The sequence below is a fragment of the Rhodococcus globerulus genome, assembly GCF_019334125.1.
GTDB lineage: Bacteria > Actinomycetota > Actinomycetes > Mycobacteriales > Mycobacteriaceae > Rhodococcus_F > Rhodococcus_F globerula.
Window position 1 is genome coordinate 1,879,618 of record NZ_CP079698.1, and the last position, 115,343, is coordinate 1,994,960.

105 protein-coding genes, 1 pseudogene and 2 riboswitches (2 of these 108 only partly in view) are annotated in these 115,343 nt (G+C 62.5%); of the genes and pseudogenes, 39 read left to right on the forward strand and 67 right to left on the reverse strand.

Going from position 1 to position 115,343, the window contains the following annotated elements; all coding sequences use genetic code 11:
* A protein-coding gene (locus KYT97_RS08595) for a succinate dehydrogenase iron-sulfur subunit (RefSeq protein WP_033231276.1) crosses the window boundary here: on the forward strand, positions 1 to 108 show its final stretch. The gene continues 660 nt to the left of window position 1, outside the view; 108 of the gene's 768 nt are visible here — the last part of the coding sequence; the start codon falls outside the window, past its left edge; it ends in the stop codon at positions 106 to 108.
* 58 nt (positions 109 to 166) lie between these two features.
* Here KYT97_RS08595 and KYT97_RS08600 read toward each other — a convergent pair whose 3' ends face one another.
* A complete protein-coding gene (locus KYT97_RS08600) occupies positions 167 to 739 on the reverse strand; it encodes a dihydrofolate reductase family protein (protein ID WP_045070701.1) in 573 nt (190 codons plus the stop codon).
* Positions 740 to 850: 111 nt separating this feature from the next.
* Between KYT97_RS08600 and KYT97_RS08605 the strand changes: the two are divergent.
* A pseudogene (locus tag KYT97_RS08605) lies at positions 851 to 2,150 on the forward strand (D-alanyl-D-alanine carboxypeptidase family protein).
* Between the two features lie 12 nt (positions 2,151 to 2,162).
* Here the strand turns inward: KYT97_RS08605 and KYT97_RS08610 are convergent.
* A complete protein-coding gene (locus KYT97_RS08610; protein ID WP_219112105.1) occupies positions 2,163 to 4,058 on the reverse strand; it encodes an alkyl/aryl-sulfatase in 1,896 nt (631 codons plus the stop codon).
* Between the two features lie 203 nt (positions 4,059 to 4,261).
* On the opposite strand from KYT97_RS08610, the gene KYT97_RS08615 reads away from it, so the two are divergent.
* Genes KYT97_RS08615 through KYT97_RS08630 form a run of 4 tightly spaced genes read left to right on the forward strand, consistent with a single transcriptional unit; the run spans position 4,262 to position 9,665 of the window.
* Entirely contained in the window at positions 4,262 to 4,699 is a 438-nt protein-coding gene (locus KYT97_RS08615; RefSeq protein WP_045070702.1) for a DUF6069 family protein, read from the forward strand.
* Positions 4,700 to 4,735: 36 nt separating this feature from the next.
* Positions 4,736 to 5,932: an NAD-dependent epimerase/dehydratase family protein gene (locus KYT97_RS08620; protein WP_219112106.1), complete on the forward strand. Its 1,197-nt coding sequence runs from the start codon at positions 4,736 to 4,738 to the stop codon at positions 5,930 to 5,932.
* A complete protein-coding gene (locus KYT97_RS08625; RefSeq protein ID WP_219112107.1) occupies positions 5,929 to 7,836 on the forward strand; it encodes a hypothetical protein in 1,908 nt (635 codons plus the stop codon). Before KYT97_RS08620 ends, KYT97_RS08625 begins: the two co-directional genes overlap by 4 nt.
* Entirely contained in the window at positions 7,833 to 9,665 is a 1,833-nt protein-coding gene (locus tag KYT97_RS08630; RefSeq protein ID WP_219112108.1) for a glycosyltransferase family 2 protein, read from the forward strand. Before KYT97_RS08625 ends, KYT97_RS08630 begins: the two co-directional genes overlap by 4 nt.
* Here the strand turns inward: KYT97_RS08630 and yhjD are convergent.
* The 7 genes from yhjD to KYT97_RS08665 all read right to left on the reverse strand — a co-directional run bounded on the left by yhjD (position 9,662) and on the right by KYT97_RS08665 (position 16,356).
* On the reverse strand, positions 9,662 to 10,699 hold the full coding sequence (gene yhjD, locus KYT97_RS08635; RefSeq protein WP_045070706.1) for an inner membrane protein YhjD: 1,038 nt from the start codon (positions 10,697 to 10,699) through the stop codon (positions 9,662 to 9,664). The two genes, KYT97_RS08630 and yhjD, sit on opposite strands and share 4 nt — an antisense overlap.
* Positions 10,700 to 10,758: 59 nt before the next feature.
* A complete protein-coding gene (trpS, locus tag KYT97_RS08640; RefSeq protein WP_045070708.1) occupies positions 10,759 to 11,793 on the reverse strand; it encodes a tryptophan--tRNA ligase in 1,035 nt (344 codons plus the stop codon).
* A 26-nt stretch (positions 11,794 to 11,819) separates the two neighbouring features.
* Complete coding sequence (locus KYT97_RS08645; protein ID WP_219112109.1) at positions 11,820 to 12,329, reverse strand: barstar family protein; 510 nt, start codon at positions 12,327 to 12,329, stop codon at positions 11,820 to 11,822.
* A gap of 45 nt (positions 12,330 to 12,374) precedes the next feature.
* Positions 12,375 to 12,896 (reverse strand): guanyl-specific ribonuclease, encoded by a 522-nt coding sequence (locus tag KYT97_RS08650; protein WP_092801448.1) that lies wholly within the window; start codon positions 12,894 to 12,896, stop codon positions 12,375 to 12,377.
* A 9-nt stretch (positions 12,897 to 12,905) separates the two neighbouring features.
* Positions 12,906 to 13,751 carry an exodeoxyribonuclease III gene (locus tag KYT97_RS08655; protein ID WP_045070712.1) on the reverse strand — a complete coding sequence of 282 codons (846 nt, stop codon included), beginning with the start codon at positions 13,749 to 13,751 and terminating at the stop codon, positions 12,906 to 12,908.
* Positions 13,752 to 13,776: 25 nt separating this feature from the next.
* Positions 13,777 to 14,916, reverse strand: a complete 1,140-nt coding sequence (locus tag KYT97_RS08660; RefSeq protein ID WP_045070713.1) for an MFS transporter — start codon at positions 14,914 to 14,916, stop codon at positions 13,777 to 13,779.
* A gap of 216 nt (positions 14,917 to 15,132) precedes the next feature.
* Positions 15,133 to 16,356, reverse strand: coding sequence for an NADP-dependent isocitrate dehydrogenase (locus KYT97_RS08665; protein ID WP_033231283.1), 1,224 nt, complete (start codon positions 16,354 to 16,356; stop codon positions 15,133 to 15,135).
* Between the two features lie 306 nt (positions 16,357 to 16,662).
* Positions 16,663 to 16,807: riboswitch (SAM riboswitch) on the forward strand.
* 143 nt (positions 16,808 to 16,950) lie between these two features.
* On the opposite strand from KYT97_RS08665, the gene KYT97_RS08670 reads away from it, so the two are divergent.
* A complete protein-coding gene (locus KYT97_RS08670; protein ID WP_045070715.1) occupies positions 16,951 to 18,246 on the forward strand; it encodes a bifunctional o-acetylhomoserine/o-acetylserine sulfhydrylase in 1,296 nt (431 codons plus the stop codon).
* Positions 18,247 to 18,278: 32 nt separating this feature from the next.
* A complete protein-coding gene (gene metX / locus KYT97_RS08675; RefSeq protein ID WP_373557477.1) occupies positions 18,279 to 19,382 on the forward strand; it encodes a homoserine O-acetyltransferase MetX in 1,104 nt (367 codons plus the stop codon).
* A 4-nt stretch (positions 19,383 to 19,386) separates the two neighbouring features.
* On the opposite strand, the gene KYT97_RS08680 is transcribed toward metX, so the two are convergent.
* Entirely contained in the window at positions 19,387 to 20,379 is a 993-nt protein-coding gene (locus KYT97_RS08680) for an RCC1 domain-containing protein (protein WP_219112110.1), read from the reverse strand.
* 198 nt (positions 20,380 to 20,577) lie between these two features.
* On the opposite strand from KYT97_RS08680, the gene KYT97_RS08685 reads away from it, so the two are divergent.
* Positions 20,578 to 22,410 (forward strand): DEAD/DEAH box helicase, encoded by a 1,833-nt coding sequence (locus tag KYT97_RS08685; protein ID WP_230589970.1) that lies wholly within the window; start codon positions 20,578 to 20,580, stop codon positions 22,408 to 22,410.
* Positions 22,410 to 22,982, forward strand: a complete 573-nt coding sequence (locus KYT97_RS08690) for an SWIM zinc finger family protein (protein WP_116101627.1) — start codon at positions 22,410 to 22,412, stop codon at positions 22,980 to 22,982. Before KYT97_RS08685 ends, KYT97_RS08690 begins: the two co-directional genes overlap by 1 nt.
* A 25-nt stretch (positions 22,983 to 23,007) precedes the next feature.
* Here the strand turns inward: KYT97_RS08690 and KYT97_RS08695 are convergent, their stop codons facing one another.
* Both KYT97_RS08695 and KYT97_RS08700 read right to left on the reverse strand, forming a co-directional pair.
* A complete protein-coding gene (locus KYT97_RS08695) occupies positions 23,008 to 23,292 on the reverse strand; it encodes a DUF3017 domain-containing protein (protein WP_033231289.1) in 285 nt (94 codons plus the stop codon).
* Between the two features lie 4 nt (positions 23,293 to 23,296).
* Positions 23,297 to 24,154, reverse strand: a complete 858-nt coding sequence (locus KYT97_RS08700; protein WP_172936014.1) for a bifunctional methylenetetrahydrofolate dehydrogenase/methenyltetrahydrofolate cyclohydrolase — start codon at positions 24,152 to 24,154, stop codon at positions 23,297 to 23,299.
* A 64-nt stretch (positions 24,155 to 24,218) separates the two neighbouring features.
* Between KYT97_RS08700 and KYT97_RS08705 the strand changes: the two genes are divergently transcribed.
* Together KYT97_RS08705 and KYT97_RS08710 are read left to right on the forward strand one after the other, a co-directional pair.
* Positions 24,219 to 24,698 carry a GNAT family N-acetyltransferase gene (locus tag KYT97_RS08705; protein ID WP_045070721.1) on the forward strand — a complete coding sequence of 160 codons (480 nt, stop codon included), beginning with the start codon at positions 24,219 to 24,221 and terminating at the stop codon, positions 24,696 to 24,698.
* Between the two features lie 22 nt (positions 24,699 to 24,720).
* Positions 24,721 to 24,996 (forward strand): DUF1905 domain-containing protein, encoded by a 276-nt coding sequence (locus KYT97_RS08710; protein ID WP_045070724.1) that lies wholly within the window; start codon positions 24,721 to 24,723, stop codon positions 24,994 to 24,996.
* 23 nt (positions 24,997 to 25,019) lie between these two features.
* Here KYT97_RS08710 and KYT97_RS08715 read toward each other — a convergent pair whose 3' ends face one another.
* Together KYT97_RS08715 and KYT97_RS08720 are read right to left on the reverse strand one after the other, a co-directional pair.
* A complete protein-coding gene (locus tag KYT97_RS08715) occupies positions 25,020 to 25,628 on the reverse strand; it encodes a pentapeptide repeat-containing protein (RefSeq protein WP_033231293.1) in 609 nt (202 codons plus the stop codon).
* 42 nt (positions 25,629 to 25,670) lie between these two features.
* The gene (locus KYT97_RS08720; RefSeq protein WP_219112111.1) at positions 25,671 to 26,324 is read right to left on the reverse strand and encodes an excalibur calcium-binding domain-containing protein; all 654 of its coding nucleotides are present in this window, start codon (positions 26,322 to 26,324) and stop codon (positions 25,671 to 25,673) included.
* A 118-nt stretch (positions 26,325 to 26,442) separates the two neighbouring features.
* Here KYT97_RS08720 and KYT97_RS08725 point away from each other — a divergent pair, with 118 nt between their 5' ends.
* Positions 26,443 to 26,907 carry a tRNA (cytidine(34)-2'-O)-methyltransferase gene (locus tag KYT97_RS08725; RefSeq protein WP_033231525.1) on the forward strand — a complete coding sequence of 155 codons (465 nt, stop codon included), beginning with the start codon at positions 26,443 to 26,445 and terminating at the stop codon, positions 26,905 to 26,907.
* 3 nt (positions 26,908 to 26,910) lie between these two features.
* Here KYT97_RS08725 and KYT97_RS08730 read toward each other — a convergent pair whose 3' ends face one another.
* Positions 26,911 to 27,822, reverse strand: a complete 912-nt coding sequence (locus tag KYT97_RS08730; RefSeq protein ID WP_033231295.1) for a LysR family transcriptional regulator — start codon at positions 27,820 to 27,822, stop codon at positions 26,911 to 26,913.
* A 91-nt stretch (positions 27,823 to 27,913) separates the two neighbouring features.
* Here KYT97_RS08730 and KYT97_RS08735 point away from each other — a divergent pair, with 91 nt between their 5' ends.
* Positions 27,914 to 28,999, forward strand: coding sequence for a TDT family transporter (locus KYT97_RS08735; protein ID WP_219112112.1), 1,086 nt, complete (start codon positions 27,914 to 27,916; stop codon positions 28,997 to 28,999).
* Here KYT97_RS08735 and KYT97_RS08740 read toward each other — a convergent pair.
* Positions 28,996 to 29,307, reverse strand: a complete 312-nt coding sequence (locus tag KYT97_RS08740) for a rhodanese-like domain-containing protein (protein ID WP_045070729.1) — start codon at positions 29,305 to 29,307, stop codon at positions 28,996 to 28,998. The genes KYT97_RS08735 and KYT97_RS08740 overlap by 4 nt on opposite strands.
* 166 nt (positions 29,308 to 29,473) lie before the next feature.
* On the opposite strand from KYT97_RS08740, the gene KYT97_RS08745 reads away from it, so the two are divergent.
* Entirely contained in the window at positions 29,474 to 30,250 is a 777-nt protein-coding gene (locus tag KYT97_RS08745) for a BPL-N domain-containing protein (protein WP_045070731.1), read from the forward strand.
* Here the strand turns inward: KYT97_RS08745 and KYT97_RS08750 are convergent.
* The 9 genes from KYT97_RS08750 to KYT97_RS08790 form a co-directional block, all read right to left on the reverse strand.
* Positions 30,207 to 31,442 (reverse strand): heparan-alpha-glucosaminide N-acetyltransferase domain-containing protein, encoded by a 1,236-nt coding sequence (locus tag KYT97_RS08750; RefSeq protein ID WP_219112113.1) that lies wholly within the window; start codon positions 31,440 to 31,442, stop codon positions 30,207 to 30,209. The genes KYT97_RS08745 and KYT97_RS08750 overlap by 44 nt on opposite strands.
* Positions 31,439 to 32,179: a BPL-N domain-containing protein gene (locus KYT97_RS08755; protein ID WP_080711574.1), complete on the reverse strand. Its 741-nt coding sequence runs from the start codon at positions 32,177 to 32,179 to the stop codon at positions 31,439 to 31,441. The genes KYT97_RS08750 and KYT97_RS08755 overlap by 4 nt, the downstream gene beginning before the upstream one ends.
* Positions 32,176 to 36,267, reverse strand: a complete 4,092-nt coding sequence (locus KYT97_RS08760; RefSeq protein WP_219112114.1) for a Pls/PosA family non-ribosomal peptide synthetase — start codon at positions 36,265 to 36,267, stop codon at positions 32,176 to 32,178. The genes KYT97_RS08755 and KYT97_RS08760 overlap by 4 nt, the downstream gene beginning before the upstream one ends.
* Before the next feature lie 550 nt (positions 36,268 to 36,817).
* A complete protein-coding gene (locus KYT97_RS08765; RefSeq protein ID WP_033231297.1) occupies positions 36,818 to 37,003 on the reverse strand; it encodes a hypothetical protein in 186 nt (61 codons plus the stop codon).
* A gap of 47 nt (positions 37,004 to 37,050) precedes the next feature.
* On the reverse strand, positions 37,051 to 40,338 hold the full coding sequence (locus tag KYT97_RS08770; protein ID WP_095887919.1) for an error-prone DNA polymerase: 3,288 nt from the start codon (positions 40,336 to 40,338) through the stop codon (positions 37,051 to 37,053).
* A 120-nt stretch (positions 40,339 to 40,458) separates the two neighbouring features.
* On the reverse strand, positions 40,459 to 41,229 hold the full coding sequence (locus tag KYT97_RS08775) for a (2Fe-2S)-binding protein (protein WP_052683634.1): 771 nt from the start codon (positions 41,227 to 41,229) through the stop codon (positions 40,459 to 40,461).
* Positions 41,226 to 41,993, reverse strand: coding sequence for an ABC transporter ATP-binding protein (locus KYT97_RS08780; protein ID WP_095886626.1), 768 nt, complete (start codon positions 41,991 to 41,993; stop codon positions 41,226 to 41,228). The genes KYT97_RS08775 and KYT97_RS08780 overlap by 4 nt, the downstream gene beginning before the upstream one ends.
* On the reverse strand, positions 41,990 to 43,030 hold the full coding sequence (locus tag KYT97_RS08785; protein ID WP_033231300.1) for a FecCD family ABC transporter permease: 1,041 nt from the start codon (positions 43,028 to 43,030) through the stop codon (positions 41,990 to 41,992). The genes KYT97_RS08780 and KYT97_RS08785 overlap by 4 nt, the downstream gene beginning before the upstream one ends.
* Complete coding sequence (locus KYT97_RS08790) at positions 43,027 to 43,980, reverse strand: ABC transporter substrate-binding protein (RefSeq protein WP_141485533.1); 954 nt, start codon at positions 43,978 to 43,980, stop codon at positions 43,027 to 43,029. Before KYT97_RS08790 ends, KYT97_RS08785 begins: the two co-directional genes overlap by 4 nt.
* Positions 43,981 to 44,155: 175 nt before the next feature.
* A riboswitch (cobalamin riboswitch) is annotated at positions 44,156 to 44,283 on the reverse strand.
* 158 nt (positions 44,284 to 44,441) lie between these two features.
* Here KYT97_RS08790 and KYT97_RS08795 point away from each other — a divergent pair.
* From KYT97_RS08795 to KYT97_RS31065, 3 genes are all read left to right on the forward strand, one after another.
* Complete coding sequence (locus tag KYT97_RS08795; protein WP_033231302.1) at positions 44,442 to 44,942, forward strand: hypothetical protein; 501 nt, start codon at positions 44,442 to 44,444, stop codon at positions 44,940 to 44,942.
* Positions 44,943 to 45,097: 155 nt separating this feature from the next.
* Positions 45,098 to 47,218, forward strand: coding sequence for an MMPL family transporter (locus KYT97_RS08800; protein ID WP_219112115.1), 2,121 nt, complete (start codon positions 45,098 to 45,100; stop codon positions 47,216 to 47,218).
* 112 nt (positions 47,219 to 47,330) lie between these two features.
* Complete coding sequence (locus KYT97_RS31065; RefSeq protein WP_255285219.1) at positions 47,331 to 47,453, forward strand: hypothetical protein; 123 nt, start codon at positions 47,331 to 47,333, stop codon at positions 47,451 to 47,453.
* Positions 47,454 to 47,482: 29 nt separating this feature from the next.
* Here KYT97_RS31065 and KYT97_RS08805 read toward each other — a convergent pair whose 3' ends face one another.
* From KYT97_RS08805 to KYT97_RS08815, 3 genes are read right to left on the reverse strand one after another with little or no spacing between them, the layout of a single operon-like run.
* Positions 47,483 to 48,409: a ferredoxin family protein gene (locus tag KYT97_RS08805; RefSeq protein ID WP_033231304.1), complete on the reverse strand. Its 927-nt coding sequence runs from the start codon at positions 48,407 to 48,409 to the stop codon at positions 47,483 to 47,485.
* Between the two features lie 14 nt (positions 48,410 to 48,423).
* A complete protein-coding gene (locus KYT97_RS08810; RefSeq protein ID WP_219112116.1) occupies positions 48,424 to 48,996 on the reverse strand; it encodes a YdeI/OmpD-associated family protein in 573 nt (190 codons plus the stop codon).
* Entirely contained in the window at positions 48,996 to 49,559 is a 564-nt protein-coding gene (locus tag KYT97_RS08815) for a hypothetical protein (RefSeq protein WP_219112117.1), read from the reverse strand. Before KYT97_RS08815 ends, KYT97_RS08810 begins: the two co-directional genes overlap by 1 nt.
* Before the next feature lie 116 nt (positions 49,560 to 49,675).
* Between KYT97_RS08815 and KYT97_RS08820 the strand changes: the two genes are divergently transcribed.
* Positions 49,676 to 50,506, forward strand: a complete 831-nt coding sequence (locus KYT97_RS08820; RefSeq protein ID WP_095886629.1) for an alpha/beta hydrolase — start codon at positions 49,676 to 49,678, stop codon at positions 50,504 to 50,506.
* Here the strand turns inward: KYT97_RS08820 and KYT97_RS08825 are convergent.
* The 6 genes from KYT97_RS08825 to KYT97_RS08850 all read right to left on the reverse strand — a co-directional run bounded on the left by KYT97_RS08825 (position 50,479) and on the right by KYT97_RS08850 (position 57,919).
* Positions 50,479 to 51,969: an HNH endonuclease signature motif containing protein gene (locus KYT97_RS08825; RefSeq protein ID WP_219112118.1), complete on the reverse strand. Its 1,491-nt coding sequence runs from the start codon at positions 51,967 to 51,969 to the stop codon at positions 50,479 to 50,481. The two genes, KYT97_RS08820 and KYT97_RS08825, sit on opposite strands and share 28 nt — an antisense overlap.
* A gap of 104 nt (positions 51,970 to 52,073) precedes the next feature.
* Complete coding sequence (locus KYT97_RS08830; RefSeq protein WP_045070744.1) at positions 52,074 to 53,030, reverse strand: R2-like ligand-binding oxidase; 957 nt, start codon at positions 53,028 to 53,030, stop codon at positions 52,074 to 52,076.
* 66 nt (positions 53,031 to 53,096) lie between these two features.
* Complete coding sequence (locus tag KYT97_RS08835; protein WP_425332405.1) at positions 53,097 to 54,704, reverse strand: sulfatase family protein; 1,608 nt, start codon at positions 54,702 to 54,704, stop codon at positions 53,097 to 53,099.
* A 162-nt stretch (positions 54,705 to 54,866) separates the two neighbouring features.
* Positions 54,867 to 55,622, reverse strand: a complete 756-nt coding sequence (locus KYT97_RS08840; protein WP_141484658.1) for an alpha/beta fold hydrolase — start codon at positions 55,620 to 55,622, stop codon at positions 54,867 to 54,869.
* Between the two features lie 21 nt (positions 55,623 to 55,643).
* Positions 55,644 to 57,197, reverse strand: a complete 1,554-nt coding sequence (locus tag KYT97_RS08845) for a DNA polymerase Y family protein (RefSeq protein ID WP_219112120.1) — start codon at positions 57,195 to 57,197, stop codon at positions 55,644 to 55,646.
* Positions 57,194 to 57,919, reverse strand: a complete 726-nt coding sequence (locus KYT97_RS08850) for a hypothetical protein (protein ID WP_245006154.1) — start codon at positions 57,917 to 57,919, stop codon at positions 57,194 to 57,196. The genes KYT97_RS08845 and KYT97_RS08850 overlap by 4 nt, the downstream gene beginning before the upstream one ends.
* 297 nt (positions 57,920 to 58,216) lie before the next feature.
* On the opposite strand from KYT97_RS08850, the gene KYT97_RS08855 reads away from it, so the two are divergent.
* Positions 58,217 to 59,416 carry a serine/threonine-protein kinase gene (locus KYT97_RS08855; RefSeq protein ID WP_092801654.1) on the forward strand — a complete coding sequence of 400 codons (1,200 nt, stop codon included), beginning with the start codon at positions 58,217 to 58,219 and terminating at the stop codon, positions 59,414 to 59,416.
* Between the two features lie 7 nt (positions 59,417 to 59,423).
* Here KYT97_RS08855 and KYT97_RS08860 read toward each other — a convergent pair whose 3' ends face one another.
* Both KYT97_RS08860 and KYT97_RS08865 read right to left on the reverse strand, forming a co-directional pair.
* Positions 59,424 to 60,827, reverse strand: a complete 1,404-nt coding sequence (locus KYT97_RS08860) for an FAD-binding oxidoreductase (protein ID WP_219112122.1) — start codon at positions 60,825 to 60,827, stop codon at positions 59,424 to 59,426.
* The gene (locus tag KYT97_RS08865) at positions 60,824 to 61,675 is read right to left on the reverse strand and encodes a class I SAM-dependent methyltransferase (RefSeq protein ID WP_219112123.1); all 852 of its coding nucleotides are present in this window, start codon (positions 61,673 to 61,675) and stop codon (positions 60,824 to 60,826) included. Before KYT97_RS08865 ends, KYT97_RS08860 begins: the two co-directional genes overlap by 4 nt.
* A 126-nt stretch (positions 61,676 to 61,801) precedes the next feature.
* Here KYT97_RS08865 and KYT97_RS08870 point away from each other — a divergent pair, with 126 nt between their 5' ends.
* The 6 genes from KYT97_RS08870 to KYT97_RS08895 all read left to right on the forward strand — a co-directional run bounded on the left by KYT97_RS08870 (position 61,802) and on the right by KYT97_RS08895 (position 67,281).
* On the forward strand, positions 61,802 to 62,479 hold the full coding sequence (locus KYT97_RS08870) for a winged helix-turn-helix transcriptional regulator (protein ID WP_033231313.1): 678 nt from the start codon (positions 61,802 to 61,804) through the stop codon (positions 62,477 to 62,479).
* A 111-nt stretch (positions 62,480 to 62,590) separates the two neighbouring features.
* Positions 62,591 to 63,190 (forward strand): M15 family metallopeptidase, encoded by a 600-nt coding sequence (locus KYT97_RS08875; RefSeq protein ID WP_219112124.1) that lies wholly within the window; start codon positions 62,591 to 62,593, stop codon positions 63,188 to 63,190.
* A 2-nt stretch (positions 63,191 to 63,192) separates the two neighbouring features.
* Entirely contained in the window at positions 63,193 to 63,834 is a 642-nt protein-coding gene (locus KYT97_RS08880; RefSeq protein ID WP_219112125.1) for a phosphatase PAP2 family protein, read from the forward strand.
* 53 nt (positions 63,835 to 63,887) lie between these two features.
* The gene (locus KYT97_RS08885; RefSeq protein WP_045070762.1) at positions 63,888 to 64,586 is read left to right on the forward strand and encodes a response regulator transcription factor; all 699 of its coding nucleotides are present in this window, start codon (positions 63,888 to 63,890) and stop codon (positions 64,584 to 64,586) included.
* A complete protein-coding gene (locus KYT97_RS08890; protein ID WP_219112126.1) occupies positions 64,583 to 65,989 on the forward strand; it encodes a sensor histidine kinase in 1,407 nt (468 codons plus the stop codon). Before KYT97_RS08885 ends, KYT97_RS08890 begins: the two co-directional genes overlap by 4 nt.
* A gap of 86 nt (positions 65,990 to 66,075) precedes the next feature.
* A complete protein-coding gene (locus tag KYT97_RS08895) occupies positions 66,076 to 67,281 on the forward strand; it encodes an MFS transporter (RefSeq protein ID WP_219112127.1) in 1,206 nt (401 codons plus the stop codon).
* Between the two features lie 8 nt (positions 67,282 to 67,289).
* Here the strand turns inward: KYT97_RS08895 and KYT97_RS08900 are convergent, their stop codons facing one another.
* Genes KYT97_RS08900 through KYT97_RS08910 form a run of 3 tightly spaced genes read right to left on the reverse strand, consistent with a single transcriptional unit; the run spans position 67,290 to position 70,772 of the window.
* Positions 67,290 to 68,744 carry an MFS transporter gene (locus KYT97_RS08900; protein WP_033231536.1) on the reverse strand — a complete coding sequence of 485 codons (1,455 nt, stop codon included), beginning with the start codon at positions 68,742 to 68,744 and terminating at the stop codon, positions 67,290 to 67,292.
* A gap of 40 nt (positions 68,745 to 68,784) precedes the next feature.
* The gene (locus KYT97_RS08905; protein ID WP_033231319.1) at positions 68,785 to 69,444 is read right to left on the reverse strand and encodes a response regulator; all 660 of its coding nucleotides are present in this window, start codon (positions 69,442 to 69,444) and stop codon (positions 68,785 to 68,787) included.
* Positions 69,441 to 70,772 (reverse strand): ATP-binding protein, encoded by a 1,332-nt coding sequence (locus tag KYT97_RS08910; protein ID WP_045070767.1) that lies wholly within the window; start codon positions 70,770 to 70,772, stop codon positions 69,441 to 69,443. The genes KYT97_RS08905 and KYT97_RS08910 overlap by 4 nt, the downstream gene beginning before the upstream one ends.
* Before the next feature lie 93 nt (positions 70,773 to 70,865).
* Between KYT97_RS08910 and KYT97_RS08915 the strand changes: the two genes are divergently transcribed.
* Both KYT97_RS08915 and KYT97_RS08920 read left to right on the forward strand, forming a co-directional pair.
* On the forward strand, positions 70,866 to 72,194 hold the full coding sequence (locus tag KYT97_RS08915) for a PspC domain-containing protein (protein WP_045070769.1): 1,329 nt from the start codon (positions 70,866 to 70,868) through the stop codon (positions 72,192 to 72,194).
* Positions 72,194 to 72,430, forward strand: coding sequence for a hypothetical protein (locus KYT97_RS08920; RefSeq protein WP_045070771.1), 237 nt, complete (start codon positions 72,194 to 72,196; stop codon positions 72,428 to 72,430). Before KYT97_RS08915 ends, KYT97_RS08920 begins: the two co-directional genes overlap by 1 nt.
* Positions 72,431 to 72,500: 70 nt before the next feature.
* On the opposite strand, the gene guaA is transcribed toward KYT97_RS08920, so the two are convergent.
* From guaA to guaB, 4 genes are all read right to left on the reverse strand, one after another.
* Positions 72,501 to 74,072 carry a glutamine-hydrolyzing GMP synthase gene (gene guaA, locus KYT97_RS08925; RefSeq protein ID WP_033231323.1) on the reverse strand — a complete coding sequence of 524 codons (1,572 nt, stop codon included), beginning with the start codon at positions 74,070 to 74,072 and terminating at the stop codon, positions 72,501 to 72,503.
* Between the two features lie 104 nt (positions 74,073 to 74,176).
* The gene (locus KYT97_RS08930; RefSeq protein WP_033231324.1) at positions 74,177 to 75,919 is read right to left on the reverse strand and encodes a GMC oxidoreductase; all 1,743 of its coding nucleotides are present in this window, start codon (positions 75,917 to 75,919) and stop codon (positions 74,177 to 74,179) included.
* 176 nt (positions 75,920 to 76,095) lie between these two features.
* Complete coding sequence (locus KYT97_RS08935; protein ID WP_033231325.1) at positions 76,096 to 77,235, reverse strand: GuaB3 family IMP dehydrogenase-related protein; 1,140 nt, start codon at positions 77,233 to 77,235, stop codon at positions 76,096 to 76,098.
* Between the two features lie 41 nt (positions 77,236 to 77,276).
* Positions 77,277 to 78,800 carry an IMP dehydrogenase gene (guaB, locus tag KYT97_RS08940; protein ID WP_033231537.1) on the reverse strand — a complete coding sequence of 508 codons (1,524 nt, stop codon included), beginning with the start codon at positions 78,798 to 78,800 and terminating at the stop codon, positions 77,277 to 77,279.
* A gap of 245 nt (positions 78,801 to 79,045) precedes the next feature.
* On the opposite strand from guaB, the gene KYT97_RS08945 reads away from it, so the two are divergent.
* Positions 79,046 to 79,450 (forward strand): DUF5319 domain-containing protein, encoded by a 405-nt coding sequence (locus KYT97_RS08945; RefSeq protein ID WP_033231326.1) that lies wholly within the window; start codon positions 79,046 to 79,048, stop codon positions 79,448 to 79,450.
* A gap of 118 nt (positions 79,451 to 79,568) precedes the next feature.
* On the opposite strand, the gene KYT97_RS08950 is transcribed toward KYT97_RS08945, so the two are convergent.
* The 3 genes from KYT97_RS08950 to KYT97_RS08960 all read right to left on the reverse strand — a co-directional run bounded on the left by KYT97_RS08950 (position 79,569) and on the right by KYT97_RS08960 (position 82,084).
* Positions 79,569 to 80,498 carry an anti-sigma-D factor RsdA gene (locus KYT97_RS08950; RefSeq protein WP_033231327.1) on the reverse strand — a complete coding sequence of 310 codons (930 nt, stop codon included), beginning with the start codon at positions 80,496 to 80,498 and terminating at the stop codon, positions 79,569 to 79,571.
* Positions 80,491 to 81,069, reverse strand: a complete 579-nt coding sequence (locus KYT97_RS08955) for a sigma-70 family RNA polymerase sigma factor (RefSeq protein ID WP_033231328.1) — start codon at positions 81,067 to 81,069, stop codon at positions 80,491 to 80,493. Before KYT97_RS08955 ends, KYT97_RS08950 begins: the two co-directional genes overlap by 8 nt.
* Before the next feature lie 193 nt (positions 81,070 to 81,262).
* Entirely contained in the window at positions 81,263 to 82,084 is an 822-nt protein-coding gene (locus KYT97_RS08960; RefSeq protein WP_233363583.1) for a hypothetical protein, read from the reverse strand.
* A 581-nt stretch (positions 82,085 to 82,665) separates the two neighbouring features.
* Between KYT97_RS08960 and KYT97_RS08965 the strand changes: the two genes are divergently transcribed.
* From KYT97_RS08965 to KYT97_RS08980, 4 genes are all read left to right on the forward strand, one after another.
* Complete coding sequence (locus KYT97_RS08965; RefSeq protein WP_033231330.1) at positions 82,666 to 82,962, forward strand: WhiB family transcriptional regulator; 297 nt, start codon at positions 82,666 to 82,668, stop codon at positions 82,960 to 82,962.
* Between the two features lie 244 nt (positions 82,963 to 83,206).
* The gene (locus tag KYT97_RS08970; protein ID WP_033231331.1) at positions 83,207 to 83,866 is read left to right on the forward strand and encodes a fasciclin domain-containing protein; all 660 of its coding nucleotides are present in this window, start codon (positions 83,207 to 83,209) and stop codon (positions 83,864 to 83,866) included.
* An 85-nt stretch (positions 83,867 to 83,951) separates the two neighbouring features.
* Entirely contained in the window at positions 83,952 to 84,656 is a 705-nt protein-coding gene (locus KYT97_RS08975) for a sigma-70 family RNA polymerase sigma factor (protein ID WP_033231332.1), read from the forward strand.
* Between the two features lies 1 nt (position 84,657).
* Positions 84,658 to 85,395, forward strand: coding sequence for an anti-sigma factor (locus KYT97_RS08980; protein ID WP_095886643.1), 738 nt, complete (start codon positions 84,658 to 84,660; stop codon positions 85,393 to 85,395).
* Between the two features lie 65 nt (positions 85,396 to 85,460).
* Here KYT97_RS08980 and groL read toward each other — a convergent pair whose 3' ends face one another.
* The gene (groL, locus tag KYT97_RS08985; RefSeq protein ID WP_033231334.1) at positions 85,461 to 87,071 is read right to left on the reverse strand and encodes a chaperonin GroEL; all 1,611 of its coding nucleotides are present in this window, start codon (positions 87,069 to 87,071) and stop codon (positions 85,461 to 85,463) included.
* 86 nt (positions 87,072 to 87,157) lie between these two features.
* Positions 87,158 to 87,457: a co-chaperone GroES gene (gene groES, locus KYT97_RS08990; RefSeq protein ID WP_003940763.1), complete on the reverse strand. Its 300-nt coding sequence runs from the start codon at positions 87,455 to 87,457 to the stop codon at positions 87,158 to 87,160.
* A gap of 228 nt (positions 87,458 to 87,685) precedes the next feature.
* Here groES and KYT97_RS08995 point away from each other — a divergent pair, with 228 nt between their 5' ends.
* A complete protein-coding gene (locus KYT97_RS08995) occupies positions 87,686 to 89,404 on the forward strand; it encodes a TIGR03767 family metallophosphoesterase (RefSeq protein ID WP_033231538.1) in 1,719 nt (572 codons plus the stop codon).
* On the opposite strand, the gene KYT97_RS09000 is transcribed toward KYT97_RS08995, so the two are convergent.
* A complete protein-coding gene (locus KYT97_RS09000) occupies positions 89,394 to 89,960 on the reverse strand; it encodes a potassium channel family protein (protein WP_219112128.1) in 567 nt (188 codons plus the stop codon). The two genes, KYT97_RS08995 and KYT97_RS09000, sit on opposite strands and share 11 nt — an antisense overlap.
* Positions 89,961 to 90,119: 159 nt before the next feature.
* Between KYT97_RS09000 and KYT97_RS09005 the strand changes: the two genes are divergently transcribed.
* Positions 90,120 to 91,649 (forward strand): Hsp70 family protein, encoded by a 1,530-nt coding sequence (locus tag KYT97_RS09005; protein WP_051730216.1) that lies wholly within the window; start codon positions 90,120 to 90,122, stop codon positions 91,647 to 91,649.
* 1 nt (position 91,650) lies between these two features.
* Here the strand turns inward: KYT97_RS09005 and tsaD are convergent, their stop codons facing one another.
* From tsaD to KYT97_RS09040, 7 genes are read right to left on the reverse strand one after another with little or no spacing between them, the layout of a single operon-like run.
* Entirely contained in the window at positions 91,651 to 92,688 is a 1,038-nt protein-coding gene (tsaD, locus tag KYT97_RS09010; RefSeq protein ID WP_033231336.1) for a tRNA (adenosine(37)-N6)-threonylcarbamoyltransferase complex transferase subunit TsaD, read from the reverse strand.
* Positions 92,685 to 93,176: a ribosomal protein S18-alanine N-acetyltransferase gene (rimI, locus tag KYT97_RS09015; protein WP_033231337.1), complete on the reverse strand. Its 492-nt coding sequence runs from the start codon at positions 93,174 to 93,176 to the stop codon at positions 92,685 to 92,687. Before rimI ends, tsaD begins: the two co-directional genes overlap by 4 nt.
* Complete coding sequence (gene tsaB, locus KYT97_RS09020; protein ID WP_033231338.1) at positions 93,173 to 93,820, reverse strand: tRNA (adenosine(37)-N6)-threonylcarbamoyltransferase complex dimerization subunit type 1 TsaB; 648 nt, start codon at positions 93,818 to 93,820, stop codon at positions 93,173 to 93,175. The genes rimI and tsaB overlap by 4 nt, the downstream gene beginning before the upstream one ends.
* 53 nt (positions 93,821 to 93,873) lie before the next feature.
* Complete coding sequence (gene tsaE, locus KYT97_RS09025) at positions 93,874 to 94,356, reverse strand: tRNA (adenosine(37)-N6)-threonylcarbamoyltransferase complex ATPase subunit type 1 TsaE (protein ID WP_141484670.1); 483 nt, start codon at positions 94,354 to 94,356, stop codon at positions 93,874 to 93,876.
* A complete protein-coding gene (locus KYT97_RS09030) occupies positions 94,346 to 95,401 on the reverse strand; it encodes an alpha/beta fold hydrolase (RefSeq protein WP_219112129.1) in 1,056 nt (351 codons plus the stop codon). Before KYT97_RS09030 ends, tsaE begins: the two co-directional genes overlap by 11 nt.
* Entirely contained in the window at positions 95,398 to 96,603 is a 1,206-nt protein-coding gene (gene alr / locus KYT97_RS09035) for an alanine racemase (RefSeq protein WP_045070789.1), read from the reverse strand. The genes KYT97_RS09030 and alr overlap by 4 nt, the downstream gene beginning before the upstream one ends.
* Positions 96,604 to 96,658: 55 nt before the next feature.
* Positions 96,659 to 98,098, reverse strand: coding sequence for an NAD(P)H-hydrate dehydratase (locus tag KYT97_RS09040; protein ID WP_219112130.1), 1,440 nt, complete (start codon positions 98,096 to 98,098; stop codon positions 96,659 to 96,661).
* 39 nt (positions 98,099 to 98,137) lie between these two features.
* Here KYT97_RS09040 and KYT97_RS09045 point away from each other — a divergent pair, with 39 nt between their 5' ends.
* On the forward strand, positions 98,138 to 98,503 hold the full coding sequence (locus KYT97_RS09045; RefSeq protein WP_033231342.1) for a plastocyanin/azurin family copper-binding protein: 366 nt from the start codon (positions 98,138 to 98,140) through the stop codon (positions 98,501 to 98,503).
* Between the two features lie 62 nt (positions 98,504 to 98,565).
* Here KYT97_RS09045 and glmS read toward each other — a convergent pair whose 3' ends face one another.
* Entirely contained in the window at positions 98,566 to 100,428 is a 1,863-nt protein-coding gene (glmS, locus tag KYT97_RS09050) for a glutamine--fructose-6-phosphate transaminase (isomerizing) (RefSeq protein ID WP_033231343.1), read from the reverse strand.
* A gap of 89 nt (positions 100,429 to 100,517) precedes the next feature.
* Here glmS and KYT97_RS09055 point away from each other — a divergent pair, with 89 nt between their 5' ends.
* Positions 100,518 to 101,375: a poly(ethylene terephthalate) hydrolase family protein gene (locus KYT97_RS09055; protein WP_219112131.1), complete on the forward strand. Its 858-nt coding sequence runs from the start codon at positions 100,518 to 100,520 to the stop codon at positions 101,373 to 101,375.
* Here the strand turns inward: KYT97_RS09055 and KYT97_RS09060 are convergent.
* From KYT97_RS09060 to eccCa, 10 genes are all read right to left on the reverse strand, one after another.
* Positions 101,336 to 101,641 (reverse strand): hypothetical protein, encoded by a 306-nt coding sequence (locus tag KYT97_RS09060; RefSeq protein WP_219112132.1) that lies wholly within the window; start codon positions 101,639 to 101,641, stop codon positions 101,336 to 101,338. The genes KYT97_RS09055 and KYT97_RS09060 overlap by 40 nt on opposite strands.
* On the reverse strand, positions 101,638 to 102,903 hold the full coding sequence (locus KYT97_RS09065) for a hypothetical protein (RefSeq protein WP_219112133.1): 1,266 nt from the start codon (positions 102,901 to 102,903) through the stop codon (positions 101,638 to 101,640). Before KYT97_RS09065 ends, KYT97_RS09060 begins: the two co-directional genes overlap by 4 nt.
* Entirely contained in the window at positions 102,903 to 103,220 is a 318-nt protein-coding gene (locus KYT97_RS09070) for a hypothetical protein (protein ID WP_219112134.1), read from the reverse strand. The genes KYT97_RS09065 and KYT97_RS09070 overlap by 1 nt, the downstream gene beginning before the upstream one ends.
* A gap of 124 nt (positions 103,221 to 103,344) precedes the next feature.
* On the reverse strand, positions 103,345 to 104,691 hold the full coding sequence (gene glmM / locus KYT97_RS09075; protein WP_141484674.1) for a phosphoglucosamine mutase: 1,347 nt from the start codon (positions 104,689 to 104,691) through the stop codon (positions 103,345 to 103,347).
* 144 nt (positions 104,692 to 104,835) lie between these two features.
* Entirely contained in the window at positions 104,836 to 105,345 is a 510-nt protein-coding gene (rpsI, locus tag KYT97_RS09080) for a 30S ribosomal protein S9 (protein ID WP_033231346.1), read from the reverse strand.
* Entirely contained in the window at positions 105,342 to 105,785 is a 444-nt protein-coding gene (gene rplM, locus KYT97_RS09085; RefSeq protein WP_033231347.1) for a 50S ribosomal protein L13, read from the reverse strand. The genes rpsI and rplM overlap by 4 nt, the downstream gene beginning before the upstream one ends.
* 322 nt (positions 105,786 to 106,107) lie before the next feature.
* On the reverse strand, positions 106,108 to 106,404 hold the full coding sequence (locus tag KYT97_RS09090) for a WXG100 family type VII secretion target (RefSeq protein ID WP_033231348.1): 297 nt from the start codon (positions 106,402 to 106,404) through the stop codon (positions 106,108 to 106,110).
* Positions 106,405 to 106,521: 117 nt separating this feature from the next.
* Positions 106,522 to 106,827 carry a WXG100 family type VII secretion target gene (locus KYT97_RS09095; RefSeq protein WP_033231349.1) on the reverse strand — a complete coding sequence of 102 codons (306 nt, stop codon included), beginning with the start codon at positions 106,825 to 106,827 and terminating at the stop codon, positions 106,522 to 106,524.
* 154 nt (positions 106,828 to 106,981) lie between these two features.
* On the reverse strand, positions 106,982 to 108,484 hold the full coding sequence (locus tag KYT97_RS09100) for a type VII secretion-associated protein (protein WP_219112135.1): 1,503 nt from the start codon (positions 108,482 to 108,484) through the stop codon (positions 106,982 to 106,984).
* Entirely contained in the window at positions 108,466 to 112,476 is a 4,011-nt protein-coding gene (gene eccCa / locus KYT97_RS09105; protein ID WP_219112136.1) for a type VII secretion protein EccCa, read from the reverse strand. Before eccCa ends, KYT97_RS09100 begins: the two co-directional genes overlap by 19 nt.
* A gap of 243 nt (positions 112,477 to 112,719) precedes the next feature.
* Between eccCa and eccD the strand changes: the two genes are divergently transcribed.
* Positions 112,720 to 114,186 (forward strand): type VII secretion integral membrane protein EccD, encoded by a 1,467-nt coding sequence (gene eccD, locus KYT97_RS09110; RefSeq protein ID WP_245006059.1) that lies wholly within the window; start codon positions 112,720 to 112,722, stop codon positions 114,184 to 114,186.
* Between the two features lie 17 nt (positions 114,187 to 114,203).
* Positions 114,204 to 115,343: the 5' portion of a type VII secretion-associated serine protease mycosin gene (mycP, locus tag KYT97_RS09115; RefSeq protein ID WP_219112137.1), read on the forward strand. 264 nt of this gene lie beyond the right edge of the window; the window shows 1,140 of its 1,404 coding nt (coding positions 1-1,140); the start codon lies at positions 114,204 to 114,206; its stop codon lies off the right edge, out of view.

The following is a 115,343-nucleotide window of genomic DNA, read 5'->3' on the forward strand; positions in this document are numbered from 1 at the left end:
GTGTGGCGCTGCCGCACGACGTTCAACTGCACCGACGCATGCCCGCGTGGCATCCAGGTGACAAAGGCGATTCAGGAAGTGAAGCGCGCGCTGCTGTTCGCTCGCTAGATCTTTCGAACAGAGAAATGCCCCTCCCGTCTTCGGGAGGGGCATTTTTTGTTGCCGGTTAAGCAACCTTCGGGTGATAGGTCAGAACTTGCACGCCGGATTCGTAGCGACGGTCCTCCACCAACTCGAGCACGATCTTGTCCTCCGATTCGGGGAACACCTTCCCGCCGGACCCGAGGATGACCGGGAAAACCATCAGGCGCAGCTCGTCGACCAGGCCGGCCAACAGCAATGCGTGAACGAGAGTCCGGCTTCCCGCTACGAGGATTTCGCCGTCGATCTGTTCCTTGAGCTTCGGCACGGACTCCTCGATGGGGCCCTCGAGCGCCGTCGAGTTGTTCCATTCGAGCGGCTCTGTCGAACTTGTGACGACGTACTTCGGCATCTCGTTCATCTTGTCGGCGAAGCCTTGGTCGTCTTCACGCTCAGGCCACGCGCCGGCAAAACTCTCGTAGGTCCGGCGACCGAGCAGGAGAACGTCCGCGGCGAGGGTTTCGTCGAGTTTGAACTTCATCTGGTCGCCTTCCTGATACGGAAAGACCCAGCCTGTGTGCGCGTAGCCCGGTTCACCGCCTGGCGCCTCCATGACCATGTCCAGGGACACGAACTCCGTCACCACAATCTTGCCCATACCGATCCCCTGCCCTTGACGTTATGCACCGATCGAAAACTGACCCTTCCACTGTGGCAGACGGCACGGCGATTCGGCGGTTACGCGCAATGCGCCTACCCTCGGATAACGATGATGTGGCGTCGAGCGTGTGCAGTGGTTGTTGTCGGAACAGTGATCTCCGGAATCGGAGGAATGTCTGGAATTGCAGGTACTGCACTCGCCCAACCGGTACCACCACCGACAACGTCGGCACCGTTCACCACGCCCAATACCGACAGTTGCCCGTTCACGAGCCTGCCGGCTCCCGCTGTGGACCTCTCGGAGGTTCCCGCGCCCGGAACAACCGTGCCCGCCCCCGTGCCGGTACCGGACGAACCGGTTGGCGGGGATCGACTCGGCGGTTGCGGGGTCGTCCTGCCGGCCGGCGCGCCGCCGCTGCCCGCAGATATCGCCGCCTCCGGCTGGGTGGTCGCCGACGCGGAAACCGGTGAAGTGCTCGCCGCTAAAGATCCGCACGGCCGGTACCGTCCCGCAAGCACCATCAAGATGCTTCTGGCGCTCGTCGCGCTCGACACGTTGAATCTCGATATCGTCGTCACCGCCACCGCGGAGGACGCAAATGCCGAAGGCAGCGCCGTCGGACTCGGCAAAGACGGCACCTACACCAACCGGCAGCTCATGCAGGGGCTGGTGATGGCGTCGGGCAACGACGCCGCCCACGCCCTGGCCCGTCAGCTCGGGGGTGACGACGCCGCCGTGAAGAAGATGAACGCCCTGGCCCTGGAACTCGGTGCACTCGACACCCGCACCGCGACGCCCTCCGGTCTGGACGGCCCGGGAATGAGCAGCTCCCCCTACGACCTTGCGGTGATATTCCATGCGGCACTGCAGAATCCGACGTTCGCCGAGTTGATCCACACCGAGACGGTTCAATTTCCGGGCTTCCCGAAGGACCCCACGATCCCCGACGATCAGGACCGGCCAGGCTTCACCCTCGCGAACGACAACCAACTGCTCTACAACTACGACGGAGCGTTGGGCGGCAAGACCGGCTTCACCGACGACGCCCGTCATACCTACGTCGGTGCGGCCGAGCGGAACGGCCGAACCTTACTGGTCACGTTGATGGGCGGCGAAGCACAACCTATCCGTCCGTGGGAGCAGGCAGCCCGCCTTCTCGACTACGGATTCGGCCTGTCCCCCACCATGACCGTCGGAACGCTGACCGACACCTCGACCGACCGCAGCCAACCGAAGGTCACCGCCGCCACGACGCCGGGGGGCACCCGCCGCAGTGTCCGCGGCCGGCACCTCCCCGGACGCCGGATTCAGCTCGACGGCACGCACCGCCGTCGCCGTCGGCGGGACCGTTGTCGTCATCGGTCTGATTCTCGGGGCGATCGTGCTGAGTCGTCGACGCCGTAACTGACCTGTGCCGTGATTACGGCGTGACGATCGCAAAATCGGGGTCAGGGCTGTCGAGGTAGCTGATCAGTTCGGTCACGCTCTGCGCATTTCCGCCTGTTTGGACGGTGCCGTCGGCGATCATCTCGTCCAGACCTTTGCCTCCCAGTAGCGCGGTGAGTAGATCGGGTCGTGTCAGAGTGAAGACGGCGTCGGGGTCGGGCACAGGCCCGTCGACGTCGAAATGCACCAGAACACCGTTCCGCAATTGACTGCGGTGCACGACGCCCTCATCGCTGATGTGCCAGTCGATCGTGATGTTTGCAGACCAGGCGCTGGGCCCGTCCACCCGGAGTGCGATCGCGTCGAAGGCCTGCTCGACGGTGAGCGCAGCCGAAATATCCGGCGATGCGGTGACGATCGGTGTCCCGACCGACCCGTTGCGGAGCTCGTACGCACCCATGAGGAAGAAGTTGCGCCAGGTGCCGTTTTCGGATCCGTACCCGAGCTGTTCGAGGGTGTCGGCCTGCAGCGCCTTGGCCTCGGCGTTGTCAGGCTCGGCGAAGATCAGGTAGTTCAATACCTGTGCAACCCAACGGAAATCACCGCCGGCGTAGGAATCGCGGGCCTTGCGCAGCGTTTCGTCGGCGCCGCCCATGAATTCGACATGCCGTTTCGCTGATTCGACGGGAGTGTGCTCCCACAGCTTGGCCGGGTTTCCGTCGAACCAACCCATGTAGCGCTGGTAGATCGCCTTGACGTTGTGACTGACCGAACCGTAGTAGCCGTGGGTATGCCAGGCCTTGGCCACTGCCGGCGGGAGTTCGATCTCCTCGGCAATCTCGATCCCGTTGGAACCCTTGTTGATCGCCCGCAGGGTCTGATCGTGCAGATACCCGTACAGGTCGCGCTGGATGGACAGGAACTCGGTGAGCCGCTCGGTTCCCCACGTCGGCCAATGATGCGAGGCGAACAGCACATCGGTGCCGCCGGCGTACCGATTGATCGATTCCGTCAGGTACTTCGCCCAGATGTGTGGGTCCCGGACGAGCGCACCTCGCAGGGTAAGCAGGTTGTGCAAGGTATGAGTGGCATTTTCAGCCATGCACAACGCTCGGCGGTCGGGAAAGAAGAAGTTCATCTCCGAGGGTGCCTCGGTACCTGGAGTGAGCTGAAACTCGATCCGAACCCCGTCCACCGTCGCGGTCTGACCGGTGTGGTCGATATCGACCGTCGGCGTGATGAGGGTCGGAGTTCCGGTCGAGGTGGTGGGACCGAGCCCGGCCCCTACTGCGCCCCGATCCCCCCGAGGCAGCGCTGCGCCGTACATGTATGCGGACCGGCGGGCCATGGCAGCTCCCGCGTACACGTTCTCGGCGACGGCATGCTCGACAAACCCCTTCGGTGCCAGGATGGGGCAACGGCCCGCGGCAACGTCCTCTTCGGTGGTGACACCTTTGACGCCGCCGAAATGATCGATATGGCAGTGGGAGTAAATCACTCCGGTCACCGGCCGATCGCCGCGGTGCTCGCGGTACAACGTCAACCCGGCGGCGGCGGTTTCGGCGGAGATCAACGGATCGATGACGATCACTCCGGTATCGCCTTCGATCAGAGTCATGTTCGACAGGTCGAGGCCACGGATCTGGTAGATGCCGTCGGTGACTTCGAATAGGCCCTGACGTGCGCACAACTTCGACTGACGCCACAGGCTGGGGTGGACCGTGGGTGGGCAGTCCTGCTCGAGGAACCCGAATGCGTCACTGTCCCACACCGCTTCCCCGTCCGCATCCGTCACAACCCCGGGGGACAACGACGCGATGAAGCCCCGCTCCACATCAGCAAGATCCTGACCGTCCCCGAACGGAAGGGTCCGCAATGCTTCCTTGTGCGCAGACTGCACACTCGCACTCGCATCTGCCTGAATGCTCATGAAAATCCCTTCCATCGTGCCATGTTCGGATCGGACTTACCGAGCAGCGTCTCATCTGCGGCGGTGGAGCGGCCTCACCCAGGAGGGGTGATTCACCCAGGGATCCACATGCAATTCACCCGTTGAGGATGAAAGTGGGCGCGTCCGTGCGGCATACAGTGTGGACAGATCACCTACGTCCGTATCGGCGAAGGAGCCGCCCGATGAGCCAGATTCCAGCTGGAAGACCAACGGCCCCAACGGTCAATGCCACGCGACTCTGGGCAGGTGGAGCTGCAACGGCACTGGTTGCGGCATTGACCGCAGTTGTCGGTTTGCTGATCGTGCGAGGACTTCTCGACACTCCGGTGATCACACCCGCGACAACCCTGGGGAACTCCCAAACAGGTTCCCTCGCCGTCGGTGCCGCCGTCGCAGCTCTCGTCGCCACCGCGCTTCTGCATGTTCTCATCGTCTCGACGCCACGCGCGTCGAACTTCTTCGGGTGGATCGGCATGCTCGCGACGATCGCCGCCACACTGTGGCCGTTCACCGTCGCGGCGACAACAGCCTCGAAAATCGGCAGTGCAGCAATATATTTCACGATCGGGATCGCGATTGTGTCGTTACTCACCGGTGTCGCAGCATCCGCACGGACATGACGGCCGAATCCCGCTCTCGCGCATGAAAGGTGAACAATGCGAATACTGATCCTCGGCGGTGACGGATTCTGCGGTTGGCCGAGCGCGCTTCATCTTTCGGCGCACGGACATCAGGTGACGATCGCCGACAGTCTCGTTCGGCGACGAATCGACGACGAACTCGGAGTGCAGTCACTCACTCCCATTTCCCCTCTGTCAGAGCGAGTTCGAGCATGGGCCGACGTGACGGGGCACCGCATCGACGTCGTCGAATTCGATCTCGCCCGCGATTACAAGGCGTTGACGGAGTTGCTGAATACATTCCGTCCGGAGGTGATCGTGCACTTCGCCGAGCAGCGGGCGGCACCGTATTCGATGAAATCACCGGACCTCAAGCGTTACACGGTCGACAACAATCTCAATGCGACTCACAACCTGCTGGCCGCGCTCGTGCACACGGGCATCGACGCTCATGTAGTCCATCTCGGAACGATGGGTGTGTACGGGTACGAGTCGGTACCGGTGGATCTACCCGAGGGGTATCTCACCGTGACCTACCCCGACCGGAACGGGAACTCGCATACCCGCGAAATCCTCTACCCCACTGCCCCCGGAAGCGTGTATCACCTGACCAAGTCGTTGGACCAGTTGGTGTTTCAGTTCTACGCGCGCAACGACGGCGTGCGCATCACCGATCTGCATCAGGGGATCGTGTGGGGTACTCAAACCGACGAGACGAATCTCGATCCACGACTGATCAACCGCTTCGACTACGACGGCGACTTCGGGACGGTGCTCAACCGCTTTCTGGTGCAGGCCGCAGTCGGCCATCCGCTCACCGTGCACGGGACAGGAGGGCAAACGCGAGCCTTCATCAATATCCGGGACACAGTGCGCTGCATACGATTGGCGGCCGAAACCGGGGACGCCGTCGACGGCCGGGTACGCGTGATGAACCAGGTGACCGAAACCCATAGGGTGGCTGACCTGGCGCACCTGGTTGCGCAGACGGTCGGCGCAGACATCAGTGAGGTGCCTAATCCGCGGGCCGAAGCAGACGAAAACCAACTCAGCGCTCGCAACGACACTTTGATCGGGCTGGGTCTCGAGCCGACCAGATTGGCCACGGGCTTACTGAAGGAGTCGGTCGAGATCGCCCAGAAATACACCGATCGCGTCGACGTGAGCCGAATTCCGTGCACCTCCTACTGGAACAGGAACCGGAGATCGGTGGCTACGGAGCAGGTCGAGTGAGCGGCGGAGGCGAGCCCGACGACGAGCGGCAAGCGCAACCTGCTGCTCCGGAATCCGGGTACTTCCGGGGTGAGCGCGGCCGGACCGTTCCACGTTCCGCGTGGTGGATCCTGGGTGTGGCATTGGCACTTCTGCTGGTCTTCGTGCTGGTACGGCCGCTGTGGTTCACCCGCGACGTGGACGATACGAGCCTGGACGTTCCGGCGGATCGTCACTACACAAAATCGTTGTCGGGCGCCGGCTACGAGGACGGCGTCTGGCTCACCGACGATTCCCCGTCGACGAGTTTTGCCGTCACCTTCCCCGCCGACTCGGCGCGCCGCGAGACTCGTCTCCGTTTGACCGGAACGACGCAGGTGGCCGAGGACAGCGTTGTCTTCTTGATCGTGAGAATGGATGGGCAGCAGGTCTACAAGAGTGAGGTGGCACGAGGGAACAACGGACTCGACGTGATTGTCGATGTCCCGGAAGGACTGTCGAGCGACGGTCAGGTCCGTGTTCAGGTCCAGATCGAGGGAACCTTGGACAACCGGACGTGTACCCCTGACCATTCGGCCGGAATGCAGGTACACCTCGATCCTGCGAGCGTGGTGGAGGCGGCCCTCACCGAGCGTGTACACACCGTGCGGGATGCGGTCGTCTCGTGGGATCGTCGCGTCACTATCGTGCTTGCCGATCAGAACGACGAGTGGCGTACGACGGCGGCGCAGATGGGAATCGCGTTGACCCGCGCCGGGTACGAGGTGACCTATTCGGATGCCGTTCCGAGTTCCGATGCGCAGAATGCGTTGCTCATCGGCCCGGCCGACAAGGTAACCGACCTCGGTTGGTCCACGTCCGGCGAGACCGATGCAAGCGACGGTATCGTGCTCGGAACAGTCGACGACTCCCCTGTCATCGGAGTGCTCGCGCCCGACGGCGATCTGATCTCGAGATTCCTCACCCTCCCCGAGGTAGCCACCGCCGATTCGGATCGGAGCGATCCACGGGCGCTCGACACTTCACCGGCTGTCGGCACCGAGGTCGGCGTGAATACGCTTGGCGCAGACACCTCCGCCACGACCATTGCCGACGCCCACCGATGGCGGATCGGCTACTCACTTGCCGACTTGCCCGGCGGCCGTCTGCCGCAATCGATTCGGGTAGCGATGGCGCTCCCTGCCTCGCCCGACGATCTCACCTGGATTCTCAACGTCCAGCTCAACGGGCAACTGGTCGACAGTCGCAGGCTCGACGGGCAAGCGACGCAGGCCGTCGTCTCTTTGCCCGCGGCGGCGCAACTGCTGGAGAACACCCTGACTCTGACCGTCCAACGCGACCGCGACCTCGGCGGCTGCGACGTGCGCGTGACCACCTATCCCATACAACTCCAGCCCACCTCGGCACTCCTTCTCGGTGACGATCTCGGGACGGGATTCACGGCGCTCCCGCGGGCGCTGGCCCCTGGGTTTGCCGTCTACTGGCCGGACTCCGCGAAAACAAGTGCAGTCGACCAACTCAATGCCGCCATTCCAACTCTGACGAAATTCATTCCGGCTCACTACGATCCGGAGTTCTTCTGGAATTCCGCTCCGGCGCCGGGCAGACCGTTCGTGCTGATCGGACAAAGCCCGGAAGTGAACCCGCCGGTACGGATCGAGGACGGCCGCATTCGCTCGGGATCCGCCGACCCCGCACTGGACATCACTGCGTTCGACGACGGAATGATCGTCGAAACGGCCACCAGCACAACAGGTGCCGGCGGCTTGGTCATCGAGTACGTCGGGAAGCCCGGGACCATACCCGTGCCGGACTTCGGCAGCGAATCCGCTCGAGTCGTCACGTCGCAGGGCAGTTTTGTGGTCAATACCGACGACGGCACCACCGCTCCCAACTCCCCCGCACGGGTGATCGCACCCCGATGACCGACGTCAAGCACGATCCACACGAGGCCGGAGCGGTCATCGACCACTTCCGGTCGGTCGACAGTGCGCCGGCGGACTATGCCGTCGATCGTCCGCCGAGCGGAACCAACGGATTCCTGGTCACGTTCGCAGGACTGTCGATCATCGCCATGTGCATCCGAACACTTCTGATTCATTCCGGTCTCGTCCACCTGCCACGAGACCTGGTCATCCTGTCAGACGGGCGAGGAACCGTTGTCTTCCCGCTGAGACTGTTTCTCGTGATGTTCTTCCTGACCTACGCCATCCATGCCTACTCGAATATCTGGCGCAGAGTCTTCATCGGAGTGTCCCTGCTGGGCAAGTACGCACTGTTCTGCATCGTCATCGATACTCTCGCGTGGCTACTCCACGAGGCCGGGATCATCTCGATCTCCGTGTTCGGAGCCCAGATGATCTCGGGGCTGATCGCACTGGGCATCTTCCCGCACACCATCCTGCGGCAAGCTCAACTACCACCCCAAGGCCCACTGCCCCTCGACCCGCGAATACCCCTGAGCGCCTTCCTCAAGCTGGCGGGTTGCCTGGTATTCGCGATCGCGGGTGCAGCGATCGCACTCAACGTCCTCTACGACCTCGTCGAAGTCCTGAAAAGCTGGGCGATACTCGGCGGTATCGGCGCGGGTGTGTTCCTGATGCAACAGCTCCTGGCAGTCTCGACTGCAGCGCTGGGCGTACGGGCACTGAAAAAGTCACGCCGCCATGAGTTCTCGCCGCCCGCAGCAATTCTCGTTCCCGCCCACAACGAGGCCCACGACATCGAGGACACCATCGTCGCCGTCGACGAGGCCGCCCAGACCTATCCCGGACAAATCCATCTCTACGTCGTCGACAATGCCTCCACCGACTCCACACACGATGTCGCCGAACGGATCATCCGCGAGTGCACCAACATCACCGGCACCGTGCTCGACTGCCCGACCCCGGGGAAAGCCATTGCACTGAACATGGGAATCGAGCACATCACGGAAGAGTTCGTCGTACGCATCGACGCCGACACGGTAATCGGGCCGCGCTGTCTCGAGACCGCGATGCGCCACTTCGCCAACCCGCACGTCGGCTGCGTCGGCGGGATACCGATGCCCCGCGAGGAAAGAACCTGGATCGACAAATGCCGATTGGTCGAGGTGTACATGCGCCACGGCTTCTTCCAGGTGTCCCTCGACGGCTACCAAGGCGTCATGGGCATTCCCGGCATGTTCGCCATCTACCGCCGGAGTCAACTGCTCGAAGTCGGCGGCATCGTGCAGGGAATGAACGGCGAAGACACCGACATCTGCATGCGACTGGCCGCCGCCGGCTATCACAGCGTGGCCGATCCGAGCGCCGTGTACTACAGCGAAACCCCCGCCTCTTACGCCCATTTACGTGAACAGCGAACACGATGGTTCCGCAGTATCTACCATCTCACCGCACGCAATCGCGCGATTCTGTTCGACCGACAAACGATGATCGGCACCTTCGTGCTTCCGTTCAACTTGGTCAACGCTGCCCGACGCGCGATGCTCGCGCCACTGCTCCTCTTCGCCACGATCGCCGGATTGGCGTTCCAATCGACGTTCACGACCCTGCAATGGCAGCCCATCGTGGCCACCTTGTTGGGGATGTCGATGATCATGACCGTCGTCGTCTGTTTGATCTGGCGTCCGAGTTCGGTGAAGTACATTCCCGCGTACCTCTGTTTCCGACTACTACGCAGCTACTTCACTCTGGCATCCACACTCAGCCTGATCTATCCACCGATGCACCCACATCTCCCCCGAACACTGCTACGCCAGAAGCGTGCCTAGCGATTCTTTCTGCGCACGAGCCCCGACAGTCCGAGACCCGCCAAAGCGCCCGTTCCGATCAATGCCGCTGCGCGTGACGGTGACACCCCTTCGCTGACGACAACCCGCGGCGCGATGATTGCCGGATCGGGCGGCGGAATGTAGGCCAGTGCCATGCTTTTCTTGGTCGTCGCAGCCCAGGCGGTGCAGAACAGCAGCATGCGCGAAGCGGTGAACACGAATACGAGCAAACCGATAATCGGCCCGAATGCGACGCCGGCCGGGCCGCTACTGACCGCCGAAAGATAGATCGCACCAACCTGTTTGAACACTTCGAATACGAGAGCCGCCATCAGTGCCGCACTGGCGGCGCTGCGTAGATTCACCGGTTCACGGGGCAATCGTGCGATCACCCACAGGAACACCGCCCAGGTTGCCAGAATCGACAGCACCGTCGACAAGACTCGCAGTCCGACGCCGACGCCGGTGATGTTCTCGAGGTTGAGCCACACGACAACCTGACGCGCTACCGGCCCACTGCTGAGCGCCGACATGCCGAGTGAAATAACCAAGGCTGCGCCCAGACCGAGCAGTGCCCCGATATCGCCGACTTTGGTTCTGACAAACCCTTTGGAGTCACGCTTGCTCTCCCACATCGCGGTGAGCGCGTCGCGGACATTGGCCATCCAGCCGAGACCCGCGTACGACGCGACCAGAAGGCCCACCGCACCAACACTGGCGCGAGAGTCGATTGCCGAGTCGATCAAGCTGTTGATGGTGTCACCGAGGCTGCCGGGGATGGATTTGGTGATCTCTTCCTGAATCGAAGTCAGGTATTCGGGGTGGCCGGCCAATACGAAACCGGCCACCGCGAACGCAACCATCATGATCGGAATCAAAGCGAGGACGCTGAAGTACGTGATCCCGGCGGCGTAGTAGTCGCCCTTCTGGTTCTGGAATCGCATACCCGCTCGAACAAGGTGATCGAGCCACGGCCGCGCTGCCCGCTGCTTGTCGAGAAAGCTCGGCTCCTCTACGACAACTGATTCAGCCACAGATGTCCCCCTATTTCTGTATCGACCTGTTTCGTGTCAGCCGTTCACTTGCGCCGTGCTCAGCCCTTGGGCGGCAGGAACCCGACCTTCTCGTACACGGTCGCAAGCGTGCGGGACGAGACCTCACGGGCCCGGTGCGCGCCGGCGGCAATGATGCGATCCAGTTCGGCCTCATCGGCAAGATAGCCGTCGACCTTGGCCTTGAGCGGAGTCACGAACTGCGCCAACACGTCCGCAGTATCAGTCTTGAGATCGCCGTACCCCTTGCCTTCGTAGCCCGCGACCAAAGTCTCGATCGGTACACCGGACAGGGCCGACTGAATGGTGAGCAGGTTGCTGACACCAGGCTTGGCCTGCGGGTCGAAGCGGATCTCACGCTCGTTGTCGGTGACAGCGGACTTGATCTTCTTGGCCGACACCTTGGGATCGTCGAGCAAATTGATCAGACCTGCGTCGCTCGCTGCCGACTTGCTCATCTTCGACGTCGGGTCCTGCAGGTCGTAGATCTTGGCGGTGCCCTTGATGATCTGGGGTTCAGGAACGACGAACGACTTGCCGTAGCGCGAGTTGAAGCGGTTCGCGAGGTCGCGGGCAAGCTCGAGGTGCTGACGCTGATCCTCACCGACCGGAACGCGCTGCGGGCGGTACAGCAAGATGTCGGCAGCCATCAGAACCGGATAGGTGAACAGCCCGACACTGGCGTTGTCACTGCCTTGCTTGGACGACTTGTCCTTGAACTGCGTCATGCGGCTGGCCTCGCCGAAACCGGTGATGCAATTCAGGACCCACGCAAGCTGAGCATGCTCGGGAACCTGGCTCTGGACGAAGATCGTTGCGCGGTCGGGGTCGATCCCGATTGCAAGTAGCTGCGCCACGGCAACCTTGGTGCGTCGACGCAGTTCCTTGGGGTCCTGCGTCACGGTGATGGCATGCAAGTCCGGGACGAAGTAGAAGGCGTCGAACTCGTCCTGCAGCCCCACCCACTGCTGCAATGCGCCCAGATAGTTACCGAGGTGGAAGGAATCCGACGTCGGCTGGATACCGGAAAGCACGCGAGGCTTTGCCGTGGGCTTCTGTTCTGCAGGGGTCGACATGCTTCCGATCTTTCCACGCGGGCGATTCAGGGAGTGTGTGTGGTCTGAGTGTGCGTGGTCTCCGGGTAGCGGAGCACCGTGAGTTCCGACGCAAAGGTTTCCTCGGAACCAGAGCCGAACTGGTACGCGGTACCGAACGTGGTGGGCGCCCATTCCTCGGCATAGAAATCCATCGACTCCCGGAACCACGGCAACTGATCAGGTTCGCCGGACAGCAACAGTTCGGCCTCTCGAACCAGAACGACAAACCCGGCGCCGAGGCCGAGTACGTCGTCGAGGTCACGCATGACGTCGTCGAAGGCGTCCTTGTTGCGACCGAAGTGTGACGGAAACTGAAATGCTGCCGCAAACTCGTCGAAGACCTGCGCGGTGGTCTGCATGTGCGATCCGCGAACCGTGCGGACAACAAGATCACGCATCCGGAGATCACGCGCCAACTCGTCCAGAAGTGCCGGTTCACCCGACACCGCCACCGACGAGACGCCGGAGTCCGGGTCGAGCCACCGATCGACACCGACAGTTTCGTGATCAGGCATCAGCGAACCTATCCATCAGCGAACTATCCATCACCGAACTATCCATCACCGAATCCTTGTGAAGGTCTCGTAGTGATCGAGGGTGTACCACGCGGAACCGTCGTTGCCGGTGACGATCCGCTCGGCATCACGGCCCTGGCCACTCTTCTTCGGATTGACGTCCCACTCCTGATAGACAACGCGGCCACCGCCGGCGCCGACTGCCGGCAACCTGCCCTCGCTGTTACGGAAGGTAACGCCGCCCTTGGTTCCCACCGCATTCGCGGAGTCCGGCCACCGTCCGGCGTCGATCTCGACCAACGTGGCGAGTACCCGCGCAGGCGCATCGCTGCTCACCGGCTTTTGGGCCGACGTCGACTGCGCCGCCTTGGTCGTCGCCCCGGGCTTGACCTGAGTTGATGTCGTCGCCGAACTCGACGTGGTCGAGGTAGCCGAGCCGGCCGTTGCCGAACTGTCGGAGTCTTGCGACGACAGCACCATCGCCAGCACAACCGCGACCACTGCAACGACGACGGTGCCTACGGCCTTGAGTGTCTTGGCGCTCGGCAACTTCGAGCCCTCGGGCATTCGGGTGCCTTACCGGTAGGAGACGGTGACGGGGGCGTGATCGGACCAACGCAGATCGTAGGATTCCGCGCGTTCGATCAACCCGGCCTTGGCGCGCTCGGCAAACGCTCGGGTTGCCACCTGGTAGTCGATGCGCCAACCGGAGTCGTTGTCGAATGCCTTACCGCGGTACGACCACCACGAGTACGGTCCCTCGACGCCCGGATGCAGTGCCCGGAACACGTCGACCCACGGGGACTCGTCTGCAAACAGGACGTCCATCCACTCACGCTCGCTGGGCAGGAAGCCGGAGGACTTCTTGTTTCCCTTCCAGTTCTTCAGGTCGGCTTCGTTGTGCGCGATGTTCCAGTCACCACTGACCACAACGTGTCGCCCGGCCGTCTCGGCTGCGGCAGCGGTGACCGCGAGGTGAGCCGCGAACGAACTCATGAACCGTTCTTTCGCCTCTTGCTTCGGGGTCAGCGCCTCCCCGGTCGGCAGGTAGAGACTTGCCACCGTGAGGTCGGCAAAATCCGCTTCGATGTAGCGTCCGGCGTCCTGAAATTCGTCGTCACCGAAACCGATACGGACGGCATCGGCTTCGACCCTGGACAGGACTGCGACGCCGTTGCGGCCTTTCGCCGACGGCTCGGCCGAAACGAGGAACCAGCCGTTCGACAGAGCGGGTTCGAGAGTCTCGTGCAACTGCTTGTCGGATGCTCGGGTTTCTTGAAGACAGATGAAATCCGCGTCGGTCTTCTCGAGCCATTCGGTCATACCCTTGCGGGCTGCGGCACGAATGCCGTTGACGTTCACCGACGTGATCGTGTGAGGCGCGAGAATATGAGAGTCAGCTGTTTGTGGCACGGCAAGCACCGTAGCCGATGATGCCGACGTGTTCTCAGTTCGCGGCTCTACGCTGCAGGATCACCGCAACCACCAGGACACCGAGCCCCGCGACGGCGAGGAGCGAACCGACGGCGGCGGGCGCTGTGTAACCGAAACCGGCGGCGATCACTACCCCACCGATCCAGGCTCCGAACGCGTTCGCGATGTTGAGGGCGGCGTGGTTGAGCGATGCGGCCAAGGTCTGGGCGTCCTCGGCAACGTCCATCAAGCGGGTCTGCAGCCCCGGAACCATGGACGCACCGGCCAGCCCGATGAGGAAGACGAAGAGCAACGCCGTATACGGGTTGCGAACGGCGAGAACAAAGATCGCGAGAATGATCGCCAGCGACGCCATCGATACGAACAGGCCCTTCATGAGCGCCCGGTCAGCGAGGTAGCCACCGACGAAGTTGCCGGCCACCATGCCCAGCCCGTAGAGCATGAGCGCCAGCGGAACAAACGACGCACCCAGACCGGACACGTCGGTCAACGTCGTGCTGATGTACGTGTACACGGCAAACATGCCGCCGAATCCGACCATGCCGACGATCAGAGTCATCCACACCTGGATGCGGCCCAGCGCCTTGAGTTCGGTGATCGGGTTGGTGATCGGCATAGCGTCGAGGCGCGGGATCCAGACGAGCAGCGACGCCACGGTGACGGCACCGATGACTGCGACCAGTGCGAATGCACTCCGCCATCCCACGGTCTGCCCGAGCCACGCGGCAGCCGGCACACCGACGACGTTGGCAACGGAAAGACCCATCATCACCATGGCAACGGCTTTGGCACGTTTACCCGGTTCAGCCAGATGCGCCGCAACGAGGGCGGCAACACCGAAGTAGGCACCGTGCGGCAACCCGGCGACAAACCGGGCGAGCATCAGCGTGGTGTACGACGGCGCGAACACCGACGCGGCATTGCCCACCGTGAACGCGATCATGAGCGCGATCAACAATGTGCGCCGCGGGATCCGAGCAGTCAGGGCCGCGATGAGCGGCGCACCGACCACAACGCCGAGCGCATAGGCGGAGATGACATGACCGGCGGTGGGCTCGGATACGCCCAGCCCGGTTGCCATCTCCGGCAGGAGACCCATCGCCACGAACTCGGTGGTGCCGATTCCGAATCCGCCGAGCGCCAACGCGAGCATCGCCGGGCCTCTGGCAGAGCGAACCCCGGATGTCGGGGCGTCAGGGCGGGAAAGGGTAGACGAAGTCACTGGTCAATTGTGGTCGCACCCTTGGTTGAACTTCCAAGTGAGAGCAGGTGAGTTCGCTCACGTGAGACCGCAGGCACAGAGCAGACACAAATGGGACGCCCGGAGTGCCCGGGCGTCCCATCTGAAAGTGAAGCTGTGGAACTTTTACTACTTGGCTGCCATCGACTTCTGCAGGTTCACGTCGAGCGCACCGAGGAATTCTTCGGTGGTCAGGTAACCCTGGTCGCCGCCGACCAGCATCGAGAGGTCCTTGGTCATCTGGCCGCTTTCGACGGTCTTGATGACAACGTCTTCGAGCTGCTGCGCGAAGCCGATGACCTCAGGGGTGTTGTCGAGCTTGCCACGGTGCTCGAGCCCACGGGTCCACGCGAAGATGGACGCGATCGGGTTGGTCGAGGTGGGCTTGCCCTGCTGGTGCTGACGGTAGTGACGCGTGACGGTGCCGTGAGCAGCCTCTGCCTCACAGGTCTTTCCGTCCGGTGTCAGGAGAACCGACGTCATGAGGCCGAGCGAGCCGAAGCCCTGAGCCACGGTGTCGGACTGAACGTCGCCGTCGTAGTTCTTGCATGCCCAGACGTAGCCGCCCTCCCACTTGAGTGCGGAAGCGACCATGTCGTCGATGAGGCGGTGCTCGTAGGTCAGACCTGCGGCATCGAACTCAGCCTTGAACTCGGTCTCGTAGACGTGCTGGAAGATGTCCTTGAAGGCACCGTCGTACGCCTTGAGAATGGTGTTCTTGGTGGACAGGTACACCGGGTAGTTCTGCTGCAGTCCGTAGGTGAGCGACGCGCGAGCGAAGTCACGGATGGACGTGGTGAAGTTGTACTGCCCCTGGACGACGCCGCCCTCTTCAGGGAAGTTGACCAGTTCGTGCTCGATCGGTGCGCTGCCGTCCTCAGGCGTGTAGGTGATCATCACCTTGCCGGGGCCGGGGACCTTGAAGTCTGTGGCGCGGTACTGGTCGCCGAATGCGTGACGGCCGATGATGATCGGCTTGGTCCAGCCCGGGACGAGTCGCGGAACGTTCGAGATGATGATCGGTGCGCGGAAGATCGTGCCGCCGAGAATGTTGCGGATCGTTCCGTTCGGGGAACGCCACATCTTCTTGAGACCGAATTCCTCGACACGAGCCTCGTCCGGCGTGATGGTGGCGCACTTGACGCCCACGCCGTGCTTCTGGATCGCGTGTGCGGCGTCGATGGTGACCTGGTCATCCGTCTCGTCGCGGTATTCGATACCGAGGTCGTAGTACTCGAGGTTCACATCGAGGTACGGGTGGATCAACTTGTCTTTGATGAACTGCCAGATAATGCGTGTCATCTCGTCGCCGTCGAGTTCGACGACGGTGCCCTCAACCTTTATTTTGGACATGGGTGCTTCGCGTCCTCCTAGGAAGTTTCCCCTGGTTACACGGTTGCGGTCACACTTTGTGAGTGAGTCCGCGAACGGTTCGATTATCAAACCTAGACTGTGTGGACTGATCCCGGGAGATGAGTCCCAAACAAGACAAGCGTACTGCTAACGCTGGGGGCCGCAACCGGCAGCCCCTCCTCCGAGTCACTACTCACCGGTAACTTTTGCCTGCTAGTGGGCACCGTCGCGTCGAATGGCGACTGGTGACGCCGCACACTTCGACCCGCGTCATCCTTCGGCTTCACTCCCGGTAGAATTCAGCTCGGTCATGAGTACCAGCGTCAAGCCCCGGCTCGCTGGACGGCAACCCTCCAACCGCGGTGGGGTGCCCCGGGTGATGACCAGGTCGCCTCGAGGCGAAACTGCGCAATTGCAGCTTCACCGGATTTCCAGGCGACAAGCGCGGGTCCGACAGGGACGGACCCCAGACCGGGCCGAGCCCCACGGAGGTTTTTCAGTATGTGTCGCACTTGTAGATAGACCCCAGCACGGGGCGGCGATCATTCGCCCCCGTCCGACAGCTATCCGTCAGACCACTGGAGTACACAAATCATGACCGACATCTCAGCTAACTGGTCCTTCGAGACCAAGCAGGTCCACGCCGGACAAACCGCAGACACCGCCACCAACGCGCGCGCACTGCCGATCTACCAGACCACCAGCTACGTCTTCGACAGCACCGACCACGCCGCCGCGCTGTTCGGCCTTGCTGAGCCGGGCAACATCTACACGCGCATCATGAATCCAACGCAGGACGCCGTCGAGCAGCGCATTGCTGCACTCGAAGGCGGTGTCGCGGCACTCCTCCTGTCCTCGGGTCAGGCCGCCGAAACCCTCGCGATCCTCAACATCGCGGAGGCCGGAGACCACATCGTCGCCAGCCCCTACCTGTACGGCGGCACCTACAACCTCCTGCACTACACGCTTCGCAAGCTCGGCATCGAAGTCACGTTCGTCGAGGATCCCGACAACCTCGACCACTGGCGCGAAGCCATCCGCCCCGACACCAAGGCCTTCTTCGGCGAAACCATCGCCAATCCCAAGAACCACATCCTCGACATCCCCGGGATCTCAGCGGTGGCTCATGAGAACGGCCTCCCCCTGATCGTCGACAACACCGTCGCGACGCCGTACTTGCTTCGCCCCCTCGAACACGGCGCCGACATCGTGCTGCACTCCGCCACCAAATATCTCGGCGGACACGGCACGGCCATCGCCGGCGTCATCGTCGACGGCGGCACTTTCGACTGGACGCAAGGCAGACACACCAACTTCACTACCCCCGATCCGAGCTACCACGGCGTCACGTTCGCCGACCTCGGCGCACCCGCCTACGCTCTCAAGGCGCGTGTACAACTCCTGCGCGACCTCGGCTCCGCCGTCGCACCGTTCAACGCGTTCCTCATCGCCCAGGGCATCGAAACCTTGAGCCTGCGCATCGAGCGCCACGTCTCCAACGCCCAGCAGGTGGCCGAATTTCTCGAAGGCCACACCGCCGTCGCGTCCGTCTCCTACGCCGGACTCCCCTCCTCACCGTGGTACGAACGCGGAAAGCAGCTGACCCCCAAGGGAACCGGCGCCATCGTCACCTTCGAACTGCCCGGCGGCATCGATGCCGGCAAGAAGTTTGTCAACGCCCTGACTCTGCACAGCCACGTCGCCAACATCGGTGACGTCCGCTCCCTCGTCATCCACCCCGCCTCCACTACTCACGCCCAGCTCACCCCCGAGGAACAACTCGCAGCCGGCGTCACCCCCGGTCTCGTTCGCCTCGCCGTCGGAATCGAAGGCATCGCCGACATCCTCGCCGACCTCGAAACCGGCCTCACCGCGGCGGCAACGTCTTGACCGTCAACGAAGCTCAGACAGCGGTCGCGGATATCCTGCCGCCGCCGGACGGCCGAGTCGGAACCGTCGACATCGGCTCGCTGCAACTCGAGAACGGCGCCGTGCTGCCGTCGGTATCGCTTGCGGTTCAACGGTGGGGCGAGCTGTCCCCGAACCGCGACAACGTCGTGCTCGTGGAACATGCCCTGACCGGGGACTCACACGTCACCGGCCCGGCGTCCGAAAATCAGCCGTCACCCGGTTGGTGGAACGGAATGGTCGGCCCGGGCGAACCTGTCGACACGGGCGAATGGTGTGTCATTGCGACCAATGTTCTGGGCGGTTGTCGTGGCACCACCGGCCCGAGTTCCCTTGCCGAGGACGGCAAACCGTGGGGTAGCCGGTTTCCGGGCATCTCCATTCGCGATCAGGTCGCAGCCGAGAAGAAGCTGATCGACCTGCTCGGCATCGATCGACTGGCTTCGGTAGTCGGCGGCTCCATGGGCGGTATGCGCACCCTCGAATGGGCTGTGTCGTACCCCGAGAATCTGAACTCCGCATTGGTACTGGCTACGGGTTCACGCGCGACAGCCGATCAAATCGGTACACAGACAACACAAATCGCCGCCATCATGTCCGACCCCGATTGGCAGGGCGGCAATTACCACGGAACCGGGCGCACACCCCGGGCCGGCCTCGGTATCGCGAGGCGCATTGCGCACCTCACCTACCGCGCCGAATCGGAACTCGACACACGTTTCGAGAACACCGCCCAGGGAAATGAAAACCCCTGGAACGGTGGACGATACGCGGTTCAAAGCTACCTGGAACATCAGGCAGACAAGCTCGTGTCGCGTTTTGATCCCAGCACCTACGTGCTGTTGACCGAGGCTATGAACCGTCACGACATCGGCCGCGGACGCGGTGGTGTCGCAGCGGCTTTGGCGTCCATCACCGTGCCGGTCGTTGTCGGCGGAGTCGATTCCGATCGTCTCTACCCGTTGCGACTGCAGGAAGAGATCGCCGCCGGAATCCCGACGTGCACCGGCCTCGAAATCCTGAATTCCAAGGACGGGCACGACGGGTTCCTCACCGAAGCCGACGCTGTAGCAAAACTGTTGCGCCGCACAATGGAATTGGCGCGCACGACGCGCTGAGCATTCAGCTTCCGGTCGGACTTCCGAGCGATCCGGTCGACGCCGTCTGCGCGCCGAGGGCTATCGAGTGATAGGCCCCGGCCGCGACGGCGGTATATCCGTCTCCGGTCGGGACACCGCCCAGTTGCCCGTTCTCGTTGTTACCCCAGGCAGTGATCGTGCCGTCGGCAGACAGCGCCACCGAATGGCGGAAGCCGCCGGCGATCGCGGTGAACCCGCCGCCGGTCGGAGTACCGGTGCGCTGCCCGTACTCGTTGCTGCCCCAGATCACGATGTGACCGTCGGCGGTCAACGCGAGCGAATGGTCCTCGCCGGCAGCGATCGCGGTGAACCCACCTTCGGTCGGTAGCCCGTCGCGCTGCCCTTCGGCACTCCCGCCCCACATGGTGATGTGACCGTCGGTCGTGAGCGCCAGCGAATGGAAGTTACCGGCGGCGATCGCGGTGAACCCGCCATCGGTCGGGACATCGGTCCGCTGACCGTACTCCTCGCTGCCCCAGTCCACGATTGTTCCTTCAGGAGTCAACGCCAACCCGTGGTACGTACCGGCAGCAATCCTGGTGAACCCACCACGTGCCGGGAGATCGTCCTGTTGCCCGAATTCGGAACTTCCCCACGCAGCAATGTGTCCGTCGGCAGTAAGCGCTACCGCGTGGTCCTCACCCGCCGCGATCGCGGTGAAACCACCACCGGTCGGAACTCCGTCACGCTCTCCCCACGCACTGTGTCCCCACGCGGTGATGTGGCCGTCGGTGGTCAACGCCACCGAATGATGGTCGCCGGCGGCAATCGCGGCGATGCTGCCCCGAGTCGGGACGCCGTCGCGCTGATTGTCGTCGGCCCCGCCCCACATGGTGACGCCGCCAGGACTCGTAACGGGAACACCTACCGGCGCGGCGGCGGCACCCGTTGCGGTGGCAAGTGCCAGCACTCCCACACCGACAGCAGCGACGAGCAGTCGAAAGTGCCTACCTGAGAGATTTTTTCGTCGCTTCATTGGGTTCCTTATTCGCAAGTGTCAGGTACTGCGGATCTACGGACAATGACTATCACGTCCGAGGAAGGAAATGTCCGGTTCTCCGTCAGAGCGGACTCGTCGCCTCCCGTCAATGTCGGGAGAACCACAACTGATCTGCGGTTTTTGGGGACGTATCCGGTGGCCCGCGGTCATCGATCACGGCTACCATCGGCGCTCGTGACTCAACCGTGCCCGGATCAGCTGCAGGCGACCTACCTTCCCGAGAACATGGCGTTCGGGTTCTGGGGTGTGCCGGATACAGCCGGGCATCTCGCGGAGTTGGGGCTCCCTACCGGCAGCGCCGCCGTCGCCCGAATGGCTGTACCCGTCGACAGCGTCATCACGCCCGTCGACGTCGATATTCGGACTGTCGAATTCGCCGACGTGGTAACGGCATTGCAGGTTGCGAACGTGGATCAACCAGGTATCGGAGAGTCGGTGCGCGCCTGGAAGCGGGTGATCGGGGGCGGCGAACACGGCACCATGCCACCAGCCGGGCACGCCGCTCTCTACCGCGGCGACACTGTCATCAGAAGTGCTGCCGCGGTGGTGCAGCGTTTCACCCACGCACAGACTCTGGTGGACGCACTCGATCATGCACGGGTTCAAGCGACTTTGCGCCCGTACCAGGTTCTTGGCGTGGAGTGGTTGACGTCGCTGACCGAGACGGGTGGCGGCATACTCGCCGACGAAATGGGTCTGGGTAAAACGCTTCAAGCCATTTCGATGATCGCGATCAGAGCCGCAGACGGCCCGCATCTTGTTGTCTGCCCGACGTCGGTGATCGGAAACTGGCGACGCGAGATCGAGCGGTTTGCGCCGCACCTGAGCCTTCACATTCATCACGGGTCCGGCCGCACACTGCCTGCGGAACTAGGTAAAGGCACCGTGGTACTCACCAGTTACAGCGTCTTACGTTCGGACACAGCCGAACTGGAGACGCCGCAGTGGGCGTCGGCCATCTTCGACGAAGCGCAGCAGATCAAGAATCCGTCGTCGCTGGCCGCCAAAGCTGCAATGCAACTGAATGCCACCGTCAAAGTTGCGATGACCGGCACGCCGGTCGAGAACCGTCTCGAAGAGTTGTGGAGTTTGTTCCACGTCGCCAATCCGGCTGTACTGGGAACTCGTGCACGCTTTCGGCAGCGTTTTGCCGTCCCGATCGAATCCGGCCGCTCGGCGTCCGCCGCATCGAGGTTGGCGACGATCATCGAGCCATACGTGCTGCGCCGAACCAAAGATGCTGTTGCCAAGGATCTTCCGCCGAAGCAGTTCTCGACCGTCGCATGCACCCTCACGTCGGAACAGGCGCGAATCTACCGGGCGGCGGTCGCGGACGCGTTCGATACCGGACTGGGCACCGGAATTGCCCGACGCGGCAACGTCCTTGCACTGCTCACCACTCTCAAGCAGGTATGCAACCACCCCGCTCAGGTCACCGGCGACAGCGAGGATCTCCGTGGCCGTTCCGGAAAGTTCGATCGCGCAACCGAAATGCTTGCAGAGATCGTCGACGACGGTGATCGGGCCCTGGTGTTCACGCAGTACCGCACAATGGGCGAACTACTGTCGAAACACCTCGCGGCCGAACTGGGCATCGCAGACGTTCCTTTTCTCCACGGCGGTCTCAACGTTGCCAGTCGCGACGCCATGGTCGATGCCTTCCAAACCGACGACACGTCCTCGCCCATTCTCATTCTGAGCCTGCGCGCGGCCGGGTTCGGACTCAATCTCACCCGCGCCAGTCACGTCGTTCACTACGACAGGTGGTGGAACCCTGCCGTCGAAGATCAGGCCACCGACCGCGCCCATCGAATCGGCCAGCAGCGCACCGTCAACGTCCACACCCTGGTCACCGGAGGAACCGTCGAAGATCACATCGCCGCCATGCACGAATCCAAAAGAGCTGTAGCCGAGTCGATTTCCGGAAACTCCGAAGGAGCCCTCGCAAACCTTCCCGACAGCGAACTACGTGAACTGCTCGAACTCGACGGCGCGGTGATCATCTGATGGCTACCGAATTCGGAGTGACCGCATGGGGCCGTGTGTGGTTGCGGACGGTTGAGCAAACGTCGACATCCGGACGAAACCCCGCCTTGCCCACCGCACGCACACTGGCCCGCAACGGTGGTGTCACCTTCACGGACATTTCTGCCGGTACGGTTTCCGCCCAGGTCACCGCCAAGGGTAAGACCTCGACTGTTGTTGTCACCGTACCGCTCTGGGACAAGACACAATCCGACACCGCGGCCCGCATGATTCGGGCGCTAGGCACCACGAACCGGTCCGTATCGACCGGAGAGCTACCGGACAGCGTCGTCGCGGATCTACAGGCGCGCGATATCACTGTGGCCGTGAATCTTTCCGAATGCACGGCCACGTGTGACTGTTCGAGTCGGCGCACGCCCTGCGTTCACCATCTTGCTGCGATCTACGCACTGGCGGGCCGGATCGACGAAGAACCTGCACTAGCCGTCACGCTTCGAACCAAACAGGCGAAAAGGCGGAACTCCGCCGCAAAGAAACCACAGGGAGAGTGGATTCCGTTGCGCGAGATAGACGTCGGGTCGTTCTACAACTGACTCAGTCCGTGCCCAGTGGACTGACTCAGTCCGTGCCGAGCGGATCGATGGTCAGAGCAAGCGAGACGATCAACGCACCCATGACGCCCATGGCCGCCGTGTCGAACTTCTTGCCGCGCACCGCGAGCAGTCCCACGCGATTCTGTGGGAAACACCAGCGGGCAGCTGCACCGATAATGACCGCCACCCCCAAGACCAGCGAACCGCGACGCCACCGGTCGGCCAGGACAAGAACAACCGCGGCTGCGATCACGGCGAGAACCGTGATCATCGGCAAATTCTTCTTCACGAGGCCAACCGGTGAGGTCATGTCGTCAGGCTCCGGCCAGAACTCGCTCGGAGCGCTCCACCACGTTGGTGATCAGGAACGCCCTGGTCAGCGGGCCCACTCCACCGGGATTGGGCGAGACGAAGCCCGCAACGTCGTTGACGTCGGCAGCAACGTCACCACGCAAACCGTCGTCGGTGCGGCTGACTCCGACGTCGAGCACAGCAGCGCCCGGCTTGACCATGTCGGCGGTGATGAGTCCGGGAACGCCGGCGGCAGCAACGACGATGTCTGCACGACGAACCTCGGCAGCCAGATCACGGGTACCGGTATGGCACAGCGTGACGGTGGCGTTTTCGCTACGACGCGTCAGCAACAGTCCGATAGGGCGGCCGACGGTGACACCGCGGCCGACAACAACGACGTGAGCGCCGGCGATCGGCACCTCGTAGCGGCGGAGCAGGTGCAGGATTCCGCGCGGCGTACACGGCAGCGGAGCTTCCTTGCCGAGAACCAGACGGCCGAGGTTCACCGGGTGCAAGCCGTCGGCATCCTTGTCGGGATCGATGCGCTCGAGCGCTGCGTTCTCGTCGAGGTGCTTGGGCAGCGGCAACTGCACGATGTATCCGGTGCACTCGGGATTGGCGTTGAGTTCGTCAATGGTGGCGTTGAGCTGCTCCTGTGTGATGTCGGCAGGCAGGTCACGGCGCAGGGAGTTGATGCCGACCTTGGCGCAGTCGTTGTGCTTGCCGCGCACGTACGCTGCGGATCCCGGGTCGTCACCAACGAGAATGGTGCCAAGTCCGGGCGTGATACCCGCTGCCTTCAGCGCGTTCACCCGCACCTTCAGGTCTTCGAAAATTTCGTCGCGGGTAGCTTTACCGTCCAGGATCGTTGCAGTCACGGCGACCATTGTTCCAGGTTAGGGTCGATGCGTGACAACGGCTCCGGAACTACGCGGTCCGAGGGTGGTTCTTGCACCCGTCGCCGCCGATCATCATGCCCGTCTGCGGGCCATCCATCTGCATCCCGATGTGGCCGAATGGTGGCAGAATCCAGCCGACGACTGGCCTGCCGCTCCGGAGCCCGGCACCATTCGCTACAGCATTTTCCACGACGGGAACCTGATCGGATTCATCCAGTGGTACGCCGACGACGACAACCCGGACTTCCGCCACGCCGGTCTCGATCTCTTTCTCGATCCGGCTGTCCACGGCCGCGGATTCGGTCGTGAGGCGATACGCGTTCTGTGTGCGCACCTGATCGACGATCTGAAGTTCCACCGATTGATCATCGATCCGGAAGTGGAGAACACGGCGGCAATCGCGTGTTATCGATCGGTCGGGTTCAGGGACGTCGGGGTGATGCGCGAGTACTCACGCGATCGTCACGGCGAGTGGAAGGACGGACTGCTCATGGATCTGCTGGCCCGAGAATTCATTCGCTGACCAACCGAAAGGGCATGCCACCATGTTGTTGGACAAGGTATTCACCGCCACACTGCGCAAAAGTGACGCGAAAGGTGGCTGGACATACGTGATCTGGCCGGAGTCCGCCGAATACTTCCGTACCCGCGGACTGGTCAAGGTGCGCGGAACAATCGACGGACATCCGTTTCAGAGTTCGTTCATGGCCTTGGGCGACGGCACTCACAAGCTCCCGGTCAAGGCCGACATCCGCACAGCCATCGGCAAAGACGTCGGTGACCTCGTGACGATTCGGCTGGAGGAACGCCTGGAGCGGTAACTCCCGCTGTTGACCGGTTGCATCTACAGGTCGACAACCAAACCGTGCGCCGACGCATACGCCACCGCCTGCATCAATTCGATCTTGGCGTTTGCCACGACTGCAGACGTCCACAGACCCGGATCGACGCGCGCGCCGCGCAGGTCCGCGCCGTCGAGTTTGAGTCCACCGGTACGAGCGCCCGACAGATCCGCCGACACCAGAATCGCATCACGCATATCCGTACGCACGAGATTCGCTTCGCGGAAGCGGCATGACGTGAAGTCGATCCTCCGCAGATCCGCGCCACCCAACGAGGTGAGCGAGAAGTCCACCTCGTCGAGCGTCAACGGCCGGATGCGACATCCGTCGAACGTCGATCCCATCAAAGTGCAGTTTCGGAAGGTGCTGTGCCACAGGCTGGTCCGCGCGAAGTTGCACGAACGGAACGCGCTACCGATGTGCTCCGACTCCCCCAGATCTGCGCCGGTGAAGTCACAATTGTCGAAGACCACCGATTCCGTCGTCATGCCAGTCAGGTCTGCGTCACGGAACACACAATTGGTGAACGTGCGCTGGCGCCACACCTTTCCCGGCAATCGTGCATCGGAATAGTCTTCGCCGACAACGTTGTCGGATTCTTCGAGGGGCATGACTTACATACTGCCCCGAACCACCGACAGCATCACACTCGGCTATTTGTCGCAGGCTATTCCGTCATTGTCACGGTCGAGCTTCGGCGCATATCCCGGTTCACCCCTGAGTATCGGTGCCGCGCCAGCAGCCCTTGCCTCGTCACAGTTGGCGTACTTCACGCCCGCATTCGGTACCTTGACCGGCGGCGGAATGTACGCGGGCTCAGTCGTCTTCGGCGGCGTATAGACGGGAGGCGGCGGAACGTACTGGGTCGTTGTGGTTACCTGCGGCACCAACGGGACTATGGCGAGTGTTGTCGTCGTAGTCGGAGCCACCGTCGTGGTGGTCGCCGGCGCGACGGTCGTGGTTGTGGGCTTGACTGTGGTCGTTGTCGTTGCCTGCGTAGTTGTCGCTGCCACTGTCGTCGAGGAAGTCGCCGCCGGGGTCTTCGACTCTTCGGAGCCTCCCGTCCCTGCCGCAATTCCGATTACCGCAACCCCGGCTGCGGCAACGCCCGCGATCCACGGCCACTTGCGCCGTTTCTGGTCGTCCGGTGCCGTGGGATCCTGCTGCGGCGAGCCGGGTGCTCCGAACACCTGCGTCGGGGCGTCGACAATTTTTGGGCGGGTTTGTGCCGTCCACTGCTGGCCGTCCCAGTAGCGGTCGATCGTCGGATCGAAGGGGTCGGGATTCCAACCGGCAGGAGTGTTCATTTTGTCCGTTCTGAGAAGAATGCGGCAATCAGATTCCCACAAACTTTGCAGTTTGGTAACTGAATGGGAAAAACCCCGACATCGCGGCCGCCAATGGCATGCGCGGTAGGGTTTTGTGGTGTTCCGAGTCATGTTCCACGAGCCCCGCATCCCACCCAATACCGGTAACGCGATCCGCATGGTCGCGGGAACCGGTTGTGAACTTCACCTGGTGGGCCCACTCGGGTTCGACCTGTCCGAACCGAAGCTCAAGCGAGCGGGGTTGGACTACCACGACTTGGCGACCGTGACTGTCCACGAGAACCTAACTGCAGCGTGGGAGGCCGTAACCCCGGCACGGGTGTTTGCCTTCACCGCACATGCAACCGTCCCGTATACCGATATCGCGTACGAACCCGGTGATGTTCTGCTCTTCGGTCCCGAACCGACGGGTTTGTCCGAAGAAGTCCTGGCTGACGAGCACATCACCGAGCGTCTGCGTATCCCGATGCTCCCCGGCCGACGCTCACTCAATCTCTCCAACGCAGCGGCGTTGGTCACCTATGAAGCGTGGCGTCAACACGGATTCAAGGGTGCTGTCTGAGCCTCAGCGCGAGTGAACAGCAGTGTTGGAACCGAGTGCGATGTCGAGGAAATCCCGCGCCGCGCCGCGCAATCCTCGCACCGGATCCCAGACTGCCTGCAATCTGCGGGGCATCCGCAGACCTTCGACGGTGACGGCAACCAATCGGCCGTCGGTGAGATCAGCGGCAACCGCCAAGGACGACAACACGGCCGGCGCGTTGCCCGCAACGACAGCGGCCTTGACGGCGGTGCACGAGGTCAGTTCCAGAAGTGGTGGCGCACAATCAGGTACCGCGTTTTCGAGGGTCATTCGAGTGCCGGATCCCGATTCCCGTTGAATGAGGGGCGTGCGGGCCAACTCCTCCACCGGAACGGGAGCGCCGTTGGCCCATTCGTGATTTGGCGGCACGACAACAACCAGATGGTCACGCGCCACTTCACAGGACGCGAGTGAGCTCGGCACGTCCGGGCCTTCGACAAAACCGATGTCGGCTCGGCCGGCCTGAACCTGCGCGGAGACGTCGGAAGAGTTGTGGAGACTGACCGAAGCTACGACGCTGGGGAACTTGTGGCGCATGGCTACCGTCCACCCCGGTACGAGGTACTCGGCGATGGTCATACTTGCCGCAACCGTGACAGCCGCGTCACGTTCGCCGCGCAGCGCAGCAACACCGGACGCCATCTCTTCTGCGGTAACGAGTATGTGACTAGCCCATTCGAGAATCAGCCCACCTTCAGCCGTCGGGCGAACACCGGTTGCGGCACGATCGAAGACTTTGATCCCGAGTTGGCGTTCAACCGATCGAACCCGGGCGCTGACCGCCTGTTGACTGAGTCCGTGCTCCCGACCGGCAGCGCCCATGCTTCCCAAGCGGCCCACGGACAGAAGGACGTCGAGGGCGCTGAGTTCCGGGACTCGCGGGGACAGCGACATGCGTTCAGATTAGACCCACAAGCGCCATTTGTGGGCATTCAACAACAGGCCATCTACCGTCGGCAAACCCGACACCGACACACTGGAATGCATGAGCACCGCTACCCCGTCTGCATTTGCCCACATCACCCCGAACTGGTTTGCGGCGGCGATGGGAACGGGAATCGTGTCGGTGGCAGCGGCGTCTCTCCAACACGAGGTCGCAGCACTACACGTGGTGGCGGATCTCTTCTGGTTCCTCGCCGCAGCCATCCTGATCGCTTTGATCGGCGCGTTTGCCGCGCATTGGATCACCCACCGCGATTTTGCACTCGCCTACCTCCGTAGCCCCGCAATGTTCCCGTTCTACGGCGCGGTGGCAATGGCCCTGGTGACAGTCGGGTCCGCGACCGGTGTCACCGGCGCGAACTATCTCGGCCACAGCGCGGCGGTGACAATCTCGATAACTCTCTGGGTGCTGGGCACAACCCTGGGCTTGTGCACTTATGTCGTCATGATGGTCCGTCTGGTCCGCGACGCCGGCATGGCGACGGCCATGCCGTTCTGGCTCATGCCCGTCGTACCGCCGATGGTTTCCGCGACGACAGGAGCGGCGGTGACAACACACCTGACTGAAGGTGCACTCCGCACGTCGGTTCTCGTGTTCTGTTACGTGATGTTCGCGCTGGCGCTCTCGGCCGCACTGATCATCGCCACAGCCGTCGCTCGGCAGTTCGCCGACAACCGTGCTCGCGGCGTCGACGCAATTCCGTTCAATGCCATTCCGTCACTGTGGATCCCGCTCGGCGTGATCGGCCAGTCGATCGGCGCCGCCAATCTCCTGGCCGACGCAGCACGCCACGCCGTCGCCGCAGACACCGCCGACGCCCTGCACACCTTCGGGCTTGTGTACGGCACCGTAGTCGGCGCACTCGGCGTGGTGGCGTTCATCGCCGTCACGACGGTCACGATCCGAGCCCTGCGAGGCGGGTTGTCGTTCTCGCTCGGCTGGTGGAGTTTCACCTTCCCGATCGGAGCCTGTGCCGTCGGCGCCAACGCTTTTGGTATCGCCACCGGTTCACAACTGATCCTCGCGGTTGCCGCTGCGCTGCTGCTTGCGCTCATCCCGATCTGGGCCACAGTGGCAGCGCGCACCGTGAACTCCATCCGTAGCGGAGCGTTGCCCGCGCCCGCTTAGACGGCGCCGGTTTCGACCTCGCGCCCGGACTGGTGCCACTCCATCGTTCCACCACGTACGGACACAGCGTTGATGCCGCGACCCTGGAGGTACTCGGCAACCTGGAGACTGCGGCCACCGACTGCGCAGATCACGTACACCGTCTCGGCATCGGGGATCTCGCCCATGCGTGAGACGAACTCGCTCATCGGGATCAGTACGGCACCGGGAACACGCACCTGGGCGAACTCGTCTGCCTCCCGCACATCGATCAACGGCTCACCTGCCGCCAGTGCCGCTTCCAGTGCAGTGATATCGACTTCCAACATTGTGCGCAGTCCTACTCTCGTGTCGGCGGTTCCCGGTTTCCTCGGTAACCTAGCTCTGCCGTAACGGTACGCGGGTGCCACCGGCAGCGGACGCGACGACCTGGCCGAACCACGAGTTCGATAAAGTGAACCCATGATTGCCGGGCGAAGCTGAACTGATCACGCGATGAATCGCCGCACCTTCCTCGTCTCGGCCGCTGCGCTGATCACCATCGGCGGAACTGTTGTCGCGTCAGCCGATTCCACCCGAATCCGTCCCCGGCGCGCCTTGGTCTACCGCGGGCCGGCATCATCACCCGGTTGTCCCGAGGCGGTTGGTCGGTTACTCGAATCCTCGTCCGATCCGTACGACGTGACGTTCTGCGGTCCGGACGAAGATGTTCCGTTGACGACAGCAGCGTTGGCGAGTGCATCGCTCTATGCACAACCCGGCGGCGGGGAACTGTCGGCGGCATGGGTCCACATGGAACAACACGCGGAGTCGATCCGCGAGTGGGTCCGAACCGGCGGACACTATCTCGGCTTCTGCCTTGGCGGCTACTTGGCCGGGGCCACACCGGGTTTCGGACTGCTGCCGGGAGACACCGCTCGGTATATCTCGTCCCGCAAGTCCGAGATCGACACAACAGGCAACACGATCGTGAACGTCACCTGGCGCGAGGAGGAACGCACGATGTTCTTCCAGGACGGCCCTATCTTCGTACTGCGCGACGACGCCCCGGTGGAGGTACTGGCCCGCTACCGCAACGGCAAGGTCGCAGCCGTGGTCAGCGACTTCGGCCTCGGACGCGTCGGCGTTGTCGGACCACACCCGGAAGCCGAGCGGTCCTGGTACACACGCGGTCTCACCAATCCGGACGGAATCCGATTCGACCTGGGCCACGATCTGATCGATACGGTCAGGCGTGGTGCGCCGGAGAAGTTGTGGACGCCCTCTCCGTAACAGCCCGCTTGCTTCGATTTGCCACCATCGTCACAAACGCTTCCAACGGTCCACGCCCGGTAGTCAACTTCACAAAAAGTCCGATGGCAAAAGCGGCCAGAACCTGCAGGATGTACCCCGTCCACGCGCCGTACGTGTCGTAGTTCGAATTGATGAACCAGATGTGAAGCACGTACAGCGTCAAGGTCATCGATCCGGCGGCAGCCAAGGGCACCATCACGACTTTGACCAACGTATCCAGTTTTGTCCCCGCCAGGTGGCCGAGAAACAGCATCGCCCCGATCACGGCCATTGACGACCCTATCGTCCCCAACAGGTCCAGCGGCGTACTGCTGTGCGGGCCGTCGACGGCAAGCCACCACCACGTCGAACCGAACACCGAACCGTCGGCGCCGTAGGCGATGATGTCGAGAATTTCCTCGCGCGACAATTCGCTGCCCGCCATGAGGTGTTCCAGTCCGCCGAGATGAAAGATCAAGACCTCGGACAGAATTCGCGTGCCGACTGCAAGTGCAGCGCCGAACACCAACAAGCAACCGGCCACGTTCGCAGATGTCAGCTTCAACCGGCCGATGACGATACCGGCACACATGTACGCAGTCCACGGAAGAGCCGGGAACTCCCCGTTCAACAGCAGTTCGACGGTCCATCCGAGTGGATTCTCGATAATGCCGACCAGCGTCGGGTTGTCCAAGCTCGGTGCGGGGAGCGATGTCCCGAAAAATTCGATGACGGCCGGCACGACAAGAGCGATCAGCAGGCCGAGTGCTGCAACTGCACGGGTAGGCAAGAAGACAAGCGGGATAGCGATCACGAAAAGGATCGCGTAGTACGGCAGGATCACCACGGCTAGTTCCGCGTGGGTGTATCCCATGATCAATCCGATGGCCCCGACCACCGCGGCACGCGCTGCCAGTGACGCTGCGGTGGCACCACGATCACCACGTTCCACCCGCGCGCGACCGGTCGTGAAGGCAATTCCCACACCGGCCAGGACTGCGAACAACGCAGACGATCGCCCTGCCGAAATGCCGTAGGACAGTGTCGGGGATCCGTCGTCGCTCACGGCGATCAGTGAGTGGACGGCCATCATGCCAAGCAGGGCAATACCGCGGGCGGCGTCGATCCCGAGAAGTCGCTGTTTTTCCACTACCGGGATCTGCTCCGTCGGCGCGAGCGGACTGGCTGTCATCGGGTCATCACCGCGTTGATCAAGCGGTACCCCAGGTCGGTGGCGAGGTGCTCGGGTGCCCGCAAACCGTCACCCTGATACCAGGATTCGTCGGCTTCAGGATGCGGCCCGACTACCCCGACCCGACCTTTGCCGTAGTCGATCTTCAAAGCCGCGATACTTCCGTTCTGATACCGCGCGAGAATCGCTGCCTCGGAATCGTAGTAATCCCGGTAATGCCGGTCGAGTGAGAAGTACGGTCCGTCCTGGAAGTACATTTCCTCGATCTGGCCGCTCCAATCCACCTCGAGTACAGCACCTTTTGTGTCGTGCACTTCGGCGTTCTGCAACGCGACGTACTGGTCTGCATCACCGGGAAACAGTTCGAACCCGGGGCTGCGGCCCGCGAGGTAACCACCGAGGCAGAATCCCAAGTACCGTCCACCGGATCGGACGAATTGCTGAATCGCCGGAACATGGCGGCGCAGGTGCGTGAACGCCCTGTCCAGGTCACCGCCGCCGGGTTGTGCGTATAGCGCCGCCGAATGGAGCGTGGAATCGTCGATCTGCAACTCCTCGTCCGGTCCGACAAAGCGCACGTCGAAGTTCCAGGCGCTCGACGACAACAGATCTGCGACGGCTTCCGGGCACCCCGGTAACGACGCGGGGCCGCGGTACACGAGTGCCCGCGGGTGCGGCCGCGTGCTGTAGGTCGTGCTTCGACGGGTCTTGTTCTGAGACAGCGATACCCATTTCATGCGGACACTCCTTGCGCGACGACGATGTCGGTGACAGCTTGGTCGGTGACAGCTTTCTCGAGGACAGCTTTCTCGAGGAGAACAGTCGAGTTGTCGTCGGCGCGAATCCCCTCAGCGGGAATTCCGCGCCAACTCGTCCGCGCCGGAAGCTCTTCGCCCTTCATGAGCAACGACAGCGGACTGAGTGAGGCTTCCTCGCCGACAACCGTGTCGTAGAGGATGATCGATCGTGTCCCGATGCTGGCGCCATCGCCGATGGTGATCGTGGACATCTTCATGACACGGTCCTCGAACAGGTGTGTCTGCAGCGACGACTCGGTTCCGATAGTGGCGTCGTCGCCGACGTGGACGAGATCGAATTCGGTGAGATAGGTGGTTCCGAACCACACTCGCTTGCCGATTGTCGTGCCGAACCAGCGCAGCACCATCGGCAGGAACGGGGTACCCACCAGCATCCCGACGCCAATCGGCACAGCAGCGCTTTCATAGAGCCCGGTCGCAAATTCGGACCGTCGGACGAACTTACTCCACAGCGGCTCAACCCGAGGTTCGTAGCGTCCCACGGTGTTTCGCTTCACCGCCGCGCAGAATCCGATCACCGCAAGGCTCGACGCCATCGCGACCAGCGGCGCAACGAGGGCCGGAACGGGAAGTGCTCGCCCGAATGCCAAGGAGGACAAGACCAACAGATAGAGGTAGAAGCTCACGCCGAGAACTGTGGGTGGCAAGGTGGCGCGAAAGAACTCGATCACGTAGCGGTCACGCACTACATCCTGCGGCGGCGTATAGATGAGCGCGTCGTCGTAATCTCCGCTGTCCTGACGGTTCGGCAGGTAGATAGCGGGCGAACCGAGCCACGACGTGCCTTCCGGAACACCGTTCACAGGCGGCACCGTCGCGACACCGATCAACGCATTGTCGCCGATCTCCATACCCGACGGGATAACCGCGGCATTACCGATGAAGGTGCGTTCGCCGATTCGAGTGGGCTGGAACATGATCCGGCCGTTTGCGAAGCTCGCACTTCCCACGCTGGCCATGTCGGCGATGAAGCTGTCCTTGCCGACGGTGAGCATGTCCGGGTCGATATGCGACACGGTGGAGACTTCTGCTCCGCGACCGATGTCCGCCCCGAGCAACCGCAACCACGGCGCGGTATACAGCGTTGCGTACAGCGAGTTCGTGAACAGCAAACTGAACTCGAGCAACTTGTCGACCATCCACTTGCGGATACCAAGACCCGAGCGGACAGGATGCATTCCCGCAGGTGCATTGCGAAGAACGAGTCGTTTGTTCACGGCAACAAAAACACAGACAGTGATCACGAAAATGGGTCCGGTAAACAACGTCGCCACCAGTCCCGCCAACACACCCCATGCCAGGAGGGCGCCCCAGACCAGTGCGATACCGGGAACCATCAGGGCGATGGCACCCACTTCGAGTGCCGTCAGACCGGCGAGTGCTGCGAGGATGTGACGCACTTTCCAACGGGCACGGACACTTTCGGCTCGCATCATAGTTTCGACCGCCGGATCCAAGAACTCGGTCGGTACTGCCGGCGATCCTGCCCACCTGGCCTCCTGCGGCACGATGTGCCCGGACGGAAGCAGCGACTGATCACCGAGTGCGGCGCGTACCCCGACGGTCGATCCAGGTTCGAGCACCACGTTTGCACCGACAAATGCACCCGATTCGATGACGATCTTCCCCACCGTCACCGAACCGGATTCGACGCGCCACGGCCGGATGGTCGCACCGTAACCGATCGATGCGCCGTCTCCGATCTCGACCAGTGTCGGCAACGATATCGAGGACGTCGCGATGGTAGTGCGATGCCCGACGCGCGCACCGAGAATGCGGAGATAGATCGACATCAACGGCGATCCGCTGACCACGGGCAAAGCACCGACCGCGAGGAGCAGGTCGAGTGTCCACAGCCGCAGATACGTCGGACCCCAGAGTTTGTATCGCCCAGGCTTGATTCCTGCGGCAAGTGGGCGCGCACTGATGACCGGAAGAAACCAGCGCACGCAGAGATACGTGAGCATGATGGCTGCCAACATCTCGAACAGAACCGGCACCGACACAAAACCGTCGTTCTTCGTGTAGACGTACGAGACGGGAAGCGTCGTGATCAGCAGGAACACATAGATCACTGCCAACTGGATGCCTCCGGCGCGAGCCACTTCCGTATCCGTGTGTTTGACAGCAACATTCGGGGCAATCGGATGCTGGGAGCCCACTGCTGCCAGCGCGTGCGTGATCGAGCGAACAGTGGGATGGCTGTACAGATCTCGGATCGAGGGAGTTGCGCCGATGCCACTTTCACGCAGGGCAGAGATAACCGTTGCTGCCAGCAGCGAATGGCCACCAAGATCTTCGAAGAAGTTTGCTTCGACCGACATCTCGTCTGCGGGTATGCCGAACGCCCGCGCCCAAATATCGCGAACCGCTACTTCCTGCTCGTTCCGGGGTTCGACTACCGGGCCTGTCGGAGCCGAGAAACGTCGCCGGGTCGGTTCCGGGAGCTTCGATCGATCTACTTTGCCGCTGGGCATCACGGGCAATGCGGGGATGAAGTCGACAAATGCGGGCGCCATGTACGCCGGAAGTCGTTGCGACACCGCCTTGGCGAGTTCCCCGACCAGGTACTCGTCCTCGATCGGGTCGACCAGCACCATGTACGCGCACAGTTCCGACGGCGTCTCGTTTTCCGATGCGGCGACCAGCGCCACCACGGCTTCCGACACCGACGGGTGTTCCAGGAGAACACTTTCGATCTCACCGAGATCAACTCGGTGACCACGAATCTTGACCTCGGCATCGGCGCGGCCCAGATATTCGATCTCACCGTCGGACGTCCAGCGTCCGAGATCGCCGGTCCGGTAGAGCTTCTGGCCCGCCGGCACGGAAAAGTGATCGATGAATTTGTCGGCGGTCAGGTCGGGGCGTCCGACATAACCACGCGCAACACCGCGTCCGCCGATGCAGATTTCGCCCACCTCACCGTGGGGTACCAGCCCGCGAGCTTCGTCGAGAATGACGACGGAGTACGTCGGGAGTGGGCGACCGATCGTCACCGTCCGACCTGGCAGGAGTTCACCCCACGTTGCGGTAACAGTTGCCTCGGTGGGCCCGTACGTGTTGAGGATCTTGCGCCCCGGACGCGCCCACCGTTCCACCAGCTCACGCGGGCACGCTTCACCGCCGACCAGCAGATTACGAATCTTGGGCAGATCGCGCGGGATCGTGGCGAGCAGAGTCGGTACGCAATACAGCGTCGTAATGGCGCGTTCTTCGAGGAAATCCGCCAACTCGCCGCCAAGTCGCCGACTGTCCGTCGGTCCGGCGACGATGGTTGCGCCGCGGGCCCAGGTGGGCCAGATTTCCTCGATCGAGAAGTCGAAGGAAATCGTCATACCCTGGTAGACACGATCATTCGGCCGAACATCGTAGACGTCGGGAACCACGTCGAGAAAGTTGCAGATACTCGACTGGGCAACTTCGACGCCTTTGGGTCGACCACTCGAACCAGACGTGTACAGGATGTAGCAGGCGGGGTCCGGGTCCGATTGCGGATCCAGGGTCGGCCGATGCTGTGGCTGGAAGTTCAACACCGCCACGTTCGTGTCGAGGGTAAGCCGCGCGACGTTGCATTCCTCGGCGTTCGGCTCCAACTCTGTCGAGGTCAGCACAAGCTGAACTCCGGCATCTTCGACCACGTACGCAACACGATCGGACGGTGCACCTGGATCGATCGGCACGAAGGTGCCGCCGGTTTTGAGCACGCCCAATAGGCTTACATAGGTATCTACCGAGCGGTTCAGGAAGATCGCTACACGTGAGCCGACCCCGATACCCTCACCGATCAACATGTGCGCCAACTGATTCGATCGATCTTCGAGTTGGCGGTAGGTGATCGCAAATCCATCGCACTCGAGCGCGATTGCGTCCGGAACGGAGTCCGCACTTGCTTCGAATACGTGATTCAGGCGGCGAGGCCGTGTAGGCCGAACCGTAGGCCGAGCGCCGTGCGTGGTCCCCAACCCGGACCAGGCGTCAGCCCACAGGCCCTTGTGTTCCGACATGATTTCCCTCCGCGGGATGAATCCCGCCCCTTCGCACCGTGTTCCGGCTTCCCCAGTCCGGAACCCGGCCCTGTACTTCACTTGCCTGTACTTCACTACTCAACTAGCTGATTGATTGCACGGATGGACGCTACGTCGTTCCTATTAAAAAAACCAGCGCGAAAATTGCTCGATTCCAGAGGTTTGGAATCCAAAAGTTCCGTATTTCTTTTCCGCACAAATCGACGCGCTATCAAGAAATACCCACTGCCAGCAGATTCACGGGTAACTCGCAGACAACTGCCAGAGGAAACGTCTCCTCCCATGCCCGATTTAGGACCATTTGCCGTCAATGTGACTTTCGTCCCATTTTTTGGGCGACACTCACTTCTGTATCAACTCCGGCCTGCCCATCGGACTGATATTCGCCGCCGGGTTGTCCTGCATTTTCGCTCAAAAGACCAGCTAAACCGCATTTCGGTCGAAGACCACTTACCCGCACACCACGATGCACCACACCACCGCGAACGGTCGAGCATCGCCGAAGGTCCCTAGCGGGAAGCCCGAAACCTCACCATGCGCGCGCTGCGACGAAAATTTCCCGACGGACGCCCACAGTTGCCTCGACGAGTCCATGGACACCGAAAAGATACTCGAACAACAAGGCAAAGAATGAGAAAGAAAGGATGAAACCGGGGGTGAATGACACCACGTCGACGCCAATCACCAAAAGGGTGATATCGGGGGTGAATTTCATCAACTAAATTGCCAAACATGCGCTGGATACGCTAATCGTTTGCGCTGTCAGCAGTAATCCCGAGACTTCGCCGTGACACGGAGGTCCATGCGCTGCATCCGGTCTGCCACGACGGTCACAGCGCCTTCTGCGTTTTGCACTCTCCCCCGGATGAGGAGCGCCGGCGCCGTATTGGCCAGCTTTCGGTACTTGGCCCACAACCCCACCGAACACACCACGTTGACCATCCCGGTTTCGTCTTCGAGGTTGATGAACGTAACACCCCCCGCGGTTGCCGGGCGTTGACGGTGTGTGACCGCTCCCCCGACCAACACTCGATCACCGTCCGCAACGTCGAGCAGCCCGGACGCCGGGACCACGCCAAGCGCGTCGAGTTGCGGGCGGAGGAACTGCGTCGGATAAGTGTCGGGAGATACTCCGGTAGCCCACACGTCGGCCGCCGCCAGTTCGACGTCGCTCATACCGGGCAAGGTGGGGGCAGTGACCGATGCCCCCATCCCGGGTAGTCGATCAGGGCGCTCCCCCGCTGCAGCGCCCGCAGCCCATAACGCTTCTCTTCGCGAAATTCCGAAACTACCGAGCGCACCGGCCGTCGCCAGCGATTCCGCTTGTGCCGTCGTGAGTTCCACTCTTCCGGTCAGATCGAGAAATGACGTGAACCGCCCGCCGAGAGTGCGCTGTTCTACGATCTTCTCGGCCAGTGCGTCACCGATACTGCGCACGTCGCCCAGCCCCAATCGCACTTCGAGCCCCGCCGCTTCGACGGTGGCATGCGCCAGACTGACGTTGGCGTCCGCACCGTGCACTCGCACCCCGTGCCTGCGGGCGTCGGCGACAAGCGATTGCGGTGAATAGAACCCCATCGGTTGAGCCCGGAGCAGTCCGGCGCAGAACGCTGCCGGATGATGCAGTTTGAACCACGACGAGTAGAAGACGAGTGCGGCAAAACTCTGCGAATGACTCTCCGGGAAACCGAAATTGGCAAAGGCGTACAACTTCTCGTAGATACGGTCGGCAACTGCGTCATCGATTCCGTGAAGGTCGCGCATTCCCTGATACAACCGCGCGCGCAGTTGTTCCATCTTCTCGGTGGAACGCTTCGACCCCATGGCTCGACGCAGTTGGTCTGCCTCGGACGGCGTGAATCCCGCGACGTCGACGGCCATCTGCATCAACTGTTCCTGAAACAACGGAACACCGAGTGTGCGCTTCAGGGACTTTTCGAGCGAGGGATGATCATAGGTGACAGGTTCGAGTTTGTTGCGCCGACGAATGTAGGGGTGCACCGACCCACCTTGGATCGGACCGGGCCGGATAAGGGCAACCTCGACGACCAGATCGTAGAAGTTCCGCGGTTTGAGACGCGGCAGCGTCGCCATCTGCGCACGCGATTCCACCTGGAACACTCCCACGGAATCTGCCCGCTGGAGCATCTCGTACACCGCAGTTTCCTGCAGATCCAACTGCGCCAGATCAACGGTGACGCCTTTGTGCTCGGCTACCAGATCCATCATGTAGTGCAGGGCCGAGAGCATTCCCAGGCCCAGGAGGTCGAATTTGACCAGACCTGCGGCAGCGCAGTCGTCTTTGTCCCACTGCAGGACACTGCGATTGGCCATGCGCGCCCACTCCACCGGGCAGACGTCGGCAATCGGGCGGTCGCAGATGACCATGCCGCCGGAGTGGATACCGAGGTGCCGGGGAAACCCCTCGATCTGTGCGGCCAGTTCCAGCACCGGGCGCGGTATATCCGTCTCGGCGTTCTTGTCGATGCCGCCCCACCGTCCGACCTGCTTACTCCACGCGTCTTGCTGTCCTTGCGAAAAGCCCAGTGCCCGAGCCATATCCCGCACCGACGATTTCCCTCGATAGGTGATGACGTTGGCCACCTGTGCGGCATACTCGCGGCCGTACTTGGTGTACACGTGCTGGATTGCCTCTTCGCGGCGGTCGGATTCGATGTCCACGTCGATGTCCGGCGGACCGTCGCGCTCGGGTGCGAGGAATCTCTCGAACAAGAGCTCGTTACGAACCGGGTCGACGTTGGTGATGCCGATGGCGTAGCACACCGCCGAGTTTGCCGCGGAACCTCGTCCCTGGCACAGGATGTCGTTGTTCTTGCAGAACGAAACTATGTCGTGGACAACGAGGAAATACCCGGGGAAGTCCAAGGACGTGATGACGGCCAGCTCATGTTCCAGCTGTCGATACGCCTTCTCCGCACCCTCGGGCGGCCCGTAACGATCCAACGCCCCCGCCATCGTGAGCTCACGCAACCACGACGCCTCGGTGCGGCCAGGCGGTACGTCGAACGGCGGCAGTTTGGGGGCGATGAGCCTCAGATCGAAAGCGCACTCACGGGCCAGTTCGGCAGCTCCGCTGACCGCCTCCGGGTAGAGCGAGAACAACGACGCCATTTCCTCACCCGAACGCAAGTGCGCCCCACCCGTCGGAGCCAACCATCCGGCGGCGTCGTCCAGACTCTGCCGGGAGCGAACCGCAGCCATCGCCATGGCCAACCGGCGACGCGGGGGCGCCGCAAAATGCGCCGCCGTGGTCGCCACGGTTCGCAATCCCTGTTCGGCGGCAAGCTGTGCCAGAACAGCATTGCGCTCGTCGTCCTCCGGCAACCCGTGATGGGTGAGCTCCACCGCCACCCGGTCGGCGCCGAAACGTTCGACCAGATCCCGCAAAGCCGCAGCGGCGCTGCTTTTCCCGCCGGCGGTGAGAGCTTGCCGCACATGACCTTTCCGGCACCCGGTCAGGATCTGCCAGTGCCCACCCGCAGCTTCGGTCAAGGTGTCGAAGTTGTACTGCAACTTCCCTTTCTCACCACCGGCCAGGTGAGCTGCCGCGATCTCACGGGAGAGCCGGCGATAGCCTTCCTGCCCGCGCGCGAGAACCAACAGGTGCGTCCCACCGGGATCGGCCGCCCCCACTCGCGGTGTGGAGTCCAAGGACAACTCCGCCCCGAACACCGTCCGCATTCCCCATTCTCGAGCAGCCTCGGCAAACCGCACCACTCCGTAGAAACCGTCGTGATCGGTGACGGCAATAGCTTCCAGGCCCAGTCGGACGGCTTCCTCCACCAACTCTTCCGGAGGTGAGGCGCCGTCGAGAAAACTGAACGCAGAATGGGCGTGAAGTTCGGCGTACGGCACGGTGCTGTTGCCGCGAGCGAGTTCACCGGCGGTGTACTCCCCACGCTTGCGTGACCATGCCGGGCTGTCGTTTCCGTCCCCGGGAAACAGATCTTCGTGCTCGACTCGGCCGGCGCGTCCCGACAGAACTCGTTCCATCTCGGACCACGTCGGCGGTCCATTACCCCAGCCCATACTTGCCTCACCGATTGCGAACAGTGCCTTTGCGAACAGTCGCGATGCTGGGAGGGAAGACGCATCGTGCATCGAACTTATGTTCGATGCCTCCAAGTTTGGCAGCTCACCCGCCATCCGTCAAACAAGAGCGGCAAGCAACCCCACACGATCCTCGGGCGCACGCTTGGGGCAACTGGTGCACTTGGCTTCGCCTGGCACCTCGTAGATCAGGCAACACGACGCACGCTGGGTGAACCGTCGTCGACCCGCCGGCACCGATGTCAACGGATTCTCCACTCGCGCGGCGTTCGCCCCCGCGTTCACATCCACAAAACGAGGCCGCGGAATGGGCGCGCCCGCACTACGGAGGGCATCGATCAATCCAGCAGCGCAGGCACTTCCGCGCTCACGGCGTACGCCTGCCGCATCGAGCGCGCGGTTGGCAATGGAATCGGTGGTGATCGCCCACAACGCCTTCGCGCGCACTCCGGACACCTCGGCCAGCACCTCGATGACAGGCGTCAATGCCTCGTGCATCGCCCGAGCCAACTCGTCAACACCGACAGTGATCGGGATGAGAGAAGCAGCAACAAATCCCCCGAGATAGCCGTCGTCACGCAGGAAAATCCGGGCCCCGGACAGCGACGGATCGGCGGCAAAACCGGTGACCAACCCCGTTCCGAGCGGGATGCCGGTCAACGTGGAACTGGCCGAATACCACCACAAAGTGCCGTTGACCCGGCTCTCGTCACTTCCCCACCGCTTTGCCGTATCCGCGACGCGCGCTGCCATCCAGTCCGGGTCCGTCATCACCTCGGCCGGGATGGTCGCCGGATAAGCGTCGAGGCTTTCGAAAAACGGAACCGCCGCCGCCATCCGCGCGTAGATCGCGCCTATCTCGTCATTCACGCCAGCCCCACAATCTCCATCCGCGGACGCACCCCGTGCTCCACGCGGGCCTTGATCCCGAATACCTCGGCCAGCAACGATTCTTCCAGCACCGCAGCGGTGGGCCCACACGCCCGCAAGTTTCCCGCCTCGAGCACCGCCAGTCGATCGCAATATTCGACGGCCAGGCGAAGATCATGCATCGTGACCACGACGGCCAACCCCTGCGACGCCAACTCCGTGAGCAGCTCCATCACGATCAGCTGATGCCGCAGGTCCAGATGATTGGTCGGCTCGTCCAACAACAGGATCTTCGGTTGCTGCGCCAGCGCCCGGGCAATGGATACGCGCTGACGCTCACCACCGGAGAGCGTCGCGACGTCCCTACCGGCCAGTGCCTCGAGACCGACCTGTTCAATGCACCGATCCACGATGTTGCCGTCTCGCTCCGTCGTGCGATCCAGCCAATTTCGGTGCGGCGTGCGTCCGAGAGCAACGGATTCACGCACCGAAAGCCCACCGGACACCGCCGGTTCCTGAACACTGGCCGAGACGGTTCGGGCAATCTCCCTGCGCGACAATGCCGTCGCGTCCACCCGATCGATCAGCACCGCACCACCGCTGGGAGTCAGCGCGTTGTAACAGCAACGCAGCGCAGTCGTCTTGCCACTGCCATTCGGGCCGACCAAGCCGAGAATCTCACCTGCGGAAGCCTGGAAACCTATGCCGTGCAACACCTCACGATTTCCGAGCCGGGCCCGCGTGTCGACGAGTTCGAGAATCACTGCTCCAACCTCCTGTACTGCCGGTAGAGCATCCAGACGAATATCGGCGCTCCCACCAAGGCAGTGATCACACCCACCGGGAGCTCTGTCGATTCCGACACCGAGCGTGCCACCGTGTCAGCAGCCACCATCGCCACTGCGCCCAGCAATGCGGCGGCGGGAAGCAGACGGATTGCTCTGGTACCCACCACAAATCCCGCAAGGTGCGGAATCAGCAATCCGATGAAACCGATGCCGCCTGCGACGCTCACCGCAGCGCCGGCCAGGACGGACACCGCAAGCAGTGACAACACGCGGAAGCGTCGCACGTTCATACCCAAGGCTGCGGCGCCGTCGTCGCCGGTCTGCAGGACGTCCATCCAACGCGCGCTGAGCAGCAACGCAACTCCGACGACAACAAGCGCGACGGTCGGGAAGATCAGCGTCGACCATCTCGAATCGCCGAATCCGCCTGCTATCCAGTGCATCACGGACGTCACGTGCCGATCGTCGGCCAGAACCAGAATGCAGAACGTGATGAGCGCCGAGAAGATCTGGGCCAGAGCAACTCCCACCAGGATGATCGCCGTGGGCTGAGGGTATCTGCCACCGATCACCAGGGCGAGGAACAGCGGGATCATCGCGCCGACAAAGGCCGCGACGGGAATCGTGAAAACGCCCAGGACACCGACACCGATACCCAGCACGGAAACCAGCACCACCATGAAACCCGCGCCGGACGACACACCGAGAAGGTACGGATCGGCCAACGGATTGCGGGTGACCGCCTGTGCCACCGCACCTGAGAGCGCCAACGACGCACCCACCACGGCAGCGGTGAGGGCGCGCGGCAGGCGGGAGTCGATCACTATCGACTCCCGCGCCGCCGTCCACCAGGTCTCGAAAGTCCCTGGCGCCAAGCGTGCTCCGACTATCGCCCACACGTCACCGACGGGAATGCGCACCGACCCGAACGACACCGCCAACCCCAGCATGGCTGCCAGGGCTACCAGCAGTCCGGCCAGCAGAGCGCCGTAACCGGAACGTGAAAGTGTCACTTCGCCGGGTCAGTGCCTGCAGTAGCAGCACCCGGATGGAAAGCGCTCGCAATGGTCTGTGCCGAGCGCACCAAACGGGAACTCTCGAAGAGATCGGCAAGAGGCACCACGACAAATCGGTTCTGCGCGACAGCCGGAGTGGTTGCCATCAACGGCTGGGACCGCAGGAAGTCGATCTTCTGATCCGCTGTCTTGTCTCCGTAGTCGATGACGACGATCGCCTGGGGCGCGCGCTCGGCAACAGCCTCCCAGCTTGCATCGATGTAGGGCTTGGCACCCTCGGAGAAGATGTTTGTCACGCCGGAGTACTCGGCAACCAGTTGCCCGACGCCGACGCCACCGATCGTGGTCGGAACATCCTCACCGCTGTCGTAGAAGAACGCGGATACCGGCGCGGCATCGCCGATCGACGCGCGGACTGCGTCAAGGCCAGAGCTGATCTGTTCGGCTACGGCGCGAGCGGAATCCTCGACACCCAAGACCCGGCCGAGTTGGGTGTAGTCGTTCTCGAGCAGTCCGATATCGGGGAAACCGGTGCCGCAGTATTCCGAGAAGAGGAAGGTATTGATCCCTTTCTCGGCAAACGCGTCGCGTGATCTTCCCTGCTTCTCGTTGAATGCGCTGGTCATTCCGCCGACAACGAAGTCGGGATCCACGTCCAGAATCTGCTCGGCGCTCGGGAAGGTATCGGACAGACTGGGGATCTTATTGAACTGTTCGGCGGTCTCCGCGGTGGGCGGGTTGTCGCTGTATGCCCGTCCGACAATGCGGTCACCCGCGCCGATCTCGATAAGTGCTTCGGTGACATGGCCGTTCAAGGACACAATTCTCTGCGGCGGCGAATCGAAGACCAGTTCACGGTCGCAATTGGTGATGCTGACCGGCTGAGCGAACGACTCCGTCGACGCAGAGTTTTCGGTTGCCTCACCTTTCGAACAACCGGCGGCCATCAACGCAGTCGCGATCAACACGACAACGGCGCGGGTGGGGGAAATCTTGAGTGACACGGGACCTCGCAAAAGGGCTCAGAGCCACGAATGAGAATCCTGGGAGAACACCCACCACGTATAGGGAATCCGCGGGCAGTGCTCTCGCTGGACTTCCGGTTCGTAGACCACGACGAATGGATGTCGCACACCACGCGGCGGGCATTCGGGCTCATTCGTTCTCGATGATTCGAGAACGAACCTACCGTTGCGGGTCAGCGCCGGAATTGGACCGGCTTCCCCCACACGCATGGCTTGCAAGTGCTTCCAGCAGTATGCCTGACACATCCGAACCGAATCGCAGGCGGCCTCGCCGCGTACATTCCGGACTCTCTCCAGAGCACGGTATTCCGCCACGGACCTCGAAAAAGGATTAGCATGCGGTACCACCGAAATTCGGAAACTCTGGACAGATCGGAATAGACGTGAAAAAGATTCTGAATTCCCTTTCCGAGGACGAATACGTGTTGATCCTCGAGACCAAAAAGGATCAGATTGCCGAACTCGACGAAGACGAACTGATCGCCCTGCACACGCGCATTCGTCGAGCCCGCAACAAGTACACAAAGTTGTACCGACGTGCGGGTTCGGCAAAAGTGGCCGAGAAGAAGGGACGCGGATCCGGTAAGTCGGCAAATGCGCGCAACGCCGGCAAAGCAGAAGTTTTCGAAGACGCGCTCAGCAGAGTGAGCCGCCGGCTGGCAGCGGTCTCGCGCCAGAGCGCCCGAGAGCTCAAGGACGAGCGGCTGGGTCGCGCTCGCAAGGACGCACCGTCCTTCAGCGACATCGACACGGGTAACGGAAAGGTCGCGTCCGCGGGCAAGGCTCGCGTCGACGAAACTCGTAGTTCTCCGGGCAAGAAGAAGTTCGAAGCGTCCAGTATCGCCGCCGGTGCACGGCGTCAGGCCAAGAAGGACAATCGCTGACTCCACGCACCAGGTATTAGCCGATGTTGCCGCTGAACGTGACTTACGTTCAGCGGCAACGGTGTGTCATGCCCAGAATCCCTCCCCGGATACAGAATCCCTCCCCCCGATACAGTCGGTACGGCCATGTCCGAAAATTTCACCGGAGTTGATCAATGACACGCTGGGCCCAAACCGTCGTTTCCCGAAAATGGTGGGTGCTCTCGCTCGCAGTTCTCATCGTGCTGATCAGTGGCGTGTGGGGTCTCGGAGTATTCGGAAAGCTCAGCCAAGGAGGGTTTGTCGACCCGGGTAGCGACTCCGCGAAGGTCGCAGCAATCGTCGAGGAAAACCTCGGACCGCAAACCGCGGACATCATTGCGATCTACACACCGACCGACGGCCGAAGTCTCGACGACATCGGCCCGGCGGTGACAGCCACCGTCGACGAATTCACGGCCAACGTCCCGACGGCCTCGGTGAAGTCGTATTGGACCGCCGACGCCGCGACCAAGGCAAATCTGGTCTCCAACGACGGAACGATGGGCGCGGTTGCCATCACCTTGGCACCGGATTCCGGAGTCACCTCCGCCACTTTTTCCGATCTGCTCCCCACGCTCGAAGTGGAAGGCGCGCAAGCACAATTCGCTGGAAACACGGTAGTCGGTGTCGCCTTCAACACCACGCTGGAGAAGGATCTTGTTGTCGCGGAGGCCATAGCCATCCCGATCACCCTCGTGTTGTTGGTCTTCATCTTCGGCGGTCTTGTCGCTGCAGCCGTACCGGTTTTTGTCGGAGTTCTGAGCGTGCTGAGCGCCTTGGCCGTACTGCGAGTTCTGACGTCGGTCACCGAGGTCAGTTCGTTCTCGATCAACGTGGCCTCACTGCTGGGGCTCGGCCTTGCCATCGACTACGGATTGTTTGTCGTCGGGCGATACCGCGAGGAACTGAACTCCGGTTCCGAACCGGGTGCCGCAGCCACCCGCACGGTCCTGACGGCCGGTCGTACCGTGATGTTCTCGGGGCTGCTGCTGATCTGCGCGTTCAGCGGCATGCTCGTGTTCCCCCAAGCTGTGATTCGTTCACTCGGGTTCGGCGCCATCGCCGCCGTGCTGAGCGCGGCAGTACTGTCGCTGACCGCGGTACCCGCCTTGCTTGCCATTCTGGGCCACCGCATCAACTCGTTGACGTGGCGCAAGGGCGCAGCCCAACGCGGAGAAGAACGTTCACGCAGGTTCTGGGGTCGCGTCGTCACGTGGGTGATGAAACGACCTGTTGCCGTATCGATCACGATTGTCACCCTGCTTCTCGTACTGGCGTCGCCGCTGCTGGGCGCGCGACTTGGCGAACTCTCGTACACCGCATTGCCCACCGACGACCCCGCTCGTACTGCAATGGACACGCTGGTCAACGAATTTCCCCAGACCGGGAACGGCGCAACACTGATCCTGCAGGCGGAGGGCGATACCGTACTCAACCCTGCCGAAGGCACGGCAATAGCCGAAGCCGCAAGCCAAGTCGAGGGCATCGCGCAGGCTACCGTCGTCGCGAGCACCAACTCGCTGATCGCAATCCAAGCGTTCTACAGCGAAGGATCCACGCCGCAGTCCCAAAGTGACGCTGTCACCGACCTACGCGAGATACCTGCGCCCGACGGCGCCGAATTATTGGTCGGCGGCGGGCAAGCCACCGTCGACGACGGCAACAACGCTGTCCTGCACTGGTTGCCGGTCATGATTCTGATCATGGTCGGTTCAACCCTGATTCTGCTGTTCCTCGCCTTCGGATCAATTGTGTTGCCCATCAAGGCTGTGCTGATGGCTGCCTTGAGCTTGGCAACCACCTTCGGCGTCCTCACCTTCGTCTTCCAGGAGGGCCACGGCGTCGAACTTCTCGGTGTCAGCCAGACACCGCTCGAAGCAACATTTGTTGTCCTGATCCTGGCCGTTGTCTTCGGACTGTCCACCGACTACGAGGTTTTCCTCATGTCGCGCATGGTCGAAGCGAAGAACGACGGCGCGACAACGGAAGAGGCCGTCAAGTTCGGCACCGAGCGAACGGGCCGCATCGTGACGGCCGCAGCACTGCTCCTCATCGTCGTGACGGGCGCTTTTGCCATGTCAGGTCTTGGAGTAATGAAGTTCCTCGGAGTCGGCATGATCGTGGCACTGATCGTCGACGCAACCATCATCCGCATGCTCCTCGTTCCGTCCCTGGTGAAGCTCATGGGCGAAGCAAACTGGTGGGCGCCGGCGTGGATGAAGAAAATCCACGCGAAGGTCGGCATCGGGCACTGACCCGCTCCTGGTTTTCCCCGATCGGGTAGTCATCCTCGAGGATGACTACCCGATTGCGTAAATGGATCTCTGGGGCGATGTTCTTCGGCGCCAGGGTCGTCAGACTTGAAGCATGACAATTTTCGAGTGGATTCTCACCGTCCCCGCCATCGCCGTCGGCGGGGCATTCCTGTTCTCAGGCATCGTCACGGCGGGACTGGACTTCGACGCCGACGACGGAATCCTGGTGAACTGATGTACGACTGCGACTGATCACGACTGCGACTAATTAAGAATCAGACCCGAACCCAGTTCGCGAACGGACGTGGCAACAACGGGCCGAACAGGTTTGGGATCCGCCCCACAGCTGGGTGGACGCGGAGCCAACTCCGACGTCTGCGTTTCCACTTCCCAACTCCGACCGTCGACGTGCTCGACGATGCACAGCTGACCACCCAGATCGTCCACAGTCAGATCGTCGATACCGCAGGGAATGTACTGCCGGACAGCAATTTCCGCGACCTGTCCCACCGAGTTCCACGGACTCCGGCCCCGCAACCCGGGAAGATGAACTTGACCGCGAACCGCTGACTCCACCGCCGCAAGGCTTTCCGCCCCGGACAGTCGGCCGTAGGTATAGCCACTGGGCAACAGGATCATCGACGGCGCAAACCGATGACCACCCGTATGCGAGCATTCCCATACATTCTCACCGAACGCCGGAACCAACTCCGCCGCAATCGGCCTGCCCAGAACTGCGCAACACTGATCACGTTTTCCGTGCGCGCACACCAGCACCACGGGTTCGTCGACCCTGACACCCAGTCCTGGGGCCGGCCCACTGAGCAGAGCGAAGTCGATGTCGAGAAGATCGAACGGCGAATCGATCTGCAGTCGTTCACACCACGAATCATCGGGATCGGAACGAGCAAGAAGCACCGTGTGACCGGCAGACAGTGCGCGACCGGCAGACAGTGTCTCGTTTCGACCGGGATGTCTGATGAACATCACACGCACGTCCGCAGCGTCCGCGCGTCGACTCAATTCGGTGGCAAGTTCCTCCCCGAGAGCCGTGCCGTCGAGAACATCCCGACCCCAGGCACCGACAAACTCGAGGCACACCCAACCACGCACAACGGCCGCCGTGCCTTCCAACGGTTCGTCGACGGCAGACAACGCTGAGCAGGTCTTGGCTTCGGTCACAAGTGCCATTGTGTCAGCCCTCGTCAGTGAAACTTCTTACCCTCCTCGAGTTGGCTGATGAACTTCTGTATCCGGCGGGTCCTGGTCTCCGGGCGCTTCGCTTCCAACAGGCGATAGAAGATCGCGAACCGATTAGTCGAATTCAACGTTTCGTAGAAGGCCTGCGCTTGGGGATTCAAGGCCAATGCGTCGAGGAAATCCTGCGGCACCTCGGCTTTCGCGGACCCTTCGTACGCGCGCTCCCACCTGCCGTCGGCTTTGGCTTTATCGATTGCAGCAATGCCCGCGGGTTCGAGCAATCCTTCACTCTCGAGTCTCGCGACAATCTCCACGTTGCGTTTCGACCACGGGCTACGCGTCGTGCGCGGCGAGAACTTCCGCAAGAAAAAGTTGTCGTCGACCTTCCTCGGCAGACTGTCGATCCACCCGAAACACAGGGCGACATCGAGCGCCTGGTCGTAGTCGATCGACGAATGGGGTGATGACTTCTTGGCCATCTTCAGCCACACCCCTGGACTCACGTCGTAGTTCTCGGATAACCACCGACGGAATTCCGCGCCGTCCGCAAAGTATTCGATATCGAGTTCCGGCGCCATCAGTACTCCTCTACCCGATTCCTACGGCCACCCGGCCACTGAGATGCAGATCGAAACGCGACACCGGTAGCTACCCATACTCTGACAAATCCCTGCGACAGATATCCGAGAGTTCCCAGTGCAAGCACCCATTTGCTGATGCTCACCGCTGTGGTGATCCGAACCGTCCTGTCGGTGATGTTGTCACGATGATCGAGCAGATACAGCCCGGCGATGTTCTCGACGTAGTCACCGGCAGCGGACAACACCGGCGCCGCGGCAAGCGCCCTGCGAACCGTCGGCGAGAGCGGGGTGCGCTCCCCCAACCGTCGGCCGGCGGCGCGCAATGCGACCGCGTAGATCGCCGGATGAACAAAGTCCGGGTAGTAGTGACTACGGAACCGCGCCGTCTCCTCGCCGTCCATCTTCGCCAGAACCTCGCGGTACCGACGTGCGGAGAATGCCGTCTGCACCTCCAGAACCCGCGGACCCACCGGCCCCAGAAGTCTGACGATATTCGCCTGGGAGAGAACAAATACCGCGGACCACACAGCCATGGATCGCTGATTCGAAGTTCTGAACATGTCAGCAATCTTGCCAGTTGTGTGCGGCTTCACGTCAGTGGCGGCGTCCGGGTGAATGACTTGGACAAAAATGGGCATTCCCTGACGATCAGAACTGATCGATCACAGGAGTCCTCATGCCCACTGCCGCCAAGCCGACGGTACTTTTCATCCACGGATTGTGGATGCATCCCAGCGCGTGGGACCCCTGGGCCCAGGCCTTCGCCGAACGCGGATACGGCACCATGTCGCCCGGTTGGCCTGGCGACGGCGCCACCGTCGGGGAATCCCGAGAACACCCCGAAAACATTGCGGGACACGGAATCGACGAGATCACCGAACACTATGCCAAGGTGATCGCCGACTTGGATGCTCCACCGATCGTGGTCGGACATTCCTTCGGCGGGCTTATCGCACAGAAACTTCTGGGTCGGAAATTAGCTTCCGCTGCAATAGCAATCGACCCCGCACAACCAAAAGGTGTCCTGAAACTTCCCCTCGTTCAGCTCCGTACCGTTCTCCCGGTCTTGTCGAATCCCGCCAACTATCGGAAGACCTACTCGCACACCAGAGATTCCTTTCACAAATCCTTTGCCAGTGCAATCACCAAGAGTGAATCAGACGCGCTCTACGAGCGATACGTAATTCCGGCACCCGGGCAACCACTCTTCGAGGCTGCGCTCGCCAACTTCAATCCCCACAGCCCCGCCCACGTCGACTTCAACGCCGAACGCGGCCCGCTGCTGATGATCGGTGGCGGACAAGATCGAACGGTCCCGAAAGCCAGCACCGACAGTTCGTTCAAGATGTATCACAAGGCGCCAACGGTCAACGAGTACAAGGTATTCGACGACCGTGGTCACTCACTCACCATCGATCACGGTTGGCGTGAAATTGCGGACTACAGCTTGGCATGGTTGAGCCGCAACACAGCAGGCACTCAGAACGGTGGTGGGTCGTTGCCGTAGTCGACGGGCTTGCTGGGCACGTGCTTTCGGGGCACATGCTTTCGGGGTGTGGAGAGTTGTGCCGTCCGGTGCTGAATCTTGACGCGACGATGCTTGCGTTCACTTCGGATGCGGGCAGCTTTGTTCTCGCGTCGTGTGCGTCGCGGTTTGCCGCCTTCCGGTGGCCGCGGTTCCTGTTGGCCGGCGAGTAGTCCGGCATCTCTGGTGCGGTAGCAATGGCCTGTCTGTGAGGTCAGGGTGATACTACGATCCGGATTCGGGGCGAGCAGCCACTTCCCGGAATGCTTGAGGCGGTGATGGTTACGGCAGAACGCACTCAGATTCGACGCGACCGTCTTGCCACCCTGTGCGGGGTCGGTGTGGTTGAACGGAACTGTGTGGTCGAGGTCGCAGTTCCAGGCCGGGACATCGCAGTGCGGCCATTGGCAGCTGCCTGCGATGACCCGCAGCCACGTGTCGAGTGCCGCGCCGGGGCGGTACACAGATGCGGACGCAGGCACAGGTGTTTCCGGTACTCGCACTTCCCGCACAGTGGCGTCTTTTGCGATGTCGCGGGCATGCTCGGCACTGATCACGCCGTACCCGTCGAGATGAGCGGGTTCATCCGACCCTGCGTGCAGTGCGGAATCGTGTATCACCACATGCACGAGTGGCCGGCGAATGATGACAACACCGCTACGGTCCTGCGGGCAATCACCGCGGTCACAGTCGCACACCAACACCGTCGAACCACTCACCAACGCGCCCAACTCATCCGCGCGCCGCTGCTCATACGTACGGGAATCACGGCGACACACCGACATCGCCAACTCCCGCAACCGGCCGTCGAACGCACGGGCCTGCTCCGCCGGGATGCTGCCCAAGATGCGAGCCATCCCGTCCTCGGCGGCGCTGACCCCCACGAACCGATCCGCCAGGGCGTGGCGTCGTCGTTCCCGCATCCCCTCCGGATCGACGCGGGCCACGATCCGGTCGATCGCCGCCGTCAACCGGCGACCCGTCAACCCGGTACCGCCGTCCACGGGTGGAGCCAACACCTGCTCGAGCAGCAAGCGTTCAACTTCGTCGATCAGCTCGTCACCGACATTCGCGGTCGCGGACTCGATCAAAGAGACCCGATAGAAGTCGAGTTCACCGCGGGCCATCGCCGCCCGCGTGCGATGCAGCCGCGTCTTCAACGCAAAACCCAAACCGATGAGCTTCCCCGCCGCAGCACGGCCCATCGTCAAGACCGCGCCGACCTCGGATTCCGCCAACTCGTGCGCCGACGACGTCCACGTGCCACCCTCGACATGCTCGGCGCTGCGGCGGGTGAAGAACTCCGCCACCACCGCCAGCTTCCGCTCGACCAACATCGCCTCACATGAATGCAAGTCACTCATAAGATCGATTAGGGCGCAATCAGTTTCGGTACCACTCAGCTGTACCGAGATACCGAAACTCCCCACCCCCGGATCGAACATTCCCCCACCCTAATCGAAATCCTGTTCGATTACGAGGGCTCCTGGAAATCAGTCGGAAAAGTCTGAATACTGACTGGAAACTTCAGGGCGGCTTAGCTTTTGACCTAGCTGCCAGCTTCAATCATCACTGCGGCGTCTTCGGCACCGAACTTCTCCTCGAGCGTCTCGGGTGAGTAGTCGAGGTCGATCTCGGCCACGTCACGTCCCCGCGCAGACTCGATTGCCGAGAGCCGTCGCTGAGCACGATCAGCCGCGTACTCGAGAAATTCCTGGTTGTCGAGACCGAAGGGCTGGACTTCGAACTGATCGTTGACCCAGTTGATGAGACCGAGAGCCATCGGCATCAACTCGCCCATGCGCGCCTGCACTACATCCCACAGGGCGTCGTCCGCAGCCACGTGTCGGCGGCACGTGAAGGTTCCCCACGCCATGTGGCGCCGCTCGTCGTCGCCGATCTTTTTGATCAACTGCTGCATCCCGGGCAGGATTCCCCTTGTGGCACATACCTTCTGCCAGGCGTAGTAACCCGTCAGCGCAAGGCTGCCTTCGATGACATGGTTGTAGGTGACGCTCGCCCGCACTTGGTTGACCGGGCTGGGGTCGGTCTGGAGAATCCGCAGCGACGCCGGCAACTCCTCGTAGAACAGTTGTCGGTAGTCCGGATTATCGGCGACGTAGGAATGCAGGTCGTCGGTGAGTCCGACCTCATCCATCCAGAGCCGGAAAACCTGTGTGTGCTTGGCTTCCTCGAAACAGAATTGGGTCAGGTACATCTCGTCGCTGAACCTGCCTTCAGCGGACATCGCCTGCATGAACGGTTGGATGTCCTCGGTCACTGCTTCTTCACCGGCGATGAACTGCGCGCACAGATACGTTGCGCTGCGCTGCTGCTCGCTGGTCAACTCTTGCCAGTCTCGAGCATCTTTCGAAAAATCGAGGTCTGCCGGGTTCCAAAATTTGGCATTTCCCTTGGTGAACAATCGGAGTGGAAAACAATCCCAGTTCAACCCTCCTGATCGGAGGGAACTGAATCCTTCTCGCCCCGGCGAGGTGACGGTCATGACATTCCTTCTTCCCGAAACGAAGACATATGTCCGAGGGGAATGCCCGCAGAACTCCGTCGTGAATCAGTTTTGCGGAATATTGCTCGACTCTGCCAGCGAAACACCCTTTGCCTGCATCGCGGCAAAGAGTTGTGCGTTCATCTCGGCGGCTTTGGAGGGCTGGTAGGACGCAAAATTGAACGGGTTGGCCAGGTTGTTCGTCTCCAGGGGATCGGCAATCAGGTCGTACAGTTCGTATTGGGGCGCAGCAGTTCCCGCCGGGTCGAAGTACATCGTGTACTTCCACTGACGATCGCGAATGCAACGAATATGGTTCGGCTGCGTGACGATGTTCTGGCCGTCGGGCGTCGCACAGTTCTGATCGTCGTACGTGAAGAGAATCGTGTCCTGAACGTGCACGCTGGGTGCGTCCGGATACGCCGCCGCATCGACGAGCACGGGGGTGAGATCGGTGCCGAGAAAGTTCCACGACGCACGATCCGGCACTTGCGCGAGGTTGGCCAGAGTGGGCATCACGTCGATCAACGACGCCAACGCGTCCGTCTGAACGGGCTGCGGGAACAACAACGGATTACTGATCACGAGTGGGACGCGCAGAGTTTCCTCGTACGCGTTGAACACCTTCTGCCGCAAGCCTCCGTGCGACATTCCCATCTCACCGTGATCGGACATGCGCACGATGACGGTGTCGTCGAGCAGCCCCGGAGTGGCTTCCAAGGCGTCGAGAACACTGCCGATGCGCTCATCCACGACCTTGTGCATGTAGGCGTAGAAGTTGATGTATCGCCTGGCCTGATCGGGTCCGAGCAATGGACCGAGTCCGGCGGCGAGCAACAATTCCGACTGCACCTGAGCACTCGGTTTGTAGTTGAAGGCAAGAATTTCGTTGTAGGTCGGTGGGAGTTCGATGCCCTGCTCGAAAGCTCCCGGCGCATCCGACCCGTAGTTGTCGCACGTACCACTCATCGCATCCCACGACTGGGGATATGCAAGGACGTCGTGCGGATTGACGAACGATACGATCAGCGCAAAAGGCTTGTCCCCTTTGGCATCCGGTCCGGTGAGAAATTCGACGGCTTCCTCGGCAGCGCGGCGGTCGTGATCGGCGCATCCGCCGCCGAAATGGTCAGGGTTTGTGTCCTGTCCGGCATCAGGTGGTGTCCACCCGCCGAAACCGAATGCGGCAACGTCGTCGCTGGACGGATCACCACCGGATGCTCCCTTGCTCAGATGCCATTTCCCCCGGTACTGGACGTTGTACCCGGCGGATGCCAGCATCTTCGCCATGTTCTGCTCCGACGTCTGCAACTGCGGTTCGGTGGGAGATACGGTGCCGCCCTCGGTCAGGGTTCTGGTCACACCGTGTTGCGCGGGATACAGCCCGGTAAAGAACGTGCTCCGACTGGGCGAACACATCGCCGTGTTGCAGACCGCTTGATCGAAAGTCAGTCCGTGACGCGCAATGCGTTGGCGATGAGGAAGATTCCGCTCCGCCCACCCTTGCGGCCAGTACATCGGCCGTCGTTCCTGATCGGTGATGATGACCACGATGTTGGGCTGAGCGGGAAACGAATCACTGGGCGCTGCCCGCGACGGTGTGACCGCGGCGCCCGCCGACCCGATATCCGTCATACCGGCAAGAGCCAAAGCGCCCATCCCGCCCAAGAACATCCGACGCGGCAATCCGTGACTGCACTGGGGGACGTTCGCGGGTTCTGGGCTCACGTGATGACGTCCTCTCACAGTGTGTCTGCTAGAGCATGTGTCTGCTAGAGCAGTGCGTCTGCACAGAGTTGACCGTCGGCGCGCTCTCTACACATCTGGACGCCCGGTTTACGAAATAAAAGGCACCACCGCGGCCTCGAAGTCACGGTAGCCGTCCCGATGAACGCTGTGACCGGTGCGAAATGACCTGACCTCACAACGCTTGACCGTGGCGCTTACCTCGCGAAGCCGATCGGAATCCACCATGCCGCCGAGGCCGCCGCGCAGGAACAAGGTGTCCGCCTCGATCAGCGGCAACGATTCCCACCACAGTTGATCGGGTTGACGGAACTGCGTCAGCGCCGACCCCGTCATCGACTTGTCGAAGGCCAGAGCCGCCCGCGGATGGCGCACCAAACTTGTTGTTGCGTGCCACAGTTCGGACATGCTCGGCAGCTTGCGGGAAAATACCTGCTCCGGATCGCCCGGTCGCAGTGGGAGCGGCGCTTCCTCGATGACCAGCTTGCGAACGCCGGTCGTTCGCCGCTGCGCGATCAACGACGCGGCGTGCCCGCCGAGCGAGTGCCCCACCAGGTCGACGTGATCGAGTTCCAAGTGATCACAGACGTCCATGATGTCCGCGGCAAATTCCTCGAACAGGTACGACGACGCCCGGGCACTGCGCCCGTGCCCACGAAGGTCCACCGAGACAACCCGTCGATCGCGGGACCGCAATGCTCTGGCGAACCGATCCCATGTGCCGCTGTCGCCGCCCATGCCGTGCACGAGGACGACAGGAGGCAGTTCGGCAGTCCCGGAACCGGCCCCCGAATCGCGGTAGCTGATCTCGATTCCACCGGCACTGCGCACGTTAGCGATACTCACGATGTTCCAGATTAGCCGTATTCACTCGTACACACCTTCCACCGACCACTCGCCACCCTCACAGATCATCAACAACGCGCGTGATTGTTCCAACAGCACCTGCGCCCGCGCCGCCGTTCGCACCGCGGCCGAATCCCACCATCGCTCGTCGACCGGCCACGGACCTGCCCATCCTTGCACCGCCCATTCCTTACTCCCCCACTTCAGCCTCGCCGGATGCGCGCTGAACACTCCGCGTTCCGTGACGTACACAGCTTTGCCCGACGCGTCTGTCAGCCACACCCGCGGATTGTCGACGTACACCGATCCCGGTGACGGCTGCGGTAGCAGCCCCGGCCACGGAGCCCCCGGATCATGCGCTGCTACCCGCTCATCACCCAAGGGCACCAATGTAATTCGCTCCGACGGCCCCCTCCCACCACTGAGGACACCCACCTGGACCGACTCGCCACCCAAGAGCCCCTGCACTCGCACCAACGCTCGCTTGGCCCGTTCGTCCTCATCACCCACTCCGCCCCAGAGGCCCAATTGCAAGGCGCCGGCATTGACCACCTCCACCGGTTCGAGGCGCAGCACGGTAATTCCTGCGGTTGGCTTGTCCTCACTGCGGCCGGTAAGCCACCCGTCGAGTTGCCACCGCACTCGATCAGCCGTTCCTTCCGGCGTCAGCGGCTCGGCGCAGCGCCACGTGCGAGAGAGGTTCTCGCCGTTTTCGGTGCTCGCCGATATCAGCAATCGCGTGCAGGCGACGCCGGCGCCGGACAACGTGCCATGCAGCAAAATCGCCAGGGCACGCCCGGCGAAGGCCGCGGCGTCCACACGTTCGATAGGCGGATCGTAATGCTGCTCCACCTCGAGATCCGGTGGCAACGCCCTGGCCGACGGTGGTCGTTCCGGTTCACCGCGCGCCGCCCGGTGCGCCAACACCGCATCGGTACCGAACCTCGACGCCACGTCGACGGCCGGCAAGTCCGCAAAGGCGCCGATGGTTCTGATCCCGAGCCTGCGCAGCAGATCCACCAGCTCACCGCGATGAGGTGCGGACAAACTCGGCTCGGCCGCCAACTCCGACATCGGCAGCGGAGCAAGAAACCGAGCGCCCTCGCCGAGCGGTACCAGCGCGGCTCGTCGTGCAGCTATCACCGCGGTCGACAACTGATCGGCCACCCCGATCTGGCATTCGACTCCCACGGCAGCAACCTGATCCACCAACCGTTCTGCCGCGGCCTCCTCGCTGCCGAAATAGCGACTGGCACCGCGTGAACTCAACACCAGCAGGCCAGGACGAAGCACCTCCACACCGGGCGCAGCCGCATCGACAGCCGCTGCAACCGGCTCGAACAATCGGGCATCCCGCTCCGGATCTGCCGCCGCCACATACAGTTCCGGGCACCGCGCCTGCGACTCGCGTCGGCGCAGCCCGCGACGCACTCCTTCCGATCTGGCCGTCGCACTGCACGCGATCACCCTGTTGCCTGACGTCACCGCAACCGGGTGAGTAGCCGGAAGGTCGGCTACAGCAGCAGCCGCCACTGCCGGCCAGTCCGGACACCAGAGCGCCAGAACCCTGCTCACAGTGCCACCACCTGAGCTGCGGCCACCACTTGCGCTGCGCCCACCTCGAGTGCAGGCTTCCATTCCACCCGTCCCGCTGCGCTGCAGATATCCAGACGGGTGGTGCGCGGCTGGAACGAGCGCCCTCGGGCACGCACGGCAAGGCTGAGCGATTCGAGCCGTCCCCGCCCCAGCGCGCGTCCGCACCCGAAACCGCCGTAACCGTTGACCTGCGCCTCCAGCCGCACCTCCACACCATCCCAATGACCATCCGTCACAACAAGAGTGGAACCTTTACTGCGGGCGCGGGCCACCACTGCCCGCGCCCGCGACGGGGGCACGGACGCACCCGCCAATCCCAGAATCACCAGATCCATACCGTCGAGCAGCACTGCGGCAACTTCGACCGGATCGGGCCCCGGATCCGGGACAAACGCAAGACGCTCCAACTGCGCACCCATCTCGTACGCGGCCAACACTCCCAACTGCGGCTTGCCGACAACGGCAACATTTCCACCAGACGCGGTCACCGAGGCCACCAACCCCACCAGCAACGACGCGGCCCCGGATACGGACACCACGGTTCCCCGCACCAACCCGCCCTGCGGCAGCAACTCTGCGATACCGGCCGGCACGGGCAGGATTCCCGCCTTGTCCGCCCGATCCCCGGTCACTCCTACTGCAGCCTCGACGGAAATCGACGACACAACCTGCCCGTCACCGCGAGCCGGGATGGAGGCCATCCGGCTGCGGAGTTCCGCCAACCGCTCCTGGCGGGACACGCCCGCCGCCTCGGCAACGCTCTCTACCACCGTCACTTCGTCATCCCCGTCCTGCGATACTTCCGGCAATCTTTTTCAAGCCGGCAAACCACGGGGAAGTCGGGGTCTGACACGCATCGAACAGACAACACAATCGAACATAGTTTCGATTCGTTTCCAGTAAAGCCTGCCCCTGAGGACCCGTCAAGCAGCGACAAAAGTCCGAAGTTCACACAAACCTCGAGGGTCACACCCGTATCAATCCTCTAACCTGGAGTGGTGACATCTCGAGAGCAGACAGGGAGGGGCATCGGCCCTGAATACCTGCTGGCAGGGCGGTACCGACTCCGATCCAAAATCGGCGGCGGCGGCATGGGCGCCGTCTGGCTGGCCCGCGATACCCTCCTCAGCCGTGATGTCGCGGTGAAACAGGTCACAACCACCGCCGGACTCGACAACGAGAGCGCCGAGGAGATCCGCGCTCGAACACTTCGTGAAGGCCGCAACGCCGCCAAACTCTCGCACCCGCATTCCATCGGCATGTACGACGTCGCTCTCGAAGCCGGCGAACCGTGGCTGGTCATGGAGTACTTCCCGTCCCGCAGCCTCGCGCAGGCCATGAACCTCGCCGACACTCTGCCGCCCCTCGAAGTTGCTCAGATCGGCGCTCAGATCGCCGCAGCACTCGCAGAGTCGCACGCTGCCGGAATTGTGCATCGAGACATCAAACCGGGCAACATTCTTATTGCCGATCGCGGCGACTCCCTGGGCATCGTCAAGATCAGCGACTTCGGAATCGCGCGCGCCAAGGGCGACGGATCGGACCGTCAAGACGAAGTCATCACCGGCACCCCCGCATACTTCGCCCCCGAAGTGGCCCGCGGCGACGATCCCACCGAAGCGAGCGACGTCTTCTCCCTCGGCTCGACCCTCTTCACGGTGATCGAAGGCCAACCACCCTTCGGAATCGACTCCGACGCAATTGCATTGCTGCACCGAGTCGCCAAAGCCGAGATCTACCGTCCCACCAAATCCGGACCGCTCACAGACGTGCTGCTCCAACTTCTCGAACCGGACCCGACGCGTCGGCCCACCATGGCCCAGGCCCGCGACGCACTCGCCGCGGTAGCAACCGGGGGCGGTTCCGTCGATCAGCTGATCGACATCCCCGTGTTCTCGTCCGACGGAGCGGTTCCGGCGTGGGCGCACCGCACCACCCAACTCCCCGACCCGCACCGACGCAATCGCCTGGTGGGCCCTACTGTCACCGGATTGCCTGCAGTGCAACAGAATACGCCACTCGGCTCTGTCCCCAGCCCGCTCGACCTGTTCTCGTGGCCCCCTCGAATACCCACCGGCCCCGCCGACGCGAGCACCCGGGACAAAGTGGTCGCCTGGGCGCCACTGGCCATGACCGCGATGGTGGCGATCATCATCGCGGCCATACTGATCGTGCTTGTACTGGTGTTCACGGTTTAAATATTCGCTACTTCAGCGCCGACGCAGCCGGCCTGATGTTGGCGTTGAGATGAAACAGGTTGTGCGGATCGTACTGTGCCTTGATCCTGGACAGGCGTGCATACTTGCCGGATCCGTACGAACTGCGAACCCGCTCTTCGTCGACGTCGGTCATGAAATTGACGTAGCCACCGGGATTGGTCGACAAGGGACGCAACGCTTCCCAGATATTGCGCACCCACGTTCGATCCAGATCCAGAGTCCCGGCATCCGTCGCCGTAGCCGTCATGTTGCACACGTAGTGCGGGGCACGGGAACCACCGAACGCCGTATCGTCGTCGCCGACGGCGGTGAACGCACCCTGCAGCGGAAAGATCGGGATGAACGACATCGGTGACGACTTCTTCACCGCATGTTCGGTCAGAACACCGATCACGTCATCGGAGAGATCCCCTAGGTCCAGAGCTTTCTCGTACGCGTACGCACCCCACGGTTCGGCATCGTCGAGCATCGACTGCAACCCCGTGTACGGGAGCGGCGTGACGAACTCGAACAGCGGCGGCAGCCCTTCCCTGATGGGCGCAATCACCTGCGCATGCTCCTCGGCGGAACCGAAACCTGCCACCAGCAAGGCACATCCGGGATGAAAGTGGAACTGCTCCGGTACAAACGCCGCGGGCGGCGCGGACAGGCTCGAAGCAATCAACGCACCCGTGTTGCGGGGCAGAGCCGGCACCACGTCGCGGCACAGACGCAGCGCATCCGGTCCGTCGTCCATCCCCCAGAAGAAGAACCCGAGATGCACTTCCGGCCCGATCGCGCTCAGCCGGTACTCGAACTCGGTCACCACACCGAAATTACCTCCCCCGCCTCGCAACGCCCAGAACAAATCGGGGTGGTTCTCTTCCGACGCGCGCACGACCTCACCGTCGGCAAGCACAACCTCCGCCGACGCCAGATTGTCGATCGACAATCCGAGCGTTCGCGTCAGCCACCCCATGCCGCCGCCGAGTGTCAGACCGCCCACTCCGGTATCGCTGATCACCCCACCTGTCACAGCCAGGCCGTGTTCCTGCGTCGCGGCGTCCAGGTTCGCCAACGTCGCCCCGCCACCTACGCGCGCCCTACGCGCCGACGGATCAACAGTGACGTTGTTCAGTGCACTGAGATCGATCATCAGACCGCCCTCACACACCGAGGCCCCACGATACGAATGCCCACCACCTCTGACAGACACCTCCAAGTCATGTTCTCTGGCATAACCCAGTGCCGCAGCCACATCCGACGGCGAAAGGCACCTGGCGATCCCAGCCGGGCGGTGATCGATCGAGCCGTTCCAGATGGCCCGCGCGTCGTCGTAGCCCGAATCTTCCGGGCCGAAAACCGGGCCGGTGACGGACGATCTCAACGGCGCAATATCAATGCTTGTCATGACGTACTCCTGACACCGGTGACGAGTAGATACTCCCAGTCCATACCCGGAGAATCCCCTCCGGCGCTGGAATCTCCTCCTGCGCTGTACTTGCGAGCCAAGTCGACGAGATCGCGGTCGAGGGCCTCCACCTTGGCGTCGTCGCCCGCAATATTGCGGTAGACGGCGATGGTCGGTCCGTAATTCTCCTTGAAGAAGTCGCGGAAGTCTTCCGGATTGCGGAACCTACTCACCTGCAGCGCTTCTCGACGCGCAGTCAGGTCGCGAACTCGGTCACCGAACAGCTCACGAACATGACTCTCCTCACCCCACAACGGCGGTGGCTGCGAACCAGGAGGTGGCGCAGGTGCATACGGTTTCATGGCTTTGAACATCTCGCCGATGAAACCTGTTGGTGTCCAGCTCAGTACAGCGATCCTGCCGCCTTCCTTGCACACTCGAACAAGCTCGTCCGCTGCCCGCTGATGATGCGGCGCAAACATCACACCGACGCACGAGAGCACCACGTCGAACTCGCCGTCTTCAAACGGTAGATCCTCGGCATCAGCCTCCCGCCACTCGAGTTCGACATCCGCGTCGGCTGCCATCTTCCTTCCCGCATCGAATAATTCGGGAGTCAAGTCCGTTGCCACCACCTGCGCGCCGAGTGCCGCCGCAGGAATAGCCACATTGCCGGAACCTGCCGCGATGTCGAGAACCCGATCACCGGCGCGCACGCCGCCTGCCGCCGCCACAACAGGCCCGAGTTCCGGGATGACCTCCGTTGCCACCGCAGGATAATTGCCCAACCCCCACATCACCCGGTGCTTGGATTTAAGGGCTCGGTCCAACTCCACTGCTTCAGTCATTATCGTTCTCCTCCATCAATTTTCGCAGTACCGATTTCCACTCTGACCTCGACGTTACGACCATCGAGTGTCACCGATCCAGTACTGGATCTGTACCAGCCCCACCCATCGGCCTACGATTGACAAGTGGGGTCGTCGTACCGCCAGTTCTGCCCCGTCGCCAAGGCGATGGAGCTACTCGACGAGCGCTGGACGCTCCTGGTCCTGCGCGAACTCATGATGGGAAGTACCCATTTCAACGACCTGCGACGCGGCCTTCCCCGCATGTCGCCGACGTTGCTGTCCAAACGTCTGCACCAACTCACTTCCGCCGGAATCACCTACCGAGACAACACCGACGGTGTCGTCACGTACCGCCTCACCGACGCCGGACGCGAACTCCGCCCCGTCGTCGAGGCACTGGGAATCTGGGGCACCCGCTGGATCGGCGAACTCGGCGACCAGGATCTCGATCCCAAACTCCTGCTGTGGGACATGCATCGACGGGTGGATCACTCCGCTGTGCCCAACGGAAAAACAGTGGTGCACTTCGTCTTTTCCGAAATCGATCGGCAGTCACGAAACTGGTGGCTGGTCATCAACTCCGACGAGGTCGACGTCTGTGACCTCGACCCGGGTTTCGAGGTCACCGTGTCCGTATCGGCCGGGCTCAGGCCGTTGACCGAGATCTGGCGCGGCGACCTGACGTGGTCCGACGCCATTCGATCAGGTGAGGTCACCATTTCCGGCCCGGAAGCCCTGCGTCGCAGTTTGCCTTCGTGGTTCGAACTGTCCACATTTGCATCCGTTCCCCGACCCGCTTAGCGCACGCCCCACCAGGCTCGTTCCGTCCTGTTACAGAGCTGTTGCAGACCGTGACACCGTCGACGAACAGTGACGACCTCCTGGTGACACTGACCGAGCAGTCTCTGCACTATGCCCAGCCACCGCGGAATCATCTGCCCCGTCGCACACCGAGCAGTCGCACTCGGGGCAGTCGCACTCGGGGCGCTCATGCTCAGCGCGTGTTCGTACACCGAGGCGGCCACACCCAAGAGCGATCACTACCTTGCCACTCAACCTGATTCAGGACCCTCAGGCGGCGAGATCGAGGACGGCCTCAGCGCGGCGGACACCCATATGCCCGCGCTGGCCCGCCTCGATTCCGCACTTCTCGCGGCGCTGCAGATGGCCGCAGCGGATGCGCGGTTATCCGGGGTGGACATGCATGTCACGTCGGGTTGGCGATCAGCCGCATACCAACAGCGACTGTTCGACGAAGCCGTAGCCAAGTACGGCAGCGTGGACGAAGCGTCCAAGTGGGTGCACCCCCCGAGTCTGTCCAAGCATGTCAGCGGACAGGCAGTAGACATCGGACCGACGGATGCCGACGACTGGCTTATCCAGCACGGCAGCGATTACGGCCTCTGCCAGACCTATGCAAACGAGATGTGGCATTTCGAACTGGCGACCACTCCTGGTGGGGAATGCCCGCCCCAACGCAACAACCCTTCGGATGAAAGAGCGGAAGGCTGACCATGACACGAGTCAAACCAGCGAGACTGTTTGCCGCACTGGCACTCTTGATCCTCGGAGTAATCGAATTCGAATTGGCGGTCAACACTGCCGGTGGCCAGATCGTCGATCAACAACTCATGGTGGGCGCGGCCACGTCTGAAGTCCTCGGCGTGTTCTCCACTGAGTTCATCGGCCTGCTCACCCCGATCCTGATAGTGGGAGGAGTGCTCGTGGTACTCATGATCACGTTGCGCAACAACCCGATTGCGCTGGCACTGCGCGTCGCCGTCGTGACCCTCGGCCCCATCACGACGGCCTGGGTTCTCAAACAGTCGCTGGATCGACCAGACCTGAACGGTCTTGTCATGCATAATTCCTTCCCCAGCGGGACTCTCACCGCCATCGCTGCTCTGGTCTGCGCGACAGTGCTCGTCACACCCGCCAGGTGGCGGGGCGTCGTCGCCGTCAACGGCGCACTGATCACCATCGGGACCGCGATCTCGGTAGTCGTGCTGCAATGGCACCGGCCGAGTGACGTACTGGGTGCACTACTCCTCGTCGGTTGCTACACCCTCGCCGTGTCGGCATTTCCGTTGAACACCACCACCGCACGGCACGCGGTACTGGCAAACTCCGGCAACGAACGGCTCTCGAAAGTGTGACACCTGTACCGTGGGCTGACCGAGATTGCTCCGACCCCGGAAGGCCCCTAATCATGGTGAATATCCTTTTCATCGAGGACGATCCAGCCGTGGCCGAGGCAATCACGTTGGGACTGAACCGACTCGGGCACAACGTCAGCCATCGCCCCGACGGCAACAGTGATTTCGACGACGTACTCACCACCACCGACCTCGTCCTACTCGATCTCGGACTCCCGGGTGCCGACGGTTACGAGATCTGTCGACGCATCCGCACGCGTAGTTCGATCCCGATCATCATTCTCACCGCTCGATCCGACGACATCGACACCGTTGCCGGCCTCGAGGCCGGCGCCGACGACTACGTCGTCAAACCGGCCAGTCCGCGTGTCCTCGACGCTCGCATCAAAGCCGTCGTGCGTCGGTCGGCGCCCGCAACGACGCGAACAGATGCAGTACCGGCGGCAGAGACATTCGGCGACTTGGAACTGGATCGATCGTCATTGCAGGTCCGCAAGGGCGGAACACTGCTGACCCTGACACCGACCGAGCTCCGCCTGATCCTGGCACTCACGGAGAATCCCGGACAGGTTCTCAGTCGTCGACAGTTGTTGTCCGCCGCCTGGGACCAGGAGTACCTGGGCGATTCCCGAATCGTCGACGCAGCGGTGCAGCGACTGCGTGGAAAGATCGAGGACGACCCAGCCGTACCGACAGTCATCGAAACCGTGCGCGGCTTCGGATATCGCTTCAACACCGGCTCAGGTCGATGAGACCGGCCTGGCTGCGCGTCGACGGCCTGCGGACCCGGCTCGTGCTGGTGTTCATCGCAATCGTCCTCATCATCGCCGGAGGAACAGCCGGCGCGGTATCGCTCATGGCGCGGTCGTGGATCTATTCCAATGCTCAGGACGTGGCAACGGCACAATTTCGCGACGAGCTACAGTCCCTCGACGGCATGCCGGTCGACGGGTTGACACCCGCCAACCTCTCACAGGTCTTCCCATCCGATCTGACCCTGATCACAGACGGTGAAGTAGTTCGCCAAGGATCCGTCGATCCCGCGACGATCCCGCCGAGCTTCGACAGCGGTTTGGACAGTTCGAAACTGATCCGCTTCGAGAGACTCGACTCCGAGCGCATCCTGCTGGGGATGTCCGTCAACGTCACGGACACGACCGCGGAGGACGGCTACGACAACCAGACACTTGTGAAAGCTGTCACCGTCCGGCCACTGGTGGGGGTACAGGACAAGTTCGACGACCTGCTCCGAGTCGTCGGTCTCACCCTCGCTGCCGGCGTGCTGGTCAGCGGTCTGCTCGGCTTCTGGATCGCGTCGACGCTGGTACGTCCGCTCAAGCGTCTCGACGCGGCCGCCGCCCGTGCCGCCGACGGCGATCTCAGCGTCCGCCTTCCGGAAAACGGAGTAGCCGAACTTGCCCAGGTGACAACAACATTCAACAACATGGTCGCGCGCAACGAAGCGGTGATCAAAGGTCTCGAAGAATCCGAAGAGCGGGCAAGACGGTTTGTCGCCGACGTCTCTCACGAGCTGCGAACGCCACTGGCCGCACTGGTGCCGGTCAGTGAAATACTTCGCGAAGAGATCCCCAACCTTCCGCCCGACGCCGGTGCCGCCGCACGCATCGTGAGCAGCGAGATCGGCAAACTCACTCGACTCGTCGAGGATCTGATCGAAATGTCTCGCCACGACTCACAACAGGCACGCCTCGTCCTCGACGACGTCGATCTCGTCGAACTGACCGAGCGCACACTGGCAAGCCGCGGCTGGACCGAAACCGTCGAGCTCAACGCGCCCGAAAGCATCAGCAGCAGAGTGGATTCGCGTCGGATCGACATCGTCGTCGCCAACCTCGTCGGCAACGCACTGCGGCACGGTTCACCCCCGGTACGCGTCGAACTCAGCGCCGAACCCGGTTACGCCGTCATCGCCGTCGTCGATCACGGACCGGGCATCTTGCCCCAGGACCGGCAGGCAATCTTTCGCCGGTTCTACAAGGTAGACACCGCACGAGGACGCAGCGAGGGCAGCGGGTTGGGACTCTCCCTCGCAGTCGAGAACATCCACTTGCACGGCGGCACCATCGGCGTCGACCAGGTGGACGGAGACACGGTCTTCACCGTTCGCCTCCCCACTGCCGGCCACGAGCAATGACCACATTTTGGGATTACAGTTTCAGCATGTGAAACAGCCGGAGTAGCGTCGGAGCCCTCAACCAAAGAAGAATTGGGAGGCTCACCATGACTGAGGCGTCACGGTTGGAAAAATCGGTAGTCACACCGCGGGCATGGACGATGCTTGCCCTCGGTGTTGCCGCCCAAGCCGCCGGAACCGTCTTCGTCAGCACTCCCGCCTTCCTGATCCCACTCCTGCATTCCGAGCACGGTCTCTCACTGGCGCAGGCCGGAACTCTGGCTGCGGCGCCCACTTTCGGTATGGTCCTCACGCTCGTGGCCTGGGGAGCGTTGGCCGACAGATTCGGTGAAAAGTGGGTCATCTCGATCGGACTTGCCTTGACCGCCGTTGCGGCCCTGGCTGCCACCACCACCGACAATTACGCGTTGCTCGGTATCGCGTTCCTGTTCGGCGGCATGTCGGCCGCCAGCACCAACGCCGCCAGCGGACGCGTGGTTGTCGGCTGGTTTCCGAAGGACCGCCGCGGATTGGCGATGGGCATCCGGCAGATGTCCCAACCCTTGGGCGTCACCATCGCTTCGGTCACCGTTCCGACGCTGGCTGCGCACTCGGGAATCGGTTCGGCGGTTGCTCTGTCCGTGATTCTCAACGGCGCACTCGCAGTGGTCTGCGCACTTGCCCTGGTAAATCCCCCGCGGCCTGCCACCACCGCACAGGCACCCGTCGCGGCCGCCAACCCCTACCGTTCGAACTCCTTCCTGTGGCGTATCCACCTGGCGTCAGCTCTCCTGGTGTTTCCGCAGTTCACACTGTCGACATTCGGACTGGTCTGGCTGATCAACGAACAACACTGGGAAGCCGCCCCGGCCGGCCTGCTCATCGGAGCGTCACAGTTCGTCGGGGCGCTGGGACGCATCGTCGTCGGGATGTGGAGTGACCGCGCCGGTAGCCGGGTCGGCCCGCTTCGCCTGGTGTCGATGTCTGCCGCCGTTGTCATGCTGGCCATGGCTGCCGCCGACGCCGCCCCGTGGGGAATCCCGGCGTTGGTGCTGCTGATCGCCACCACTGTCAGTGTCGCGGACAACGGCTTGGCGTTCACGTCCGTCGCCGAAGCGGCCGGGCCTACCTGGCAGGGAAAAGCGTTGGGCGCTCAGAACACCGGACAATTCATTGCCGCGTCCGCCGTGGGGCCGGTGGTCGGCGCACTCATCGGTGTGGTCGGGTATCCCATCGCGTTTGCGATAGTCGCCGCCTTCCCCGCCGCGGCAATCCCGTTGGTACCGAGCCACGATCGAGATATCAGCGTCTAGTCCAGCGCCTAATCCTGGGCCCGACTCGGTTGTACCGCAGGCCCCGTCAGATCACAATGTGGTTTGCAGGCAACCGAATCCGTTTCCGGCATCGGCGGCGCCGCCGGAGCGCGGATCAGTACGGCCGCGATAGCCGCACCGAGCAACAGCAGTCCCACACAGATGTACATCGCGATCGTGAATCCGTCGGAGAACAGCGCCGGATCCGCCAGAGCTTCGGTGTTGATCCCCGCGATTCCCGGCAACGCGGCAACAGCCAGGAGCTGACTGGTTCGGGCAACGGCGTTGTTCACACCCGACGCAATTCCCGACTGCTCCACCGGAACCGACCCCAACACGGCCGCGGTCAGCGGCGCGACCATCACCGACAAACCCAGTCCGAACACGAGAACTCCGGGTAGCACGTCGGTGAGGTACGACGCGTCGACCCCGATCCTCGTCATCAACACCAATCCCACTGCAGCCACTGCCGGCCCGGCGGTCATCGGCAACCGGGGTCCGTGAATTTGCGCGTACCTACCGGCGCGCGAGGAAAAGAGCAATAGCGCCACCGTGATCGGCACCGTAGCGACCCCCGCTGCCACCGGCGAATAGCCCGCGACCAGCTGCAACTGCAGCACCAGCAGGAAGAACACACCGCCCAGCGCCGCGTATACCGCCAGAGTCACCAGATTGGCGGCGACAAACATTCTCGACCGGAACAGCGACGGCGGCACCACCGCACTCGGCGACCGTCGCTCCACAACGACAAACAGGCACAACACGAGAGCGCCGACCACTCCCGCGACCAGGTTCATCTCGATCAACCCGTAGGTCAACGCACCGAGACCGACTACCGCACAGGCAGATCCGAGTACATCCAGACGTTCCGGAGGATGCGGGTCGCGACTCTCCGGAACGTGCCGCACACTCGCCCACACGACAAGAGCAGCCAACGGCAAGTTCAGGAAGAACACCGACCGCCACCCGGCGACCTCCACGAGCCAGCCACCGAACAGCGGACCTATCGCTCCCGCAACTCCCCCGAGTCCAGACCACAAACCGATGGCAGCGCCCCGATCCTCCTCACGCAACGACGCCGAGATGATGGCCAGACTGCCCGGCGTCAGCAGTGCCGCACCCACGCCTTGCAGGATTCGCGCCACCACCAAAAATGTGATGTCGGGAGCAATGCCGCACAGCAGCGACGCCACCGCGAACCACACCGTGCCCCACACGAACACCCGGCGCCTACCCCACCGGTCCCCCAGAGCGCCGCCGAGCAGAATCAACGACGCCAGAGCCAACGTGTACCCGCTGAGCGTCCACTGCAGGCCCGCTACCCCGGAACCCAACTCCTCGCCGATGTGCGGCAGCGCGATGTTGACCACCGTGCCGTCGAGAAGAGCCATGCTCGAACCGAGAACCGTGGCGGCAACAACCCAACGCCCACGACTCGACGCCAGCGCCAGTGGTTCCGTCATGTGGTCCATGGTGCGCGTTCGTGGACGCTCGCGGAAGAGTTCAGTCGATCTGGCGGCGATGAGCCCAGCGTGTCAGCGCATTGCGATTGGACTGCTGGGTCTTTCGCAGGACGTTGGACGCATGCGTCTCGACGGTTTTCACGGAGATCACCAGCTCCTCCGCAATCTCGCGGTAGGTGTACCCCCGCGCGAGCAACCGCAGGACCTCGAGTTCACGGGGAGTCAGTGAATCGAGTTCCGGATCGAGTTGTGGTTCCGGTGCCGCGGATCGACCGGTGAAGGAGTCGAGCACAAAACCCGCCAGCCTGGGCCCGAAGACGGCGTCGCCGCCTGCGACCCGGCGGACACCGTCGGCCAGTTCGGCACCCGAAATCGTCTTGGTGACGTAGCCCCGAGCACCCGCCCGGATTACCGCGATTACGTCCTCAGCCGCATCGGAAACGCTGAGTGCCAAGCACACCGGACCGGAATCTATCCCGCGCAGCACAGCCACCCCGCCGCCGTCCGGCATGTGTACGTCGAGCAGGACCACGTGGGGTTTCGTGGAGTTGATCCCGGCGATCGCCTCGGCCACCCCACCGGCCTCACCGACAATCTCCATGTCGTCTTCACGGGACAATTCGGCCCGAACCCCGGAGCGGAACACCCCGTGATCGTCGACAAGGAATACGCGATACGGGGGTGTGGGCAAAACTGTCACTGGGGCGCTTCCTCCGGGTTGTCGACAAGGTCGGCGGGCTCGTCCCACTGTAAGTCAGAGTCGGTGCTCGTCTTGCCCCCGAGCGGCATGTGTACCCGGATTTCCGTCCCCTTGCCGATGGTGGAGCGAACCACGACGCGGCCACCACGACGCTCGATCCGGCCGCGAATCGACTTGGCCAGACCTTGACGGTCCTCTGGTACCGCGTCGACGTCGAATCCGACACCGCGATCTCGAACGAAGATGCTCACCTGATCACCTTCCACCTCGGCAAACAGGTTGATCTCCTTCTCGCCGGAGTGCTTCGCTGCGTTGACCAGAGCCTCACGCGTAGCGCCGAGAAGTGCGGTGAACGCTTCCTTCGGCAGACCGTCCTCGCCGTCCAACTGCACGTCACCCACCGTCACCGGACGCACCGTCACACCGTGCTGATCCTCCACCTCACCCGCGATGATCTTGAGCCCTTCGGTCAGGCTCGTGTGGTCGATCTCGCCGCCACTGAACAGCCACTTCCGAAGCTCGCGCTCCTGCCCACGGGCAAGCCGCGCCACTTCCACCGGATTGTCGGACTGCTTCTGGATCAACGCCAACGTCTGCAACACCGAATCATGCAGGTGTGACGCGATCTCTTCACGCTCGTCGTTGCGAATTCGAGCGGCCCGCTCAGCCCCGAGCGCCCGCCACATCCGCAACCACAACGGAACCGTCAGCAAACCGGCGCCGATCAACGTCACGACGACGGCCAACAACGACGACCGCAACGCGTCGATGTCGACTTGCGCCAACACCACGACCGCCAGCCCCAGCACGATCATCGATGCGCCGCCGACCACGCGCGTCCACGTCAGGACGGTCGGCCGCGCCGGCAACCCGATGACGGTACGAGGGCCTTCGGAATCGAACTCCCGCCACACCAGTGCCGCACCGACCGCAACAACAAAAAACGGCGCCAGAACAGAACCCGCCGTGCCGCTGAACAACCACGACAACGCCGCCGCGCCGCCCAGACCGAGAACGGCCAGACCGTAAGCACGCTGTCGCTCTGCCGCGCTCGGCTTCTCGGTGTCGGTACCCGCCGACACGAAAACCCAGAGAATTCCGTACGCGACGATGCCCGCACCGGCCATCGCAGCCAGAATCGCAAACGCGACACGGACCTTCAGCGCGTCGATACCAAGGTGATCCGCGATACCGCCGGCAACACCACCCACAATTCGACCGCCGGAGCGCCGCTCCAACTTTCGTATCGGCAGCGGCGCACTCACGAGCGCGGGATCAGACACAGATTGCACATAGTCGATACTGGCACGAACCCTGCTCGAGCACATCAGGGTCCAACCCTGAAGTCAGGCCAGAAGCGCGCCAAAGATCAGGGTTCACCCCTGATGCGGCAACACCCCCGAACACACCACGATGGAGCCATGAGTAATCCGACCTTCCAGGAACAGATCAACGATCTGTGGCGGACCCGCCCCGTGCGTCTACCGGACCAGGGTCACGTTGCCGGCGTATGCGCAGGAATCGGATACCGATACGGTGTCGACCCGATCCTCGTGCGCGTTGCCTTTGTCATCTCCACCATCTTCGGCGGCTCGGGAATCTTGCTGTACGTCGTGGCCTGGCTGACTTTCCCGCGCGCAGACATCGGCCAAACCGCAGCGGCGCCGGGTCGTCGCCACCGCTCGGACAAGCACACCAAAACCATCGTCCTGGTGGTAGCCCTCGCTATCGCCGCGACTACGATCGGTCCGCTCGGCGCCGGCCAGGGCGGTTCGGGACTGATCGGCGTCATGCTGATGCTCGGCGGCCTGTGGCTGCTCTACCAACGCCAACCTGTCCCACCGGTGCTGCCACCTTCGTCCACTCAGCACATCGGCGCCGGAACGGTCTATCCCGGAACAGGATTCACCCCGGGACCATTCACCCCGGGATACTTCGCCCCGAACCAGCCGCCGACGTACACGCCGTACACCAAGCTTCCCGACAGCTACGTTCCCACGGATCCGGCCGCAGCAACTTCGTCATCGGAATCGGCACCAGCAGTTGATCTTTCGAAGAGCGAGCCCGCCATCACGCCGCCCGCGTGGGACCCGCTCGGCGTTGCTCCCTTCGCCTGGGATCTACCCGACCCCGTGACCAAGAACCCTCCCCTGCTACCGCTTCCGCCTCGCCGTCGACGCTCCCGCTGGACCCTGACCGTCCTGGGCCTGGCGATCATCGCCGCCACCGCAGTCGGTGCCGCAGGCGCAGCAACCGGCAACGACTGGTTCACCCCCGGCCGTGTCGGGGCAGTCGGACTTGCCGTGATCGCACTCGGATTGATCTTCGGGGCGTTCTTCCGCAAGGGATACGGGCTGCTGATCGTCACCGGACCGCTCGTCGGCTTCGTGATCCTCGCGTCGCTGGTTTACCCGCTCGAGTTCGACGCGTCAGGTGAGCAGAAGTGGACACCGGCCAGCGTGTCCGAGATTCAGTCCTCGTACTCCGGCGGCTTCGGCAGCTTCACACTGGATCTGAGCGAGGTCACCTTCACCGAGGACAAGACCATCGACGTCTCGGCGGCATTCGGCGAGTTCAAGGTATTGCTGCCGCCGACGGTCAAGGCACAGAACGACTGCACAGTCGTGATGGGTGACGGATCCCGTTGCCTCGACGGTGGAGTCCACGCCGGCGCAGCGGCCGGACCTGATGCCCCCACCGTGACGATCAACGCCAAAGCCACATTCGGAGCCTTGGAGGTACACCAGTAATGAGCGACTACGACGACATCGGCAACAGCACCGAAGAACACGAGGAAACCTCGAAATCCAAGCGTCCGTCCGCACTTCTGCTCATCGCGGGAATCGCGGCATTCCTGGTCAGCGGATGGGCACTACTCGGACCCTTCTCCCTTGCCCCGGCAGCAGACATTCAATTCCGGTGGCTGTTCGTGGGAGCAGCAGTCATCGCCGGCCTACTGCTGGTGATTCTGCCGAACCGCAAATAGCTCGAACCACAAATAACACTGTGCGCCTTCATCAACCGCGGTCGGTTGACGAAGGCGCACAGCAATCAGCTCACTCCCACTCGATCGTTCCCGGCGGCTTGCTCGTCACGTCGAGAACAACGCGGTTGACGTCCGGAACCTCATTGGTGATGCGCGTGGAAATGCGCTCGAGGGTCTCGTACGGCAAGCGCGTCCAGTCTGCGGTCATCGCGTCTTCACTCGAGACCGGACGCAAGACGATCGGGTGGCCGTAGGTCCGGCCGTCGCCCTGCACGCCCACGCTGCGCACGTCGGCGAGGAGGACAACCGGGCACTGCCAGATCGTTCCGTCGAGGCCTGCGGACGTGAGTTCTTCACGCGCAATGGAATCCGCCTGGCGGAGGATTTCGAGGCGGTCACGGGTGACCTCGCCGATGATGCGGATACCAAGGCCCGGTCCGGGGAACGGCTGGCGTCCGACGATCTCTTCCGGCAAGCCGAGTTCGCGGCCGACTGCGCGGACCTCGTCCTTGAACAACAGGCGCAGCGGTTCGACCAGCTTGAACTGCAGATCTTCCGGCAGGCCGCCGACGTTGTGGTGGCTCTTGATGTTTGCGGTGCCGGTGCCGCCACCGGACTCCACGACGTCCGGGTACAGGGTGCCCTGAACGAGGAAGTCGACAGTTGCGCCCTGAGAAGCGTTCTCGCCCAGGACATCGCTGACAGCGCCTTCGAAGCTGCGGATGAATTCGCGGCCGATGATCTTGCGCTTGGTTTCGGGATCGGTGACGCCGGCCAGTTCACCGATGAAGGTGTCGGCGGCGTCGACCGTGATCAGGCGAGCGCCCGTCGCGGCAACAAAGTCCTTCTCGACCTGGGTGCGCTCACCGGCACGCATCAGACCGTGATCGACGAACACACAGGTCAACCGGTCGCCGATAGCGCGCTGAACCAATGCAGCCGCAACAGCGGAGTCGACTCCACCGGACAGACCACAGATGGCGTGTCCGTCGCCGACCTGCTCACGCACCTGCTCGATGAGCGCGTCGGCGATGTTGGACGCCGTCCACGCTGCCGGAATACCGGCGATCTCGTGCAGGAAGCGGCTCAAAACCTGCTGTCCGTGCGGGGAATGCAGAACCTCGGGGTGGTACTGAACGCCGGCGAGCTTGCGGGCGCGATCCTCGAACGCTGCGACGGGAGCGCCGTCACTGGTCGCGGTGACCTCGAATCCCGAAGGCGCTTCGGTGACGGCGTCGCCGTGGCTCATCCACACCGGCTGCGTCGCGGGAAGTCCGTCGTGGAGCAGGCCACCGGACACCGAGATGTCGGTACGACCGTATTCACGGGTGCCGGTCTCGGCCACGGTGCCGCCGAGAGCTCCGGCCATCGCCTGGAATCCGTAGCAGATGCCGAACACCGGAATGTCGTGGTCGAACAGTGCCGGATCGAGCTTCGGAGCGCCGTCGGCATACACGCTGGACGGCCCGCCGGAGAGCACCACAGCCAAGGGCTTCTTGGCCACGATCTCCTCGACGGTCATGGTGTGCGGAATCACCTCCGAGTAGACCTTGGCCTCACGGACTCGACGTGCGATCAGCTGCGCGTACTGCGCACCGAAGTCGACGACAAGAACTGGTCTCTGCTGCTCGATATCTGCCACACGTGCAGTCTAATCGCCCCAGCTAGCGAACCTGCGCACCCCCGGACTCTGCGCAGCATACGAGAGTCCGGGGGCGACGAAGATCACCTCGCTACGCCACAGTGTTATGCCACTCCGGGCGCTGCCGTCTTCTTTCCGCCCGTGATCTTCACAATCGGAAGAACCAGTGCCGCCGGTGCCGACGCCGGTACCACCGGCGACTTGGGGGCGATCGGAGTCAACCGCTCGTAGCCACTGCCCTGAGCTGGACGAAGGTCTGCCTCCCCCTTGTTCGGCCAAAGCGACGCCGCACGCTCAGCCTGCGCCGCGATGGTCAGCGACGGGTTCACGCCGAGGTTCGCGGACACCGCGGCACCGTCGACGACGCTGAGCGTCGGATAGCCGAAGACGCGGTGATACGGATCGATCACGCCGCGGTCAGCGTCCTCGGCGATAGCGCAACCGCCGAGGAAGTGCGCTGTCAGCGGGACGTTGAAGATCTCGCCCCACGTGCCACCGGCAACGCCGTCGATCTTCTCGGCAACCCGACGCGTCGCGTCGTTGCCCTCGGGGATCCACGTCGGATTCGGCTGACCGTGGCCCTGCTTGCTGGTGACCTTGCGACGGCCGAACAGGCCTTTCTTCGTGTACGTGGTGATGGAGTTGTCGAGGTTCTGCATGACCAGGGCGATGATGGTTCGCTCGCTCCAGTCCTTGACCGTGAGCATGCGCAGCATCTGATACGGATTCTTCGCGACCACACCGAGGAACTTGACCCACCGTGGCTTGTCTCCACCGCCGTCGGTCATCAGAGTCTGCAGCAGGCCCATCGCATTGGAACCCTTGCCGTAGCGAACCGGCTCGATATGCGTGTCCTCGCTGGGGTGGAACGACGACGTGATCGCAACTCCGTGCGTGAGATCGAGATTGGGATCGACCTTGTATTTGCCTGCGCCGACAATGGATTCGGAGTTGGTGCGCGTGAGTTCGCCCAGTGTGCCGGACAGCTTTGGTAGCGCTCCGGTGTCCTTCATGTCGAACAACAAGTGCTGCGTTCCCCAGGTTCCGGCCGCGAGAATCACATGAGCGGCGGTGTACGTCCGACGGTTCTTGCGCGCGTATGCACCGGTGCGCTCGGTGAACACATCCCACGTGCCGTCATGGTGCTCGCGAAGTCCCGAGACGGTGGTCATGGGAATGATGTCGGCGCCCGCGGTCTCGGCCAAGCCGAGGTAGTTCTTGAGGAGCGTGTTCTTGGCGCCGTGGCGGCAGCCGGTCATGCACTCGCCACACTCGATGCACCCGGTGCGCTCGGGACCGACACCACCGAAGTACGGGTCGGCGGCTTTCTTGCCCGGCTCACCGAAGTACACCCCGACCGGCGTCTGAATGAAGGTGTCCCCGACGCCCATGTCGTCTGCGACCGACTTCATGATCTCGTCGGCCGGCGTCATGTGTGGGTTCCGCACAACACCGAGCATCTTCTGCGCCTGCTCGTAGTAGGGAGTGAGCTCGCTGCGCCAATCGGTGATGTGCGCCCACTGCTTGTCCTGGAAGAACGGCTCCGGCGGCTGGTAGAGCGTGTTCGCGTAGTTCAGCGAACCACCGCCCACTCCCGCGCCGGCCAGAATCAAGCAGTCGCGCAGCAGGTGAACCCGCTGAATACCGAAGCAACCCAGCTTGGGCGCCCACAAGAACTTCTTCAGATCCCAGCTCGTCTTCGCGAACTCTGCATCGGCGTACCGTCGGCCCGCTTCGATGACACCTACCTTGTAGCCCTTCTCCACAAGGCGAAGCGCGCTCACGCTTCCGCCGAATCCGGATCCGACAATCAGGACGTCGTAATCCGTCGCGCGTTGCTTGCCCATCAGGACACCTCCACCGTGAAAACGTAGTTACCCGTCAGTATGCACCCGAATGCTGTGACTGCCACCACAAGGGTGCCCTAAGCGTAACCATAAGTATCACCAACGCGCGAAAGTCCTGAACATAGACCTGTGGCCCTGACTTCCCATAGGAAGCCAGGGCCACAGATGCAGACAAATCAGGCGCGGACTGTCAGTCCGACCTTCTGGAACTCCTTGAGAGTGGAGTAGCCGGCCTTTGCCATGGAACGACGCAAACCGCCGACGAAGTTCAGCGAACCGTACGGATCGTCGGACGGCCCGGCCAGAACCTTGTCCAGCGAAGGCCGCTCGCCGTAGGAAACCGGAAGGAGCGCGCCACGAGGAACCGAAGGGTGCGCAGCAGCGGACGGCCAGTACCAACCGCCGCCTGCAGCTTCAGCCGACACAGCCAACGGCGTGCCGAGAACAGCAGCGTCCGCGCCGCACGCGATCGCCTTTGCCAGGTCACCAGACGTAGCGATGTCACCGTCGGCGATGACGTGGACGTAACGCCCACCCGTCTCGTCGAGGTAGTCGCGGCGAGCCGCAGCGGCATCGGCGATAGCGGTAGCCATCGGCACCCCGATACCCAGAACCTCACCCGTCGTGGTTGCACCCTCGGAAGATCCGTAGCCGACGATGACGCCCGCCGCACCGGTCCGCATCAAGTGCAGCGCCGTGCGGTGGTCACTCACACCACCGGCGATAACCGGAACGTCGAGCTCGGAGATGAACGTCTTGAGGTTGAGCGGCTCTTCCTCCGTGCGCACGACATGCTCGGCGGAGATGATCGTGCCGTGAACGACCAGCAGGTCGATTCCGGCCTTGACCAGTGCCGGCGTCAGGGCCCGCGCATTCTGCGGGCTGACGCGAACCGCCGTCGTGACCCCCGCGTCACGAACCTGTGCGACCGCTGCTGCCAGCAATTCCGCCTGCAACGGCGCCGCATGCAGTTCCTGCAGGTAGCGGATCGCGGCGTCGACGCCACCGTCGGTTTCGGCGATCTCGACAAGACGAGCCAGCTTGGCCTCGACATCGGCATGACGGCCCCACAGGCCCTCGCCGTTGATGACGCCGAGCCCGCCGCGCTTGCCCAATTCGATTGCGAACGTCGGCGAGACCAACGCGTCCGTCGGGTGAGCGAGGATGGGAATGTCGAACCTGTACGCGTCGATCTGCCACGTCGTCGACACCTCCTTCGACGAACGAGTCCGCCGGGAGGGAACGATGTTCACATCGTCCAGTTCGTAGGTACGACGGGCCGTACGACCCATTCCGATTTCAACGAGGTCGCGCACGCGCGCCCCTTTCTCGTGACTGGTGAACTAGCGAACTGAACTTAGCGGGCAGCGTAATTGGGCGCTTCGACCGTCATGGTGATGTCGTGCGGGTGGCTTTCCTTGAGTCCCGCAGCCGTGATCTGGACGAACTGAGCGTTCTGGAGATGCTCGATCGTCGCAGAGCCCGTGTAACCCATTGCCGCACGCAAACCGCCGGTGAGCTGATGCGTCACCTGCGAGAGTGGTCCGCGGAACGGAACACGACCCTCGATGCCTTCCGGAACCAACTTGTCCTCGGAGAGAACGTCGTCCTGGAAGTAGCGATCCTTGGAGTACGACTTGGCCTCACCGCGCGACTGCATCGCGCCCAGTGAGCCCATACCGCGATAGCTCTTGAACTGCTTGCCGCCCACCAGGATCAGTTCACCCGGCGATTCGGCCGTACCGGCAAGGAGCGAGCCGAGCATGGCCGTCGACGCACCGGCGGCAAGCGCCTTGGCGATGTCGCCGGAGAACTGCAGACCACCGTCGGCGATCACGGGAATGCCGAGAGGCTTGCATGCCGCGACCGCTTCGAGGATGGCCGTGACCTGGGGAGCACCGACGCCGGCAATGACACGGGTCGTGCAGATTGAACCGGGACCAACGCCGACCTTGACGGCATCGACGCCTGCGTTGACGAGTGCCAATGCACCCGAGCGCGTAGCGACGTTGCCACCGATGATCTGAACCCGCTCGCCCAATTCGTGCTTGAGCTTGACGATCATGTCGAGAACATTGGACGAATGCCCGTGTGCACTGTCCACCACCAGCACGTCCACACCGGCGTCGGTAAGCGCCATCGCACGCTGGAAGGCATCGTCGCCCGCACCGACCGCAGCACCGACGAGCAGACGACCGTCACGGTCCTTGGTGGCAAACGGATGCTGTTCGGTCTTGACGAAGTCCTTGACCGTGATCAGGCCCGTGAGCTTGCCGTTCCCGTCCACGATCGGAAGCTTCTCGATCTTGTGACGGCGAAGCAGACCAAGCGCGACGTCAGCGGTGACGCCCTCTTGCGCTGTGATCAACGGCATCTTGGTCATGATCTCGGCGACCGGACGATTCTGGTCGACCTCGAAACGCATGTCACGGTTCGTGACGATGCCGACCAACTGTCCGGCGTCGTCGGTGACCGGCAGACCCGAGATGCGGAAGCGAGCGCACTTCGCGTCGACCTCACCCATCGTGTCCGACGGCTTACACGTGACCGGATCGGTGACCATGCCGGCCTCCGAACGCTTGACGGTCTCGACCTGACCGGCCTGGACCTCCACGGACGAATTGCGGTGCAGAACGCCCATTCCGCCCGCGCGGGCCATGGCAATGGCCATCCGCGACTCGGTGACCGTGTCCATCGCCGAACTGACCAACGGGATTCGCAGACGGATATCGCGGGTCAGCTGACTCGACGTATCGACCTGGCTCGGAATGACATCGGACGCTGCAGGCAACAGCAGTACGTCGTCGTATGTCAGCCCGAGCATCGCGACCTTGTTGGGGTCGTCTCCTCCGGTGTGTACATGCCCTGCAGAACTAGTCATGCGGTCAGGACCCTCCATGGACCTAGATTCGCCTTTTCGGTAGCCGCTGTAACAGCTGCCTCGAAGCGGATTACGAAAGCTGGATATCGGATAGAAGGCACCTGCACAGAAAGATATTCCTGGCACCTTTTCCCGGCGTTGAACACCATGGTATCGGGCCGCACATTGGTCCGAACCATCCCACCCACGCTGCAAGTACGCGTAACGAGTGGCGCTGACCCCCCTGACCTGCGTACCGTGGTGCTGTGCGTGATCAACTGCCTCCCGGTCTGCCGCCAGATCCCTTTGCCGGCGACCCCGCTGACCCTTCCGCGGCACTCGATGCCATCGAGCCGGGTCAACCACTCGACCCCCAAGAACGGCAGGCAGTCGAGGAAGATCTCGCTGACCTCGCCGTATACGAGGCTCTCCTCGCTCATCGTGGCATCCGCGGCCTCGTGGTGTGCTGCGAGGACTGCCAACAGGACCACTACCACGACTGGGACATGTTGCGGGCAAACCTGCTTCAACTCCTCGTCGACGGCACGGTTCGGCCTCACGAACCCGCCTACGATCCCATGCCTGAGGCATATGTCACGTGGGACTACTGCCGTGGATACGCCGACGCATCCATGAACGAAGCGATGCACGGCGACGGATTCGACGCCTGACACACTGACAACAGTGGGCCGGCAAGCATTACGCTTGCCGGCCCACTGTTTTTGATTCCGTTGCTACTGAACTACGTTGCTACTGATTTACGTTGCTGCCTAACAGGTCTCGCGACGCTCAGGACGGCGTGTTCACATTCGGCGACGTTGTTGTCGTCCTCGACGAGGACGGGGTAGTTGTCGTCGGCAACGTTGTCGTTGTTGTCGTCGTCGGGTTCGCCGACGGACTCGGGACTGTTGACGACGGCGCAACTATCGCTGGGTTGGGCGTCGATGTCGTCGGATTGGTACCCGGCAACTCCAGATCCGAGGTCGGGCCAGGCAGAACGGGAATCGACGTCACCGGCGGGGGCTCGAGCGTTGTCAGCCCGTCAGTTGTGGTCAACGGCGGCGGCGCAGCCTGAGTAGTTGTTTCCTGAACCTGGGTCATCAACTTGCCCCAGCGTTCTACGAGATCCGTCTTCGCCTGCGAATCCTTCACAGCACCGGCACGCTGGGCAGCGTTGTCCAGAACCTTCTTCGCTTCGGGAATATCCCCGGCGGCCAACAACCGCTCAGCCTTCTCGAGCTCGGACGTGGTGTCGATCTTCGCGACTGTCGAATTAGCTTCTTCCGTGAAGACAACCTGCTTCACACCCCACAGTGCGTCGCCCGGTTCAGCCCCGTACGTGAGCATCGAGCCGCCACCGATCACCACCGCTGCGACAGCTGCCGCAGCGGCAACGGGGCGCAGTAGACGAAGACGTGAACGAGAACGTTCGCGATCGGCAATGCTGGGGGGCGCCGATTCGATCGCTGCGATCACATCGTCGAGAAGTGGGCCCTCCGGCATCGGGGTCGACACGACGTCATCGCGCCACTTCGACAGAATCAACGCCAGTTCGTACTGCTCAGTGCTATCGGTTGCTACCGGCCCACCATGGGAAATTGCCTCGATCAGCGCGTCGTCGCGCCGAACCGCAGCCAGATCCACCGGTGCACCGTCGTCGGCGAGACCGGCTGTGAGGTCATCGAGATCGGAAGAATCACGATTCTCGTCTCTAGCCATAGCTCTCACCCGCTTTCGTTACTACTTTTTTCAGTTTCGCGATCGCCCTGTGCTGGGCGACTCGTACAGCTCCGGCGGTACTCCCGACGGCGGCGGCCGTTTCTTCAGCCGACAGTCCGACAACCAACCGGAGAATCAAGATCTCTCGATGCTTCTCCGGCAAGGTGCCGAGCAGTTCCTGCATGTGCCGGCTGGATTCCGAATCGAGCGCTCGCTGCTCGGGTCCATCGTCAAGTGCAATTACATCCGGTACTTCGGCTACGGGCTCCGACTTGTTACGGGCGGAGCTTCGATGGGCGTCAGCAACCTTGTGTGCAGCAATGCCGTACACAAAAGCCATGAAGGGGCGTCCCTGATCTTGATAACGCGGCAACGCGGTCATCACGGCGAGACACACCTCCTGCGCGACATCGTCGGCCGACAAGTGGCCTCTCTCCGCCGCACCCACCCGACCACGGCAATAGCGCACCACCATGGGTCGAATGTTTTCCAAAACCAAAGCTAGAGCTGTACGGTCGCCCTGCGCTGCAGCGGCGACCGCGGAGTCCAACTCATCGCTCGTATTTGTCATCGTCAGCGAAAATCCTGGCGTTACAGTGGCACTTCCCGAGCGGGTGTGCTTCCACTAACAGCGGAACCCTCTAAGAGTAACCATCCAGACCGACTGGTCCGCGCAGGCCTGGCCCGCCGCGGCAATGTTTCGACGTGTACAACTCGTCGGCTACCGCGTGGCACACCTCACAGAGGCATATCGGTGGCGCACCTCACAGGGACAGTTCACGGAACACTCCCCCGCGTGCCGCAACCGCAGCGCCGAGTGCGGCCGAATTCGGTGTCGTGGGGCTCCCGCTCACACCCTCGATCAGCATCGACGACGCCCACGCCAACGGTAGTAATCCAGACGAACGACACTCATCGAACACTTCACCTGCAAGCATTGCCGCCTGCCCCGGATCGAAACCTGTGAGCGCAGCGCATCGCAAAAGGTCCGACTTGACCTTGTGCCTGAGCGAATCACCACCGGCGGCGAGTTCGACAGCGCGTTCAGCGTGTCGAAGCGCCGGCGTGAAATCACCGGAAGCGAGCGCAAGTTCAGCCGAGACCCACTCGAGCCTGATCACCTGACGCCACAACCGCGCCGACTCACCTTCCAGACGGTTGATCTGCTCCGCGCAGCGCTCGAGCAGGCGCCATCCCAGCGCCAGGCGGCCCTGACCGAGAGCGTCGGCTGCAAGGCCGGTCAACGCGTCACAAGCGGCAGCGACCAACTCGGGAGAGTCACCTCGTCCGGCGACAATGGCAAGAGCACGTCCGTCGTCGTACGACGCCTTCGCGTGCCAGCCCGTTTGCCGCAGGAATGACGCCCGCGTGCTTGCGGACAACGAGGCATACACACAGTCGCCATCTGCGGCCAGGCCGGCGGTGCGCCGATCCACGACGTTCAAGGCGGCACGCGCCTGCGCATACCGCCCCTGACCACCGAGTGCGACGGCGCTCAACCACCACTCCTCGATGGTTGCCGGAGCGGAAAGCGGCGCAAGTCCGGGCTCTGTCCCGAATGCCACGGACTGAAGAGTTGTCGACACGGTCAAATCATTGCAGTGCCCTCGACCACAGATCGCCGCGAGGGGACCGCAGGATGCAACACCCGTGATTCCGGAGCCATTCACCAAATGTTCAACTGAAATTGAAACTTTCATTTTCTTGAATTATTAACGAATGCATATCCATTAGGTTAACTGCGGGTTACCTAATGGACAAACGTCCAAAGTGCGAATTGGGAACTTAGTCCCAATTCAGTCATTCGAAGGTCGCGCTAGAACGCCGACAATCACAGACGGCCACGAGCGATTCCGCTTTGTCCATAATACGAATACTCCCCCTGATCTGCCACTTCAGACGAGGAATATCTGCAGAACTTTACACATCACTCCACACTGTCAACTATTCGGCAACGGATCACTTACACACGAGGTGGTCGAAATGTAAATATTTCTCTCGTTAAATCTTGCTTTGCGAGATATGCCGCTCACCACTCATCGAGGCTATTGACGCGATTTACTCAGCACCCTTACGGTTAGCAAGCGTGAACGATAGAAAGCCCGGATAATCTTCGGGCTACTTGGTCCGCTCGTTGATCACGACGAGCTTGCAGTAAGGAGTCAACATGCCTGCACCTAATCATCTTCCCGGGCCGAACGCAGACATCTGGGACTGGCAGATGCACGGACTGTGCCGCGGAGTCGACTCCTCGATGTTCTTTCACCCGGACGGCGAACGCGGACGAGCCCGAGCGCAACGCGAAACACGAGCCAAGGAAATGTGCCACCAGTGCCCGGTTCTCATTCAGTGCCGCTCTCACGCACTGACCGTCTCCGAGCCGTACGGCATCTGGGGCGGGATGTCGGAAACCGAACGCGAGCTGTATGCACGCCACCGCCGGAACGGCCGCCTGGCGTCGTAAATCCTCGTAGGTAGAACCAAGCCTCCTCCCCTTCGCTTGCACAGCACAGCACTGCACTGCACAACCTGCTTACCCCGCAGACCGAGACCAGAGAGCCCCCGACGACCTCGGGGGCTTTCTCGTGTCCCGAGGTCTTTTCGTGTCTCGAGGTCTTTTCGTGTCTCGACCCATCCACCTCACTGCTGACTCCGAATGCCTTGTACGGAACGTGCACACCGGCACTTCATCTACGGAAGGCAGACCCATGAACACCTCCACTCGAGTTCTGGCAGTCACGGCAGCAGCGTCATTCGCACTTGTCGGCATTGTCGGTTGTTCATCCGACAGCGATGATTCGTCGGATGCCACGTCCAGCGCTGCGACGACAACGTCGAGCATGTCGATGTCGACGACCAGTGCAATGGCAGACCCCGCATCGGATCTCGTCGGGGCAGGTTGCGCGGACTACGCAGCGGCAGTGCCGACCGGCGCCGGCTCGGTCAGCGGAATGGCGCAGGACCCGGTCGTGACAGCCGCGTCGAACAATCCGCTCCTCACCACACTGACCGCTGCTGTATCCGGTCAGCTCAATCCGGACGTCAATCTGGTCGACACCCTCAACGGTGGTGAGTTCACCGTCTTCGCTCCCGTCGACGCCGCCTTCGCGAAAATCGACCCGGCCACAATCGACAGCCTCAAGACCGACAGCGCAACACTGACGAAGATCCTCACCTATCACGTGGTTCCCGGTCAGATCGCTCCCGCCGATATCGACGGCACCCACACCACCGCCGAAGGTGGAACGGTCACCGTCACCGGATCGGGCGACGACATCAAGGTCAATGACGCAACCGTCCTCTGTGGTGGCGTCAAGACCGCAAATGCCACCGTCTACCTCATCGATTCGGTGTTGATGCCGCAGTAATCCCCCTTGCTGTGCGCCTTTGCCAACCGCGGCGGTTGACAAAGGCGCACAGCAGTAGCGGCGGGCCAACAGAAAAGAACCGGACATGCACGCTACGGTTGTAGTCGATGAAACAACACGAACCTTCGGGGCGGGATTACTCAGCTCGGGTGAGCCACGCGACGTGAGTGAACCGAACGAGGCCCCAGAGCACACCGACGCTTGTCCGACCGACAATTCTGCAGCGCGCACCGCCCGGATCACGGAATCCCGCGAACTCGCGCTGATCCTCGAGAATGTCGCTCGGGGCGATCAATCGGCATTCGCCGAGTTCTACGACCGGACCAGTTCACGCGTGCACGGGATGGTTCTCCGGGTCCTTCGCGATCCGGGTTTCTCCGAAGAAACTGTCCAAGAGGTGTATCTCCAGGCCTGGAAAACGGTGGACACCTTCGATCCGGTTCGCGGGTCGGCCTTATCGTGGCTACTCACTCTTGCTCACCGACGAGCCGTCGACCGGGTGCGGTCGGAACAGTCGAGTACGGATCGACAGGCCCTGTACGACACCACGAATTCGACTCCCGAATTCGACGTCGTCAGCGAAGAAGTCACTCGCAAAGACGAACATCGCGCCGTCACCGACTGTTTGGAATCGGTGACGGCGACCCAGCGAGAAGCTTTGACATTGGCGTACTACGGCGGGCGAACGTACCGAGAAGTAGCCGAAGACCTCGGCGTGGCGATACCCACGATAAAGTCACGAATCCGCGACGGACTACTCCGGCTACGCAGATGTCTGGGGGTGAACTGAGATGGACGAAGAGCTGATCGGCTGGGCACACCCCTACGCGATCGATGCCCTCGACCCCGATGAGCGTCGGGCTGTCGACGTTCTCCTGGAAGGCACTGACGCGGCCACCCGAGCGGAATTCGAATCTCAGGTCCGGCTCGCCGCCGAGACGATGGCTGCTCTGAGCATCGTCGACGCAGTCGAACCTCCGCCAGGGCTCCGCGCTCGCCTACTCGACACTATTGCCGAGACACCACAATCCCCGGAATTGGCTCCGCCGGTCTCCCTTGCCGGTCATCGCAAGCGTCGACGCCCATGGACCGTCGCACTAGCCGCTGCAGCGGCCGTGGTCATTGTGGCCGGGGGTATCGGAATCGGCGTCCAGATCACCGACAACACTCCGTCGCCGACCACCGTTTCCGAGATCATGGCCGCGCCCGACATGCACTCGACCACGCTGGACGTACCCGGCGGCGGCACCGCGACAACGGCGTTTTCGCCGTCCGAGGATGCCGCGGTGTTGACGATGAACGGTGTGACTCCCCCGAGTCAGGACCAGGTTTATCAGATGTGGCTGGTCTCGCCGGACGGTAGCACCATGACTCCGAAGGGCACCATGGCACCTGCCGATGTCAAGCCGACCACTCAGGTTGTACTCGACAATATCGGTCCCAACACCAAACTGGCCTTCACGATCGAGCCTCCCGGTGGATCGACTCAGCCAACAGGCGATCCGTTCGCCATCATCCCGCTGGTCTGAGCAGAAACCGAAAAAAGCGATCCCCCACCAACTTTCGGCGGGGGATCGCTTTTCGCGCGTGAAACCTAGTGGCTGTGACCGTGTCCGGTGTCAGCTACTTCTTCGGTCGGCTTCTCGACAACGGCGCTCTCGGTGGTCAGGATCATCCGAGCAACGGAAGCGGCGTTGACCACTGCCGAGCGGGTGACCTTGACGGGGTCGATGACGCCGTCGGCGAGCAGGTCGCCGTACGTCAGGGTCGCGGCGTTGAAGCCATGGCCCTTGGGGAGATCCGCAACCTTGCTGACAACGACGGAACCGTCGATGCCGGCGTTGGATGCGATCCAGAACAGCGGAGCGTTGAGTGCTGCGCGAACCACGGCGACGCCGGTAGCTTCGTCACCGGTGAAGCCGAGGTTGTCGGCGAGTTCGACGCCGGCCTGAACGAGTGCCGATCCACCGCCGGGGACGATGCCCTCGGCAACAGCAGCCTTGGCTGCGTTGACGGCATCTTCGACGCGGAACTTACGTTCCTTGAGATCGGTCTCGGTGGCTGCGCCGACCTTGATGACCGCAACTCCGCCGGAGAGCTTCGCCAGACGCTCTTCGAGCTTCTCGCGATCCCAGTCGGAATCGGTGTTCTCGATCTCGCGGCGAAGCTGCGCAACGCGGGTCGCGATGTCGTCTGCCGTTCCTGCGCCGTCGACGATGACGGTCTCGTCCTTGGTGACGACAACGCGGCGTGCGCTGCCGAGCAGGTCGAGTCCGGCTTCCTTGAGGGAGAGTCCGACGTCGGTGTTGATGACGGTGCCTGCGGTGACAACGGCAAGATCGTCGAGGAACGCCTTGCGACGGTCACCGAAGAACGGTGCCTTCACGGCGACAGCCTTGATCGTCTTGCGGATCGAGTTGACCACCAGAGTGGAGAGAACTTCACCCTCGACGTCCTCGGCGATGATCAAGAGCGGCTTGCCGGATTCGGCAACCTTCTCGAGCAGCGGCAGGAAGTCGGGCAGTGAGCTGATCTTCTCGCGGAAGAGCAGGATCAGCGCGTCTTCGTAGACGGCCTTCTGCGAATCGATGTCGGTGACGAAGTAGGGCGAGAGGTAGCCCTTGTCGAACTGAACACCTTCGGTGACAACGAGTTCGGTTGCAACGGTAGAGGATTCCTCGACCGTGACAACGCCGTCGGTGCCGACACGGGTGAGTGCTTCGCCGACCATTTCGCCGATTTCCTCGTCACGCGAGGAGACGGTGGCAACCTGAGCGATGGACTTCTTGCCCTCGACCGGAGTTGCTGCGGCGATGAGCGCCTCGACGACCTTGTCTGCGGCAGCGTTGATTCCGACGCCGAGTGCCATCGGGTTTGCGCCCGCGGCAATGTTCTTGAGTCCGCCGCGCACGATCGCCTGAGCGAGAACCGTAGCGGTGGTGGTGCCGTCGCCGGCAACATCGTTGGTCTTGGTGGCGACACTCTTGACGAGCTGTGCGCCGAGGTTCTCGAAGGGATCTTCGAGATCGATCTCACGGGCGATGCTCACACCGTCGTTAGTGACGGTGGGGCCGCCGAATGCCTTGGCGAGCACGACGTGGCGTCCACGCGGGCCCAAGGTCACCTTGACGGCGTCGGCGAGCTTGTCGACGCCTGCTTCGAGAGCACGCCGCGCGGTCTCGTTGAACGCAATTTGCTTGGACATCTGTTCTGTCAGCTCCTGAATCTTCGGGGCGTGAACGCATTCCGCCCCGGGATCCTGTGTGGACTCCGGGGCGGATCACGTGTGTCTTACTTGGAGACGACAGCCAGCACGTCGCGTGCCGACAGAATCAGGTACTCCTGGCCGGCGTACTTGATCTCGGTTCCGCCGTACTTGGAGTAGATGACCGTGTCACCCTCCTTGACGTCGACCGGGATGCGGTTGCCCTGCTCGTTGACGCGGCCTTCGCCGACTGCAACGACGGTGCCCTCCTGGGGCTTTTCCTTGGCTGTGTCAGGAATGACCAGGCCGGAAGCCGTCGTCGTTTCAGCCTCGTTGGCCTGGACGAGGATCTTGTCCTCGAGCGGCTTGATGTTGACGCTCGCCACGATGAGCCCTCCATGGGTATGTGCGCCCGAGGGTTGCTCGAGACGCGATTGGGTTTGACGTTTACGGCGCGTCACTGCAGTCCCGTCGTCGCGGGTGCCGGAACTCGATCAGCGCCAATTGGCACTCTATACGTGAGAGTGCCAACCCTCAAGGACTGGGCGGGCTTTTTTCTCTTCGTCCTCAGCGAAATCAGACCCACGTCCAATTTGTTCACCTATTGTTCATTCGTGACGAACATCAACCGCCGTAGTTTCCTGACCTTTGCCGGACTCGGCGCCGTGGGCGCCGTAGGTCTGAGCGCCAAGCCGTGGGGACTGCAATATGCCGGCGCCGCTCCCCTGCCCACGTCGGGCGCGGGCACCACACTCGACGCAGTCGCGACGCCGATCGGCAGCAGCGGCTACCGCAAACTCGGAGCCGGTCCTGGCTGGGCAAACATCGTGCGCGGCGAACTCGCGGAACCCAAGTCCGGCCGCGAAGACCGACGCACCGCATTGGCATCGATCGTGCAGTTGACCGACGTCCACATCCTCGACGCGCAGTCGCCGATGCGCTTCGAATACGTCCACCAGATCACCGGTTCCGCTTTCCGTCCGCAGGAAACGCTGACTGCGCACGGCCTGATTTCGCTTGTCCGAAGCGTCAATTCCATTGGATGCGGTCCGCACACGGCACGACCGTTCGACGCAGTCGTCACCACCGGCGACAACACGGACAACAAGGAACATGCCGAACTCGACTGGTTCCTGACCGCACTCAACGGCGGCACGATCGTTGCGAACACCGGTGCGAAGGACCGCTACGAAGGTGTCCAGAACTCCGGAGCAGATCTGTACTGGAACCCGGAATCGCCGATGCTCGACATGTACAAGAAGGCGGGCTTCCCCGAGATTCCCAATTTCTTCGGAGCCGCATTCACCCCTGTCTCGAGCCCGGGCCTGAACACTCCCTGGTACTGCGTGTTCGGCAACCACGACGATTCGGTGTCCGGCACCGTTCCCAGCGGCATCCCGCCGCTAGAGGCCATGTACACCGGGTCGCTCAAGTTCGAGGTTCCCGGCTCACCGGAACAGGCCAAGCAGATCGACATCGCCACCAAGTTCGATCCGAGCGCGATTCCCGGAATTCTGTCCGCCTTCACGACGCCCCCGCGCCAGGTCACCCCCGACCCGGCCCGTGCTCCCTTCACGCCGAAGCAGTTCATCGCAGCGCATCTCGATCCGGCGCACACGGGTCCGGGACCGGTCGGTCACGGATTTGCACCGGACGCCGATCACACCGGCATCGGTTACTACTCCTTCGAGATCGCTCCCGGCGTCGTCGGAATCAGCATGGACTCCACCAACCGCGCCGGCTTTGTCGACGGCTCCCTGGGCGCAGCGCAGTTCCGCTGGATCGAAGACACCCTTCGGGCCGGCAGCAGCACGTTCTTCGACGCTGCCGGGTCCAAGATCACACAGTCCCGCGACGACACCTACTTCGTGCTGTTCAGCCACCACACGAGCGACACGATGGACAATCTCATCCCCGACCCCGAGAACATCCTCGAGCCGCGCTTCCGCGGTTCGCAGCTTCTCGAACTGTTGCACCGCTTCCCCAACGTTCTTGCCTGGGTCAACGGCCACACACACGAGAACAAGATCACCCCGTGGCCCGGTGTCACGCCGGAACAGGGGTTCTGGGAGATCAACACCGCTTCGCACATCGACTTCCCGCAGCTCGGCCGGATCATCGAAATCGCGGACAACGGCGACGGCACCGTCTCGCTGCTCGCGACGCTCTTCGAAGCCGAGAGTCCGTACTCGGTCGATCACAGTGACAAATCGCCAGAGGGCCTGGCATCGCTGTACCGCGAACTGTCCTTCAACGACATTCACCGCGATCCCAAGCTGACCGGCGCCGGTGTCGATCAGAACGTCGAGCTGCTGGTTCCCGTCATTCGCTAGCGTCACCTGGCTTCGTCTGCCGTGTCCTGTGTTCCTTGGACCAGGACACGGCAGCAATAACAAAGCGGACGCCAAAGCCGATCAGCACCAGGTTGCAGACGATCTGAAGCGACACCAATGCCCTGGCCAGATCAGTTCTTGCGGCGATGTCCCCGAACCCGACGGTCGAGAACACGGACAGCGAGAAATAGAGCGCACCCATCCTCGACAACGGTTCGGTGAAACTTGTCGGGTCGGCCCCTGCGACAGCAAAATAGGTCATCGAGACGATCAGAAGATACGTCGGCACCACGACAGATGCCGCCTCGACGGCCTGCAACGCCGGCACATCCGAATTCAGGATTCGCTTGATCTGCCAGGCAGCGACACCCAGTACCGCGACACCGCCTGCGACCAACAGAGCAAATGCGCTGACGGTATGCGCGTCGGTCCACGGCAACAGGAAATACGCACAACCCAACGCGACGACGGTCAGCACCGGCCGCAGTATCGCCCCCGCGATCAATCGACGGCGTTGACGCGTATCCATCTGCCGGGATTCGACTTTTTTCCGCATAATTCAATATTCGGCAATCCCGCTGGTAAAACCACCGTTTCGGTACGAAAAGTTCTCCTCCTCACAGAAAACTGCCGAGCAATCGTGCCGATCGTTCTGTAACGTTCATGTAACGGCGACCGATATGCGGTCACAGAAACACCTGCGAGGGGGTGCAAGATGGGTTCATCACTGGGAATGTCGACGGGTTCGTCGGGCGTCTACTCCGCGCTCGTCGATACCGATTCCGCAGAAGCCACACCCGGTAGTTTGCCTGCCGAAACACGATTCGTCTCCGCCGATCAGGTCAACACCAACGTCGGAGACTTAGTGCGCGCGTCGATCAAGCTGATGACCACGCAGGTGTCCGATCGCGCCGCTGCCCCTCGATCCATCGGGGTCACATACTCGACCGACCAACAGCTCGCGAGCATCCGATCCTCGCTCGCGAAGTCGCCGAACCGCGTTCGGCTCATTCCCGAACCGGCCGCGGTGCACGCCTATCTCGCAGAAACAGGCAAGACTGCACGCTACGGCGCCACCGCGCAGATAGACCTCGGCGATAGCGGCCTGAGCGTGTCCGTGGTCGATCACAGCGGCGAGATCCTCATCTCCGAACGCACCGACGCTCTTGCCGGAGCCGGCATCGACGCAGCCCTCGTCGCGTTTGTCACCGACAAGTACCCTCATCCACTCGGCCGACACACCGACACCGAACTACTGATGTCGCGCTGCCACGTCGCGAAGGAACAACTCTCCACCACTCGCAGCGTCACGATCGACCTGCCACGTGGGCCCATCACGATCACCCGGGTCGAGTTCGAGGACATCATCGCCGCGGATGTCGAGCGCGCGCTCACGCTGATCCGCAGCGTCCTGAGCGCGGCACCACACACCGTCGAGGCCATTGTCCTCATCGGCGGCGGCGCGCATATCCCCACTGTGCGTACGGCAATCGCAGACGCCGCACGAGTCCCGACAGTCGAATTCGACGAGCCCGAAGCAGCCGCAGCCAAAGGTGCTGCACTACTTGCAGATTCCGCGACGTCGTTGCGTTACCCGTTGGCAGGCTCGGAAACTTCCGAGCGCATCCGTCCGGCCGCCAAAGCGTCGGGCGCGCTGATCGGCGCGCTAGTCGTCGGTGGACTCGTATTGGGTTATGCCGCCAAGGAAGTCGTCCCGACCGACAACACGCCGATTTCGCCGGCCGGCACCGGATCGACCACAACGCACACCACAACCGACGTCGTTCCGAGCACCGGTTCCACAGTCATCCCGTCACATGACCCCGTGCCCACGGTTGTCCACACAACAGTCCCGTACCGGGCACAGCCGTACGGAACGCAGCCGTACGGAACACAGCCGTACGAGACACATCAGTTCACGTTGTCGCCCGCGCCGCCGTCGGACACGTCCACACCGACGACAACCGTTCCGCCGACAACTCTTCCGCCGACAACCACGACCACCATCCCGGCCCGGCCGACACTTCCCGGCATCACGCTGCCGGATACACCGTCGTGGTGGCCGGAGAACCTGCCACAGATTCCGAGTGGGCCTTCGGAACTGGCTCCGGGCGAAGGCGGAAACGGTGGTTCCGGTTCCACCGAAACCACCGCCGAGACTCCCACAGAGTCCGCATCACCCGAGCCGACGACGGAGAACGCGGCGCCGACCCCCACCGCTCACCTGCCTGTACCGGTCGGCTGACCTAGCGCAGAACTTGGCTGATCGAGACGGACAATCCCGGATCGGTTGCAACACTCAATTCCGACGGCCCGGCTCCGGCACCGATCAGGTGCGCGGCCAGCGAAGCGATCATCACTCCGTTGTCGGTACACAACCTCGGCTTCGGGATACGCAGCGTGAGACCGGACTCGGCGCACCGCTGCTCGGCGAGGCTACGAATGCGAGAGTTCGCGGTTGCTCCTCCGCCGAGCACCACGGTGTCGACGCCGACATCCTTGGCGGCACGAACCGCCTTCATCGTCAGGACGTCGGCCACCGCCTCTTGGAACGACGCTGCGATATCCGGAATCGAAAAAGCTTCTTCCGCACGCTGTTTCGACTCCACATAGCGAGCAACGGACGTCTTGAGCCCGGAGAAGGAGAAGTCGTGACGCGAGTCGCGCGGGCCCGTCATGCCACGCGGGAACGGGATCGCGTTCGGATCACCTTCCTGCGCAGCCGCGTCCAAGGCCGGTCCACCGGGGAACCCGAGACCGAGAAGTCGCGCAACCTTGTCGAATGCTTCACCGGCAGCGTCGTCGACGGTTGTTCCGAGTTCGACGATCGGCTTTCCGAGATCCTCGACGTGCAGCAAATGCGTGTGCCCACCGGAGACCAGAAGGGCCACGCACGACGGCAACGGTCCGTGCTCGAGGGTGTCGACCGATACGTGGCCACCGAGGTGATTGACCGCATAGAACGGGATGTTCCACGCTGCCGCATAGGCTTTGGCTGCCGCCACACCCACCAACAGGGCGCCCGCCAGGCCGGGTCCGATCGTCACGGCCAGAGCGTCGGGCTTCTCGATACCGGCCGCCGCGAGAGCACGCCGCATGGTCGGGACGATTGCCTCGAGATGAGCGCGCGACGCAACCTCAGGCACCACTCCGCCGTACCGGGCGTGCTGATCCACACTCGACGCCACTTCGTCCGCCAACAAATCACAGGTTCCGTCACCGTTCCAACGAACGATGCCGACTCCTGTTTCGTCGCACGAGCTTTCGACACCCATGACGATCATGCTTGCTGCTCCTCATTCTTGCGAACACCTACGGCGGGCCGCCGCATCGTGAACGCATCTGCCCCGCTGGGCTGGTAGTACTTCTTTCGGGTTCCGACGATCTCGAATCCCTCACGCCGATACAGAGCGATTGCCGGTTCGTTGTCGGTGCGCACTTCCAGGAACACGTCTGCTCCCCGGTCGTCCGCGAGAGCCAAGAGCGCATCGAGCAAAGCCCCGCCGATACCGCGGCGCTGCGCACCCGGATCCGTTCCGATGGTGTGCACTTCGGCTTCGATGTTGGGCGGCGCGCCCAACAATGCAACTCCGGCGTACCCCAGAACACGACCGTCGGGCTCACGAGCCACGAAGTAGTGATTGTGCGAGCCGGCCAACTCGGAGACAAAAGCCTGAGCGGTCCACGGCCCGTCCCCCGCAAAGAGGGCACGTTCCAACTCGGCACACCGCTCGGCGTCGTCGACCGTCATCGACGTGATGGTGTAACTCATTTGCCGCGTTCCGCCAAGGTCTTGGCGTCCGGGCGGCGTAGATACAGCGGCTCGAGCGGTTCCGGAATCGAACCGGCCAGAATGTCTTGCGCTGCAACAGTGACCAAACCGGCTGGAGACGGCGTCTCCGCAGGCTCGACCCGGAGATCGAAAAGGTCTACGTGCGAAGCAGATCCGGCAACAATCGTCGACGGCGACGCGTCAACGTCGCCCGGCGAATTCACTGCGGGGCCTTCCACTCGAACGCCCTCATCGTAACGAGCCCAATAGATTTCACGTCGACGTGCATCGGTCACGACAAGCAGGTTGCCTGGCGTCTGCACTGCCGCGGCAATGGCGTCGAGGCTGCACACACCGTAGACCGGGACACTGAGCGCGTCACCGAACGCGGCGCCGGTCGCCATCCCCACCCGCAGGCCGGTGTACGGACCAGGTCCCACGCCCACCACCACGGCGCCCAGGTCTGCCGGCGTGATCGACGCCTCTGCGAGGCATTCGAGAACATGCGGGGTGAGCACCTCGGCATGTGCGCGGGGGTTCACTGTCACCCGAACGGCGAGCGTCGAAACCTCACCGAGAGGCGAGAGTGAGACAACTCCGGCGGTGACGGCCGGCGTGGAGGTATCAATCGCGAGAACAAGCACGATAACTCAGGGTACTCGCACGTGAAGAACTACTTTCAACGGTGGGAGCAGTGTCACGACGTCCATGCCCAACTGGCCGTCCGGACATCCGACTCGGGTTCACGGTGAAGCTGCACCCGCAAGTGACGCTCGACAAGGCGTTCCACGACGTCGCCGCCCCACTCCACCACGACCACCGCATCGGTGAGGTCGGTATCGAGGTCCAGGGCGTCGAGCTCGTCAAGAGCGTGCGGCCCGCTGTCGCCGAGGCGATACGCGTCGACGTGAATCATCCCGACGGGTGTTCCGCCGTGGGCGCGAATGCCGGGGCGATGCTCGCGCGCGATGACAAATGTCGGTGACGTCACGCGTCCCTGCACGCCGAGGCCCGCACCGATACCGCGGGTCAGTGCCGTTTTTCCGGCGCCGAGGGGACCGTCGAGAACCACGAGGTCACCGGCGACAAGTCCGGCCGCCAGCCTGCGACCGAATGCCTCCGTGTCTTCCGTCGTCTCCAGCGTGACGGTTCCTGATTCAGGGAGGGTTTCAGCCGACATCGGACCTCACTTGACTATGTGTACGTGAGACAAGACTCTCGATCGCATCCGTGACGATAGCCGGGAACTCCAGCTGGATCAGGTGACCGCCGCCGCGAATTCGCACCAGTTCGGACTCCGGCAACGCATCCGCCAACAGTTGCGAGCTGGCAAACGGAATCATCATGTCCTGATCGCCGCAGATCACGACAGCCGGAGTGTGCGCGAGGACGGGCAGAGACCCACTCTCGTCATGCAATTCGAGGGTCCGCAGAAAATTGACGATGGTGACAACCGACGTGCGATCGAGCATCCCGTCCGACAGCTCGTGCAGTCGAGGGCTCACGTCCGTGCCGTACGACGCGGCCCGCAGGATCGGTGTGATGAGCACACGCGCAGCGCCACGGGCATGCTGTACGACGCCCGGGGAGGTCCGCACAGCCAGACGGAAACCGTCGATGATCGGATTCTGCAGATTGCGAGTGAGTCCGGTTTCGGCGAGACCCGCTGCGGTGGTCGATACCAACCCGACACCGACAACTCGGCCACCGGCGAACCATTCCGGTCGCTGACCGGCAAGCGCGAGCACTGTCATGCCGCCCATCGAATGACCGACAAGCACAACCGGACCGATCGGCACCTTGGCTTCGATGACCGACGCCAGATCACGGCCGAGTTGCGAGACCGTACAACTCTTCGCGCGGGGCATGCCCGAATCACCGTGCCCGCGCTGGTCGTAGAACACCATCCGAACGTCGTCACCCCACCGCTCGGCAAGCTGACGACGCTGAAAATGCCAGGAAAACGCGCTCAGACAATATCCGTGCACAAAGACAACCGTCAGTGGAGCGTCGTCCGGCCCGACTTCGCAGACTGCCAGATCAACCCCGTCGTCGGTGCGTACAACGCTCGCGCGGTCCCGCGTCATCAGGTCGAAGTCTTCGTCTGCGTAGATCTCTCGACCTGGCCGAGTGGCCGTCTTCAACGCGTTGACGCCGGCCATGGAACCGAGTGCAATCGCACTGAGGAGCCCACCGAGGATGCTCATTCGTCCTGCAGTCTTCACGAGATACCCTCCCCGCCGATGTACGTACGTTCGGTTCGCCCGCGCAGGCCGGTCACGATCTCGTAGTGAATGGTGTCCAGCACTTCCGCCCAGGCTTGCGCGTTGGGTTCGCCCTGATCTCCGTTGCCGAAGAAGATGGCGGTGTCGCCCTCGCGCACACCGTCACCATCTGGTCCGAGATCGACCATCACCTGGTCCATGCAGATCCGTCCGACGGCTTGACGACGCTTACCGCCGAGTTGGACCTCGAAACGCCCGCTCAACGAGCGCGGAAGCCCGTCGGCATAGCCGACGGGGAGCAATGCCAGGGTGGTGTCGCGCGGCGCGGTCCAGAGGTGTCCGTAGGAAACCCCCTCACCTGCAGCCACCTTCTTCACCAGAATCACCTTCGCTCGCAACGTCATTGCCGGTCGGAGACCGAAATCGCCCATCTCTGGTACGGGCGACAACCCGTATATCGCAATTCCCGGCCGAACCATGTCAAATCGCAGGTCAGGACGGGTTACTGTCGCCGCCGAGTTGGAAAGGTGCACGACCTCGGGTTCGAATCCGTGAGCCCGGACGTCGGCAACTGCATCGATCAGACGTTGCTTCTGGTGGTCGATGACGTCGTGGTGCGGTTCGTCCGAATGCGCCAAATGCGAGAACACTCCGCGCAACCGGATCGTGCCCTCGTTTCGAGCCGCGACGAGGTCTGCCAGCATCTGCGGCCAGTCGGTCTGCGAGACGCCGTTGCGATTGAGTCCGGTGTCGACCTTCAGCGTCACCGTGGCAGTTCGTCCGAGATCCCGCGCGGCGGTCACCACCGCGGCCAGGTGCCGCGGAGACGACACCCCGATTTCCACGTCGGCGGAAATGGCGGCGGCAAAATCGGCGTCGACGCCATGCAGCCACGCCAGTACCGGAGCGGTGATCCCCGCTGCCCGCAGGACCAAGGCCTCGCCGATCGTGGTGACACCGAGTTCGCGGGCACCGGCGGAGAGTGCAGTGCGCGCAACAGCAACGGCACCGTGGTTGTACCCGTCAGCTTTGATGACTGCCATCAGTGCCGCGTCACCGGCGAACTCACGAAGAACCCGCACGTTGTGGGCGATGGCATCGAGGTCCACGACCGCCTCGGTCTGCGGACCTCCTGTTGCCGCGACGCTTGCCGACTCCCCTTCTTCTGGGTCTTTCGGGGCTCTTCCTTCGGCAAGCTTCATGGCGTCAATCCTGCCACTCTCGCGAATTCCGACATCAATTCGGGTTTGACATCACTCAATTCCGCGCGACGCTACGCAGCACCCTTACGGCGTCACGCACACTCCCGAGCAGCGGCGATGCCGAGATCGGCGCCCCGGCAACGTCGGCGTGGCCGCCTGCGGCCGCCAAGTTCGCGGCAAGAGAGTGTGTTCTGGCTCCCACGGCCGCAGCGTCGAGTGGTGCAAGCCCGGCAGCGAGCAGCGCCCCGATCACACCGGACAAAACGTCACCCGATCCGGCGGTCGACGCCCACGAGCCACCCGCATCATTGACCAACACCTGTCCGCCTCCATCAGCGATCACTGTCGCGTGACCCTTGAGGAGCACCGTCACACCGAGATCCGACGCCAAGGCGCGCGCGGCACCGACCCGATCAAGCCCCACCTGGGCGCCCGCCAATCGTGCGAACTCACCCGCGTGCGGAGTCAGAAGCGTCGGTGCGGTGCGTCGACGTGCCAGATCAAGATTCTCGGCCAGCAAGCTCAACCCGTCCGCATCGACCAGGACCGGGACATCCGTCGCGAGAACAGATGCAAGCAGCGCCGCCGCGTCGGCATCGGTTCCCATTCCAGGACCGACCACCCACGCCTGCACGCGCCCGGCGTCTTCGAAGGCCGCGCTTGCGATCACCTCGGGGAAACGTGAAAGCACCTCCGCCGCGCCGTGCCCCGCGTAACGCACCAGCCCCGACGTCGCCGTGACCGCTGCCCCCGTGCACAACACACCAGCCCCCGGATACTGCGCACTCCCCGCAATCACCCCAACAACGCCCTGCGAATACTTGTCGTCACTCGGGCCCGGAACCGGCCAGCGCGCACCCACTTCCGCCGGATCGAGGGAGCGGAACTCCGGCTCACCGAGATCCAGACCGATGTCGATCAGCTCCACCCGACCGCACCGCTGCGGTGCCAACACATGCACAGGTTTGAGCGCGCCGAATGTCACCGTCACCGCAGCTGTCACCGCAGGCCCGTCGACGCCCCCGGTGTTTGCGTCCACACCGCTGGGAAGATCCACCGCCACGATCGGGCAGCGGACCCGCTCCACCAGAGCGGCTGCCGCGCGGCGCAACGAACCGCGACCCGAAATTCCGACAATCCCGTCGACCACCAGATCCGGTGTACCGAGGTCGGGCTCGACACGCCCACCCGCTCGGCGGAAAGCCTCGAGGCCCCGCCGGTGCGCGCGCTCCGGGTCGAGCAGGACCGCACGCACAGCAACTCCGCGCTTACGTAAGAACGCTCCGGCCCAGAGCGCGTCACCGCCGTTGTCGCCACTGCCGACCAGCAGGGTCACCGACTTCGAAGCGAGTAATCCTGTGTACAAACGCAATTCGTCGGCAACAACCCGCGCCAGTCCGTACGCGGCCCGGCGCATCAACACACCGTCGGGCAACGACGCCAGCAACGGCGCCTCCGCTTCGCGAACCTGATCTGCCGTGTAGTACCCGCGCATGCCGGAACCCTTCGTTTGCAAGTCGCTACCCTCGGAACCATGAAATCACGTCTCGTCCCGATGTTCGCGGGCCTCGTTCTCACCGCCGGCCTCGTCGGGTGCAGTTCCAGCACGGATTCCACCCCTAGTGCGCCCGAAACCACGCTGAGTGGCCCCGTCGTCACCGTCACCGGGATGGCCTACTCCCCCGCATCCATCACCGTGAACGTGGGTGACACGGTCACCTGGGTGTTCGACGACGGGGGCATGGCCCACGACGTCAAAGGCATCGGCAGTGCCCGAAGCCTGCTCCGTAGCCCGCTCAAGAAGTCGGGCACCTACACGGCCACCTTCGACGAACCCGGAACCTACGACTACACCTGCACACCGCACCCCGACATGCGAGGCACTGTGATCGTTCAATAACTTTTCGGCAGCAGTGAGGCCCGCAACCGGAAGGTTGCGGGCCTCACTGATTTCACCGAAAGCTATTCGACGGTAACCGATTTCGCCAGGTTACGCGGCTTGTCGACGTCGTAGCCACGTGCCGCAGCCACCTCCGCGGCAAAGATCTGCAGCGGTACCGTGGACAGCAACGGCTGCAAGAGGGTCGGCGACGCCGGGATCTCGATCAGGTGATCGGCGTGCGCACGTACTGCGTCGTCACCTTCCTCGGCGATCACGATCGTCGTTGCACCACGCGCCTTGATCTCCTGAATGTTGGACACCAACTTCGAGTGCAACACCGCACGGCCCTTCGGCGACGGCATGACGATGATGACCGGCAGGCCCTCCTCGATCAACGCGATCGGCCCGTGCTTGAGCTCGCCCGCCGCAAAGCCCTCGGCATGCATGTACGCAAGCTCCTTGAGCTTGAGCGCACCCTCGAGCGCAACCGGGTACCCAACGTGACGCCCCAGGAACAGAACCGTGGAGGCATGCGCAAACGTGCGAGCCAGCTCACGGATCGGTTCCGCGTTCTCGATGACCTTGCTCACCAGAGCCGGCATCGCCTCGAGGTCCGCGTACTCACGGGCAACCTCGTCCGGGTACTTGGTGCCGCGCGCCTGCGCCAGGGCCAACCCGACAAGGTAATTTGCCGTCACCTGCGCCAGGAATGCCTTGGTGGACGCGACGGCGATTTCCGGTCCCGCCCGCGTGTAGAGAACAGCGTCCGCCTCACGGGGGATCTGCGCGCCGTTGGTGTTGCAGATCGCGAGAACCCGAGCCTTCTGATCCTTGGCATGCTTGACGGCTTCGAGCGTATCGGCGGTCTCGCCGGACTGCGAGATGGCAACAACCAGCGTCGAACGGTCCAGAACCGGATCCCGGTAACGGAATTCGCTCGCCAGCTCCACCTCGACCGGAAGCCGAGTCCAATGTTCGATCGCATACTTCGCCAACAAACCGGAGTGATACGCGCTGCCACAGGCCACGACAAAAACCTTGTCGACGTCGCGCAGTTCCTGGTCGGACAACCGCTGCTCGTCGAGAACGATCTTGCCGTTCTCGAAGTGCCCGAGAAGCGTATCCGCAACTGCGGTCGGCTGCTCCTCGATCTCCTTGAGCATGAAGTAGTCGTGACCGCCCTTTTCGGCAGCCGCAAGATCCCAGTCGATTTGGAACGGGCGCCCCTGCGCTTCGTTGCCGGAGAAATCGGAGATCCGGTAGCTGTTCGCGGTGATCACCACCGCCTGATCCTGACCGAGTTCCACCGCGTCGCGTGTGTGCTCGATGAACGCCGCCACATCGGAACCGAGGAACATCTCGCCCTCACCGACACCCACCACCAACGGCGTCGAACGACGCGCAGCGACAATCGTGTCCGCATGATCGGCGTGCGTGAACAGCAACGTGAACGCGCCTTCGAGACGACGGACAACCGACAACGCGCTCTCGACGAAATCACCCGCAGTCGGGCCCTCCGCGTACGCACGCGCCACCAGATGGACCGTTACCTCGGTATCGGTGTCACTGAGCAGTTCGATGCCGGCAGCCTCGAGCTCAGCACGCAGCGGAGCGAAGTTCTCGATGATGCCGTTGTGGACCACCGCAAGCTTCCCACTCGCGTCGCGATGCGGGTGGGCATTCCGATCGGTCGGTCGACCATGTGTAGCCCACCGGGTATGACCCATGCCCGTTGAGCCGACAAAGCTGTCCGCACCGATCTCTTCCAACTCAGCTTCGAGGTTGGCCAGCTTCCCGGCCTTACGCTCGATCTCAACGCCACCCACTCCGTCGAGAATCGCGATTCCCGAGGAGTCGTAGCCGCGATACTCCATTCGCCGCAAAGCCTCCACCACGACACCCAGAGCTGGGCGGTGGCCGACGTATCCCACGATTCCGCACATGGTGAATCAGGGTACTTGGACACCCGTGGCACGCGCATTCTGCGGTTGCCAGGGCACGCCGACGGCCACATCGGATAACGTCTTGATCCGTGGCACCGAAACTGAAGGCACTGACCCGTGAGCTGTCCAAGCGGGGACCGCACCGCGTTCTGCGCGGCAACCTCGCTCTGGCCGGTCAACCAGGAGTCGTCTACACCCCGGAAACGGGCTTCAATCTCCCCGCCGTCGCCTTCGGGCACGGCTGGATGGTCGGTGCGCACAAATACGAACAAACACTTCAGCATCTCGCTTCCTGGGGAATTGTCGCCGCAGCACCCGAAAGTGAGCGTGGCCCCGTCCCCTCGCACCTCGGATTGGCCGCAGACCTGCGCTCGACCCTCGACATCTGCGTCGGCGTCCGACTCGGTCCCGGGCAGATCAGCGTTCATCCTGACCACGTCGCATTTGCCGGACACGGGATGGGTGCCGGTGCCGCGGTCCTCGCAGCCGCACAACGTGGAAACGTCGCCGCCGTCGCCGCGCTCTTCCCCGCACCCACCGCCCCCAAAGCCGAGAACTACGCGTCCAAGATCACAGCCCCCGGGCTGATCCTCGCCGGCGAGGACGACGTCGACTCACTCACCAGCAACGCCCGCCCGCTCACCCGCGAATGGGGCGGACCCGTAATCGGGCGAACCGTCGACGACGCCCAGGATGCTGGTCTCATCGAAGGGCGTCGCCTTCTGGGAGCATTGGGCCTCGGCGGCTCCGAACGCAAAACACAGGCCACGACGCGTTGCCTGCTGACGGGATTCCTTCTATTCCACCTGACCGGCGACAAGCGCTACGAAGTATTTGCCGATCAGGACACCGAATTCCCGCACACCTCGCCCATGTTCGACGCGGATACTCAGTCCGACACCCACTCTCAGTCCGACGCTCGCCGGAGCCAGGCAGTTTCCCGGTAACCAGCACTCGAATCTCGTACCGGCTGGCCGGACTTCGCAGTGTCGCCAGGCATCGCAGTGTCGCCGGGCATCGACGCGGACGCTGATCGCAGAAACGCGCCCTGTTCGAAGGGTAAACGCCCGAACTCCTTCACACCGGTAGACAATTCGCCGAATTGTGCACACCGCTGTTGGTGGTCACGTTCGGCAGCAGATCGTCGCATGCGAAATTCGGCGAGTTGCGAATCCATGGCCGCATTGATGGCGTCGAACGGCGACAAACTCATATCGGCCCCGCCCCGGCTAATTCGGCTCCGGTCACAATCGGTTCGTTCAGCGACTCACGGTGTTCTGGCGGTGCAGGGTCTTCTGACGGCGCAGTGTCTACTGGAGTTGGATTCGGGGGTTGGTACGGCTGCGGCGCGGGCTCCGGCGCCTCGGACATTACGGGAGCGGCATCCGTCTCCACCGCGATTCTCGGCCAGCCGTGCTCGTCCAATTCCACAGTGACAGTGACGGACTCCCCTGACAGGTCACGAACTTCAAGACTGACCCCACGTCCGTCCGGCGCGAGCGAGAACCCCCAGGTATTTGCACCGACCGCCAACTCGAGTGCAGGTGCAACCCTGCCCCCCGACGGTTCGGCTGCTTGCGGCACGGATGTCTGCGCTGCGTCGGCCGGAACTGAAGAATGCCGCGTTTCGGTAGATTCACTCTCGACCGGAAACAGTTCGGAGACGATACCAGCGGCAACCCCGAAAGCGTCGGTCAGAGCCACCCGGGCCTGCTCGCAGGCGCGGTCGAACTCGTCGCGGGTATCCACGTACACAGGCCTGAAGATCTGATCGATCCAAGGTCTGACGAGATCTGCTGCTGCTCTACAAGTTTCGATCTGATCGACCGGCGCGGCATATCGTACTGCTCTGAATTGCTCATCCGACAACGGCGCAAACCACGTGGCAGCCTTGGCAACTGCGTCGACGCCCCCTTGCTGCGTGCTCACGTCCACCAGCTGATCGATGCGCTGCGCATCGATACCGCCGATCGTTTCTCGATTCAGCGACGCAACCTTGAAAGCCTTGTCCACCACAGCAGTTCGAACGATTCCTGCCAGCTCGTCGGCGACGGAAATCAGCAACGGCATGGCTTCGACATCGACTTCCGCTCTTCGCTGCTCGTCGCGCACTCGTCCGGCAACGTCGTCCACAGCCTCGACATTCCAGATCTCCGCGAGCGACTCGGACAGGACCGCGAAGTCCTGCGAATCGCGCGACGACGCTTCCGCCGCAAGGGACATCGTCGACACGTCAGCGTGCAGAGCCTGCAGATCGATTCCCGATTCGGCACGATACATCTCGTCGTAGCTACCCAGCGGTCGCATTTCGATACCGAGACGACTGGCCGCGTCGTGAAAACGCTCGAAGAAATCCAATCCGACACTACCGGCGTCGAGAATATCGTCCGGAATAGACAGCGAATTGCGTTGCGCAATAATCAATTCCGCAGCATCGGCAGCAGAGCTCGACGTAACCGCGTCGCGACTCGACATCAGAAACCTGACTTCGGATACTCGCGGCTGTGCATTCGTAATTGATCCGCCAACCCCAGATCGACATCCGCAATTGCTCGGGTCGAACTGCCGATACGCGCGCCGAGAGCCTCGACGAACTGGGCACGTTCCACCATCCGTAACCGGAACCCACCCAGCGCAGCAGCTAGCGTGTTGCCACACTCGACGTAATCCCGGCCTGCACACTCGCCCGAGAACTCGGCAAATTCCAACGTTCGTGCAGTGACACCCATCTGTTGCGCAAGCGCCGTTGTCCGACGCTCGAGCTCATCGGTAGCAGTGTGGTCGATATCCATGCGGAACTCCGTTTCGCCCGGCCGCACGAAAGATCCGGCGGTCCATGACTACTTGGACGCACGAACCCCGTGGGTCGTTCCCACGAGAATTCAGTTCCCCACAGGACGATCACGCTACATGCGGTTACACCGCTGCGACGGTTTCTGCCAGCTCGTCGGCAAGCTTGCGTGCCACACCAAGATCCGCAGCTTCGACCATGACTCGCACCAATTGTTCGGTACCGGAAGGTCGAAGCAGAACACGGCCGGCGTCACCGAGCACACGCTCGGCATCGGCGACCGCTGCCATTACCGAGGTCGCTGCGGCAACTGCTGCTTTGTCTTCCACCCTCACATTCACCAAGACCTGCGGAAGCGACGTCATCGTTGCGGCGAGCTGCGAGGACGACTTACCCGTCTGCGCCATCCTGGCCAGCAATCGAAGTCCGGTGAGCACGCCGTCTCCGGTTGTTCCGAATCCGGGGAACACCACGTGTCCGGACTGTTCGCCGCCCAAGCTGTATCCGCCGGTACGAAGTTCTTCCAACACATAGCGGTCACCGACCGCCGCTGTGACCACGTCGATACCCGCTGCCCGCATCGCAAGGTGCAAACCCAGGTTGCTCATGACGGTCGCCACGAGTGTGTTGTCGACCAATTCTCCGGATTCGTGCATCGCCACCGCCAGCACCGCCATGATCACGTCGCCGTCGATCACTGCCCCGGTCTCGTCGACGGCGAGGCAACGGTCGGCGTCACCGTCGTGGGCGAGACCAAGATCGGCGCCGTGCTCGACCACTGCTTTCTGCAGATTCTCCAGGTGAGTGGATCCACAACCGTCGTTGATGTTGAGGCCGTCCGGTTCGGCGCTGATCGCGATCACCGTCGCACCCGCAGCCCGATAGGCCGCCGGGCCGACCTCGGAGGCTGCCCCGTTTGCGCAGTCCACAACAACGGTCAGGCCGTCGAGCGGCTGCGTCAGAGCGGTGCCGAGATGCTGCAAGTAGAGCGCAGCGGCATCACCGACCGGGCGTACTCGCCCGATACCCGCGCCGGTCGGCAACTTCGGCGCCACACCACCGTCGATGGCGGCCTCGATTGCGGCCTCGACATCGTCGTCGAGTTTGTGTCCACCCGCGGCAAAGATCTTGATGCCGTTGTCCGGCATCGGATTGTGAGAGGCGGAGATCATCACGCCGAGACTCGCATCGAACAAACCAGTCAGATAGGCAACCGCTGGTGTCGGCAGAACGCCGACATCCAAGACGTCGATACCGGCCGAAGTCAGCCCCGCCGTGACAGCTGCCTGGAGCATTTCACCGCTCGCACGAGGATCGCGTCCGACGACCGCGGTCGGGCGGCGGGTGCCACCACTGGTTGATTCAGCTGCCAGAACATGCGCAGCCGCTATCGACAATCGCAGCGCAAGATCCGCCGTCAGATCACCATTGGCCAAGCCGCGCACACCGTCAGTTCCGAACAACCGCCCCATCGAACAACTCCCTGAATATCTTGTGCGAGTTCTGTGAAATATCTTTCCCGAAAAACACAAGAGCAGGCGTCCGGTAACGATGGACGCCTGCTCTCGAGTCGAACAGGTGCCGAAGCAGACCAGCCGGTCAACCTCGGCGAAGCATCAACGCTTCGAGTACTGCGATGCCTTACGAGCCTTCTTCAGTCCGTACTTCTTACGCTCGACTGCGCGAGCGTCACGGGTCAGGAAGCCGGCCTTCTTGAGTGCCGGACGATCATCGGGGGTGACCTCGATGAGCGCACGAGCGATAGCCAGACGCAACGCGCCTGCCTGACCGGACGGTCCGCCACCGTGCAGCAGTGCAACGATGTCGAAAGACTCGGGACGCTCAACCGTAACCAGCGGAGCCTTGATCAGCTGCTGGTGCACCTTGTTCGGGAAGTAATCCTCGATGGTGCGGCCGTTGAGCTTGAACTGGCCGGTGCCGGGGATCATGCGGACGCGGACGACCGCTTCCTTACGACGACCAACGGTCTGGATCGGGCGATCGATGACGATCGGTGCCAGCGTAGCCGCTGCAACCTCTTCGACGACCTCGACTGCTTCGGCGGCGAATTCTTCCACTGCCTCGATGTTTTCTTCGGTCACGTTCTGCTCTTCCGGCGATGTCACTGTGCGACCTGCTTGATCTCGAACGGCACCGGCTGCTGCGCGGTGTGGGGGTGATTCGGGCCCGCGTAGACCTTGAGCTTGCTGCTCATCGCGCGACCAAGCTTGGTCTTCGGGAGCATGCCGACGATGGCCTTCTCCACGAGGCGATCGGGGGTCCGGTCGAGGACCTCTCCGACGGTGCGGGACTTCAGGCCACCCGGGAATCCGGAGTGGTGGTAGACCTTCTTGCCAACGAGCTTGTTGCCGCTGATGGCAACCTTCTCGGCGTTGATGACGACGACGAAGTCGCCACCATCGATGTGCGGAGCGTAGGTGGGCTTGTGCTTACCGCGCAGCAGGGTCGCTGCCTGAACGGCAAGACGGCCCAGCACCACGTCGGTGGCGTCGATGACGTGCCACGTGTGGGTCACATCTCCGGCCTTCGGGGTGTACGTAGACACAGAACTTCCTCGTCTTAATTCATTCCACTGCTGACCATGTGCGTATCGCATAGACAATTCTCGGCGGCCAGTTGAGACCCGAGAACCGCTGGACCCTGCGCATCGAGTTCCGGGAATCGAACGTGCAGTCGAACACACGATCAAACATCCGGACATCAACATGCGGAGGCCTACGGCACGCCACCGATAGACGATACCGGTATCAACCGTCTCCGGTCAAAGAGAGTCCGGACTACCGTTGGCAGCATTCATACAAGAGCTTTCTACCCCGACGACCGATGCTCGTCGGGGTAGAAAACGGAAAGCCACATGCGACGTGAAGTCAGCGCCCGAAGCCGTTCGCGGCGGCGCGATCGGCGTCGCGCATCGAATCGGAACCACTCGCGGTTGCGTTGGCGATCTGAGCCAGCACGATGTTCAGCTCTTCCGACGCCTGCCCCCACCGACGCTGAGCGTCGTTCCAGGCTTCAGAACCCGCACCTTCCCATCCCGCCTGCAGGTTGTCGACAACAACCTTGATCTCGCCCTGCTTGTCGTTGATCGCCTGCGCCTGACGCTTCATTTCGTCAGACAACATGGCAAGTCCGCCGAAGTCGTACCTGATCATGTTCTCGCTCATAACCACTCCCGTTCCACTTTATGTCCGTATCGAATCTGATCTCTGTATGTCTGTCGCATCCGGGACGATCTCAGTCGACTCACCGAATGTTCTTGCGCGGAGCCTGATTCAGAGCACTCAGGACATGTTGACGGTCGCGCCGCGCAACGAACTCACGTTGTCGGATTCTGCGCTGTCGAACGTTCCGGCCGACTGCTTGATCTGCTCACAGATATCGCCCAGCGCCGTATCGAGCTTCATGGCAGCGTTGTTGTAGCGCACCATGATGTCGGCATATTCGGTGTGCGCACTGCCCTTCCACGAACCGCTCGACGCCTCCGCCTCGGATCGAACAGCATTCACCAGTCCTCTGATGTCGCCCAAATGGCCGTTGATGACATTCGCCGAACTGATCAATTCAGCGGTAGTTGCGGTAAAGCCCATGTTTCCCCCTGGTTGTGATGTGCATGCGCGGTGTCGGCGGTGGCTCACATCCGGCGGACCTTCACCGGCAACAAGTACCTGATGTGCGCTACACATACTTGGACGCCGCGCACTCGCCGACGGTTCCGGCGGTTCGAAAAGAAATTTCGCGCGGTCAATTCACGAACAACAGTGATTCGACGATCTGAACGCACTCCGGCTCGAACGCGTCCCATTCACCGACGAGGTACTGGCACCCGATACTCACCTGCCTGCCACGTTCGACAAATACCTGCCACCGAACTTCGGAATATCCATCCGGAAATTCCCTGTACAACAGAACCTTTCGTCCGTCCACGGCAACAGTGGACTCGAGGTTTCCGAAGCGGAGTGGATCCTCTATCGCCGAAAGCTGCTCACGCAGATCGATCTCGACCGCGTCGAACTCGACGCCTGCACGGAGCTCCTTCTCGACGATGACGATTTTGCGATCATTCCCAGACGCCGGAATCAAGTCCATCCGTCCTGCGGCCGATCCGCCGCGATCGGGCGCCCACCCCGCCGGCACGACAACGCTCACGTTGCCACCGGCGAGCGGGATTGTTGTCGTCGCCACGGCCGACGTAGTGGAAGGCACCAGCGTGCTCGGCTGGGCACTCCCCAGTGTGGTCGGTTGTGCGGTCGGCGGCACCACATCGGCAGACTCACCGTCAGTAGTTCGGGCTTCGACCGCAGTACCTTCGACCGCAGTGCCTTCGACGCCGGCTCGCCCGGTCGCGACCGCCACGCCCACCCCGAGCAGTCCGACAACAACGACTGACACTGCAAGCGCCGGCAACCATCGGCGCTGGCGGACACCCGAATCGGCTGGCGTGACCAGCCTTGACGGCGGCACCCACCGATCTCCGAATGCCGAGTTGTCCACAGCCCGACCCGCCGAATTTTCTGCTGTGACCGACTCCAGACGCACCCGCGGATCAACGATCGCTCGCACGATCCGACTCTCGTCGAGAACGCGCACGCTCGCATAGCCGTGAATGCTTCGCGACCCACGCTCCAAGGACGACGCAATCGAATGCGAATGTCGCCCGACAACTACTACGGAGTCCCGAACTGTCAGTTCCTCGAATTCACCGAATAGTTGCGGCAATTCCGACAGTGCTCTGCGCTGGGTGTTCATGAGCGTGACGTCTCCGTCGAAATCGCGCACACACGAAACGACAACGTCACCACCGCGGATCTCCACCACGATGCACCTCGCTCGCCAGCTCCCCCGGGTGGCGCGCGCAATCGCAATCGCGGTCGGGACCAGGACAACGTCGTACCCGACCTGGCGCGCAGCGTCGAGCAACCGTCCCTTTCGGGTATTTCCCCACTCGGTCGGATAGCTCAGGTACAGCACATCCGCATCTGCCAGACCGCAACCTTGCACGGTGTGCAAAATCAAGTGCACCAGTTCGAGATCGGTAGGCGCGATTCGTCCACCGATCTCCATGTAGTTGTCGTCGATGAAATCGAGCGGATTGACTGCAGGCAACGCGGCGGCCGGCGACGAATGCTGCTCGGTGTCGACTCTGCAACAGAATTCGCGTTGCCCGGTTGCCGACCACGCGTTGGACGAACCTATATGAACAGACACCGACAACGTGTGACCCGATGTCACAGCGGTGGCATCCACGGTAGCTGCACCAGCTGGGTCTGCGACCGAGACACGTACGTACCCCGCCCCTGCGGCATCTCGGAACCACGCACGGCGCCAACCAGATTCCCCTCGTCGCGGCTGCCACTCATCACGACGCCGGCAGGTGCCATGTCGCGGATCCGGGCAATCACCGGTTCGAACAGTGCGCGCCCTGCCCCGCCGGATCGTCGGGCGATCACCAGATGCAGCCCCACGTCCTTCGAGTGGGGAATGAACTCGAGCAATGCCGCCACCGGGTTGCCGGTGGATGTTGCCACCAGGTCGTAGTCGTCGATGATCACGTAGATTTCCGGTCCCGACCACCACGAGCGTTCTCGCAGTTGTTGTTGCGTCGTATCCGAATTCGGCATTCTTCCGCCGACGATCCGAGCAAGGTCCGCCATCAGTTCACCGAATGTCGCCGCTGAGGCCGAGTATCCACCGAGGTGATTGCCGTCGACCACACCCAACATCGAATGGCGATAGTCACCGATGATCAATTTCGCCTGCGCCGGTGTGTTCGACGCCATGATCCCTTCGGCTATGCCGCGGAGCAGCGACGTTTTCCCGCAGGCGGTATCGCCGAATATCAGGAGGTGCGGATGCTCCGCGAAGTCCATGTAGACAGGTTCGAGGTCGGTTTCACCCAGCCCGACAGGTACCCGCAGACACCGACCGTCACCCGCGCTTGCCTGCGGCCACCTGTCTCCGACGGACGCGAGAAGCTCTGCACGCGTATATGATTCAGGGAGCATCCGAACTGGTGGAGCGGGGCGAGACGTCGACATAGCCGCGATGCGCATCACCGAATCAGATACCGCGGCGCTCAGTTCTACGCTGCTGGAGATACCATCCATACGCGGAAGCCCGGTCAACAAGTGCAGGCCTTCACGAGTGATACCGCGCCCCGCATGACGTTCCGGAACCAGATTCGCTTTCTGGCGCCCCGCGTCGGAGTCTCCTGGGTCACCCAGGCGAAGTTCAATCCGCGTGCCGAGCTGATCCTTCAATGCCGGCCGAATATCTGCCCACCTCGGCGCGGTGACCATGACGTGAACCCCGAATGACAATCCCTGCGCCGCAAGGATACTGATCGGCCCTTCCAGAGATTCGAAGTCGGAACGAACGCTTGGCCACCCGTCGATCACCAGGAAGACATCGCCGAACCTGTCGCGTTCGAGGCCGGCGGCGACACCAACTCCGCGGGGATCGGCAGTGCGCAGTCGCCGGAATTCGACCATCGAGTCGATACCGAGTTCACGGAAGAGTCGCTCCCGTTGCTGCACTACCGTCGAAACCTCCGCCACTGTTCGCCGGACCCTGTCCTGGTCGAGACGATTTGCCACCGAACCGACGTGCGGAAGGTCCCGCAGTCCCAGCAAGGTTCCGCCGCCGAAATCGAGGCAATAGAACTGCACCTGCTCCGCGGTATGCGTCAGAGCAAACGCCATGATCAGGGTCCGCAGTGCCGTCGATTTCCCCGACTGCGGGCCGCCGACGATCGCTACATTTCCGGTCGACCCGTTGAGGTCGACGACAAGTGGGTCGCGCCGCTGGTCGAACGGCCTGTCGACAATTCCGAACGCTGCACTCAGATTCCCACGGGGCAGATTCGGATCACGCGACACGGCGCGCGGAAGAAGCTGATCGAGCGTCGGAGACTCGGAGAGCGGAGGAAGCCACACTTCGTGCGCGCGCGGACCGTACTCCTTGATCCTGTCGACGAGAACTCCCATGAGCGTTCGTGATTCGTCACCTGCCTCCCCCATATCTACGAAGTCCGGCTCCACCACATCCTCCGGGAGGTGATCACTGATCACCGTCGCGGCGGTGAACAACACCGGAGCGATACCGACGGATTGTTCCGTCGCAAGTCTCGTCGGCGCAATCCTCGCACCCTCGTAGGGTCCGGAGACGTACGCGCCTTGAAAGCGCACGATCTCGGCAGAATCCGCTTTCACATATCCGGCGCCTGGATTTCCGGGTAGATAGTATGCGTCGGGGACCCCCAACACGGTCCGAGACTCGTTGGCGGAGAATGTCTTCAAGCCGATTCGGTACGACAGATGACTGTCGAGCCCACGCAATTTCCCTTCGTCCAGACGTTGGCTGGCAAGCAGCAGGTGGATGTGCAGCGATCTGCCGAGCCGGCCTATTGCCACGAAGAGGTCAGCGAATTCCGGTTGTTGACTGAGCAATTCGGAGAACTCGTCCACTACGACGAACAGGGCAGGCAGCGGGTCGAGTGCGGCACCCGCCATCCGCGCTTTTTCGTAGTCCGACACATTTGCGAAGTTTCCCGCCGCTCGGAGGAGTTCTTGACGACGGTTCATTTCACCGGCAAGTGCGTCGCGCATTCGGTCCACCATGGCCAGTTCTTCGGCAAGGTTGGTGATGACGGCCGCAACGTGCGGTGCCTCTTCGAGACCGAGGAAGGTTGCCCCACCCTTGAAATCCACGAGGACAAGATTGAGGGCGTTCGGCGAGTGTGTCGCGATCAAACCGAGCACAAGCGTCCGAAGAAACTCCGATTTTCCCGAACCTGTTGCCCCGATACATAAACCGTGCGGCCCCATTCCGTTCTCAGCGGATTCCTTGAGGTCGAGTTCGACAGGTTGACCGTCGGCACCGACACCGATCGGCACCCGCAGTCGATCACGTCCCTGGCGAGGCAACCACGCATGCTCCGGGTTGAACCGCGCAGCGTTTCCGATGCCCAGCATCTGACTCCACGAGCGCGACGCCGTGTCGTCGTCCCCCGAATCGACAGCGTTCTGTGAAGCAGCACGGTACGGCGCCATCCGTCGGCCGAAGGTCTGGGCGGTAGTCGTGGAGACGGAATCAGGGCGCGCAAACTTCTCGACGCCGGCACTACTGACCGCGCCCACTTGATCGGGAGCGACCACCAGACGCAAACCACGACTGGCCGACAACGACGACGAGAAACCACACAGGTCCAGGATCGTCACCGAATCCAGACCCGCTCCCGTCAACAGACCCGAATCGCCTTCCAGCAATCCGCCGTCGACGACAACGACGACATGCGGCACACCTGACGATGCGGGCGCGTTACGCGAGAAGCGGCCTCGCATCGAAAGTTGCTCACCCAGAGCACCTTCCAACTCGAGATAGGAGCCGTACACCATCCGCGCCGCGCCCGCCCCGTCATATGCCTCCGGGTGCTGCGTGTGCGGCAACCACTTGACCCATTCCCATTCGACCTGAGTATCGGGGCCACGCACCACAGCGATCTGCAATATGTCAGGACCGTGAAAAGTACACAACTGCATCAACATCGCCCTGACCAACGACCGCGCCGCGTCCCGCTGACCTTCGAGCGCTATCGAGGCGAACCCCCGCAGCGATACCGCAGTCGGAAGATCCTCGACCACCGAATGGGAACGGACAAATCGTCGAAGCGACACGGATGCAACCGGTTCGAGGTCTTCAACCGGTCCGGTCTCCGGCGAGATCAGACGAGTCGCCAGTCTCTGACTGCCGAGACCGACACGCACGTGACAATAATCGGGGTCCGTTATCTGACGCTCCCACATGCGTGACGTGCCCGCCAGGGTCCACAGCAACGACGGCTGCGGACTACTCCATTCGAGTGCCCGACGTTGCGCCTGCCCGGTCTCGTCGACATCACGACGCAACTGATCGAGATAACGAAGATAGTCCTTACGGTCCTCGTTGACCTCGGCGGTCCGCGCGCCACCACTACGACCCCCACCGGCCAGCATCCCGAGCATCGAGACCATCATCATGATCGGAAACAACAGGGACATGGGATTTCGCGCCATTCCCGACGTGAACATCAACACGACCATGCCGATCATTGCCACCACCATCACCACCGGCAGCAATTTGGTCAGCAGATTGCCAGGAGTCGCACGAGGGATCTCGGGCGGCGCCTGCAACGTCACCTCGCCGCCTGGCGCCCGCGGCGCCTCACGCCGAGCCCGACGCAAAAATCTGACTGTACTCACTTCGCCCCCTACAGCGCTGCGATGTGTCCGACATCAACCGGACCGCCCCCACGGCACAAAGTCCACGCAACGAGAAGACACTAACCCATCGGGCCGACAAGACCTTCGAGCGCAACCGTTCCACTGGAGCAGTGGCGGCAGCAATTCCCAGTCCGGTGTCGTATGGTTCCGATAAAGAAGGGGGACGCGAACGGGGAATCGCGTCGAAGGGTGGGGTTCGACAGTGAACAGTGGGGTTGATTCATGAGCATGTCGACAACCGACACGGCGCCGGCGGCGCCAGGTGATCGTCGTAGCGCACCGTCGGCAGAGCTGTGCCGACTGACAGTTCTGTCGGCACATTCGCAGGTCGATCTCGCAGTGCCGCTGCGCATTCCGCTCGTACTGGTCATTCCCGGCATAGTCGACACTATTCGAAGCCACAGCGGCTCCAACGATTTCGACACCGTATCCGAACAATTCGAACCGACGGACTGGACACTGGCCAAGGTTGGCCGCGCACCGCTGTCGGGCACGCTCTCCCTTCACGAGCATGGAATCCGTGACGGAGAACTACTCGTTCTCGAAGCCGCGGACGCTGCCGCTCCACCGCCGTTGTTCGACGACATCATGTACACCGTCGCCGCCACCGACGCGCAGACCTACCGGCGGTGGACACCACTGGCCGCACGGATCACCGGCTCTGCGATCGCTGTCCTCGCATCGTTGCTCGGCTCCGCCGCGCTGATTGTCGGCGCAACCGGAATATCTGGTGCCACTTGCGCTTTCATCACGTCCCTTCTACTGACCATTGCGTCGATCGTGACGGCCCGCGTCTACCACGACAGTGGAAGCGCACTGGTCCTCGGTTGCGCCGGCGTTCCACTTGCATTCACGGCTGGTCTCCTTGCCGTGCCCGACGACCTAGAGGCGCCACACCTTCTCATGGGTTCCGTGCTCGTCGCATCGGTCGCTTTACTATGCCTGCGCCTCTGCGGCGTCGGATTAGCCACATTCACAGCGCTTTTCGGCATCTCGTTGGCCGCAACCGCAGCTACTGCGGCAGCAACGCTGCTGCCGCGCGTTTCGCTGGAAACGATCAGCGCAGTCGCCATCGCACTCGCGCTGATCACCCTCGCCTACTCGGCCCGGCTATCGATGATTCTTGCCAAGCTTCCGTTGCCGCCAGTGCCGGTACCGGCAAATCCCTTGGACGAAGCTCGTGATCTTGCCGCCGAACCCGACATGCCGAATTTCGACGAACTGACCGAGCGAACCGGACGCGCCCGCAGTTACCTGACCGGTTTGGTGGTCGCGACATCCGTGACGGCCATGACCGGTGCGCTGAGCGTGGCCGCGGTCCATACCGACGACGGAATCGTCTGGTCCGGCCTTGCCCTTGCCGGAGTCACCGCAGGCGTTCTGATGCTCCGCGGACGCACATTTGCCGGTACCGCCCAGGCGGTTCCCCTCATCGCGTGTGGGGCTGCCATCGTGCTAGTTGTTCTGGGCGCCCAGATCTGGTCACACAAAGACGACGCCGTCGTCGTATTTGCCCTCGCCATGGCCGTTCTCATCCTGGCACTCGTGCTCGGCATCCTCGCACCGAACCGGGTGTTCAGCCCGGTGATGCGACGGGTTGCAGAGTTGGTCGACTTGGCTGCAATCGCGCTGATCGTGCCTCTGATCTGTTGGGTGACCGATCTATTTTCGGTCATGCGCGGACTCTGAGCGTCGGACATACACGCATGAACCGTGGAATATCCTGGACTGCGAGACTTCTCGCCATCGCCGCACTCGCACTATGTGCGGGGCAAGGCGTAGCTGTCGGCGCGATGCCGCCACCCGTCGATCCGTCGATGCTTCCCGAAGACAGCCCCGCGGCGCCACCGCAAGCCACGCAACAACGCACTCTGTGCGTCCCGGCAGTGTCGGGCGGCGACGGTGCCAATGTCCCTCCTGCCCAGCTGGACTTGGCATTCGATACGGTCTGGCCGATCACGACCGGTGCAGGGCAGCGTGTCGCGGTTATCGATACCGGAGTCAGCCGTCATCCCCGACTTCCCAATCTGGAACCCGGTGGCGACTACGTGGGAGCTGCCGACGGAACGGAGGATTGCGACGCCCACGGTACCGTCGTCGCTGGGTTGATCGGCGCTCAACCTGTGACTGGGTCAGGCTTCTCCGGCGCCGCACCCGGCGCGACAATCATTACGATCCGACAGTCCAGTTCGGCGTACTCCCTTGCCGGCAGCCAAGGCGACCCGAACATCGCCGAGAACTCGTCGGGGTACGGAAATGTCGACACGATGGCCATGGCTGTCCGTCACGCCGCCGACATGGGAGCCACCGTCATCAACATCTCCGAAGTTGCGTGCAAGTCGGCAGCCGAGGGTATCAACGATCAACGCCTCGGTGCCGCAATCCAATACGCCGCGCTCGTCAAGGACATCGTTGTCGTGGCCGCGGCAGGAAATGTCGGATCCGGCGGCTGCAAGACCCAGAATCCCACTCCTAGCCCGCTGACACCCGATGCTGACCTGTGGAATTCGGTCAACACGCTCGCCAGCCCCGCCTGGTACGACGACTTCGTACTGACCGTCGGATCCGTCGATCCCAACGGGGCGGCAAGCTCGTTCAGCCTCGGTGGTCCCTGGGTCGATGTGGCCGCTCCCGGTACCGCAGTAGTGTCACTCCATCCCACCGAACCTGGGTTGACCAACGGAACGTACGGCCCGGACGGCTCCGTTCAAGCAATCAACGGGACAAGTTTTGCGGCGCCGTACGTCGCGGCAACCGCGGCGCTGGTTCGATCTCGATACCCGGATCTCACTGCTGCACAGGTAGTTCAGCGCATCGAGTCGACGGCGCACGCCCCGGCCGAGGGC

Excerpts from the sequence above, each read along its gene's own strand:
- KYT97_RS08800 (WP_219112115.1), top strand. The coding sequence starts at position 45,098 with ATGACACGCTGGGCCCAAACCGTCGTTTCCCGAAAATGGTGGGTGCTC.
- KYT97_RS08735 (WP_219112112.1), top strand. The coding sequence starts at position 27,914 with ATGAGCACCGCTACCCCGTCTGCATTTGCCCACATCACCCCGAACTGG.
- KYT97_RS08915 (WP_045070769.1), top strand. The coding sequence starts at position 70,866 with ATGAGTAATCCGACCTTCCAGGAACAGATCAACGATCTGTGGCGGACC.
- KYT97_RS09000 (WP_219112128.1), bottom strand. The coding sequence starts at position 89,960 with ATGCGGAAAAAAGTCGAATCCCGGCAGATGGATACGCGTCAACGCCGT.
- tsaE (WP_141484670.1), bottom strand. The coding sequence starts at position 94,356 with ATGTCGGCTGAAACCCTCCCTGAATCAGGAACCGTCACGCTGGAGACG.
- KYT97_RS09070 (WP_219112134.1), bottom strand. The coding sequence starts at position 103,220 with ATGGATATCGACCACACTGCTACCGATGAGCTCGAGCGTCGGACAACG.
- KYT97_RS08900 (WP_033231536.1), bottom strand. The coding sequence starts at position 68,744 with ATGACGGAACCACTGGCGCTGGCGTCGAGTCGTGGGCGTTGGGTTGTT.
- KYT97_RS08630 (WP_219112108.1), top strand. The coding sequence starts at position 7,833 with ATGACCGACGTCAAGCACGATCCACACGAGGCCGGAGCGGTCATCGAC.
- trpS (WP_045070708.1), bottom strand. The coding sequence starts at position 11,793 with ATGTCGACCCCTGCAGAACAGAAGCCCACGGCAAAGCCTCGCGTGCTT.
- KYT97_RS08715 (WP_033231293.1), bottom strand. The coding sequence starts at position 25,628 with ATGCCCCTCGAAGAATCCGACAACGTTGTCGGCGAAGACTATTCCGAT.
- KYT97_RS09040 (WP_219112130.1), bottom strand. The coding sequence starts at position 98,098 with ATGCGCGGGTACTACACGGCAGATCAGGTTCGCGAAGCGGAGGCGCCG.
- KYT97_RS08895 (WP_219112127.1), top strand. The coding sequence starts at position 66,076 with ATGACTGAGGCGTCACGGTTGGAAAAATCGGTAGTCACACCGCGGGCA.
- KYT97_RS08975 (WP_033231332.1), top strand. The coding sequence starts at position 83,952 with ATGCACGCTACGGTTGTAGTCGATGAAACAACACGAACCTTCGGGGCG.
- eccD (WP_245006059.1), top strand. The coding sequence starts at position 112,720 with ATGAGCATGTCGACAACCGACACGGCGCCGGCGGCGCCAGGTGATCGT.
- KYT97_RS08815 (WP_219112117.1), bottom strand. The coding sequence starts at position 49,559 with ATGTTCAGAACTTCGAATCAGCGATCCATGGCTGTGTGGTCCGCGGTA.
- KYT97_RS08600 (WP_045070701.1), bottom strand. The coding sequence starts at position 739 with ATGGGCAAGATTGTGGTGACGGAGTTCGTGTCCCTGGACATGGTCATG.
- KYT97_RS08890 (WP_219112126.1), top strand. The coding sequence starts at position 64,583 with ATGAGACCGGCCTGGCTGCGCGTCGACGGCCTGCGGACCCGGCTCGTG.
- KYT97_RS08820 (WP_095886629.1), top strand. The coding sequence starts at position 49,676 with ATGCCCACTGCCGCCAAGCCGACGGTACTTTTCATCCACGGATTGTGG.
- KYT97_RS08885 (WP_045070762.1), top strand. The coding sequence starts at position 63,888 with ATGGTGAATATCCTTTTCATCGAGGACGATCCAGCCGTGGCCGAGGCA.
- KYT97_RS08650 (WP_092801448.1), bottom strand. The coding sequence starts at position 12,896 with ATGCCCGAGGGCTCGAAGTTGCCGAGCGCCAAGACACTCAAGGCCGTA.
- KYT97_RS08765 (WP_033231297.1), bottom strand. The coding sequence starts at position 37,003 with ATGAAATTCACCCCCGATATCACCCTTTTGGTGATTGGCGTCGACGTG.
- KYT97_RS08865 (WP_219112123.1), bottom strand. The coding sequence starts at position 61,675 with ATGACTGAAGCAGTGGAGTTGGACCGAGCCCTTAAATCCAAGCACCGG.
- KYT97_RS08810 (WP_219112116.1), bottom strand. The coding sequence starts at position 48,996 with ATGGCGCCGGAACTCGATATCGAATACTTTGCGGACGGCGCGGAATTC.
- KYT97_RS08620 (WP_219112106.1), top strand. The coding sequence starts at position 4,736 with ATGCGAATACTGATCCTCGGCGGTGACGGATTCTGCGGTTGGCCGAGC.
- KYT97_RS08695 (WP_033231289.1), bottom strand. The coding sequence starts at position 23,292 with ATGACCTCACCGGTTGGCCTCGTGAAGAAGAATTTGCCGATGATCACG.
- KYT97_RS08770 (WP_095887919.1), bottom strand. The coding sequence starts at position 40,338 with ATGGGCTGGGGTAATGGACCGCCGACGTGGTCCGAGATGGAACGAGTT.
- KYT97_RS08980 (WP_095886643.1), top strand. The coding sequence starts at position 84,658 with ATGGACGAAGAGCTGATCGGCTGGGCACACCCCTACGCGATCGATGCC.
- KYT97_RS08670 (WP_045070715.1), top strand. The coding sequence starts at position 16,951 with ATGACCGACATCTCAGCTAACTGGTCCTTCGAGACCAAGCAGGTCCAC.
- KYT97_RS08610 (WP_219112105.1), bottom strand. The coding sequence starts at position 4,058 with ATGAGCATTCAGGCAGATGCGAGTGCGAGTGTGCAGTCTGCGCACAAG.
- rimI (WP_033231337.1), bottom strand. The coding sequence starts at position 93,176 with ATGAGTTACACCATCACGTCGATGACGGTCGACGACGCCGAGCGGTGT.
- KYT97_RS08730 (WP_033231295.1), bottom strand. The coding sequence starts at position 27,822 with ATGTCGCTGTCCCCGCGAGTCCCGGAACTCAGCGCCCTCGACGTCCTT.
- KYT97_RS08645 (WP_219112109.1), bottom strand. The coding sequence starts at position 12,329 with ATGCCTGATCACGAAACTGTCGGTGTCGATCGGTGGCTCGACCCGGAC.
- KYT97_RS08880 (WP_219112125.1), top strand. The coding sequence starts at position 63,193 with ATGACACGAGTCAAACCAGCGAGACTGTTTGCCGCACTGGCACTCTTG.
- KYT97_RS08850 (WP_245006154.1), bottom strand. The coding sequence starts at position 57,919 with ATGGCCTCCATCCCGGCTCGCGGTGACGGGCAGGTTGTGTCGTCGATT.
- groL (WP_033231334.1), bottom strand. The coding sequence starts at position 87,071 with ATGTCCAAGCAAATTGCGTTCAACGAGACCGCGCGGCGTGCTCTCGAA.
- KYT97_RS08680 (WP_219112110.1), bottom strand. The coding sequence starts at position 20,379 with ATGAAGCGACGAAAAAATCTCTCAGGTAGGCACTTTCGACTGCTCGTC.
- alr (WP_045070789.1), bottom strand. The coding sequence starts at position 96,603 with ATGAAGCTTGCCGAAGGAAGAGCCCCGAAAGACCCAGAAGAAGGGGAG.
- KYT97_RS08740 (WP_045070729.1), bottom strand. The coding sequence starts at position 29,307 with ATGTTGGAAGTCGATATCACTGCACTGGAAGCGGCACTGGCGGCAGGT.
- KYT97_RS09095 (WP_033231349.1), bottom strand. The coding sequence starts at position 106,827 with ATGGGCTTTACCGCAACTACCGCTGAATTGATCAGTTCGGCGAATGTC.
- KYT97_RS08710 (WP_045070724.1), top strand. The coding sequence starts at position 24,721 with ATGTTGTTGGACAAGGTATTCACCGCCACACTGCGCAAAAGTGACGCG.
- KYT97_RS08665 (WP_033231283.1), bottom strand. The coding sequence starts at position 16,356 with ATGTCCAAAATAAAGGTTGAGGGCACCGTCGTCGAACTCGACGGCGAC.
- KYT97_RS08750 (WP_219112113.1), bottom strand. The coding sequence starts at position 31,442 with ATGACAGCCAGTCCGCTCGCGCCGACGGAGCAGATCCCGGTAGTGGAA.
- KYT97_RS08805 (WP_033231304.1), bottom strand. The coding sequence starts at position 48,409 with ATGGCACTTGTGACCGAAGCCAAGACCTGCTCAGCGTTGTCTGCCGTC.
- KYT97_RS08910 (WP_045070767.1), bottom strand. The coding sequence starts at position 70,772 with ATGTGCTCGAGCAGGGTTCGTGCCAGTATCGACTATGTGCAATCTGTG.
- KYT97_RS08760 (WP_219112114.1), bottom strand. The coding sequence starts at position 36,267 with ATGTCGGAACACAAGGGCCTGTGGGCTGACGCCTGGTCCGGGTTGGGG.
- KYT97_RS09065 (WP_219112133.1), bottom strand. The coding sequence starts at position 102,903 with ATGTCGAGTCGCGACGCGGTTACGTCGAGCTCTGCTGCCGATGCTGCG.
- KYT97_RS08825 (WP_219112118.1), bottom strand. The coding sequence starts at position 51,969 with ATGTTCGATCCGGGGGTGGGGAGTTTCGGTATCTCGGTACAGCTGAGT.
- KYT97_RS08930 (WP_033231324.1), bottom strand. The coding sequence starts at position 75,919 with ATGGGCAAGCAACGCGCGACGGATTACGACGTCCTGATTGTCGGATCC.
- tsaD (WP_033231336.1), bottom strand. The coding sequence starts at position 92,688 with ATGATCGTCATGGGTGTCGAAAGCTCGTGCGACGAAACAGGAGTCGGC.
- KYT97_RS08660 (WP_045070713.1), bottom strand. The coding sequence starts at position 14,916 with ATGCTCGCGTTGGCGCTCGGCGGATTCGGAATCGGCACCACCGAGTTC.
- KYT97_RS08835 (WP_425332405.1), bottom strand. The coding sequence starts at position 54,704 with ATGTTCTTGGGCGGGATGGGCGCTTTGGCTCTTGCCGGTATGACGGAT.
- KYT97_RS08950 (WP_033231327.1), bottom strand. The coding sequence starts at position 80,498 with ATGGCTAGAGACGAGAATCGTGATTCTTCCGATCTCGATGACCTCACA.
- KYT97_RS09045 (WP_033231342.1), top strand. The coding sequence starts at position 98,138 with ATGAAATCACGTCTCGTCCCGATGTTCGCGGGCCTCGTTCTCACCGCC.
- KYT97_RS08965 (WP_033231330.1), top strand. The coding sequence starts at position 82,666 with ATGCCTGCACCTAATCATCTTCCCGGGCCGAACGCAGACATCTGGGAC.
- glmS (WP_033231343.1), bottom strand. The coding sequence starts at position 100,428 with ATGTGCGGAATCGTGGGATACGTCGGCCACCGCCCAGCTCTGGGTGTC.
- KYT97_RS08970 (WP_033231331.1), top strand. The coding sequence starts at position 83,207 with ATGAACACCTCCACTCGAGTTCTGGCAGTCACGGCAGCAGCGTCATTC.
- KYT97_RS08755 (WP_080711574.1), bottom strand. The coding sequence starts at position 32,179 with ATGAAATGGGTATCGCTGTCTCAGAACAAGACCCGTCGAAGCACGACC.
- KYT97_RS08790 (WP_141485533.1), bottom strand. The coding sequence starts at position 43,980 with ATGGCCGCCGGTTGTTCGAAAGGTGAGGCAACCGAAAACTCTGCGTCG.
- KYT97_RS09090 (WP_033231348.1), bottom strand. The coding sequence starts at position 106,404 with ATGAGCGAGAACATGATCAGGTACGACTTCGGCGGACTTGCCATGTTG.
- KYT97_RS09060 (WP_219112132.1), bottom strand. The coding sequence starts at position 101,641 with ATGAGTTTGTCGCCGTTCGACGCCATCAATGCGGCCATGGATTCGCAA.
- KYT97_RS08745 (WP_045070731.1), top strand. The coding sequence starts at position 29,474 with ATGAATCGCCGCACCTTCCTCGTCTCGGCCGCTGCGCTGATCACCATC.
- KYT97_RS08830 (WP_045070744.1), bottom strand. The coding sequence starts at position 53,030 with ATGACCGTCACCTCGCCGGGGCGAGAAGGATTCAGTTCCCTCCGATCA.
- KYT97_RS08875 (WP_219112124.1), top strand. The coding sequence starts at position 62,591 with ATGCCCAGCCACCGCGGAATCATCTGCCCCGTCGCACACCGAGCAGTC.
- KYT97_RS31065 (WP_255285219.1), top strand. The coding sequence starts at position 47,331 with ATGACAATTTTCGAGTGGATTCTCACCGTCCCCGCCATCGCCGTCGGC.
- KYT97_RS08720 (WP_219112111.1), bottom strand. The coding sequence starts at position 26,324 with ATGAACACTCCTGCCGGTTGGAATCCCGACCCCTTCGATCCGACGATC.
- KYT97_RS08920 (WP_045070771.1), top strand. The coding sequence starts at position 72,194 with ATGAGCGACTACGACGACATCGGCAACAGCACCGAAGAACACGAGGAA.
- KYT97_RS09005 (WP_051730216.1), top strand. The coding sequence starts at position 90,120 with ATGGGTTCATCACTGGGAATGTCGACGGGTTCGTCGGGCGTCTACTCC.
- KYT97_RS08860 (WP_219112122.1), bottom strand. The coding sequence starts at position 60,827 with ATGACAAGCATTGATATTGCGCCGTTGAGATCGTCCGTCACCGGCCCG.
- guaB (WP_033231537.1), bottom strand. The coding sequence starts at position 78,800 with ATGACTAGTTCTGCAGGGCATGTACACACCGGAGGAGACGACCCCAAC.
- KYT97_RS08690 (WP_116101627.1), top strand. The coding sequence starts at position 22,410 with ATGGCTACCGAATTCGGAGTGACCGCATGGGGCCGTGTGTGGTTGCGG.
- KYT97_RS08615 (WP_045070702.1), top strand. The coding sequence starts at position 4,262 with ATGAGCCAGATTCCAGCTGGAAGACCAACGGCCCCAACGGTCAATGCC.
- KYT97_RS08955 (WP_033231328.1), bottom strand. The coding sequence starts at position 81,069 with ATGACAAATACGAGCGATGAGTTGGACTCCGCGGTCGCCGCTGCAGCG.
- glmM (WP_141484674.1), bottom strand. The coding sequence starts at position 104,691 with ATGGGGCGGTTGTTCGGAACTGACGGTGTGCGCGGCTTGGCCAATGGT.